General features: G+C 71.4%; 102 protein-coding genes (1 of these 102 running past the window's edge). 67 read left to right on the forward strand and 35 right to left on the reverse strand.

Features of this window, described 5'->3' with window-relative positions; genetic code table 11:
• Window positions 1-96: 96 nt before the first annotated feature.
• Window positions 97-1,647, reverse strand: coding sequence for a leucyl aminopeptidase (locus AB0I32_RS15285; RefSeq protein ID WP_357507369.1), 1,551 nt, complete (start codon window positions 1,645-1,647; stop codon window positions 97-99).
• 167 nt (window positions 1,648-1,814) lie between these two features.
• Here AB0I32_RS15285 and AB0I32_RS15290 point away from each other — a divergent pair, with 167 nt between their 5' ends.
• The 5 genes from AB0I32_RS15290 (at window position 1,815) to AB0I32_RS15310 (ending at window position 4,751) form a co-directional block, all read left to right on the forward strand.
• Window positions 1,815-2,174: a hypothetical protein gene (locus tag AB0I32_RS15290; protein WP_357507371.1), complete on the forward strand. Its 360-nt coding sequence runs from the start codon at window positions 1,815-1,817 to the stop codon at window positions 2,172-2,174.
• Window positions 2,171-2,602 carry a hypothetical protein gene (locus AB0I32_RS15295; protein WP_357507373.1) on the forward strand — a complete coding sequence of 144 codons (432 nt, stop codon included), beginning with the start codon at window positions 2,171-2,173 and terminating at the stop codon, window positions 2,600-2,602. The genes AB0I32_RS15290 and AB0I32_RS15295 overlap by 4 nt, the downstream gene beginning before the upstream one ends.
• Window positions 2,599-3,690: a quinone-dependent dihydroorotate dehydrogenase gene (locus AB0I32_RS15300; protein ID WP_357507375.1), complete on the forward strand. Its 1,092-nt coding sequence runs from the start codon at window positions 2,599-2,601 to the stop codon at window positions 3,688-3,690. Before AB0I32_RS15295 ends, AB0I32_RS15300 begins: the two co-directional genes overlap by 4 nt.
• Complete coding sequence (locus tag AB0I32_RS15305; protein WP_357507377.1) at window positions 3,687-3,896, forward strand: hypothetical protein; 210 nt, start codon at window positions 3,687-3,689, stop codon at window positions 3,894-3,896. The genes AB0I32_RS15300 and AB0I32_RS15305 overlap by 4 nt, the downstream gene beginning before the upstream one ends.
• 69 nt (window positions 3,897-3,965) lie before the next feature.
• The gene (locus AB0I32_RS15310) at window positions 3,966-4,751 is read left to right on the forward strand and encodes a putative hydro-lyase (protein WP_357507379.1); all 786 of its coding nucleotides are present in this window, start codon (window positions 3,966-3,968) and stop codon (window positions 4,749-4,751) included.
• Here the strand turns inward: AB0I32_RS15310 and AB0I32_RS15315 are convergent.
• A complete protein-coding gene (locus AB0I32_RS15315) occupies window positions 4,736-6,241 on the reverse strand; it encodes a PLP-dependent aminotransferase family protein (protein ID WP_357507381.1) in 1,506 nt (501 codons plus the stop codon). The two genes, AB0I32_RS15310 and AB0I32_RS15315, sit on opposite strands and share 16 nt — an antisense overlap.
• 60 nt (window positions 6,242-6,301) lie before the next feature.
• Between AB0I32_RS15315 and AB0I32_RS15320 the strand changes: the two genes are divergently transcribed.
• The 4 genes from AB0I32_RS15320 to AB0I32_RS15335 all read left to right on the forward strand — a co-directional run bounded on the left by AB0I32_RS15320 (window position 6,302) and on the right by AB0I32_RS15335 (window position 10,877).
• On the forward strand, window positions 6,302-6,991 hold the full coding sequence (locus tag AB0I32_RS15320; RefSeq protein ID WP_357507383.1) for a hypothetical protein: 690 nt from the start codon (window positions 6,302-6,304) through the stop codon (window positions 6,989-6,991).
• A 53-nt stretch (window positions 6,992-7,044) separates the two neighbouring features.
• Window positions 7,045-7,881, forward strand: a complete 837-nt coding sequence (locus AB0I32_RS15325; protein ID WP_357507385.1) for a hypothetical protein — start codon at window positions 7,045-7,047, stop codon at window positions 7,879-7,881.
• A 72-nt stretch (window positions 7,882-7,953) separates the two neighbouring features.
• Complete coding sequence (locus AB0I32_RS15330; RefSeq protein WP_357507387.1) at window positions 7,954-9,816, forward strand: SigE family RNA polymerase sigma factor; 1,863 nt, start codon at window positions 7,954-7,956, stop codon at window positions 9,814-9,816.
• 47 nt (window positions 9,817-9,863) lie between these two features.
• Window positions 9,864-10,877, forward strand: coding sequence for an aldo/keto reductase family protein (locus AB0I32_RS15335; RefSeq protein ID WP_357507389.1), 1,014 nt, complete (start codon window positions 9,864-9,866; stop codon window positions 10,875-10,877).
• A gap of 98 nt (window positions 10,878-10,975) precedes the next feature.
• Here AB0I32_RS15335 and AB0I32_RS15340 read toward each other — a convergent pair whose 3' ends face one another.
• Entirely contained in the window at window positions 10,976-11,596 is a 621-nt protein-coding gene (locus AB0I32_RS15340; protein WP_357507391.1) for a DUF3043 domain-containing protein, read from the reverse strand.
• A 56-nt stretch (window positions 11,597-11,652) separates the two neighbouring features.
• Here AB0I32_RS15340 and AB0I32_RS15345 point away from each other — a divergent pair, with 56 nt between their 5' ends.
• A complete protein-coding gene (locus AB0I32_RS15345) occupies window positions 11,653-13,032 on the forward strand; it encodes a dipeptidase (RefSeq protein WP_357507392.1) in 1,380 nt (459 codons plus the stop codon).
• Here the strand turns inward: AB0I32_RS15345 and AB0I32_RS15350 are convergent.
• The 3 genes from AB0I32_RS15350 to nadA form a co-directional block, all read right to left on the reverse strand.
• Window positions 13,029-13,577, reverse strand: a complete 549-nt coding sequence (locus tag AB0I32_RS15350) for an acyl-CoA thioesterase (RefSeq protein ID WP_357507587.1) — start codon at window positions 13,575-13,577, stop codon at window positions 13,029-13,031. The two genes, AB0I32_RS15345 and AB0I32_RS15350, sit on opposite strands and share 4 nt — an antisense overlap.
• A gap of 93 nt (window positions 13,578-13,670) precedes the next feature.
• Window positions 13,671-14,264: a DJ-1/PfpI family protein gene (locus AB0I32_RS15355; RefSeq protein ID WP_357507394.1), complete on the reverse strand. Its 594-nt coding sequence runs from the start codon at window positions 14,262-14,264 to the stop codon at window positions 13,671-13,673.
• A gap of 14 nt (window positions 14,265-14,278) precedes the next feature.
• A complete protein-coding gene (gene nadA, locus AB0I32_RS15360) occupies window positions 14,279-15,493 on the reverse strand; it encodes a quinolinate synthase NadA (RefSeq protein ID WP_357507589.1) in 1,215 nt (404 codons plus the stop codon).
• 49 nt (window positions 15,494-15,542) lie between these two features.
• Between nadA and AB0I32_RS15365 the strand changes: the two genes are divergently transcribed.
• Both AB0I32_RS15365 and erpA read left to right on the forward strand, forming a co-directional pair.
• Window positions 15,543-16,133, forward strand: a complete 591-nt coding sequence (locus AB0I32_RS15365) for a hypothetical protein (protein ID WP_357507396.1) — start codon at window positions 15,543-15,545, stop codon at window positions 16,131-16,133.
• A 142-nt stretch (window positions 16,134-16,275) separates the two neighbouring features.
• The gene (gene erpA, locus AB0I32_RS15370) at window positions 16,276-16,629 is read left to right on the forward strand and encodes an iron-sulfur cluster insertion protein ErpA (RefSeq protein ID WP_108495706.1); all 354 of its coding nucleotides are present in this window, start codon (window positions 16,276-16,278) and stop codon (window positions 16,627-16,629) included.
• A gap of 111 nt (window positions 16,630-16,740) precedes the next feature.
• On the opposite strand, the gene AB0I32_RS15375 is transcribed toward erpA, so the two are convergent.
• Together AB0I32_RS15375 and AB0I32_RS15380 are read right to left on the reverse strand one after the other, a co-directional pair.
• Window positions 16,741-16,989 carry a sulfurtransferase TusA family protein gene (locus AB0I32_RS15375; protein WP_116676043.1) on the reverse strand — a complete coding sequence of 83 codons (249 nt, stop codon included), beginning with the start codon at window positions 16,987-16,989 and terminating at the stop codon, window positions 16,741-16,743.
• The gene (locus AB0I32_RS15380; protein WP_357507398.1) at window positions 16,989-18,173 is read right to left on the reverse strand and encodes an aminotransferase class V-fold PLP-dependent enzyme; all 1,185 of its coding nucleotides are present in this window, start codon (window positions 18,171-18,173) and stop codon (window positions 16,989-16,991) included. Before AB0I32_RS15380 ends, AB0I32_RS15375 begins: the two co-directional genes overlap by 1 nt.
• 270 nt (window positions 18,174-18,443) lie before the next feature.
• On the opposite strand from AB0I32_RS15380, the gene coxB reads away from it, so the two are divergent.
• The 3 genes from coxB to AB0I32_RS15395 are packed head-to-tail and all read left to right on the forward strand — an operon-like array spanning window position 18,444 to window position 21,570.
• On the forward strand, window positions 18,444-19,355 hold the full coding sequence (gene coxB, locus AB0I32_RS15385) for a cytochrome c oxidase subunit II (RefSeq protein WP_357507400.1): 912 nt from the start codon (window positions 18,444-18,446) through the stop codon (window positions 19,353-19,355).
• Window positions 19,355-21,172 (forward strand): cytochrome c oxidase subunit I, encoded by a 1,818-nt coding sequence (gene ctaD / locus AB0I32_RS15390; RefSeq protein ID WP_357507402.1) that lies wholly within the window; start codon window positions 19,355-19,357, stop codon window positions 21,170-21,172. Before coxB ends, ctaD begins: the two co-directional genes overlap by 1 nt.
• Window positions 21,169-21,570 (forward strand): cytochrome c oxidase subunit 4, encoded by a 402-nt coding sequence (locus AB0I32_RS15395; protein WP_357507404.1) that lies wholly within the window; start codon window positions 21,169-21,171, stop codon window positions 21,568-21,570. The genes ctaD and AB0I32_RS15395 overlap by 4 nt, the downstream gene beginning before the upstream one ends.
• A 123-nt stretch (window positions 21,571-21,693) precedes the next feature.
• Here AB0I32_RS15395 and trpD read toward each other — a convergent pair whose 3' ends face one another.
• Complete coding sequence (gene trpD / locus AB0I32_RS15400; protein ID WP_357507406.1) at window positions 21,694-22,749, reverse strand: anthranilate phosphoribosyltransferase; 1,056 nt, start codon at window positions 22,747-22,749, stop codon at window positions 21,694-21,696.
• Complete coding sequence (locus AB0I32_RS15405) at window positions 22,746-23,195, reverse strand: hypothetical protein (RefSeq protein ID WP_357507408.1); 450 nt, start codon at window positions 23,193-23,195, stop codon at window positions 22,746-22,748. The genes trpD and AB0I32_RS15405 overlap by 4 nt, the downstream gene beginning before the upstream one ends.
• A 178-nt stretch (window positions 23,196-23,373) precedes the next feature.
• On the opposite strand from AB0I32_RS15405, the gene AB0I32_RS15410 reads away from it, so the two are divergent.
• From AB0I32_RS15410 to AB0I32_RS15435, 6 genes are all read left to right on the forward strand, one after another.
• Entirely contained in the window at window positions 23,374-24,027 is a 654-nt protein-coding gene (locus tag AB0I32_RS15410; RefSeq protein ID WP_357507410.1) for a heme-copper oxidase subunit III, read from the forward strand.
• Between the two features lie 106 nt (window positions 24,028-24,133).
• Complete coding sequence (locus AB0I32_RS15415) at window positions 24,134-24,913, forward strand: c-type cytochrome (protein ID WP_357507412.1); 780 nt, start codon at window positions 24,134-24,136, stop codon at window positions 24,911-24,913.
• Window positions 24,910-25,980, forward strand: coding sequence for a Rieske 2Fe-2S domain-containing protein (locus tag AB0I32_RS15420; RefSeq protein ID WP_357507414.1), 1,071 nt, complete (start codon window positions 24,910-24,912; stop codon window positions 25,978-25,980). The genes AB0I32_RS15415 and AB0I32_RS15420 overlap by 4 nt, the downstream gene beginning before the upstream one ends.
• Entirely contained in the window at window positions 25,977-27,689 is a 1,713-nt protein-coding gene (locus tag AB0I32_RS15425) for a cytochrome bc complex cytochrome b subunit (protein WP_357507416.1), read from the forward strand. Before AB0I32_RS15420 ends, AB0I32_RS15425 begins: the two co-directional genes overlap by 4 nt.
• 165 nt (window positions 27,690-27,854) lie before the next feature.
• The gene (locus AB0I32_RS15430) at window positions 27,855-28,484 is read left to right on the forward strand and encodes a superoxide dismutase (protein ID WP_357507418.1); all 630 of its coding nucleotides are present in this window, start codon (window positions 27,855-27,857) and stop codon (window positions 28,482-28,484) included.
• A gap of 190 nt (window positions 28,485-28,674) precedes the next feature.
• Window positions 28,675-30,375: a cytochrome bc complex cytochrome b subunit gene (locus tag AB0I32_RS15435; protein WP_357507420.1), complete on the forward strand. Its 1,701-nt coding sequence runs from the start codon at window positions 28,675-28,677 to the stop codon at window positions 30,373-30,375.
• A 207-nt stretch (window positions 30,376-30,582) separates the two neighbouring features.
• Here the strand turns inward: AB0I32_RS15435 and AB0I32_RS15440 are convergent, their stop codons facing one another.
• The 9 genes from AB0I32_RS15440 to AB0I32_RS15480 all read right to left on the reverse strand — a co-directional run bounded on the left by AB0I32_RS15440 (window position 30,583) and on the right by AB0I32_RS15480 (window position 41,182).
• Window positions 30,583-30,864: an Lrp/AsnC ligand binding domain-containing protein gene (locus tag AB0I32_RS15440; protein ID WP_116676031.1), complete on the reverse strand. Its 282-nt coding sequence runs from the start codon at window positions 30,862-30,864 to the stop codon at window positions 30,583-30,585.
• Window positions 30,858-32,705, reverse strand: a complete 1,848-nt coding sequence (locus tag AB0I32_RS15445) for a DEDD exonuclease domain-containing protein (protein ID WP_357507422.1) — start codon at window positions 32,703-32,705, stop codon at window positions 30,858-30,860. Before AB0I32_RS15445 ends, AB0I32_RS15440 begins: the two co-directional genes overlap by 7 nt.
• An 82-nt stretch (window positions 32,706-32,787) precedes the next feature.
• Window positions 32,788-33,618: a phosphoribosylaminoimidazolesuccinocarboxamide synthase gene (locus AB0I32_RS15450; protein WP_357507424.1), complete on the reverse strand. Its 831-nt coding sequence runs from the start codon at window positions 33,616-33,618 to the stop codon at window positions 32,788-32,790.
• A gap of 10 nt (window positions 33,619-33,628) precedes the next feature.
• Window positions 33,629-35,263 (reverse strand): alpha-amylase family glycosyl hydrolase, encoded by a 1,635-nt coding sequence (locus tag AB0I32_RS15455; RefSeq protein ID WP_357507426.1) that lies wholly within the window; start codon window positions 35,261-35,263, stop codon window positions 33,629-33,631.
• Window positions 35,260-36,837: a glucoamylase family protein gene (locus AB0I32_RS15460; RefSeq protein ID WP_357507428.1), complete on the reverse strand. Its 1,578-nt coding sequence runs from the start codon at window positions 36,835-36,837 to the stop codon at window positions 35,260-35,262. Before AB0I32_RS15460 ends, AB0I32_RS15455 begins: the two co-directional genes overlap by 4 nt.
• Before the next feature lie 41 nt (window positions 36,838-36,878).
• Window positions 36,879-38,066 carry a family 1 glycosylhydrolase gene (locus tag AB0I32_RS15465; protein WP_357507430.1) on the reverse strand — a complete coding sequence of 396 codons (1,188 nt, stop codon included), beginning with the start codon at window positions 38,064-38,066 and terminating at the stop codon, window positions 36,879-36,881.
• Between the two features lie 22 nt (window positions 38,067-38,088).
• The gene (locus tag AB0I32_RS15470) at window positions 38,089-38,952 is read right to left on the reverse strand and encodes a carbohydrate ABC transporter permease (protein ID WP_357507432.1); all 864 of its coding nucleotides are present in this window, start codon (window positions 38,950-38,952) and stop codon (window positions 38,089-38,091) included.
• On the reverse strand, window positions 38,952-39,902 hold the full coding sequence (locus AB0I32_RS15475) for a sugar ABC transporter permease (RefSeq protein ID WP_357507434.1): 951 nt from the start codon (window positions 39,900-39,902) through the stop codon (window positions 38,952-38,954). Before AB0I32_RS15475 ends, AB0I32_RS15470 begins: the two co-directional genes overlap by 1 nt.
• Window positions 39,903-39,904: 2 nt before the next feature.
• The gene (locus AB0I32_RS15480; protein WP_357507436.1) at window positions 39,905-41,182 is read right to left on the reverse strand and encodes an extracellular solute-binding protein; all 1,278 of its coding nucleotides are present in this window, start codon (window positions 41,180-41,182) and stop codon (window positions 39,905-39,907) included.
• Window positions 41,183-41,432: 250 nt separating this feature from the next.
• On the opposite strand from AB0I32_RS15480, the gene AB0I32_RS15485 reads away from it, so the two are divergent.
• Window positions 41,433-42,440 carry a LacI family DNA-binding transcriptional regulator gene (locus AB0I32_RS15485; protein ID WP_357507438.1) on the forward strand — a complete coding sequence of 336 codons (1,008 nt, stop codon included), beginning with the start codon at window positions 41,433-41,435 and terminating at the stop codon, window positions 42,438-42,440.
• A 22-nt stretch (window positions 42,441-42,462) separates the two neighbouring features.
• On the opposite strand, the gene AB0I32_RS15490 is transcribed toward AB0I32_RS15485, so the two are convergent.
• Window positions 42,463-43,227, reverse strand: a complete 765-nt coding sequence (locus tag AB0I32_RS15490) for a lysophospholipid acyltransferase family protein (protein WP_357507440.1) — start codon at window positions 43,225-43,227, stop codon at window positions 42,463-42,465.
• Window positions 43,228-43,283: 56 nt separating this feature from the next.
• Between AB0I32_RS15490 and AB0I32_RS15495 the strand changes: the two genes are divergently transcribed.
• Complete coding sequence (locus AB0I32_RS15495; protein ID WP_357507442.1) at window positions 43,284-43,892, forward strand: hypothetical protein; 609 nt, start codon at window positions 43,284-43,286, stop codon at window positions 43,890-43,892.
• 108 nt (window positions 43,893-44,000) lie between these two features.
• Here the strand turns inward: AB0I32_RS15495 and AB0I32_RS15500 are convergent, their stop codons facing one another.
• The gene (locus tag AB0I32_RS15500) at window positions 44,001-44,945 is read right to left on the reverse strand and encodes an ROK family glucokinase (protein ID WP_116676022.1); all 945 of its coding nucleotides are present in this window, start codon (window positions 44,943-44,945) and stop codon (window positions 44,001-44,003) included.
• A gap of 165 nt (window positions 44,946-45,110) precedes the next feature.
• Between AB0I32_RS15500 and AB0I32_RS15505 the strand changes: the two genes are divergently transcribed.
• Complete coding sequence (locus AB0I32_RS15505) at window positions 45,111-46,943, forward strand: AMP-dependent synthetase/ligase (protein WP_357507444.1); 1,833 nt, start codon at window positions 45,111-45,113, stop codon at window positions 46,941-46,943.
• 116 nt (window positions 46,944-47,059) lie between these two features.
• Here the strand turns inward: AB0I32_RS15505 and AB0I32_RS15510 are convergent, their stop codons facing one another.
• Window positions 47,060-47,596 carry a GNAT family N-acetyltransferase gene (locus tag AB0I32_RS15510; protein ID WP_357507446.1) on the reverse strand — a complete coding sequence of 179 codons (537 nt, stop codon included), beginning with the start codon at window positions 47,594-47,596 and terminating at the stop codon, window positions 47,060-47,062.
• 546 nt (window positions 47,597-48,142) lie between these two features.
• Between AB0I32_RS15510 and AB0I32_RS15515 the strand changes: the two genes are divergently transcribed.
• Together AB0I32_RS15515 and AB0I32_RS15520 are read left to right on the forward strand one after the other, a co-directional pair.
• Window positions 48,143-49,369 carry a pyrophosphate--fructose-6-phosphate 1-phosphotransferase gene (locus AB0I32_RS15515; RefSeq protein ID WP_357443522.1) on the forward strand — a complete coding sequence of 409 codons (1,227 nt, stop codon included), beginning with the start codon at window positions 48,143-48,145 and terminating at the stop codon, window positions 49,367-49,369.
• Between the two features lie 55 nt (window positions 49,370-49,424).
• Entirely contained in the window at window positions 49,425-50,801 is a 1,377-nt protein-coding gene (locus AB0I32_RS15520) for a class II 3-deoxy-7-phosphoheptulonate synthase (RefSeq protein ID WP_357507448.1), read from the forward strand.
• On the opposite strand, the gene AB0I32_RS15525 is transcribed toward AB0I32_RS15520, so the two are convergent.
• A complete protein-coding gene (locus tag AB0I32_RS15525; RefSeq protein WP_357507450.1) occupies window positions 50,798-51,415 on the reverse strand; it encodes a 4'-phosphopantetheinyl transferase superfamily protein in 618 nt (205 codons plus the stop codon). The two genes, AB0I32_RS15520 and AB0I32_RS15525, sit on opposite strands and share 4 nt — an antisense overlap.
• A gap of 43 nt (window positions 51,416-51,458) precedes the next feature.
• Window positions 51,459-51,824, reverse strand: a complete 366-nt coding sequence (locus AB0I32_RS15530) for an Rv2175c family DNA-binding protein (protein ID WP_357507452.1) — start codon at window positions 51,822-51,824, stop codon at window positions 51,459-51,461.
• Window positions 51,825-51,949: 125 nt separating this feature from the next.
• On the opposite strand from AB0I32_RS15530, the gene pknB reads away from it, so the two are divergent.
• Window positions 51,950-53,824, forward strand: a complete 1,875-nt coding sequence (gene pknB / locus AB0I32_RS15535) for a Stk1 family PASTA domain-containing Ser/Thr kinase (RefSeq protein WP_357507454.1) — start codon at window positions 51,950-51,952, stop codon at window positions 53,822-53,824.
• A gap of 15 nt (window positions 53,825-53,839) precedes the next feature.
• On the opposite strand, the gene AB0I32_RS15540 is transcribed toward pknB, so the two are convergent.
• Together AB0I32_RS15540 and AB0I32_RS15545 are read right to left on the reverse strand one after the other, a co-directional pair.
• Window positions 53,840-54,988 carry a polyprenyl synthetase family protein gene (locus AB0I32_RS15540; protein WP_357507456.1) on the reverse strand — a complete coding sequence of 383 codons (1,149 nt, stop codon included), beginning with the start codon at window positions 54,986-54,988 and terminating at the stop codon, window positions 53,840-53,842.
• A gap of 9 nt (window positions 54,989-54,997) precedes the next feature.
• Window positions 54,998-55,585, reverse strand: coding sequence for a hypothetical protein (locus AB0I32_RS15545; protein ID WP_357507458.1), 588 nt, complete (start codon window positions 55,583-55,585; stop codon window positions 54,998-55,000).
• Window positions 55,586-55,714: 129 nt separating this feature from the next.
• On the opposite strand from AB0I32_RS15545, the gene AB0I32_RS15550 reads away from it, so the two are divergent.
• From AB0I32_RS15550 to AB0I32_RS15565, 4 genes are all read left to right on the forward strand, one after another.
• Window positions 55,715-57,094, forward strand: a complete 1,380-nt coding sequence (locus AB0I32_RS15550) for a DUF4192 domain-containing protein (protein ID WP_357507460.1) — start codon at window positions 55,715-55,717, stop codon at window positions 57,092-57,094.
• Between the two features lie 95 nt (window positions 57,095-57,189).
• On the forward strand, window positions 57,190-57,555 hold the full coding sequence (locus AB0I32_RS15555) for a universal stress protein (protein ID WP_357443479.1): 366 nt from the start codon (window positions 57,190-57,192) through the stop codon (window positions 57,553-57,555).
• 326 nt (window positions 57,556-57,881) lie between these two features.
• Entirely contained in the window at window positions 57,882-59,564 is a 1,683-nt protein-coding gene (locus AB0I32_RS15560) for an RNA polymerase sigma factor (protein ID WP_357507462.1), read from the forward strand.
• Between the two features lie 88 nt (window positions 59,565-59,652).
• Complete coding sequence (locus tag AB0I32_RS15565; protein ID WP_357507464.1) at window positions 59,653-61,287, forward strand: SpoIID/LytB domain-containing protein; 1,635 nt, start codon at window positions 59,653-59,655, stop codon at window positions 61,285-61,287.
• Window positions 61,288-61,401: 114 nt separating this feature from the next.
• On the opposite strand, the gene AB0I32_RS15570 is transcribed toward AB0I32_RS15565, so the two are convergent.
• The gene (locus AB0I32_RS15570; protein WP_051109391.1) at window positions 61,402-61,641 is read right to left on the reverse strand and encodes a hypothetical protein; all 240 of its coding nucleotides are present in this window, start codon (window positions 61,639-61,641) and stop codon (window positions 61,402-61,404) included.
• Window positions 61,642-61,830: 189 nt separating this feature from the next.
• Here AB0I32_RS15570 and AB0I32_RS15575 point away from each other — a divergent pair, with 189 nt between their 5' ends.
• The 25 genes from AB0I32_RS15575 (at window position 61,831) to AB0I32_RS15695 (ending at window position 91,822) form a co-directional block, all read left to right on the forward strand.
• Window positions 61,831-63,954 carry a DNA topoisomerase IV subunit B gene (locus AB0I32_RS15575; protein ID WP_357507466.1) on the forward strand — a complete coding sequence of 708 codons (2,124 nt, stop codon included), beginning with the start codon at window positions 61,831-61,833 and terminating at the stop codon, window positions 63,952-63,954.
• Window positions 63,955-64,064: 110 nt separating this feature from the next.
• Window positions 64,065-64,514, forward strand: coding sequence for a DUF4430 domain-containing protein (locus tag AB0I32_RS15580; RefSeq protein WP_357507468.1), 450 nt, complete (start codon window positions 64,065-64,067; stop codon window positions 64,512-64,514).
• Complete coding sequence (locus AB0I32_RS15585) at window positions 64,493-65,119, forward strand: DUF6580 family putative transport protein (RefSeq protein WP_357507470.1); 627 nt, start codon at window positions 64,493-64,495, stop codon at window positions 65,117-65,119. Before AB0I32_RS15580 ends, AB0I32_RS15585 begins: the two co-directional genes overlap by 22 nt.
• A 226-nt stretch (window positions 65,120-65,345) precedes the next feature.
• Window positions 65,346-66,308 (forward strand): hypothetical protein, encoded by a 963-nt coding sequence (locus AB0I32_RS15590; protein ID WP_357507472.1) that lies wholly within the window; start codon window positions 65,346-65,348, stop codon window positions 66,306-66,308.
• A gap of 249 nt (window positions 66,309-66,557) precedes the next feature.
• Window positions 66,558-67,823, forward strand: coding sequence for a lipase family protein (locus AB0I32_RS15595; protein WP_357507474.1), 1,266 nt, complete (start codon window positions 66,558-66,560; stop codon window positions 67,821-67,823).
• A gap of 207 nt (window positions 67,824-68,030) precedes the next feature.
• Window positions 68,031-68,327 carry a WXG100 family type VII secretion target gene (locus tag AB0I32_RS15600; protein ID WP_357507476.1) on the forward strand — a complete coding sequence of 99 codons (297 nt, stop codon included), beginning with the start codon at window positions 68,031-68,033 and terminating at the stop codon, window positions 68,325-68,327.
• A 4-nt stretch (window positions 68,328-68,331) separates the two neighbouring features.
• Complete coding sequence (locus tag AB0I32_RS15605) at window positions 68,332-68,613, forward strand: hypothetical protein (protein ID WP_357507478.1); 282 nt, start codon at window positions 68,332-68,334, stop codon at window positions 68,611-68,613.
• Window positions 68,614-68,623: 10 nt separating this feature from the next.
• Complete coding sequence (locus tag AB0I32_RS15610; RefSeq protein WP_357507480.1) at window positions 68,624-70,057, forward strand: hypothetical protein; 1,434 nt, start codon at window positions 68,624-68,626, stop codon at window positions 70,055-70,057.
• Window positions 70,054-70,725, forward strand: coding sequence for a hypothetical protein (locus tag AB0I32_RS15615; protein ID WP_357507482.1), 672 nt, complete (start codon window positions 70,054-70,056; stop codon window positions 70,723-70,725). The genes AB0I32_RS15610 and AB0I32_RS15615 overlap by 4 nt, the downstream gene beginning before the upstream one ends.
• On the forward strand, window positions 70,725-71,309 hold the full coding sequence (locus AB0I32_RS15620) for a hypothetical protein (RefSeq protein ID WP_357507484.1): 585 nt from the start codon (window positions 70,725-70,727) through the stop codon (window positions 71,307-71,309). Before AB0I32_RS15615 ends, AB0I32_RS15620 begins: the two co-directional genes overlap by 1 nt.
• A gap of 112 nt (window positions 71,310-71,421) precedes the next feature.
• Window positions 71,422-71,718, forward strand: a complete 297-nt coding sequence (locus AB0I32_RS15625; protein WP_116676002.1) for a WXG100 family type VII secretion target — start codon at window positions 71,422-71,424, stop codon at window positions 71,716-71,718.
• Between the two features lie 4 nt (window positions 71,719-71,722).
• Window positions 71,723-72,004, forward strand: a complete 282-nt coding sequence (locus tag AB0I32_RS15630) for a hypothetical protein (protein WP_116676001.1) — start codon at window positions 71,723-71,725, stop codon at window positions 72,002-72,004.
• A 27-nt stretch (window positions 72,005-72,031) separates the two neighbouring features.
• A complete protein-coding gene (locus AB0I32_RS15635; protein ID WP_357507486.1) occupies window positions 72,032-73,306 on the forward strand; it encodes a hypothetical protein in 1,275 nt (424 codons plus the stop codon).
• 16 nt (window positions 73,307-73,322) lie between these two features.
• Entirely contained in the window at window positions 73,323-73,979 is a 657-nt protein-coding gene (locus tag AB0I32_RS15640; protein WP_357507488.1) for a hypothetical protein, read from the forward strand.
• Window positions 73,976-74,698: a hypothetical protein gene (locus tag AB0I32_RS15645; RefSeq protein ID WP_357507490.1), complete on the forward strand. Its 723-nt coding sequence runs from the start codon at window positions 73,976-73,978 to the stop codon at window positions 74,696-74,698. Before AB0I32_RS15640 ends, AB0I32_RS15645 begins: the two co-directional genes overlap by 4 nt.
• Window positions 74,699-74,790: 92 nt before the next feature.
• Window positions 74,791-76,416, forward strand: a complete 1,626-nt coding sequence (locus AB0I32_RS15650) for a hypothetical protein (RefSeq protein WP_357507492.1) — start codon at window positions 74,791-74,793, stop codon at window positions 76,414-76,416.
• Between the two features lie 10 nt (window positions 76,417-76,426).
• A complete protein-coding gene (locus AB0I32_RS15655) occupies window positions 76,427-78,253 on the forward strand; it encodes a discoidin domain-containing protein (protein ID WP_357507494.1) in 1,827 nt (608 codons plus the stop codon).
• 1 nt (window position 78,254) lies between these two features.
• Window positions 78,255-82,691, forward strand: coding sequence for an FtsK/SpoIIIE domain-containing protein (locus AB0I32_RS15660; protein WP_357507496.1), 4,437 nt, complete (start codon window positions 78,255-78,257; stop codon window positions 82,689-82,691).
• Window positions 82,692-82,752: 61 nt separating this feature from the next.
• Window positions 82,753-83,721 (forward strand): hypothetical protein, encoded by a 969-nt coding sequence (locus AB0I32_RS15665; RefSeq protein WP_357507498.1) that lies wholly within the window; start codon window positions 82,753-82,755, stop codon window positions 83,719-83,721.
• A gap of 127 nt (window positions 83,722-83,848) precedes the next feature.
• On the forward strand, window positions 83,849-85,081 hold the full coding sequence (locus tag AB0I32_RS15670) for a HupE/UreJ family protein (RefSeq protein WP_357507500.1): 1,233 nt from the start codon (window positions 83,849-83,851) through the stop codon (window positions 85,079-85,081).
• Window positions 85,082-85,205: 124 nt separating this feature from the next.
• Window positions 85,206-87,638 (forward strand): metallophosphoesterase family protein, encoded by a 2,433-nt coding sequence (locus AB0I32_RS15675; RefSeq protein WP_357507502.1) that lies wholly within the window; start codon window positions 85,206-85,208, stop codon window positions 87,636-87,638.
• 165 nt (window positions 87,639-87,803) lie between these two features.
• Entirely contained in the window at window positions 87,804-88,931 is a 1,128-nt protein-coding gene (locus AB0I32_RS15680; RefSeq protein ID WP_357507504.1) for a DUF916 domain-containing protein, read from the forward strand.
• The gene (locus AB0I32_RS15685) at window positions 88,928-89,593 is read left to right on the forward strand and encodes a BMP family ABC transporter substrate-binding protein (protein ID WP_357507506.1); all 666 of its coding nucleotides are present in this window, start codon (window positions 88,928-88,930) and stop codon (window positions 89,591-89,593) included. The genes AB0I32_RS15680 and AB0I32_RS15685 overlap by 4 nt, the downstream gene beginning before the upstream one ends.
• A 111-nt stretch (window positions 89,594-89,704) precedes the next feature.
• Window positions 89,705-89,800 carry a DUF2200 family protein gene (locus AB0I32_RS15690; protein WP_357507591.1) on the forward strand — a complete coding sequence of 32 codons (96 nt, stop codon included), beginning with the start codon at window positions 89,705-89,707 and terminating at the stop codon, window positions 89,798-89,800.
• Between the two features lie 144 nt (window positions 89,801-89,944).
• Window positions 89,945-91,822 (forward strand): DUF222 domain-containing protein, encoded by a 1,878-nt coding sequence (locus AB0I32_RS15695; RefSeq protein ID WP_357507508.1) that lies wholly within the window; start codon window positions 89,945-89,947, stop codon window positions 91,820-91,822.
• A 235-nt stretch (window positions 91,823-92,057) separates the two neighbouring features.
• Here the strand turns inward: AB0I32_RS15695 and AB0I32_RS15700 are convergent, their stop codons facing one another.
• Window positions 92,058-92,801, reverse strand: a complete 744-nt coding sequence (locus tag AB0I32_RS15700; RefSeq protein WP_357507510.1) for an SDR family NAD(P)-dependent oxidoreductase — start codon at window positions 92,799-92,801, stop codon at window positions 92,058-92,060.
• A 96-nt stretch (window positions 92,802-92,897) separates the two neighbouring features.
• On the opposite strand from AB0I32_RS15700, the gene AB0I32_RS15705 reads away from it, so the two are divergent.
• The 3 genes from AB0I32_RS15705 (at window position 92,898) to AB0I32_RS15715 (ending at window position 97,737) form a co-directional block, all read left to right on the forward strand.
• Complete coding sequence (locus AB0I32_RS15705; protein WP_357507512.1) at window positions 92,898-93,284, forward strand: helix-turn-helix domain-containing protein; 387 nt, start codon at window positions 92,898-92,900, stop codon at window positions 93,282-93,284.
• Window positions 93,285-93,357: 73 nt separating this feature from the next.
• Window positions 93,358-96,141: an AAA family ATPase gene (locus tag AB0I32_RS15710; RefSeq protein ID WP_357507513.1), complete on the forward strand. Its 2,784-nt coding sequence runs from the start codon at window positions 93,358-93,360 to the stop codon at window positions 96,139-96,141.
• A 45-nt stretch (window positions 96,142-96,186) separates the two neighbouring features.
• Window positions 96,187-97,737 carry a multicopper oxidase domain-containing protein gene (locus AB0I32_RS15715; protein ID WP_357507516.1) on the forward strand — a complete coding sequence of 517 codons (1,551 nt, stop codon included), beginning with the start codon at window positions 96,187-96,189 and terminating at the stop codon, window positions 97,735-97,737.
• Between the two features lie 12 nt (window positions 97,738-97,749).
• On the opposite strand, the gene AB0I32_RS15720 is transcribed toward AB0I32_RS15715, so the two are convergent.
• Window positions 97,750-99,231 carry a lipase maturation factor family protein gene (locus AB0I32_RS15720; RefSeq protein ID WP_357507518.1) on the reverse strand — a complete coding sequence of 494 codons (1,482 nt, stop codon included), beginning with the start codon at window positions 99,229-99,231 and terminating at the stop codon, window positions 97,750-97,752.
• A 228-nt stretch (window positions 99,232-99,459) separates the two neighbouring features.
• Between AB0I32_RS15720 and AB0I32_RS15725 the strand changes: the two genes are divergently transcribed.
• The gene (locus tag AB0I32_RS15725; protein ID WP_357507520.1) at window positions 99,460-100,950 is read left to right on the forward strand and encodes a hypothetical protein; all 1,491 of its coding nucleotides are present in this window, start codon (window positions 99,460-99,462) and stop codon (window positions 100,948-100,950) included.
• A 36-nt stretch (window positions 100,951-100,986) separates the two neighbouring features.
• Here the strand turns inward: AB0I32_RS15725 and AB0I32_RS15730 are convergent, their stop codons facing one another.
• Both AB0I32_RS15730 and AB0I32_RS15735 read right to left on the reverse strand, forming a co-directional pair.
• Entirely contained in the window at window positions 100,987-101,943 is a 957-nt protein-coding gene (locus AB0I32_RS15730; RefSeq protein WP_357507522.1) for a TIGR03885 family FMN-dependent LLM class oxidoreductase, read from the reverse strand.
• Window positions 101,940-103,655: an alpha-amylase family protein gene (locus tag AB0I32_RS15735; protein WP_357507523.1), complete on the reverse strand. Its 1,716-nt coding sequence runs from the start codon at window positions 103,653-103,655 to the stop codon at window positions 101,940-101,942. Before AB0I32_RS15735 ends, AB0I32_RS15730 begins: the two co-directional genes overlap by 4 nt.
• A 150-nt stretch (window positions 103,656-103,805) precedes the next feature.
• On the opposite strand from AB0I32_RS15735, the gene AB0I32_RS15740 reads away from it, so the two are divergent.
• From AB0I32_RS15740 to AB0I32_RS15750, 3 genes are all read left to right on the forward strand, one after another.
• Window positions 103,806-104,456: a cytochrome b/b6 domain-containing protein gene (locus AB0I32_RS15740; RefSeq protein ID WP_357507525.1), complete on the forward strand. Its 651-nt coding sequence runs from the start codon at window positions 103,806-103,808 to the stop codon at window positions 104,454-104,456.
• A 36-nt stretch (window positions 104,457-104,492) separates the two neighbouring features.
• The gene (locus tag AB0I32_RS15745; RefSeq protein ID WP_357507527.1) at window positions 104,493-106,016 is read left to right on the forward strand and encodes a peptide MFS transporter; all 1,524 of its coding nucleotides are present in this window, start codon (window positions 104,493-104,495) and stop codon (window positions 106,014-106,016) included.
• A gap of 61 nt (window positions 106,017-106,077) precedes the next feature.
• Entirely contained in the window at window positions 106,078-107,121 is a 1,044-nt protein-coding gene (locus AB0I32_RS15750) for a LacI family DNA-binding transcriptional regulator (protein ID WP_357507529.1), read from the forward strand.
• A 126-nt stretch (window positions 107,122-107,247) separates the two neighbouring features.
• On the opposite strand, the gene AB0I32_RS15755 is transcribed toward AB0I32_RS15750, so the two are convergent.
• Both AB0I32_RS15755 and AB0I32_RS15760 read right to left on the reverse strand, forming a co-directional pair.
• Window positions 107,248-108,063: a glycoside hydrolase family 16 protein gene (locus tag AB0I32_RS15755; protein ID WP_357507531.1), complete on the reverse strand. Its 816-nt coding sequence runs from the start codon at window positions 108,061-108,063 to the stop codon at window positions 107,248-107,250.
• Between the two features lie 53 nt (window positions 108,064-108,116).
• Window positions 108,117-109,412, reverse strand: coding sequence for a glycoside hydrolase family 6 protein (locus AB0I32_RS15760; protein ID WP_357507533.1), 1,296 nt, complete (start codon window positions 109,410-109,412; stop codon window positions 108,117-108,119).
• 382 nt (window positions 109,413-109,794) lie between these two features.
• On the opposite strand from AB0I32_RS15760, the gene AB0I32_RS15765 reads away from it, so the two are divergent.
• Complete coding sequence (locus tag AB0I32_RS15765; RefSeq protein ID WP_357507535.1) at window positions 109,795-110,706, forward strand: aminoglycoside phosphotransferase family protein; 912 nt, start codon at window positions 109,795-109,797, stop codon at window positions 110,704-110,706.
• Here the strand turns inward: AB0I32_RS15765 and AB0I32_RS15770 are convergent.
• The gene (locus AB0I32_RS15770) at window positions 110,703-111,338 is read right to left on the reverse strand and encodes a TetR/AcrR family transcriptional regulator (protein ID WP_357507537.1); all 636 of its coding nucleotides are present in this window, start codon (window positions 111,336-111,338) and stop codon (window positions 110,703-110,705) included. The two genes, AB0I32_RS15765 and AB0I32_RS15770, sit on opposite strands and share 4 nt — an antisense overlap.
• 84 nt (window positions 111,339-111,422) lie before the next feature.
• On the opposite strand from AB0I32_RS15770, the gene AB0I32_RS15775 reads away from it, so the two are divergent.
• Together AB0I32_RS15775 and AB0I32_RS15780 are read left to right on the forward strand one after the other, a co-directional pair.
• Window positions 111,423-112,121 carry a hypothetical protein gene (locus AB0I32_RS15775; protein ID WP_357507539.1) on the forward strand — a complete coding sequence of 233 codons (699 nt, stop codon included), beginning with the start codon at window positions 111,423-111,425 and terminating at the stop codon, window positions 112,119-112,121.
• A 32-nt stretch (window positions 112,122-112,153) separates the two neighbouring features.
• Entirely contained in the window at window positions 112,154-112,906 is a 753-nt protein-coding gene (locus AB0I32_RS15780) for a glutamine amidotransferase (RefSeq protein ID WP_357507541.1), read from the forward strand.
• A gap of 10 nt (window positions 112,907-112,916) precedes the next feature.
• Here the strand turns inward: AB0I32_RS15780 and putP are convergent, their stop codons facing one another.
• Window positions 112,917-114,419, reverse strand: a complete 1,503-nt coding sequence (putP, locus tag AB0I32_RS15785) for a sodium/proline symporter PutP (RefSeq protein ID WP_357507543.1) — start codon at window positions 114,417-114,419, stop codon at window positions 112,917-112,919.
• Window positions 114,420-114,691: 272 nt separating this feature from the next.
• Here putP and AB0I32_RS15790 point away from each other — a divergent pair, with 272 nt between their 5' ends.
• Window positions 114,692-115,343 carry the 5' end (the start) of a hypothetical protein gene (locus tag AB0I32_RS15790; protein WP_357507545.1) on the forward strand. Its footprint extends 746 nt past the window's final position, so only the first 652 of its 1,398 coding nucleotides appear in the window; it begins with the start codon at window positions 114,692-114,694; its stop codon lies beyond the right edge, outside the window.

Consider the following 115,343-nt stretch of genomic DNA (forward strand, 5'->3'; position numbering starts at 1 on the left):
GAGTACTGGTCGTACGAGTTCACGAAGTGGCTCACCGACCCCGAGTCTCCCGGGGTGGAGCCGGAGACTCGGACAGGCGCTCTACTTCGCGAACCGCTACTTCGCCGGGGTCGCGGCGGCGCGGCCCTCGAGGAAGCTCAGGAGCGTGCGAACGCCCACGCCGGTGCCGCCGCCGGGCGTGTAGCCGTGCCCGCTGCCCTCGTTGAACGCCGGGCCCGCGATGTCCAGGTGGGCCCACGGGTGGTCGCCCACGAACGTCTGCAGGAACAGGCCGGCGTTGAGCATGCCGCCCCAGCGCGGGCCGGAGTTGGCGACGTCGGCCACCTTGGACTTGATGTTCGACCTGAGCTCCTCCGGCAGCGGCATCGGCCAGAACAGCTCGCCCGAGGTGTCGGCGGCGGCCTTGACCTCGTCGCGGACCTCGTCGGTGCCCATGACGGCGGAGGTGCGGGTGCCGAGCGCGACCATCTGGGCGCCCGTGAGGGTGGCGATGTCGAGCACGACGTCGTGGCCGTCCTCGATCGCGGACACGAGGCCGTCGGCCATGACGACGCGGCCCTCGGCGTCGGTGTTCAGCACCTCGACGGTCTTGCCGCCGTAGATGGTGATGACGTCGGCGGGGCGCTGCGCGTTGCCGCCCGGCATGTTCTCGGCGAGGCAGAGGTAGCCGGTGACCGCGACCGGCAGGTTCAGCCTCGCGGCGGCGACCACCGTGGACAGGACCGCGGCGGCGCCGGCCATGTCCGACTTCATGGCCTCCATGCCCGCGGCCGGCTTGATCGAGATGCCGCCGGAGTCGAACGTGATGCCCTTGCCGACCAGCGCCACCTTCCCGTTCGGCTTGGCCGGCGTGTAGGCGACCTTGACGAGGCGCGGGCCGCGCGAGGAACCCTGGCCGACGGCGGTGAGCCCGCCGTAGCCGCCGGACGCGAGCTGCTTGTCGTCCAGGACGGTGACCTTGACGTGGCGGACGTCCTTGGCGGCGGCCTTCGCCGCGTCGGCGAACGTGGCCGGGTACAGCTCGTTGGGCGCCGCGTTGACCAGGTCGCGGGCGGCGTGGACCGCCGCGGCGACGATCTCGGCGCGCTCGGCGGCGACCTTGGCCTTCGCGTTCTTGTGCAGCGGCGTCAGGATCTCGATGCTCGCGACCGGGCTCTTGCCGTTCTTGGCCGCCTTCGCGCCGTCCTTGCCGGTGCTGTCCTTGCCGGCGTCCTTGCCGGAGGTGCGGTAGCGGTTGAAGGCGTAGGCGCCCAGCAGCGCGCCCTCGGTCACGGCGGTGATCTCGTCGTCGTCGGACGCGGGCAGCGCGATGGCCGCCGACGTGAGGCCGGCCAGCTCGCGGGTCGCAGCGCCCGCGGCGCGGCGCAGGGTCTCGGTGGAGAAGGTGCCGTCCTCGGCGCGCTCGCCCAGGCCCGTCAGGACCAGGACGTCGACCGCGAGCTTCGGGCCGGCCGGGATCTTGCGGACCTCGTCGCGCGCACCGGTCACGCCGAGCTGCGGCGCGAGCGACTCGAGCTCGGTCAGCAGATCCGTGGGGAGCTGGTCGGACACGACGGCTACGCCGTCCGACGTCTGGGCGGTCGCCACCACTAGCGCTTCGGCCTTCACGGCGGTGGGATTCTTGCTGGAGAGGGTCACGTCGGTCACGAGCCCGATCGTATCCCGCGCCTCTGACTCCCCGTCCGACTCCCTGCCCGCTGGGGCTTTCCGGGGTGTTCGTCCGGTTCGCGGCCGAGCCCCGCGCATGGATGGAGGCGCAGGTCACGCACGATCCGATTGCCGCCCCGTAGGTGCCGCCCGGTAGTCTGCGGGACGTGATCCTTGCCCTCCTGCTCCTCGTGGTCGCGCTGTGCGTGGTCCTGGCCGGGTGGGCCGGCTGGTTCGTGGCACGCGACCGCGCGGTCATCCTGAACCAGCTCTGGGGCGGTGCCGTGATCGAGGGCGTCGTCCTGATCCAGGGCGTCGTCGCGATCGTGCAGGGCGCCACCGGCGCCGGTGCGGACGACCCGCTGCTGTTCTGGGGCTACTACGCCACCACCCTGGTGATCCTCCCGGTCGCCGCGGCCTGGGCCTTTGCCGAGCGCACCAAGTGGAGCTCTGTGGTCCTGCTGGTGGCGTCCCTGACCGTCGCCTTCCTGGAGTGGCGCATGTGGCAGATCTGGATGGGGGCATGATGGCGCGAGCGGTGGCCGGACGGCGGACCGGGCAGGGCTTCGGCCGGGTCCTGGTGACCGTCTACGGGATCCTGGCGTTCGCGGCGCTCGGCCGCTCGTCCTACGAGCTGGTCGTGAAGTTCGGTGAGGCACCGGTGGCGTACTCGCTGTCGACCCTCGCCGCCGTCGTCTACGTCGTGGCGACGTTCGCCCTCGCGATCGGGACGCCTGCCTGGCGGACGGTCGCGTGGATCACAGTGGGTATCGAGGCCGTCGGCATCCTGACCGTCGGCGCGCTGTCGCTCGCCGACGAGCACGTGTTCGGCGAGTCGACCGTCTGGTCCGGGTTTGGCCAGGGCTACGGTTACGTGCCCCTTGTCCTGCCTTTCGTGGGGTTGTGGTGGCTGTGGCGGACGTCGCCCAGCGCATCCGAGGAGAGGACTGCATGAGCTGGCCGTACTCGTTGTTGTTCAACGCCGCCTTCCGTCGCATGGACCCGGAACAGGCGCACGAGCTCGCGTTCTCGCTGATCGAGCGCGTGGGCAGCACGCCGCTGCTGCGTGATCTCGTGCAGGGCGCCGTCGCCCCCTTCCTCGGCCAGCGCGCCGGCGGACCGGGCAGCGTGCGGATCTTCGGCCGTGTGGTGCCGGCACCCTTCGGCCTGGCCGGAGGTTTCGACAAGAACGCGAGAGCGGTCCGGGGCCTGACGATGCTCGGTTTCGGGTTCATCGAGATCGGCACGGTCACCGCACAGCCGCAGCCGGGCAACGAGAAGCCGCGCATGTGGCGCGAGCTCGACGTGCGCGGCGTGCGCAACCGGATGGGCTTCAACAACGAGGGCGCGGCGGCCGCGGCGGAGCGGCTGCGGGTGCTGCGGAGTACCGCGGCGGGCCGCGCGATCGTGGTCGGCGCCAACATCGGCAAGACCAAGGTGACGCCGCCGGAGGACGCAGCGGCGGACTATGCGACCTCCGCCCGGCTGCTGGCTCCCTGGGCGGACTACCTGGTCGTCAACGTCTCGTCGCCGAACACCCCCGGCCTGCGCGACCTGCAGGCGACGGAGTCGCTGCGGCCCATCCTGCAGGCGGTACGCGCCGCGGCCGACGAGGCCAACGCCACCGGCTCCGCCGGGGCCGGCAGGCGCATCCCGCTGCTGGTGAAGATCGCCCCGGACCTCGCGGACGACGACATCGACGCCGTCGCGGACCTCGTGCTCGAGCTGGGGCTCGACGGCGTGGTCGCCGTCAACACGACGATCGGCCACGACCGCGGCCCCGGCGGCCTGTCCGGCCCGCCGCTGCTGGGCCGGGGTATCGAGGTGGTCGCCCGGCTGCGCAAGCGGCTCGGCACGGGACCGGTCATCATCGGCGTCGGCGGCATCACCAGGGCTGACGACGTCCGCGCCTACCTGCGCGCCGGAGCCGACCTGACGCAGGGCTACACGTCATTCGTCTACGAGGGGCCGTTGTGGGCGTCGCGGATCAACCGCGCGCTGACCCGCTCGGCAGGCTCGACAGCAAGTGGGAGGCTGGAGTGATCCGTCCGCAGTGGGAGTGGGCCCTGGACGACGCCGAGGGGCGTCGCCTGGACGAACCCGTCACACCCGTGTTCACCGCGCAGTACGACGCCGAGCAGTGGCTCGGCGAGCACTGGCGTGCGCTGGCCGAGGCCGGCGCGGTGCAGGCGCGCCTGCTGCACGACGGCACCCAGGCAGCACCGGGCGTGGAGCTGCGGGTGCCGTGAGCCGTGCCCGTACAGGCCCGGATTCCTTCCAGGGGTCCTGAACGAGGGCAAGAACGGCATGATGGGCCGATGGAGCAGACCCCCGCGCAGCTCAACCCGGACCAGGCCAGGGCCCTTTTCCGCGCAGGCCTCCGCGTGCCCACGTCGGGCTGGGCCGCCGGGTGGACCCAGGCCAACCTGATCGCCCTGCCCCGGGCCGAGGCGTACGACTTCCTGCTGTTCGCCCAGCGCAACCCGAAGCCGTGCCCGGTGCTGGACGTGACCGAGCCGGGCGAGACGTCGGCGTCGATCTTTGCGGGTGACCTGCGCACCGACCTGCCTGCGTACCGGGTGTACCGCGACGGCGAGCTCGCCGAGGAGCTGGCCGACGTCACGCACCTGTGGCGGGACGACCTGGTCGCCTTCCTCGTGGGCTGCAGCTTCACCTTCGAGAGCGCACTGCTGGACGGCGGTGTGCCCGTGCGCCACATCGAGGCCGGGTCCAACGTGCCGATGTACCGCACCAACCGGGAGTGCCGCCCGGCGGGCGCCCTGTCGGGCCCGCTCGTGGTGTCGATGCGGCCGGTCCCGGCGAGCCAGGTGGCGGACGCGGTCCGGATCACCTCCCGGTACCCCGCAGTGCACGGCGCCCCCGTGCACGTGGGCGACCCGGCGGCGCTGGGCATCTCCGACCTGGCGGCCCCGGACTTCGGGGACGCGGTGGAGGTCCGTGACGGCGAGGTCCCCGTGTTCTGGGCGTGCGGGGTGACGCCGCAGGCCGCCGTGATGCGGTCGCGCCCGTCGTTCGCCATCGGTCACGCGCCCGGGCACATGGCGATCACCGACGTGCGGAACTCGAGCTACGTCGTGCCGTGAGTGGTGCCGTGAGTGTTGCGCTGACGGCCGGCCACGCGCTCCCAGGCCCGGACCAGGCGGGGCACGGCCTCGACCAGCTCGGCGGGTGACCGGGTGAAGGTGAGCCGTACGTGCGAGGCGGCGCCCGCGTTGTCCGGCGTGAACAGCGGACCGGCGGCGACGAGCGCGCCCTCGGCCGCCGCCGCTGCCGCGAAGGCCTGGGCGACGGGCAGGCCGAGGTCCACCCAGCAGAACAGCCCGCCGGGCGGCGTGGGGACGTCCCACGGGAACGACTCCCGGAGGCGGCCGACGAGCAGGTCACGACGCTCGCGCAGCATGCGACGCCTGCCGACCATCACCTCGGCACGGCGCCCGAGCAGCTCCGTCACGGCCAGCTGCTCCAGCACTGCCGTCGCGATGTCCGCGGACTGCCGCGCGCGGGCGAGCTGGGCGATCACCTGCGGGTGCGCCCGGACCCAGCCGACGCGTAGCCCGCCCCAGAACGCCTTCGAGGCGGACCCCACCGACACCACGTGCGGCGACGTGCCGTCCCCGGCGAACGGAGGTGGTGTATCGGAGTCCGACAGCCCGAGCTCGACGAGCGTCTCGTCGCCCACGACCGTGACGCCGTGCCGGTCGGCGATCTCCCGGACGGCCGCACGCTCGTCGGCGGAGAGCACGGAACCGGTGGGGTTCTGGTAGTCCGGCACGAGGTACACGAGCCGTGGCCGTGCACGACGCACCGTCGAGGCGAGCAGGTCGACGTCCAGCGGTCCGGCGGGCACACCTACCACCCGGCCTCCGGCGTCGCGCATGGCCTCCATGGCGTGGAAGTAGGTGGGGGACTCCACCACAGCACGGTCGCCGGGGCGCAGGTGGGTGTGCGCGAGCAGGGCGATCGCCTGCTGCGCGCCGGTGGTGATCAGGATCTCGTCGGCGGTGGTCGGCACACCGCGTTCCCGGTAGCGCGCGGCGACGGCCTCGCGCAGCGGCGCGAGGCCGTACGGCTCGTAGCCGCCCGAGTCCAGATAGGCGGGCAGCCCTTCCAGCGCTCGGGTGAAGGCCTCGTGCAGCTCGGGCGGGGCGGGCGGTGTCGCCTGCCACAGGTCCATGTGCCCGACGCCGGACACGCCGATCGCTCGCGTGGCACCCCGTAGGGTCTCGCCGGCCACCGGGGCGTCGCCGCCGGCCGGTCGGCCCGGAACCGGCCCGGTGGCGCGCTGCGGCAGTGTGGTGACCGTGCCCGACCCGACGCGGCTCGTCGCGAACCCGAGCTCGCGCAGCCGCGCGTATGCACCGGAGGTCGTGGTGCGCGAGACGCCGAGGACCGCCGCGAGCTCGCGCTCGCTCGGCAGGCGGGTGTGCGGGGCCAGCGTTCCGGACAGCACCGCCGCCCGCAGCGCGTCGGCGAGGGCCAGGTACGCGGCCCCGCCCGCATGCCACGTGCCGAGCAGCCGGGCGGTGGTGGCGGGGGAGAGCTGGCGCAGCACGGTGGGACTCGCGACGGACATGGGGCCACTCTTCTCCGATTGGCCATGGAACACAAGGCCAATGACGAGCACCATGGGTGCATGACCACGACCACCGGCCGCCCGGCCGACCACGGAGTCCTCCCCGCGACCGCACCCGAGGAACAGGGCCCGGCAGTCGTCCTGATGCACCCCGTGCGCCGGGTCGCCCAGCTGGTGCTGGGCCTCGTCGGCTTCGGCGTCGCCACGGCGATGATGCTGCACTCGGGCCAGGGAGCGATGCCGTGGGCGGTGCTGGACCAGGGCATCGTGGACCGCACGGGCCTCGCCTACGGGTGGGTGGTGCTCGGGATCGGGCTGCTCGTGATGCTCGCCTGGATCCCGCTGCGCCAGCGACCGGGCGTCGGGACGGTCGCCAACATCATCGTGATCAGCCTGGTGATCGACCCGGCCCTGTGGGTGCTGGAGCGGCTGGTGCCCGTCCCGGGGCTCCCGGCCGGGATCGGTCTGGCCCTGGGTGGGATCGTGCTGCTCGGGGTGAGCACCGCCGCCTACGTCGGGGCCCGCTTCGGCCCGGGCCCACGCGACGGGCTGATGACCGGGCTGGTGCAGCAGACCGGCTGGCCCGTCTGGCTGGTCAAGACCGGCATCGAGGTCAGCGTCGTGCTGTTCGGGGTGCTGCTGGGCGGGACGTTCGGCTGGGCGACGGTCGTCTTCGCCTTCGGCGTCGGCCCCGTGGTGCAGGTCTCCGCGCGGTGGCTCGCGCCGTCGGGTCTGACCGGGCGCCACTGACGAAGACCTCTGCTTTGGTGGCGCCCGGGCGGGCGGGCCCCCACCATTGCGGCATGACCAGCGACATGACCAGCAGCGACGTCGAAGCCCCGCGCGCGGGTATCCGTGCACTCCTGCCCGGGCTCGTGTCCCGGATCGCGTTCGGCCTCCTGCTCGTCGCGGTCGTGATCCGTGTGACGGACGACGTGACCGTGTGGGACGAAGCCGGGCTCACGGCGCCCCTCGTGGCGCACCTCCTGCTGCTACCGCTGCTGGCGCTGACGCTGTGGGCGGCAGCGCCGTCGTCCGGTGGGCTGCTGCGGCCGCGCCCCGTCGTCCTCACGCTCGTCGCGCTGGCGCTCGGCTACCTGGGCGACGTGTTCGTCACGACCGCGCTCCTCCCCGGGGCGTGGGAGGCGCTGATGAGCGGCATGGAGCTCGAGGGGCTGGTCTACGTGGCGATGGTGAGCGGCGCGGTCCTCGCGCTGGCTCTGGTCGTGCAGGTCGTCGCGTTCCGTGGATGGCTGGGTGCGGGACCTTTGCGCTCGGCCACCGACATCACCTGCTTGGTCGCAGGCGTGGCCGGGGTCGTGGTCCTGGTCGCCGGGGTCGCGCACGTGGACCTCGGCGACTACGTCGTCGGCGCGGTCGTGGCGGGCTCGGCCTGGGTGGCCGCGGTGTCCCTGCTGACGGTGGTGGCCTGGCGGGCCGACCGCCTCGCGGGCGTCGGCGGAATGCTCCACGTCGCGGCGGCGGCGCTGTTGCTGATCGGGACCATGACGGGTGGGGTCGGCGCCACCCTCAGCTTTCGGGCGGCGGCCGTGACCTACGTCGTCGGGCAGGCCCTGCTGGCCGTGGGCGTGCTGCGCGGGCTCAGGCGCGCGACGGCGGATGCCGACCTCCCGCTCTGACGGTACGGAGGCCGACCTCCGTCGCGGTCGGCCGATAAACCTGCGAGCCTCGCCGTACGTGGTGGGGGGGGTATGAGCATCGACACCGAAGATCAGACCGAGCGCGCCACCGTGCGCGTGGCTCGATCGCGTGACGACGACTTCGTCGCGTTCGTCGAGACAGCCGGGCCCTACCTCTACCGCACCGCGTACCTCCTGGCCGGCGACAGCCACCGCGCGGAGGACCTGGTGCAGACCGCGTTCGAGCGCACCTACCGCGTCTGGGACCGGGTGCGGGACCGCGAGCCCCGTGCGTACGCACGCCGCATCCTGGTGAACCAGCGCATCGACACGTGGCGGCACGTCCGGCGCGAGGTGATACCGGGCGACGACCACATCCCGGTCGGGGCCGCCCAGGACGGGTCCGGAGAGGTGGCGTTGCGGGACGCGCTCGTGCGGGCCCTCGCACGGCTCGCACCCCAGCAGCGTCGCGTCGTCGTGCTCCGGCACCTGCTGGATCTCTCGGAGGCGGACGTCGCCGCGGAGCTCGGCCGGAGCGTCGGCACGGTCAAGGCGACCAACGCCCGCGCGCTGGAACGTCTGCGCGGCATGGTCGCGGGGGCCGATCTGGAGATGGTCGACGCGCCGGTCGTGGACGCCGCCGCCGTGCTGCGCGGCAGCCGGGCGGCGCTGCGCCGCCGTCGGATGGCACAGGGCACGACGTCGGGCGTCGCCGCGCTGCTGCTGGTGTGGTTCCTGGCGGGGCCCGTGCGGGTACCAGGCCTGGGGGAGATCGCCCTGCCGGGCAGCGAGTGGTTCCGGGAGGTCACGGGCATCAAGCGGCTGCTCGAGAACCCGCTGCCGGGGCCGGGCCTGACCGCAGCCCCGACCGTTCCCGCCGCGGAGGTGGAGCCGCTGCCTGAGACGTTCGCCGTGCTGGGCGACGACACCGCTACGGCCACGCTCGCCGAGGACGGCTCGTACTTCATGGTGACGTCCTTCCCGGATTCCGGGACGCCCGAAGTGCCTGATGGCGCCGGCTCGTCCGTCGTCGAGTCCGTGGAGATCCAGGAGGACGGGATCCCGCACCGCGGTGACTACGCGGGGTCGGGAACGGTCGACGGCCTGAGCACTCCGATCTTCGACGTGGTGCGCCAGGGTGACCGGCTCGCCTGGGTCGAGACACCGGTGGTCGACGGCGGCGACCCGGAAGTCTGGGCGATCCGCGTGTACGGCGGAGCAGCCGGGTCGGCTCCGGTCACGGTGGCGGAGCACCTTGAGCCGGACCTCGCGGCGGACGGCGAGACCCTCCGCGACCCGTGGGTCGGGCTCACCGCCGGACGAGTCGTCTGGATGACCAACGGCACGGGGCCGGACGGCGAGTACCTGAGCAAGGTCTGGGCGAAGGATGCGGACGGCGAGAGCGCCGAGCAGGTCGTCGCGACGGCGGTGCGGACGTTTGCGGCCCACGACGACGAGGTGCTCACCACGGCTGCGACGCGCGGCCGAGACGGTGTGACGCGGTACGCCATCACTTCTTTCCGGGACGACGGGCGCACTGAGACAATTCGTCCCGCAACGGCCGCCGAACCGCAGGATGTCGACGGCTGGGGTACGGAGCTCGCGGCGTCCGACAGGCTCGTGGCCTGGAACGACGGTGCCGCCGTCCACGTGCTGGATCGTAGGACGGGATGGGAGCGGACCTACGAACCGGGAGCCGGCGGGGACGTCGTGACCACTATCGACGTGGCTGCGGACGACGTGGTGTGGAGCACGGTGGGCGACGACGGGAACACCGTGTACCTGGTCGACGATGCGCTCGGCGAGGGGCGGCCCCACCTACTGGACCACGGGTCCGGTACGGCGTCGGTGGCGATCGCCGGGGACCTCGTCGCCTGGCGGGTGGAGGACGTGGACGGCGGCACGGCGGCCCTGCGCCGCGCCAGGATCGAGTGATGAAAGAGGGGGTCGATTCGATTCGACGGTTGTCATAGGGTGACGACATGGTCAACTACCGGTACCTCGGCAACAGTGGTCTCAAGATCTCGGAGATCACCTACGGCAACTGGCTCACCCACGCCTCGCAGGTGGAGAACGACGTCGCCACGGCGTGCGTCCGCGCCGCCCTCGACGCGGGTATCACCACCTTCGACACCGCCGACGCGTACGCCAACACGGCCGCGGAGCAGGTCCTCGGCGACGCGCTGAAGGGCGAGCGACGCGAGTCGCTGGAGATCTTCACGAAGGTCTACTGGCCCACGGGCCCCAAGGGTCCCAACGACGTGGGCCTGTCGCGCAAGCACATCATGGAGTCGATCAACGGGTCCCTGACCCGCCTCGGCACCGACTACGTCGACCTGTACCAGGCGCACCGGTACGACGTCGAGACCCCGCTCGAGGAGACGATGCAGGCGTTCGCCGACATCGTGCGCCAGGGCAAGGCCCTCTACATCGGTGTCTCGGAGTGGTCCGCCGACCAGATCCGCGCCGGCGCCGCGCTGGCCAAGGAGCTCGGCTTCCAGCTCATCTCCTCGCAGCCGCAGTACTCCATGCTGTGGCGGGTCATCGAGGACGAGGTGGTGCCCGCCTCGAAGGAGGCCGGTGTCTCGCAGATCGTCTGGTCGCCGATGGCGCAGGGCGTGCTCTCGGGCAAGTACCTGCCGGGCCAGCCTGCCCCCGCCGGCTCGCGTGCGACCGACGAGAAGGGCGGCGCGCAGACGATCAGCCGGTTCATGACCGACGAGACGCTGACCGCCGTGCAGAACCTCAAGCCGGTGGCCGCCGAGCTTGACCTGTCGATGGCGCAGCTCGCCGTCGCGTGGGTGCTGCAGAACGACAACGTGGCCGCCGCGCTCGTGGGCGCGTCGCGTCCGGAGCAGGTCGCGGAGAACGTCAAGGCGTCGGGTGTGACGATCCCCGCCGAGCTGATGAAGCAGATCGACGACGCACTGGACGGCGTGATCGAGCGCGACCCGGCGAAGACCCTCGAGGGCATGCCGAAGAAGCGCCCGGCCTGACCCGCTCGGCTGGTCGCAAAAAATGACCATGCACCTGCTGCCAGAAACAGGCTCGTCCTGGCAGCAGGTGCATGGTCATCTCTGACCCCGCGCGGGGGCTACTCCGGGTAGCTGCCGCGCTTCTTGCTCATCGGCTTCGGCAGCCGCGAACGGCGCAGCTGGTACGCGCGCGTGATCGTGTACATCAGCAGACCGCGCTGCACCTCGCCGAACTTCGCGGTCAGGCGCTTCTTCAGCGACCGCCACAGGAGCCACGCGTCGATGATCGTCAGGAACAGGAACCCGTAGAGGCCGAGCATCACGATGATGCTGAGCTGCGGGTACTGCGAGGTGAAGAACGTCGCGAACAGGAAGATGAACGCGACCGGCAGGAAGAACTCGCCGAGGTTCCAGCGCGCGTCCACGAAGTCGCGCACGTACCGGCGCACGGGGCCCTTGTCCTTGGCCGGCATGTACTTCTCGTCGCCGGTCTGCATCGCCTGGTAGGCGCGCTCGCGGTCGATGCGCGACTTCTCGCGCTGCGCCTTGCGTGCCGCCTTGCGGTCGTTCGGGACGAGGGGGCGCTTGTTCGCGGCCTGCGCGACGTTGCGCTTGGGGGTCGGACGCCCCTTCTTGAGGGCGCTGTCCGACGTCGTCGCGGACGCGGGCGTCACGTCGTCGGGGGAGTCGCCCACGGGGGTCACGCCGTCGGGTGTCGGAGTCTTGCTGCGGGAGAACACCTCCCCAGCCTAATCGGTCGCGGCAGTGCCCCGCTGCGAGCCGTTAACGTGGGGCGGTGACCTCTGATACAACCGCGGCCCTCCGCGCCCGCGTCGCCGAGCTGTTCCCCGCCCTGCAGGCCGATCTCGAGGCGCTGGTGCGCATCCCGAGCGTCTCCGCCGCCGCGTTCGACCAGGCGCACGTCGCCGCGAGCGCCGCGGCCACCGAGCAGCTCCTGCGGGACGCCGGTCTGCCCGACGTCCAGATCCTGTCCGCGCCCCGGCCCGACGGCACGCCGGGCGCACCCGCCGTCGTCGCGCGCAGGCCGGCGCCCGAGGGCGCGCCGACCGTGCTCCTGTACGCGCACCACGACGTCCAGCCGCCGGGTGATCCCGCGACCTGGGACACCGCGCCGTTCGAGCCCACCCAGGTGGGCGAGCGGCTCTACGGCCGTGGTGCCGCCGACGACAAGGCGGGCATCATCGCTCATCTGGGCGCGCTGCGTGCGCTGGGCCTGCCCGACGGTGCGGACCTGCCGGTCGGCGTCACGGTCTTCCTCGAGGGTGAGGAGGAGTCGGGGTCGCCGTCGTTCCGTGCGTTCCTGGAGACGCACCGCGAGCTGCTGGCGGCCGACGTCATCGTCGTCGCCGACTCCACGAACTGGAGCGTCGGCGTCCCAGCCCTCACGACGTCGCTGCGCGGTCTCGTCGACGGCGTGATCGAGCTGAAGGTCCTCGAGCACGCCGTGCACTCGGGGCAGTTCGGTGGTGCGGTGCTGGACGCCGTCACCCTGATGTCCCGCCTGGTGGCGACGTTCCACGACGAGGCGGGCGACGTGGCGATCGACGGCCTGGTCGCCGCGTCCGAGCCGGAGGTCGACTACTCCGAGGCCGCGTTCCGCGCGGACTCGTCGCTGCTCGACGGCGTCTCGCTCGCCGGGACCGGCACCGTCTCCGGGCGGCTGTGGGCCAAGCCCGCGCTGTCCGTGATCGGGATGGACGTGACGTCGGTGGCTGAGGCGTCGAACACGATCGCGCCGAGCTGCACCGCGAAGATCTCGCTGCGTCTCGCCCCGGGGCAGGACCCGGTGGCGGCCGACGCGGCGCTCGCCGAGCACGTGGCGAAGCACGCGCCGTTCGACGCGCAGGTCACCTGGCGGTCCGGCGAGCAGGGCAAGCCGTTCCTCGCGGCCGGCGACACGGCGGCGATGCGCGCGGCGCGCGCCGCGTTCGCCGAGGCGTGGGGCACGCCGCCGGTCGACGTCGGCGTGGGCGGGTCGATCCCGTTCATCGCGGACCTGCTCGAGGTCTTCCCGGACGCCGCGATCCTCGTGACCGGTGTCGAGGACCCGGACTCGCGGGCGCACGGCGCGAACGAGTCGGTGCACCTCGGCGAGCTGCAGAAGGTGGTCCTGGCGGAGGCCCTGCTGCTGACGAAGGTCGGCGAGGGGCTCTAGCTCTGGCCCTTGCTCGTGGTCGAGGGCTCGCGCGGTGCGACATCCATCGCGCGGGCCCAGGCCGCGACGTCCTCGGGGAGCTCGGGGGAGGCGAGGTTCTCGCCCATGGCGTCCCGTACGACGTCGAGCGCCGAGATCCGGTTGCCCTTGCGGTCCAGGAACCGGCTGGCCACGATCCCACGGGCGTACAGCTTGTCCTCCCGCGTGAAGACCTGCTCCAGGTAGAACATGCGCTCGTCCCAGCCGATGATCCGCGTGGTGATCTCGAACCGCTCGAACGGCCGCAGGGACCGGCGGTACTTCATGGTCGACGCCGCGACCACCGGCGCCCAGCCCTTCTGGCGGGCGACCGGGAACATGCCGAGGTCGGCGATCTGGTTGTTCCGGGCCACGTCCATCATCTGCAGGTACGTGCCGTTGTTGACGTGGAGGTTCGAGTCGAGGTCGAGCAGCCCGACGCGCATCCGGGTGACCGACGGGTCGAGCAGGGTCTGCCCGGGGCGTGCCTTGCGCGGGAAGAGTCCGGTCCAGGTGAGCTGGAACATGCGAGCCATGCGACGAAGGTTATACCGAGAACCGGCAGTATCAGATACCCCTGGTGCCAGAAGCTTCGGTGCGTCCGCCGTGCGGTTGTCCGGTCAGTCGGCCTGGTACTGGATCTCGCGCCGCACCGCCGCGGCGACGTCCGCCGTCTCCAGCCGTTCCACCAGGTGCAGGGCCATGTCGATCCCCGCGGCGACGCCCGCTGAGGTGACCACGTCGCCGTCGTCCACGAACCGTGCCTCGGTGTCCACGAGGATGCTCCGATCGAGCTCGGCGAGCTCGTCGTAGTAGTCGGGGTGCGTGGTGGCCGGCCGTCCCGCCAGCAGGCCCGCGGCGGCGAACGAGAGGGCGCCCGTGCAGACGCTCGCCATGACCGGCGTCTGCTTGCGGATCTGCCGCAACCACTCGAGGTGCCCCGCCTGGGCGATCAGCGGTCGGGTACCGAGCCCGCCCGGGTAGATCAGGACGTGCAGCGGCCCGACGTCGTCCGCGCCGTGCGCCGGCAGGATCCGCAGGCCCTTCGCGAGCCGTACGCCGGAGCCGTCCCAGGAGAACGTGCTCACCGACGGCCGGAGCTCCTGCGAGTGGGAGCCCCACTCCGCGAACACCTCGAAGGGCCCGACGACGTCGAGCTCCTCCGCCCCGTCGAAGACGAAGATCCCGATGCGCAGCCCGCCGTTACCGGTCATGTGCTCGCTCCGTGTCAGATTCCGGGAAGGGCCAGCATCTGGTCGAGCGCCACGCGGGCCCAGTGGGCGTCGTCGGCGTCCACGACGATCCGGTTCACCATGCGTCCCTCCACGAGCGACTCCATCGCCCACACGAGGTGGGGCAGGTCTATGCGGTTCATGGTGGAGCAGAAGCACACCGTCGAGTCGAGGTAGTGCACGTTCTTGTCCGGATGGGCCTTGGCGACCCGCCGCACCAGGTTCAGCTCGGTGCCGATCGCCCAGGACGAGCCGGGCTCCGCGGCCTCGAGCTGCTTGATGATGTACTCGGTGGAGCCCACGTAGTCGGCGGCCGTGACGACCTCGTTCTTGCACTCCGGGTGCACCATCACGTTGACGCCGGGGACCGCCGCGCGGATGTCGGTGACGTTCTGCACCGAGAAGCGGCCGTGCACCGAGCAGTGGCCGCGCCACAGGATCATCCGGGCGTCCCGCAGCTGCTGGTCGGTCAGCCCGCCGTTCGGCTTGCGCGGGTCGAAGACCACGCACTCGTCCAGCGACATCCCGAGCGCGAGGACCGCGGTGTTGCGGCCCAGGTGCTGGTCGGGGAGGAATAGCACCTTCCCGGTGCCGTCGATCCCGCCCACCTGGTCGAACGCCCAGCGCAGCGCGACCTCGGCGTTGGACGAGGTGCACACGGTGCCGTCGTGGCGGCCGGTGAACGCCTTGATGGCGGCCGACGAGTTCATGTAGGTGACAGGGATCGTCGAGTCGGCGATGCCGACGTCCTGCAGTACCGCCCACGCCTCCTCGACCTGGCCGATCGCAGCCATGTCCGCCATGGAGCAGCCGGCCGCGAGGTCGGGCAGCACGACCTGCTGCTGGTCCGAGGTGAGGATGTCCGCGCTCTCCGCCATGAAGTGCACCCCGCAGAACAGGATGAACTCCGCCTCGGGGCGGGCGGCGGCCTCGCGCGCGAGCTTGAAGGAGTCGCCGGTGACGTCGGCGAAGTCGATCACCTCGTCGCGCTGGTAGTGGTGCCCGAGCACGAATGCCCGGCTGCCCAGGGCGGCGCGCGCCGCACGGGCCCGCTCGACGAGGTTCGGGTCGCTCGGTGCGGGCAGCTCGCCCACGCACTCGACGCCACGCTCGGAGGCCAGGTCACGGCCCTGGCCGAGCAGCAGCAGCGGGGACGGGGCAGGCTCGGAGAAACCGGGGTGTTCAGCCAGCAGGGTGCTCACGGTCACCATCATGACACGCGGTGGTGACAGCCAGACAGGACGGTGTCACGATGCGTCCGTGCACGTGCTGCTGCTTGCCGAGACCCTGCCCGACGCCGAGCGACTCGCCTCCGCGTGGCGCACCGCCGCGCCCCACGCCACCGCCGCGGCCCGCGAGGTGCGGGTGCCGGGCGCTGCCGGCTCGTCCACCGGAGGGCCGGGGCCGAGCGGCCCGCAGGCCGCCGCACCTGGCCACGGCACGGGCGCCGGCGGCGGAGTCCTGCTGGCCGGCGCGGCGATCCCCGTGGGACGGCCGGACGCCGTCGGGCCGCTCGCCGTCGGACCCGACCGGCCAGGCCCCAGCGCACCCGGCCCGGCGCCGTCCGCCCTGCCGCGCGACGAAGGTGCGGTGCTGGCGGAAGCGGCCGCACGGGCCGACGTCGTCGTGGCGTACGTCACGCGGCTCGACGGCGAGGGGCTGCACCGCGGCGTGGTGGTCGAGGCCGCCGCGGCGGCCGCCCCGCACGCCGTTCCCGTCGTCGTGATCACGGACCGCAGCGAGGTGAGCAGGCGCGAATGGTCGACCGCGGGCCTCAGCGGGGTGCACGAGGCGGCCGACGGAGACGTCACCCGCGTCGCCAGGACCTGGACGCCGGGCTGGGCGCGCTGAACGCCGGACGGTGATGGGCGCGGCCGGTCCGTGGGCGTACGATCTTCAGTACAGACCGGCGACGGGAACAGACGGACGGCCCGATGGGTTGGCACCGCTGAGACATCGACTACCGGTATGTCGAACACGATCGGGAGATGACATGACCGACACGACCACGGACATCGGGACCCACGGCGTCAACGTCACCGACGTCGCCGCGGGCAAGGTCCGTAGCCTGCTCGAGCAGGAGGGCCGCGACGACCTGCGCCTCCGTGTGGCGGTGCAGCCTGGCGGCTGTTCCGGGCTGATCTATCAGCTCTACTTCGACGAGCGTGTGCTCGACGGGGACGCGCTGCGTGACTACGACGGCGTCGAGGTCGTCGTGGACAAGATGAGCGTGCCGTACCTCGAGGGCGCCACCATCGACTTCAAGGACACCATCGAGCAGCAGGGCTTCACGATCGACAACCCGAACGCAGGCAGCGCGTGCGCCTGTGGCGGGTCGTTCTCCTGACCTGAGCTCTGCGTCGGCAACACGTCGCACGACGAGAGCGGGCCGGTCACCTTCACGGTGACCGGCCCTTCTCGTTCTCGGCCTTCTCGTTCTGGGGCAGGTCGTTCCTGGTCAGGCCAGGCGGACCGTGACGGACCAGCCGGTCCAGTCGCTCCCGTCGAGATTCGTCACGTGCTCGTGGGTCGCCACGTGCTCGTGCCCGCGCATGCGGCACCAGGCGGGCACGTCCAGCTTCGCCGCGGGATCGGTCGACAGGACGGTCAGCTCGGTGCCCGCAGGCAGTCCCTTCGCCGCGGCTGCCAGCCGGATCACCGGGATCGGGCAGCGCAGCCCCCTCGCGTCCACCAGCGTGCCGGTCATCACAGGCCGCCCACGCCGAGCATCTCGCGCACGCGAGTGACCGCTCCCGGCAGCACCGCGCAGAAGCGGTCCACCTCGTCGGCGGTAGTGGTGCGGTCAAGGGCGATCCGCACGTTCCCGTGCGTGAGCACGCCCATGGCCGCCAGCACGTGCGAGGGCTCCAGCGTGCTCGAGGTGCACGCCGAACCGGAGCCGACGGCGAACCCGTGCCGGTCCAGTTCCGTCACGAGCGCCTCGCCGTCCACGTAGAGGAACGAGAAGGTCGCGACGTGGGGGAGCCGCCCGTCCGGATCGCCCACCACCTCGACGTCGGGGATGCGGGACACCTCCGCCCGCAGCCGCTCGACGAGCTCCCGGCGCCGCGCCTCCTGTGCTGCGCGGTCCGCCTCGACCGCCTGCAGCGCCACCGCGGCGGCGAACGCGAGCGGCACGCTGACACCGCCGGGCGCCCAGGGATCCTCGTCCTCCGGCCCCACGGGCGCGGTGCGGACCCGCTGCCGGACGGCGAGCACCCCGACCCCGGCGGGACCGCCCCAGTCCGCTGGGTCGGCGGCCAGCAGGTCCCAGGTCGCGGGCACCGCCACGTGCCCGACGCTCGCACCCGCGTCGACCAGCAGCGGGACGCCGGCCGCGCGGGCGGCGTCGTGCACCGCCTCGACGGGCTGGACGGTGCCGACCTCACCGTTCGCGTACTGCAGCGCGGCCAGCGCGACACCTGGCGCGCGGACCGCGGAGATCATCGCGTCGGTGTCCACCCGCCCCAGCCGGTCGACCGGGACCGGGGAAGGGGAGGCCGCCTGCGCGGCACCCGTCGGGTGCGCGCCGCCCGCCGCGTGCGCGGCTGCCTGCAGCAGCGCCGACCGTTCGACGGCGCTGGTCACGATCGCGGTACCGGCACGTCGCCGACCGGCGGCCGCTGACGCGACGGCCGTGTGCAGCGAGGACGTGTGGCTGGGCGTGAAGTGGACCTCCTGGGTCCGTGCACCCAGCACTGCTGCGACCGCCTCGCGGGCGCCGTCGAGCAGACGGGCGGCGCGGCGGCCCTCGGCGTGCAGCCGGCGCGGATCGGCCCACCCGTCGCCGAGCGCCTGCTCGAACGCCTGCCGGGCGAGCGGGTGCCACGGGGCACGGCCGCCGTTGTCGAGATGCACCCGGTCGGGCGTACCGGGGGTGGCGTGGCTCACACGTCCTCCTGCTCCTGGGTCGTCCACCTGATCCTCGCACCCGCGCGGACCGGCCCGCCGCCACCATTGTTCTGACACGACCTGCGCGCATGTCCTGAACAGCCCGGATGGGCGCCCCGGGTGCGGAGTGCGTCACGTCCCCCAGGCCCTCCTCCGGGCATCATCAGGCCCCGGAGCGCGCTAGGCTGCATCCCATCGAGGACGAAGGTTCTGCGTGGAGCTCGGGAGGAAACCGGTGCGACGCGCCGGACGAGACGTGAAAGGCCTCCCTTGCACTCGAAGGCACCTACCCGCACCCGTCGGGCCATCCTGCGTACGTCGGCTCTAGCCGTCGCTGTCGCAGTTGTGGCTACCGGCTGCGCAAGCGAATCCGTCCAGCGCGGATACCTGCCCGGCTACAGCGACGGGGAGGTGACTAACCAGACTGCGCGCATCACCGATCTTTGGGTGGGCTCGTGGATCGCTGCCCTGCTCGTGGGCATCGTGACGTGGGGCCTGATCCTGTGGTGCATCGCGGCGTACCGGAAGCGCAAGGAAGACCACCAGCTCCCGATACAGACGCGCTACCACCTGCCGCTCGAGCTCATGTACACGGCCGTGCCGCTGATCATGGTGCTCGTGCTGTTCTGGTACACCGACCGGGACGTGACCGAGATCAACAGGGTCGACGGCACCGCGACCGAGCACATCCAGGTCATCGGCAAGCAGTGGAGCTGGGACTTCAACTACCTCGACGCCGATGTCTACGACTACGGCGAGCACGAGGCGGACCCGGGCAGCGTCACCAAGGAGGACGAGCTCGACGGCGCCATCGGCACCTCGAAGTCGTTCCCGACGCTCTACCTGCCGGTCAACGAGACGGTGGAGTTCACGCTCGACTCGCGCGACGTCATCCACTCGTTCTGGATCCCTGCGTTCCTGTACAAGCAGGACATGATCCCGCAGCGGACCAACACGTTCCAGGTCACGCCGACCCGTGAGGGCACCTACGCCGGCAAGTGCGCCGAGCTCTGCGGCGAGTTCCACTCCGGCATGCTCTTCAACGTGAAGGTCGTCTCGGCGGAGGAGTACGACGCCCACATGGCGGAGCTCGCGGCCAAGGGCCAGACCGGCGCACTGGGCATGGACCTCGCCCGTACGCAGGGTCCCGTCGACACCGAGGAACCGGAGGCTGAGCACTGATGGCCGCAGCAACCACGACCGAGCTGATCCCGGGCCTGGCGCCCGGACGACAGACGCTCGGCCGGACCGTCATCAAGTGGATCACCTCCACTGACCACAAGACGATCGGGTACCTCTACCTGATCTCGTCGTTCCTGTTCTTCTGCATCGGCGGCCTGATGGCCCTGCTGATCCGTGCGGAGCTCTTCGAGCCGGGTATCCAGCTCGTGCAGAGCAAGGAGCAGTACAACCAGCTGTTCACGATGCACGGCACCGTGATGCTGCTGCTGTTCGCCACCCCGCTCTTCGCGGGCTTCGCGAACGTGATCATGCCGCTCCAGATCGGTGCGCCCGACGTCGCGTTCCCCCGCCTGAACATGTTCGCCTACTGGCTGTACCTGTTCGGCGGCCTCATCACGGTGGCCGGGTTCCTGACCCCGCAGGGTGCCGCGTCGTTCGGCTGGTTCGCCTACGCGCCGTTGTCGACCACTACCTACAGTCCGGGGCTAGGTGGTGACCTCTGGGTCTTCGGCCTCGCGCTGGCCGGTTTCGGCACGATCCTCGGTGCGGTCAACTTCATCACCACGATCATCACGATGCGCGCGCCGGGCATGACCATGTTCCGGATGCCGATCTTCACGTGGAACACGCTGATCACCAGCCTCCTCGTGCTGATGGCGTTCCCGCCCCTTGCGGCCGCACTGTTCGCGCTCGGCGCGGACCGTCGCCTCGGCGCGCAGATCTTCAACCCGGAGAACGGCGGCGCCATCCTCTGGCAGCACCTGTTCTGGTTCTTCGGGCACCCCGAGGTGTACATCATCGCGCTGCCGTTCTTCGGCATCGTGTCCGAGATCCTGCCGGTGTTCAGCCGCAAGCCGATCTTCGGCTACAACGGTCTCGTGTACGCGACCATCGCCATCGCCGCGCTGTCGGTGACGGTGTGGGCGCACCACATGTACGTGACCGGCGCCGTCATGCTGCCGTTCTTCGCCTTCATGACGATGCTCATCGCGGTGCCTACCGGTGTGAAGTTCTTCAACTGGATAGGCACGATGTGGCGAGGGAAGCTCACCTTCGAGACGCCGATGCTCTGGTCCATCGGCTTCCTCGTGACGTTCCTCTTCGGTGGCCTGACGGGCATCATCCTGTCGAGCCCCGCCCTGGACTTCCAGCTGTCCGACTCGTACTTCGTGGTGGCGCACTTCCACTACGTGGTGTTCGGCACCGTGGTGTTCGCGATGTTCGCCGGCTTCTACTTCTGGTGGCCGAAGATGACCGGCCGCATGCTGTCGGAGCGCCTGGGCAAGTGGCACTTCTGGCTGCTGTTCGTCGGCTTCCACACCACGTTCCTCATCCAGCACTGGCTGGGTGTCGAGGGCATGCCGCGCCGGTACGCGGACTACATGCCCCAGGAGGGCTTCACCTGGGAGAACCAGGTGTCCACGATCGGCGCGTTCATCCTCGCGGCGTCGACCCTGCCGTTCCTCTGGAACGTGTACGTCACCTCGCGCAAGGCGCCCAAGGTCACGGTCGACGACCCGTGGGGCTACGGCCGCTCCCTGGAGTGGGCCACGTCCTGCCCGCCGCCCCGGCACAACTTCGCCTCGCTCCCGCGCATCCGCTCGGAGTCGCCGGCGTTCGACCTGCACCACCCCGAGGTCGTCGCCATGGAGCACCCGGAGTACAACCGTGGCGTGCTCGACAACGTCTACGGCGAGGCCGACCGGCGCGGCCAGGAAACTCAGGCCCAGCAGCGCGCAGCCGGCGACGGCGGCGAGTCGGGCCAGAGCAGCACCACGATCGTTGACGAGCAGCCGGACGAGGGGACCAGCAAGTGAAGATCGAGAGCAGGCTGTTCCTCTGGGGCACGCCCCTGTTCGTCGGAGCCGGCATCGTCTACGGCTTCATGACGGACTGGACCGAGCCCGTCGGCTACCTCGGTATGCCGCTGGTCGGCGGCCTCGTGGCGATGATCGGTGCGTACCTGGCCCTGACGGCCCGGCGCATCGACGCTCGCCCCGAGGACGACCCGAACGGCAACATCGAGGACGCCGCGGGCGACCAGGGCGTCTACGCCCCCTGGAGCTGGTGGCCGCTGGCGATCGCCGGCTCCGCCGCGATCTGCTTCCTCGGCCTGGCGGTGGGCTGGTGGGTGCTCTACATCGGCTTCTGCCTGGCGATCATCGCGCTCGTGGGCTGGGTCTTCGAGTACTCCCGAGGTATCCACTCGCACTGAGCCGTCTGTCGACGAGGTAGAACCCTGGCGAGATAGAACTGCAGCGAGGTAGAACTTGAGCGCAATGCTCGCGTTCTACCTCGCTGCAGTTCTATCTCGCCAGGGTTCTCTCGGCGGGCCGGGTCAGCGGCTGGCGGCCATCCAGCGCTCCAGCGTGGCCTGCGCCGCTCCGGAGTCCACGGCCTCGGCCGCGAGGCCGATCCCGGCGGTGAGACGCTCGACGAGCGTCCCGGAGCCGGCTCCGGTGCCCGGCAGGGTGCCGTCGGCGACGAGGCCGGACGCCGCGTTGAGCAGCACGGTCTCGCGAACCGGCCCGTCCTCCCCGGCGAAGACCGCACGGGCGACGGCCGCGTTGTAGGCGGCGTCCTGGCCACGCAGGTCCTCGACCTTGATGCGGGTCAGCCCCAGGTCGGAGGCGGGGTCGAGCCGGTGCTTCGTGACCGCGCCGTCGGCCACCTCCCACACGGTGGAGCTGGCGGTGGCCGCGAGCTCGTCCAGGCCCTCGTCGCCGCGGAACACCAGCGCGGACTTGCCGCGCTCCGCGAATACACCGGCCATCAGCGGGGCCATCCGCGCGTCGGCGCAGCCGACGGCGGCCGCGCGCGGCTGGGCCGGGTTGGTGAGCGGGCCAAGGAAGTTGAAGGCCGTCGGCACGCCGAGCTCCCTGCGGGTGACTCCCGCGTGGCGCATCGACGGGTGGAACACCATCGCGAAGCAGAAGGTGATGCCCGCCTCGCGCGCGATCTGTGCCACGCGCTCGGGGGTGTGGTCCAGCCGGATGCCGAGCTCCTCCAGCACGTCCGCGCTGCCCGACGACGACGAGGCCGCCCGGTTGCCGTGCTTCACCACGCGGAGGCCGGTGCCCGCGATGACCACCGACGCCATCGTGGAGATGTTCACGGTGTGCGCGCGGTCGCCGCCCGTGCCGACGATGTCCACCGAAGGGCCGGGCACGTCGATCCGGGTCGCGTGCCGGACCATGGACTCGGTCAGGCCGGCGAGCTCCTCGACGGTCTCACCCTTGGCGCGCAGCGCCACGAGGAAGCCGCCGAGCTGGACGGGGGAGACCTCACCGGTCATCACCTGGTCCATCGCCCACGCGGCTTCCGCCTGGCTCAGGTCCGTGCCGGTGATGAGTCCGGACAACAGGCCCGACCAGGTGGGTGCCTCGAGGTTCACGCGGTACCCGCCCCGGGGGTGGCAAGGAGCTTCGCCACTGCCTCCTGGACCTTGATGGCGTCGAGCGGGCGGGACACCACGCCGTCGGCCAGGGACCACGAAGCCAGCCAGGTGTCCGCGGGCCGGCCCGTGAGGATGAGTACCGGAGGGCACTCGTAGATCTCGTTCTTGAGCTGGCGGCACAGCCCCATGCCGCCGGTCTGGTCGGCCTCACCGTCGAGGACGAGCAGGTCCCACGTCTCGTTGTCGGCCTTGTCCACCACCGCGGCGGGGGTGGCGATCTCGAGCCACTCGATGTCGGGCGCGCCCGCGTGCAGGCGCGGTCCGACGGCGAGTCGGACCTGCTCACGCACGGTGCGGTCGTCGCTGTACAGGAGGACTCGCGGGCTCGACGTCGCCACACCGTCCGCACCTGCGCTGGTCACATCCGTCGTCATGCCGGTCATGCGTCGATCGTGGCACAGTCCCCGCTCTCGCGGCAGATTTGTCCGTGCTCTTTTCATGGCACTCTGCGGAATCGCGTCAGCAAGAGACGCCGCAGGTAGGGCGTTGGAAGGACTTTGTGAGATTCGACGCGAGCGTCGCTGGTGCTTCGGCGTTCGGGACGGTCGAACGTCGGCCATAATGGCTGTCGTGTCGACCGCAACGGCTGCAGCCACCCCCACACACCAGCACGTGACAGTCAATCGTCCGAACCCGGTCTCGGTCGGAACGATCGTCTGGCTCGCTAGTGAGCTCATGTTCTTCGCAGCGCTCTTCGCGATGTACTTCACGGTCCGGCAGACCATGCCGGCCGAGGAGTGGGCGCTGCAGGCGGACAAGCTGAACATCACCTTCTCGACGATCAACACGATCGTCCTGGTGCTGTCCTCCTTCACCTGCCAGTGGGCGGTCTTCAAGGCAGAGGCGTTCAAGCCGTCGCGCTCCGGCAAGCTGTACCAGTTCTGGACGTGGGGCATGCACGAGTGGCTCACGATGACCTACGTGATGGGCGCGTTCTTCATCGGCGGTCAGATCTTCGAGTACACCGAGCTGGTCCACCAGGGCCTGACGATCTCGTCCAGCGCCTACGGCTCGGTCTTCTACATGACCACCGGCTTCCACGGCCTGCACGTCACCGGCGGCCTGATCGCCTTCCTCTTCGTGCTCGGCCGCTCCTTCGCCGCCAAGCGCTTCGGTCACCACGAGGCCACCACCACGATCGTCACGTCTTACTACTGGCACTTCGTCGACGTGGTGTGGATCGCGCTGTTCGCGGTGATCTACCTGCTGCAGTGACCTTGTGGTACCTGCGCCCAGGGCGCGGGTGCGACGCGGCCACGTGCGGTGGCATAGGTTCAAGACAGAGAAGCTCAAACACTCAAAGCGAGACGAGGACATTTTCGTGAAGGCACTCGCCGCCCGCAGGCACCACCGGTTGGCGCCGGTCGTGCTCCTGCTGCTGGCGCTGCTGACCACGGGTGGCATCTATGCCGCCCTGGCTCCGAGCACGGCTAACGCCGAGACCGTCAGCACCGCGGACATCGAGACCGGTAAGAAGCTGTTCCAGGCCAACTGTGCGACGTGCCACGGTGCGAGCGCTGAGGGTAGGGACGGCGTGCCGTCCCTGGTGGGCGTCGGCGCCGCCGCCGTCGACTTCCAGGTGTCGACCGGTCGTATGCCGATGCAGATGAACGGCCCGCAGGCGCTGGAGAAGCCGCGGCAGTTCGACGAGGAGCAGACCGCGGCCCTTGCCGCGTACGTCGCCTCGATGGGTGCCGGTCCTGCCATCCCCACCGACGAGCAGGTCGACGCAGCACAGGGTGACCCCTCCAACGGTATGGCCCTGTTCCGCACCAACTGCGCCATGTGCCACAACGCCGTGGGCGCCGGTGGCGCACTCTCGGAGGGCAAGTTCGCCCCCTCGCTGTGGGAGACGTCGGAGCGGAACATCTATCAGGCCATGCTCACCGGCCCGCAGTCGATGCCGGTGTTCAACGACGCGAACATCACGCCGGACGAGAAGCGCGACATCGTCTCCTTCCTCGTCGAGCAGCGGGAGGGTTCGGCGGGCGGTAACGCGCTCGGCGCCCTCGGGCCGGTGTCCGAAGGCCTCTGGGCCTTCGCGATCGGCCTCGGCCTGCTCATCGGCGCCGCTGTGTGGATCGGAGCCAAGTCCTCGTGAGCGACAACCAGAACCCCCCAGCCGACACGTCCAAGGACGTGACGGTCGCCCCTCAGGCAGGCACCGCAGTCGGGCCCGCCGACCGGTTCCCCGACCCGGGTATCCCTGAGCACAAGCACCGCCTCACCGACACCGACCCGCGCGCCGCGAAGCGTGCGGAGCGGACCGTCACGATCCTGTTCGTGCTGTCGATCCTCGGCACCATCGGCTCGATCGTCGCCTACGTGATGGTCCCGCCGGACGGCACGACGGCGGGCGTCCGGCTGTCGACGCTGCTGATCGGCCTCGGCCTCGCGGTGTCGCTGCTCGGCATCGGCGTCGCGGGCATCCACTGGGCCAAGGCGCTCATGGGTGACCGCGAGATGGTCCAGGAGCGGCACCCGCTCGCGTCGTCCGACGAGACCCGCGCGGACGCGGTCAAGGACCTCAACGACGGCCTCCAGGACTCGGGCGTCGTCGGACGCCGCGGCGTGCTCAAGGGCGCGTTCTTCGGGGCCCTGGCGCTCTTCCCGCTGGCTATCGCCGTGCCGCTGATCGGCTCCGTGGGCGGCGACTGGAACATCTCCAAGTTCAAGCACACGATGTGGAAGCAGGGCACGCGCCTCGCGATCGACCCGTCGGGTCGTCCCATCAAGGCCTCCGACGTCACCGTGGGCTCGGTCTTCCACGTCGTCCCGGAGACGACCGAGGAGTTCCGCGAGACGCACGAGTGGATCACGGAGAAGTCCAAGGCCGTCGTGCTGATGGTGCGCCTCAACCCGGAGGACCTCCGGACCGACCAGTCCCCTGAGGGCGAGACCTGGTCGCACGAGGGCATCGTCGCCTACTCGAAGATCTGCACGCACGTGGGCTGCCCGGTGGCGCTCTACGAGCAGCAGACCCACCACCTCCTGTGCCCGTGCCACCAGTCGACGTTCGACATCGCGGACAGCGCCAAGGTCGTCTTCGGCCCGGCGAACCGTCGGCTGCCGCAGCTGCCGATCACCGTCGACGACGAGGGTTACCTCGTGGCGCAGGACGACTTCGCCGAGCCCATCGGCCCGAGCTTCTGGGAGCGTCTGAAGTGAGCACCGCCACCCACGACACCAAGCGCGAGGCACCGGCCAAGCCGACGACGACAGTCGGCAAGGCGGCCGACTACCTCGACCAGCGCACCACGATCGGCGTGATGGTCAAGGAGTTCGCGCGCAAGGTCTTCCCGGACCACTGGTCCTTCATGCTGGGCGAGATCGCCCTGTTCTCCTTCGTCGTCCTGATCGCGTCGGGCTTCTTCCTGACGATGTTCTTCGAGCCGTCGATGGCGCTCACCACCTACGAGGGCGAGCACCCGGCGAACATGCACGGACAGCTCATGTCCGTCGCGTTCTCCTCGACCCTCGAGATGTCGTTCGAGGTGCGCGGCGGTCTGCTCATGCGGCAGATCCACCACTGGTCCGCCCTGATCTTCATGGCCTCGATCGTGGTGCACATGATGCGCGTGTTCTTCACCGGCGCGTTCCGCAAGCCGCGTGAGATCAACTGGATCGTCGGCATCGTCCTGATGATCCTGGGCCTGGCGGCCGGCTTCACCGGCTACTCGCTGCCCGACGACGTCCTGTCCGGCAACGGCCTGCGCATCACCGACGGCGTGGTCAAGTCGATCCCGCTGATCGGCTCGCCCCTGTCGTACTTCATCTTCGGCGGCGAGTTCCCGGGCCACCACATCGTGCCCCGCCTGTTCACCCTGCACATCTTCGTGATCCCGGGCATCCTGCTGGCCCTGATCGCGCTGCACCTGTTCCTGATGGTGCTGCAGAAGCACACCCAGTACCCGGGTGGCGGCCGCACGGACAAGAACGTGGTGGGCTATCCGGCGGCGCCGGTGTACGTCGCCAAGATGACGGGCAACTTCTTCATCGTCGCCGGTGTGCTGACGTTGATGGGCGCCACGATGTCGATCAACAACGTGTGGAACTACGGCGCGTTCGACCCGTCGCCGGTGTCCGCGGGAGCTCAGCCGGACTGGTACATGCTGTTCCTGGAGGGCTCGCTGCGACTGATGCCAGGCCAGGGCACGGAGTGGGTCATCTTCGGATACACGCTCCCGCTCAACGTCCTGGTCCCCGCGGTGGTCATCCCGGGCATCCTGTTCACATTCCTGATCGTCTACCCGTTCCTCGAGGCCCGGGTCACCGGTGACGACAAGGAGCACCACGTGCTGGACCGGCCGCGCAACCGGCCGGCGCGCACAGGTCTGGGCGTCGCGTTCCTGACGGCGTTCATCCTCCTGGCGCTGGCGGGGTCGAACGACCTCATCGCCACGCACTTCGGGCTGTCGATCAACTCGATCACCTGGGTCTTCCGGATCCTGTTCTTCGTGGCGCCGGTGTTCGCCTACTGGGTGACCAAGCGCATCTGCCTCGGGCTGCAGCGCAAGGACCGCGAGCTCGTGCTGCACGGTCACGAGTCGGGCCGCATCGTCCGCTTCGCGAACGGTGAGTACATCGAGGTCCACACTCCGCTGAACGAGCAGGAGCGCTGGCTGCGGGTCAACTACGAGGCGCCGGCTCCGCTGGATATCGCCCCGAAGACGGACGCACGTGGTGTGAAGCGCAAGGGCTACGGCTCCGACAAGCGCTGGCAGGGTCTGTCCCGGTTCTTCTACGAGGACCGCGTCGCACCTGTCAGCCCGGCGGAGGTCGAGGCCGCGCACTCGCACGGCGAGCACGACCAGCTCAACGGATCCGAGCGCCAGGCCGTCGAGGCCGGCGCAGGAACCACCTCGCGGGAGCACTGAGCGACCTGCGACACCAAGCGATGGCCTGTGTCTCCCGGTCCGCGAATGCGGCCGGGGACACAGGCCATTGCCGTCCCGGCGGGCACCACACAGGCGCACGACCAGGACGGCGTCTTCCCCTGCGCACCGTCCGGTGTGCGGACCGATCCTGGAGGTACCTCAGCAATGGCTGTTTACACGCTCCCTGACCTCACCTACGACTACGCCGCGCTCGAGCCGCACATCTCGGGCAAGATCATGGAGCTGCACCACTCCAAGCACCACGCGACGTACGTCAAGGGCGCCAACACTGCCCTGGAGCAGCTCGAGGAGGCCCGCGAGACGGGCAACCTGGCAAACGTCAACAAGATCGAGAAGGACCTCGCGTTCAACCTCGGTGGTCACATCAACCACTCGATCTTCTGGACGAACATGGCGCCCGAGGCCGGCGGCGAGCCGACCGGCGACATCGCGAGCGCGATCGACGAGCACTTCGGTTCGTTCGAGAAGTTCAAGGCGCACTTCACCGCTGTCGCCGCCGGCGTGCAGGGCTCCGGCTGGGCAGTGCTGGCCTGGGACTCCGTCGGCCAGAAGCTGGTCGTCGTCCAGCTGTTCGACCAGCAGGGCAACATCCCCTTCGCGCTCACCCCGGTCCTCATGCTGGACTGCTGGGAGCACGCCTACTACATCGACTACCTGAACGTGCGCCCGGACTACATCAAGGCCTGGTGGAACCTGGTGTCCTGGAGCAACGTCTCCGAGCGCCTGGCCCGCGCCAAGACGCAGACCGCTGGTCTCATCGTCGCGTCGGCCTGACGGTCTGACCGTCTGATCGCCTGACCAGGTCCGGCGCGCCTCGCGGGGAGACCCGTGGGTGCGCCGGATCTGTCGTGTCACGGATCGCCCGGCTATTTCGTCGTCAGAGGTGGAAAGCTGCGCCCGGGTCGGTGTCTACTGGATAGGCACGGATCGATAGGCGCGTATCTCCTACCTCAGGGGTGATGACGTGGCAAAGCCGCAACGTCCGACCACCGCGATCGGCAAGACCGCCGACTATCTGGACCAGCGCACGAGCATCGGCGTGCTCGTCAAAGAGCTCGCACGCAAGGTGTTCCCGGACCACTGGACCTTCATGCTGGGCGAGATCGCCATGTTCTCGTTCGTCGTACTGATCGCGTCGGGATTCTTCCTCACGATGTTCTTCGAGCCGTCGATGGCCCTGGTGCGTTACGAGAGCGAACACCCGGCAAGCATGCACGGGCAGCTCATGTCGGCGGCCTTCCGCTCCACCGTGGAGATGTCGTTCGAGGTGCGCGGCGGTCTGCTCATGCGGCAGATCCACCACTGGGCGGCCCTGATCTTCGTGGGCTCGATCGTGCTGCACATGTTCCGGATCTTCTTCACCGGCGCATTCCGCAAGCCGCGCGAGATCAACTGGCTCGTCGGGCTGACCATGCTGATCCTGGCGCTGGCGGCCGGCTTCTCCGGCTACTCGCTGCCCGATGACGTCCTGTCCGGCAACGGCCTGCGCATCATCGACGGCGTCGTGAAGTCGATCCCCGTGATCGGCTCCTTCATGTCGTTCCTGGTCTTCGGCGACGAGTTCCCGGGCGGGCACATCATCCCGCGGCTGTTCACGCTCCATATCTTCGTGATCCCGGGCCTGCTGATCGCACTGATCGGCCTGCACCTGTTCCTCATGGTGCTGCAGAAGCACACCCAGTACCCCGGCGCCGGACGTACGGACAAGAACGTGGTGGGCTACCCCGCGGCGCCGGTGTATGTCGCCAAGATGACCGGCAACTTCTTCATCATCGCCGGTGTGCTGACCCTCATGGGCGCCACGATGGCGATCAACAACGTGTGGAACTACGGCCCCTACGACCCGTCGCCCGTCTCGGCGGGTACGCAGCCGGACTGGTACATCCTGTTCGTCGACGGTGCCCTGCGGCTCATGCCGGGCCCGGGCTGGGAGTGGGTGATCGGCGGCTACACACTGAGCATGAACCTGCTGATCCCGGCCCTGATCGTGCCGGGAATCCTCTTCACGCTGCTGGGCGCATGGCCGTTCATCGAGGCCCGCGTCACCGGGGACCACCGTGAGCACCACGTGCTGGACCGGCCGCGCAACCGGCCGGTGCGCACGGGTGTGGGCGTCGCGCTGTTGGTGGCGTTCGTGGTCTGTGCCCTGGCCGCCACGAACGACCTCATCGCCACGCACTTCTCGCTCGACATCTTCGCGATCACCTGGGCGCTGCGCGTACTCCTGATCGTGGGGCCCGTGTTCGCGTTCTGGGTGACGAAACGCGTGTGCCTGGGGCTGCAGCGCAAGGACCGCGAGCTGGTGCTGCACGGGCACGAGTCGGGCCGCATCGTGCGGTTCGCCAACGGCGAGTACGTCGAGGTGCACACCCCGCTCGACGAGGAGGAGCGCTGGCTGCGCGTCAACTACCAGTCGCCCGCACCCCTGGAGATCGCGCCGCTCACGGACTCGCGCGGCGTGCGGCGCAAGGGCTACCGGTCCGAACGCCGTTGGCAGAGGCTGTCCCAGTTCTTCTACGAGGACCGCGTCTCACCTGTCACACCCGCGGAGCTGGCGGCCGCGCACTCGCACGGCAAGCACGACGAGATCGAGGCGCGTGACGAGATCGAGGCGAAGGCGCCGACCGGGGCCGGCACGGCTCCCGGGCGGCAGGACCGCGGCTAGGCGCGCCTTCGGGGCAAGGCCTGCGGTTGTGGCGCGTGCTGGCTGGGCTGAAGTTCGTTCGGCCCAGGCTGGTAGATGTGGCCTGAGCTGAATTGTTGCCTTGCCGAACTAAGCGGCTCCAGGCTGAACGAAATTCAGCACCTCTGGCACCCGCTGCCGGAGGTGAGCTCGCCTCGGCGAGCTTCGCCCGGCGCCCGCCGCGACCTGTCAGTCGTCGAGCCCCAGGGCGAACGCCTGCTCGAGGTCTGCCTTCGAGAAGGCGCGGAAGGCGATGAGGGTCTCGGTGTTCTGCACGCCGGGCACCTTGTTCACCGCGTCGGACACGACACCGGCGAGCTGCTCGTGCTCGGGTACGCGCACGATGGCCACCAGGTCTGTCTTGCCGGTCACCGAGAAGACTTCGCTCACTCCGTCGATGTTCGCGACCTCCTGCGCGACCTCGGGGATGCGGGACGTCTCGGCGTCGATGAGGACGATCGCGGTCAGCATGCCGTCATCGTATCCACGTGCAGCGGGTTCCCGGGTTCCGGAACACCGTCGTCCGTGCTGATCTCCCTGCCGATCGCCGTGGCGGGCGTGCTGCCGAGCTCCGCGCTGATCTCGGTGCGCACCCGGTCCGACGCCCAGGTCAGCTCGGCGTGCGCACCGGCCGCGCGCACCGGACAGGCCCAGGTGTCGCTGAGATGCACGAGACGCACGCCGGGGGAGTCGAGCCAGGCGATCAGGAGGTCGGTCTCCTCCGGGTGTGCCGCCGGCGCCGGGGGAATCGGGGGTTCGACGTGCTCTGCGGTGGTGCGCAGCGCCGAGACCAGCGGAAGGGGGTTGACCCCTGGTTCCGAGACGTCGGTGGCCGCGAGCCGGCCGTGCTTGATCACCACGATCTCCCAGCCGCCGGGGCGGCCCGGTGCGTCGCCGATACCGGAGGGGCGGGCAGCGACCAGCTCGGCGCACGCCGCGAGGGGCGCCAGCTTCTGCGCCCGGTGCGCGCCGGAGACGAACGCGCGCAGCCGCCGGGTGACCTCGCCCGCCTCCTCGTACCGCTCCTGGTGGGCGAGCGTGGCGATCCGGTCCGAGAGCGCGCGCACCACCGGTGACGGATCACCGGTGAGGGCGCGGCGGGCGGCGTCGGCCACCTGCTCGTAGGACGTGTCGGGGCCCTCCGTCGCGATGCACGGCGCGGAGCAGCGGCCCATGCCCGCCAGGGCGCACGGGCTGCCGGCCGTGCGGGAGACCAACGGGATGCGCGCGGTGCACTGGCGCAGGTTCAGGGCGTCGTGCAGGGCGTGGACGGCCTCCTGCGCGGTGCGCCGGGACGCGAACGGGCCGATGTGCACGGCGCCGGCCACCACGCCGCCCACCACCGAGAGCCGCGGGTAGGCCTCGTCGGTGAGCCGTACCCAGGAGTGCCGCTCCGGGAACTTCGACCGCCGGTTGTAGCGAGGCGCATGCTCGGTGATCAGCCGCAGCTCGCGCACCTGCGCCTCCAGCGGCGTCGCGCACGCCACCGGGGTGACCCGCTCGGCGATGCGCACCATCTCGGTGATCCGCTTCCGCTTCTCGGCGGCGGTGAAGTACGACCGCACCCGCTTGCGGATGTTGACGGACGTGCCGACGTACAGGACCTCGTCGCCCGGTCCCCGGAACAGGTACACGCCGGGCGCGGCGGGCAGGTCGTCGGCGAGGTGCCGTTTGCGGCGTACCTCGGGCGGCACCGGGTCGGCGGCCGTGGCCAGGTCTTCCAGGTGCGTGATGCCCATGGGCGCGAGGCGGTCGAAGAGCGCGTGCAGGACGTCGACGGTCGCGCGCGCGTCGGCCAGCGCGCGGTGGTCGGGGGAGACGCTGGCGTGGAAGAGGTTGGCGAGCGTGGACAGCTTGTGGTTGGGCGCCTCGTCCCGCGTGACCAGGCGCCGGGCGAGCGGCACCGTGTCGACGACGGTGAACCCGGGCCACTCGTAGTCGAGCCGCGCGCACATGGCCTTGAGGAAGCCGACGTCGAACGGCGCGTTGTGCGCCACGAGCACCGTGTCGCGCGCCCACTCCAGGAAGCTCGGCAGCACCAGCGCGATGTCCGGCGCCGTGGCGACCATGGCGTTCGTGATCCCCGTCAGCCGCGCGACGAACGCGGGGACCGGCTGGCCGGGGTTCACCAGCGACTGGAACTCGCCCAGCACCTCGCCGCCGCGTACCTTCACGGCGCCGATCTCGGTGATGCCGCCCTCTGTGGCGTTCGTTCCGGTGGTCTCGAGGTCCACCACCACGAAGGTGACGTCCCGCAGCGGCGTGCCGAGCTCCTCGAAGGTTGCCTGGTATGCCGACGCGCTGATGCTCACGGGGCAGAGGCTAGCCGGAGACACTGACACGCTTGTTCGAGCCTCGCCGTCAGGTGGGAAGGCCGCACGGTCCGGCGGCGGTTCAGACCCAGGTCTCGCCGGTCAGCTGCTCGTAGATCTCGATGTAGCGGGCGCGGGTCTCCGCGACGACGTCGGAGGGGATCTCCGGGCCGGGGTAGGTGCGGTCCCAGTCCGTGAGCGTCGAGGACCAGTCGCGCACGAACTGCTTGTCGTAGGACCACTGCCCGCGGCCGGGCTCGTACTCGCTCGCCTTCCAGAAGCGCGAGGAGTCCGGCGTGAGCACCTCGTCGGCGAGCGTCAGGACGCCGCCGGCGTCGGTGCCGAACTCGAACTTGGTGTCCGCGATCAGCACGCCGCGCTCGCGCGCGATCTCGGCGCCGCGCTCGTAGATCGTCAGCGACAGGTCCCGCAGGCGGTTCGTCGTCTCCTCGCCCAGGTCCTTGGCGATCTCCTCGATGGAGATGTACTCGTCGTGACCCTCGTCGGCCTTGGTCGACGGCGTGAAGACGGGCTGCGGCAGCCGGTCGGCCTCCACCAGGCCCGGCGGGAACGCGACGCCGGACACGCTGCCCGACTCGCGGTAGCTCTCCAGGCCGCCGCCCGCGAGGTAGCCGCGCACGATGCACTCGACGGGGACGATCTCCAGGCGCTTGCAGCGGACCGCGCGGCCCTTCCACTCCTCCGGGACGTCCTCGCTGATCACGTGGTTGGGCACGAGGTCGGCGAACTGCCGGAACCACCACAGCGAGATCTGCGTGAGGATCGCGCCCTTGTCGGGTACGGGCGTCGGCAGCACGACGTCGTACACCGACACACGGTCGGAAGCCACCAGGATTACGTCGTCGCCGTCCGCGTAGACCTCGCGAACCTTGCCCTTACGGATCAGTTCCACGCGGCCAAGGTTAACCCGCGAGCCGGGACTGCTCAGGCGTGTCCAGGTCGAGCACGGCGTACCCGTGCCCGTCCAGGTGCACGACGCCGCGTCCGTCGTCGCGCGCCTCGAGACGGAGCCCCCGGGCGACCAGCGCCCGCGCGCCCGCGGCGCCGTCGAGCGGCAGGCTCACCGCGGCGCGGCCCGGGTTGAGCACCACGGCGAGCGTGCCGCCGCGGAGGTAAGCCAGGGGGTAGGCGGTGGTGAGCACCTCGACGGCCGAGCCGGCGTCGAGGCGGCCGTCGTCGTGCCGCAGGGCGACCAGGTCGCGGACCAGGCGCAGCAGGGAGTCGGGGTCGTCGACCTGGTCGGCGACCGTGGGGCGGGCCGGGTCCGGGTCCTGCGGAAGGTACGTCGAGGTGGCGGGGCTGCCCGGGCCGAACGTGTCCGCCGGCAGGTCACCCCACTGCATGGGGGTGCGCGACCCCGCGCGGTCGTACGTGGGGCTCAGCCGCGAGCCCTCCAGGGTCGGTGTGCCCGGCACGTACCGCATGCCGATCTCGTCCCCGTAGTAGACGGACGGCAGGGCGGGCCACGTCATCGTCAGCACGTGGGCCACCCGGGCCTGCTCGGCATCGCGCGCGCCCGCCACCAGCCGCGTGAAGTCGTGGTTCGACGTCGGCAGGCCGGCCACCCCGCCGCGGCCCGTCGCCGCGATGGCGTCGGCGGCGGCCTGCCAGGCCTCGACGAACGTGCGGGCGTCGCCGGTGCCGTCCGCGCCGGCCCAGGCAGGCACCTCGCCCCAGGACGGGTTCACCGTGCCTGCGCCGTTGTTCCACAGCGAGCGGAACGGCAGCCCGTCGTCGTCGCCCCCGAACTGGAGGAAGAAGTCCACGTGGAAGCCCGCCGGGACCGCGACCCGTGGGTTGCCCCACTCGCTGATCAGCACGCGACCGGGGTAGGTGCCGTCGAGCCAGGCGCGCGTCTCCTGCCACAGGCGGCCCGTCTCCACGTGGCCGGGATCGTCCTTGACCAGCGACGAGGCCATGTCGACACGGAACCCGGCGACCCCGAGATCGAACCAGTGCGCCATGATCTGCCGCAGCGCGGCGCGGTTGGCGAGCGGACCCGGGGCATCGACGGGCTGGCGCCACGGCTCCGCCGGATCCTGACGCGCGTACCCGTAGTTCAGCGCGGGCTGGATGGGAAAGAAGTTCGGCCGGTAGTACCCGCCGCGTGCACCCAGCCCCGGCTGGAAGCCCTCCACCGGCACGTCGCTCCAGACGAAGCGGTGGTCGTCCGGGTCGTCGGCGGACGCGCGGAACCACGGGTGCTGGTCGGAGGTGTGGCCCGCCACGAGGTCGAGCAGCACGGAGATGCCGCGGCGGCCCGCCTCCTCGGTCAGCCGCGCCATGTCCTCGTTCGTGCCGTAGCGCGGGGCCACCTGGAAGAAGTCCGCGACGTCGTACCCGGCGTCGGCGAAGGGGGAGACGAAGCACGGGCTGAGCCAGATCGCGTCCACCCCGAGCCACGCGAGGTAGTCCAGGCGCTCGGTGATGCCGGCGAGGTCGCCGATCCCGTCGCGGTTCGCGTCCGCGAAGGACTGCGGGTAGATCTGGTACAGCACGGTGCGCCCCAGGCGTGAGGCGAGGTCGAGGGAGGTCATGGGCGGCCCACGTTGAACGTCTCCATCCGCATCAGCGGGCGGACCTTCTGCTCCAGCTCGCCGGGCGCGACGTAGCGGCGCATCGCGTCGTCGGCCAGCTCGTTGCCGAGCGCGGCCAGGATCATGCCCTGGTCCAGCGCCAGGTAACGCTGGGAGACCTGGCCGCTGCGGACCGCGACGGCGTCGTAGAAGCCGCCCGGCCCGTAGGCGTCGAAGTCCCGCGCGATGCCCCGCAGGTTGGCCATCGCCTCCCGGGGCGCGTACCGCAGCGCGAGGAACGACGCGTGCGGCGTGACGACGCCGTCGCCGTACTCCGTGGGCGCAGGGGAACCCTCGCGGCAGCCTTCGTACGGCTGGTCGACGGTCGTGCGCTCCTGGTCCGAGGTGTAGCCCGGTCCGTCGAGCCCCAGCTGGTCGACGCCGTACTCCCGGTACCCGCCCGCCGGGTCGTTCGACGGCGAGAAGCCCCAGTACCCGTATTCGGCCTCCCGCAGGCCGTGCTCGATCTGCCCGCGTACGTAGAGCAGGTGGTTGCGGCCCCACGAGCGCGGCCCCCACGTCTCCTCGGGCACGAACAGCGGCACCATCAGCGCCTCGAACATGCTGCCGCCCCAGGTCGGGACCACCCGCATGCCGCGGTACGGCAGGACGCCCTCGAAGACGGGAACTCCCAGGTACTCTGCCCACTCGCCGACCGGCCGCGTCTCGGTCCAGGCCCAGTCGCAGCTGTCGGGGAACGTGCGGTAGGTGCCGAAGTAGTGCTTCGCCGGGATCTGCCCCTCGGCGATGCCGAGGTACGACGCGATGCGCGGCTCGGTGTTGAACGCGCCGTAGTGGTGGCCCGTGTACCAGACGTCGGCGCCCATGCCGCAGTAGTCGCCCGGGACGGGCGCGGTCTCCTGCGGGTCGGCGTCCCAGAACCCGCCGCGGATCTGGTTCTGCGCCGGGTCGTAGTAGCAGCCGAAGTCCATGCGCTCGCGGACGGCGTCCGCAGCGGAGGCCAGCGACGGCTCCGCACGGCTCGCCAGGAGCAGGCCCGTGGCCAGCCAGCCGTTGTCGACGCTGGACAGGAACGGCTTGACCGGGTCGCCGCTCGTGGGGAACGTCGTGAGCTTGGCACCCGTTGCCGGGTCGTACCAGTTGTAGAACATGCCGCTGGGCTCGTGCTTCTCCAGCCCTGCGACGGTCTCCACGGTGGTCGCCATCCGCTCGCGCGCCTCGCCGCGGCTGATGAGTCCGAGGTCCCTGGCCACCACGGTGCTCCACAGGTACGCGCCGATGTTGGTGGGCGACGTGTACCCGCCGCGGCTGCCGGGATCGAGGTCGCCGTCGATGTTGTCGTCGGGCAAGCCCGTCTCCTCGACCACCAGCGCGTCGAAGGAGCGCCAGGTGTCGGCGGCCCAGGTGCGGAGCTGACGGCGGTCCTTGCCGGAGGCCGGCGCCGCCTCGCCGTCGGCGGCGCTCGCGGCTGTGCGGTCGCTCGTGGTCCCGCTCGCCGGGACCGCGGTGAACGTCAGCGCGGCGACGGCGGCCGCCGCGACCACCATCTCGTGTCTTCCGAGTGGCCTTCTCATGGTGCGTCTCCTCTACGTCGTCGTAGTCGTGACAGGTCGTCTCAGGCGGGCAGCTTGCCCGTGCGTGCGACCTCGCCGAGCCACGCGAGGCTCGGCTTGGGCGTGCGCTCGAACGTCGTGCGGTCCACGGCGATCAGGCCGAACGTCGGGGTGAACCCGCTCATCCACTCGTAGTTGTCGAGCAGGGACCAGTGCAGGTAGCCCTCGACGCGGCAGCCGCCTGCCATAGCGCGGGCCATGGCCTCCAGGGCGCCGCGCGTGTAGTCGATGCGGCGGGCGTCGTCGGCGGTGGCCATGCCGTTCTCCGTGACGATCATCGGCACGCCGCCGGTGATCTTGTGGGTGTACTCCAGCGCCTCGCCGAGGGCCTCCGGGTGGTACTCCCAGCCGGTCAGCGTCTTCTCGACGTCGTCGCCGAACGGCACCGGCTCGCCGTCGGCCCCGATGACGGTGCGCAGGTAGCTCTGCACGCCCACGAAGTCGTCGCCGCGCGCGACCTCCAGGAAGAAGTCCTCGCGCGGGTAGGCGTAGGCGTCCCGCGCCGCCTCGGCGCCGGGCGCCGCCTGGAACACCTGGTTGGCGATGGTCCAGCCGGCCCGCACGTGCCCCAGGCCGTGCAGGATCTCGACGGCCCGCCGGTGCGCGGTGGCCTGGATCTCCGAGGCGGCTTGGTCGGGGGCGGCCAGGCCCGCCGCGTCGAGGTTGGTGCGTCGGCTCGCGCCGAGCATCATCGAGGTGATGTTGGGCTCGTTGATCGTGACCACGTGCCCGACGTCGGCCAGGATCGAGGTGGCCGTCTCGACGTAGCGGCTGAACGCGTCGACGGCGTCGGGCGCGAACCATCCGCCGCGCTCGGCGAACCAGCGCGGCAGCGTGAAGTGCAGCAGTGTCACCACCGGGGTCACGCCGGCCTCGAGGCAGGTGTCGATCATGCGCCGGTAGTGCGCGAGCTGCGCCCGCGAGGTCTCGCCCTCCGCGGGCTCGATGCGCGCCCACTCGATCGAGAACCGGTAGGCGTTCAGGCGTGCGTCCGCGAGCAGCCGGATGTCCTCGGGGTAGCGGTGGTAGCTGTCGACGGCGTCGCCGGAGCTCTCCGCGCACAGGGTCCCGTCGACGTGCTCCTTCGCCCACCAGTCGCTGTTGACGTTGCCGCCCTCGATCTGGTGCGCGGCGGTCGACGCGCCCCACAGGAAGCCGGGTGCGGTGGGCAGCGTGATCTCTTCGGTCACGGAGAACTCCTTGCTGGTACGACTACTTGAGGCCGGTGGTGGAGATGCCCTGCACGATGTGCCGCTGCAGGACGAGGAAGACGATGAGGATGGGCAGCACGATGACCGTTGCTCCCGCGACCAGCAGGCCGTACTGCACGGTGTTCTGGCCGGTCGAGTACAGGGCCAGCGCGACGGGCAGCGTGTACCGGTCGGCCGACTGGACGGCGACCAGGGGCCACAGGAAGTTGTTCCACGACCCGAGGAACGTGAGGATGCCGAGCGTCGCCAGCGCGGGGCGGGCCTGGGGCAGCACGATCCGGAAGAACGTGCGGAACTCGCCCGCGCCGTCGACGCGTGCGGCGTCGAGCAGCTCGTCCGGGACGTCGAGCATGAACTGCCGCATCAGGAACACCCCGAACGGCGCCGCGAGGAACGGCAGGATCAGCGCCGCGTACGTGTTGATCAGGTCCAGGTTGGCCACGAGCACGAACAGCGGCACGAACGTGACCATGCCCGGCACCATCAAGGTGCCCATGACCAGCGCGAACAGTGTCCGCTTGCCGGGGAAGTCGAGCTTGGCCAGGGCGTAGCCCACCATCGCGCTGAACAGGACCGACCCGACCGTCACGAGCAGCGCGACGACCACCGAGTTGAGGAAGTACCGCGGGAAGTTCAGCGAGGAGAACAGCTCGGTATAGTTGGACCACGTGACCTGGTCGGGGATCAGCGTGGGCGGGAACTGCCGGATCTCGCCCTCCGGCTTGAGCGACGACACGACCATCCAGACCAGCGGACCGATCGAGGCGGCCAGCCCGATCAGGAGCGCGACGTTGAGGACCACCGCGCGCGGGGTGGGACGGCGGCGCCGGGTCGCCGTGTCGCGTGCCAGCACTTCTCCGGTCATCACTTCTCCGTCCTGAGCAGGCGGAACTGGAGGTACGACAGGATCACGATGGCCACGAACAGCACGTAGCTCATCGCGGCCGACAGGCCGTAGTTGCCGAACCCGAACTGGTTGAAGACCTCGTAGGCCACCGAGTTGGTTGCGCCCAGCGGCCCGCCCTGCGTCATCACGAACGGCTCCTCGAAGAACTGCAGGTAGCCGATACCGGTGATGACCGCGCAGAACAGCAGCGTGGGCCGCAGCAGCGGGACCGTGATGGACCGGAACTGGCGCACCGCGCCGGCGCCGTCGATGGCGGACGCCTCGTACACGTCGCGCGGGATGCCCTGCAGCCCCGCGAGCAGGATCACCATGGAGTACCCGACGTTGCGCCAGGTGGCCATCACGATCAGCGACGGCATGGCCCAGGTCTCGTCCGTGAGCCAGCGCGGGCCGTCGATGCCGACGACACCCAGCGCAGAGTTCACGAGCCCGAAGTCGGGCTGCAGCAGGAACCGCCACACGACCGCCACCGCGACGATCGAGGTCACCACGGGGGCATAGAAGCCGACGCGGAAAACCGACCGGAACCACACCAGGCCCGAGTTGAGCAGGACCGCCAGCAGCAGCGCGATCCCGAGGGTCAGCGGCATGGCCACGCCCACGAAGTAGAGCGTGTTGCGGGCGGCCTGCTGGAACTTCGGGTCCGTGAGGGCCTCGACGAAGTTGTCGAACCCCACGAAGTTCACGGCCCACGGTGTCCGGAGGTCGGCGCCCTGCATGTCGGTGAACGCCATGTACAGGGACGACGCGACCGGCACCAGCATGAACACGGCGAACAGCACCGTGAAGGGCAGCGCGAACCCCCAGGCGGCGAGGCCCGTGCGGCGACGGCGTGCGGAGACGCGCCGCACTGTGCCGGTGCCCGACGGGACGGCCGCGGGAGGGACGGTTCCTGTGGAGACAGCCACGGTCAGTCCAGACCCGTCCCGATGGAGGTCGCGGCGTCCTGCATCTGCGTGGCCGCGTCCTCCGGGCTGATGTCGCCGGCGATGACCTGCTCGATGATCAGGTCGAGCTCGTGCTCGATCTCGGCCCAGGTCGGGATCGCGGGGGTCGAGCGAGCCGTCTCCAGCACGTCCTGGTAGACGGCGACCGCCTCGTCGTCGGCCAGCGCCTGGTCGTCCCACGACTCCTGCACGGCGGGCAGGTCGTTCGAGATCTCGAACCAGTCGACCTGGGTGGTGGGGTCGGTGGCGAACTGCACGAACTTCCAGGCCGCGTCGGGGTTGGCGGCGTCGGCCAGGACACCGAGGTTGGAGCCGCCGATGAACGAACCGGTCGCCTCGTCCGCGGGCAGAGGCACCACGCCGAACGAGTCGGCGAAGTCGTCGCCCGCCGTCGTCAGCAGGTTGGCGCGCTCCCAGGGGCCGGAGACGAACGAGCCGAGGTCGCCGTCGATGAAGTTCGCCACCTTCTCCTCCTCGACGAGCACCGGCGGGGCGAGCCCGTCGCGCATGAAGGAGGAGTAGTACTCCAGGGCCTTGACCTGGGCGTCGTTGTCGAGCGTGAACTCGCCGGCGTCGTCCAGGATCTCACCGCCCGCCTGCCAGTAGAACGGGAGGTACATCAGGGCGGTGGAGTTGCCGCGCGTCTGCAGGGCGATGCCGTGCTCGGCCCCGGCGTCCTGCAGCCCGGCGGCGAAGTCGGTGAGGTCCGCCCAGGTCTTCGGCGCCTCCAGGCCCTCCTGCTCCGCGAGGTCCTTGCGGTAGTACAGGACGCGCGACTCGACGTACCAGGGCACGCCGTAGGACGTGCCGTCGACGACGGTGGTGTCCCATGCGCCCGGGAAGAAGGCCTCCGAGTCGATGTCCTCTGGCGTGGGCGCGAGCCCGCCGAGCTCCACGAAGCCGCTGACGAGCGTGGTGCCGACCTGCATGACGTCGGGCACCTCGCCGGTGGCGATGGCCGTGTTGATCTTCTCGGTGGACGACTCCCACGGCACGGGCGTGACGTTCACCGTGACGTCGGGGTTGTCGGCCTCGAACTGCTCGGCGAGCTCGGGCAGCAGCTCGCCCTCCGTGCCCATCGCCCAGACCTCGACGGTGCCGGTGGCGGGACCGTCCGCGATGCCGCTGGGGCCTTCTGCCGTGGTGCCGGCCTCGTCGCTGCGGCCGCACCCGGTGAGGGCGAGGGCCAGCGTGAGGGTCGACGCCGTCGCCGCTGCGACGAGGCGAGGTGTCCTGTTCACGATCACTCCTTTGTTGATCCGCTGTTCCGAAATTTCGATGCTCGATCTCGGAAAGACCACGGGAGGTTAGACGCGGTGCGTAGCGCTGTCAATGGCGGCGCGTGCCGAGATATCGCCGGTCGTGGCCGGAACGGCACCAGGATTTCGCCGGAACGCGACCCAGGTACGACCGCCGTTGCGATGCACGTCCCGGCGTCGGCTACGATCCTGATTTCGGAAACTCGATCTCGCCCAGGCCGACGGAGGACCCATGGCACAGGACCAGTCCCGCATCCCGCTCGCGGTCGTCGCGGCCGAGGCGGGCGTCTCGGTCCCGACGGTCTCGAAGGTCCTCAACACGCGGCCCGACGTCGCGGGCGCCACCCGTGCGCGGGTCACGGAGGTGCTGGAGCGGCACGGGTACGTCGTCCGCCCGCCGTCGGCGAAGCCAACGGGCATGATCGACGTGCGGATCGTCGACTTCGAGGGCACGTGGTCCGAGGCTGTGGTCCGCGGTGCCGTCGCGGGCGCCCGGCGGTTCGGCCTCGACGTCGTCCTGGCGGTCGAGCCCGATCCCGACGACTGCAGCGCCTGGGTGCGGCACGCGCTGGAGCGCGGCACCGACGGCCTGGTCAGCATCGTCGCGGTGCCCGACGCCGACGCGCGGCGCGCGCTGGAGGACACGGGCACGCCGCTCGTCGTTGTCGACCCGCGGCAGCGGCCGCCCGAGGGCATGCTCAGTGTCGGCGCGACCAACTTCCAGGGCGGGCTCGAGGCGACGGCGCACCTGCTGGGGCTCGGCCACCGCCGCATCGCCACGATCACCGGCGCGCTCGAGCAGGACAACGCCATCGCGCGGCTCGCGGGCTACCGCGCCGCGATGATCCGGGCCGGCGCCCCCACGGACGACGAGCTCGTGTACGTCGGCGCCTACGGCGTGACGTCAGGGTACGAGGGTGCCCAGCGGCTCATGGCCCTGGACGAGCCGCCCACAGCGATCTTCGCCAGCAGCGACGACACGGCCCTCGGCGCGCTGCGCGCCCTGCGTGAGGCCGGGCTCTCGGTGCCGCGCGACGTCTCGCTCGTCGGCTTCGACGACCTGCCGATCGCGCCGTGGATCGACCCGGCGCTCACCACGGTGCGCCAGCCGCTCGCGGAGATGGGCGCGACCGCCGTCGACCTGGTGCACCGGGCCCGCACGGCCAGCGGCCACACGCTCCGCACCGAGCTGGCCACCACCCTGGTGGAACGCTCGTCGACGGCCCCGCCACGCCGCTGAACCGCTTACGACCGAGTGAGGGTCAGCGGGTGGGGCGCTGCGGCTTCTCCACCTCCGGGAGCGGCAGGCCACCGGGGCCTTCCTCGGACGCGGGGGGCAGGGGTTCGCCGCGGGCCATGCGCTCCTTGGCGCTGGCCGCGTACGCGTCGACGTACTCCTGGCCGGACAGCGCAAGGATCGCGTACTCGATCTCGTCGGCGACCGCGCGCAGCACGAACTTGTCGGTCTCCATGCCCTTGTACCGGCTGAAGTCGAGCGGTTCGCCGATCACGGCCCCGAGCGGCATGAAGGTGGGCAGGCCCCGCCCGGGCGGCTGGGCGACGTCGGTGTCGACCATGGCGACGGGGATGACCGGGGCGCCCGACTCCAGTGCCATCCGGGCCACACCGGTCTTCGCCTTGTAGAGGCGGCCGTCGGGGCTGCGGGTGCCCTCGGGGTAGATGCCGAACAGGTTGCCCTCGCGCAGCACGCGCAGGCCCGTGCGCAGCGCGGCCTCGCTCGCGGCGCCGCCGGAGCGGTCCACGGGGATCATGCCGATGCCCGTCATGAACCAGGCAACGATCTTGCCCTTGACGCCCTTGCCCGTGAAGTAGTCGGACTTGGCGAGGAAGGTCACCCGGCGCGGGATCAGGAGCGGCAGGATGAACGAGTCGATCACCGCGAGGTGGTTGCTCGCCATGATCGCCGGGCCTGTTCGCGGCACGTTCTTGGCGCCGACGACCCACGGCTTGTACGCGAGGCGTAGCCACGGGCCGACCAGCAGGTTCCGCATCACCCAGTAGAACAAGATTTCCTCCTCCGGACCCGGCCCCGCGGGCCCCCCGACGACAATAGAGTGTGCGCATGGCCGCATCGAACACCGACGACCGAGACGACGACGTGCCCGGCGACACCCCACGCGAGCTGGGTGACGACGACGTGGCCTCGCGCTGGGCCGACATCGTCGCAACCCTCGGCGACCTGGGTGCCTCGCGGGCCGACGGCGCGGCCGACGACCCCGAGAAGCCCGCCGAATCCTCTCAGACTTCGCGGCCGGATGACGAGAGCACCGCCGACGACGGCGCCGGCGACCGTGTCGACGGTCGTGCCGGTGAGCGCTCCGACGAGCCGGCGACCGGTGCGCGCGTGATCCTGCCCGCCGGCCCGCGCGACTGGCCGCTGACGCCGGAGATCGAGGCGCTCGAGGAGGCCGACTCCCACTTCACGCCGCCGGAGCCGCCGCCGCTGATGTCGCGCGACCCGCTGCTCACGATGGCCTGGAGCTTCGTCGTGGGTGTCCCCGTGCTGGCCCTGGTCGGGATGATCGTGTCGGCGGCGATGTCGTCGGTGTCGATCCCGCCGCTGGCCGGCCAGGTCGGCCTCGGCCTGTTCGTGGCCGGGCTCGGCGTGCTGATCTGGCGCATGCCCCACCAGCGGGACCCCGACGACGACGGACCGGGCGCCGTCGTCTGACGACGCGCCGCACTGGACGTCGTCTGACGCCGCAACACGCCGTAGAACATGTCAGAAGCTCAGTTCACCCGGGTGAACTGAGCTTCTGACGTTTTCGGCTGGGGGCTCTCAGCGGCGGGCGAGGTCGGCCGCGCCGACGATGCCTGCCTCGTTGCCGTGCTCAGCCAGCTCGATCTTCGCCACGGGCCGGTGGCCCATCGCCGACAGCTGGGCCTCGAAGCCCCGCCGGACCGGACCGAGCAGCAGCTCGCCGGCCGCGCCGACGCCACCGCCGATGACGATGAGCTCCGGGTCGAGCAGGGCCGCCACCGACGCCGAGCCCTCTCCGATCCAGCGCCCGAGGGTGGCGAGCAGCTCGATCGCGAGCTCGTCGCCCTCCTGGGCGGCCTGCGTCACCATCTTGCCGCGGATCCCGGCAGGGTCGCCGCCCGCGAGCTCCAGCAGCCGCTTCGCCTGCCCGTCGCGCGCCACCGCGGCGTGCTGGGCGTCGCGCTCCAGCGCGCTGCCCGACGCGTACTGCTCCCAGCAGCCCTCGTGGCCGCAGCCGCAGTAGTGCCCCTCCGGCACCACGCGCATGTGCCCGACCTCCGCGGCCATGCCCCATTTTCCGCGCACGAGCTCCCGCTCGGAGATCACGGCGCCGCCGAGCCCGGTGCCCACCGTGAGCATGAGCATGTCGGTGGCGTCGCGGCCAGCGCCGAACCGGAACTCCGCCCAGCCCGCTGCGTTCGCGTCGTTCTCCACGACGATGGGCAGGTCGGCGTCGACCAGCTCGGCCACCTTCGCGGCCAGCGGGTACTCCCGCCAGGCGATGTTGGGGGCGAAGTTCACGGACGTCCGGTCCGGGCTGACGAAGCCCGCCGCGGCGAGCCCGATCGCGCCGACCTCGTGCTCGCGGACGAGCTCGTTGCAGGCGTCGGCGATCGCCTTGTCGATGTGCGCGACGTCGTCGGCGTCGGTCTCCCGGCGTACCTGGGCGAGGATCTTGCCCTCCTCGTCGACGACTCCCACAGCGATCTTCGTGCCGCCGATGTCGACCCCGATGGCGTGCATTCGTCCTCACGTTCTCTCGTTTGCACGACGGCCGCCCGGGCCGTCGAGAAGGGGACTGCACCGAAAGGTGCACAGAACCAGGGTAGCGACCGCCCGGAGTGCAACACGCGGCGTCCGTTTCCCGGTATCTTTGCAGGCACGGTCAGTACTGCCACTGGAGTCAGAATGGACGAGATCTTCAGCCCGATCCTCATCGAGCTGCCCCCCACCTCCAATCTCAACGATGTTCTCGCGGATCGTGTCGGCGCTGGTGCCGACAAGCCGATGATGGAGGTCCCGGCCGGCAAGGGTGAGCCCTGGCGGGTCGTCACGGCCGGCCAGTTCGACGCCCAGGTGGTCGCCGTGGCGAAGGGCCTCGTGGCCCGCGGTATCGAGCCCGGCGACAAGGTCGGGATCATGTCCCGCACCCGGTACGAGTGGGCCGTGCTCGACTTCGCGGCCTGGGCCGCCGGCGCGGTGCCCGTGCCGGTCTACGAGACCTCCTCGGCCGAGCAGGTCGAGTGGATCCTGTCCGACGCCGACGTGAAGCTCGTCTTCACGGAGACCGCGGCCAACGCCGCCACCGTCGAAGAGGTGCGTGCCGCCTGCCCGATCGTTACCGACGTGCTCGTCATCGACGACGGCGCGCTGGACGCGGTGGCGGCCGACGGCGTGGACGTGCCCGACGCCGAGATCACCCGCCGTCGGGGCCTCGCGGGTCTCGACGACCTCGCGACGATCATCTACACCTCCGGCACCACGGGCCGCCCCAAGGGTGCCGAGCTCACGCACCGGAACTTCGCGTCGCTCGCCGTGAACGCCGTCGAGGCCGTGCCGGAGGTGTTCGCCAAGGACGGCGGACGCACCCTCCTGTTCATCCCGATGGCGCACGTGTTCGCGCGCTACGTGCACGTGCTCGCCGTCGCGGGCGGCGTGGTCACCGGGCACTGGGGCGACACGACGACGCTGGTCGACGGGCTCGGCGAGTTCAGGCCGACGTTCATCCTCGCGGTGCCGCGCGTGTTCGAGAAGGTCTACAACACCGCCGAGCAGACAGCTGCGGCCGGCGGCAAGGCGAAGATCTTCCACTGGGCCACCGCGACGGGTATCGCGTGGTCGCGGGCGCTCGACACGCCGTCGGGCCCGAGCCTGGGTCTGAAGCTCCAGCACTCGGTCGCCAGCGCGCTGGTGTACTCGAAGCTGCGGGCGAAGCTGGGCGGCCAGGCGGAGTTCGCGGTCTCGGGCGGCGGGCCGCTCGGCGAGCGCCTCGGCCACTTCTACCGCGGCCTGGGACTGAAGGTGCTCGAGGGCTACGGCCTCACCGAGTCCACCGCACCGACCAGCGTGAACCGTCCGACGGCGACGAAGATCGGCTCGGTCGGACCGCAGCTCCCTGGCTGCGCCGCCAAGATCGCGGCGGACGGCGAGATCCTGCTCAAGGGCCACCACATCTTCCGCGGCTACCACAAGAACGAGGCCGCGACCGCGGAGTCGTTCACCGAGGACGGCTGGTTCCGGACGGGTGACCTCGGGGTGCTGGACGACGACGGGTTCCTCACGATCACCGGTCGCAAGAAGGAGATCATCGTGACCGCGGGCGGCAAGAACGTGGCGCCCTCGAACCTCGAGGACCGGATCCGGTCGCACGCCCTGGTCAGCCAGTGCGTGGTGGTCGGAGACAACAAGCCGTACATCGGCGCGCTCGTGACGCTCGACGCCGAGGGTCTGCCGGGCTGGCTGAAGATGCACGGCAAGCCCGCGCTGTCCGTGGAGGAGGCCCGCAAGGACCCCGACGTCCTGGCCGCGCTGGACGAGGCGGTGCAGCGTGCCAACAAGGCGGTCTCGAAGGCCGAGTCGATCCGCAAGTACACGGTGCTGGCGGAGGACCTGACCATCGAGAACGGGTACCTCACGCCGAAGCAGAGCGTGAAGCGGTCGGTGTTCCTGAAGGACTTCGACGCGGACGTCGAGCGCCTGTACGCGGACAAGAACAAGGAGAGCCTGCACCTCATCGGCTGAGGCTCCTCGGCCGGCTGCGCCGAAGCAGAGCGGGTGTCCGGGTCCACGCGGGATGACCACGTGGGATGACCACGCGCGGACTCGGATACCCGCTCTACTTCGGCGCAGCCTCTCCGTCAGCCGGTCGTCAGCGAGATCCAGGTGTCCGGCGGCAGCTCCGGCCGGTCGGGCACCGCCCGGTGCTCCTCGGTCCACGCCTGCCCGACGGCGTCGGTGGCCACCGCCCGCCAGAACCGCACCGCCGGCGGGTTGGCGTCCTGGAACGCGATCTCCCACCGTCCCGGGAAGCTCGCCAGCACCTGCCCCGCGAGCTGTCGCCCGATGCCGGCCCGGCGCGCGCCACGCACCACGAAGAACGAGCTGAGCACGCGGGTCGGCCCGTCGACACCGCGCACCAGCGCGAACCCGACGGGCGACGCCGGGCCGCCGTCGGCGGGGTCGAGGTGTGCGACGAGGCCCCGCCAGCCCGGGTCGGTGAACGCTGCGTCGAGCCGTTCGCGCCGGAACTGGCCGCTCGCGTCGGGGAGCGCCCTCGAGACCTCCGACATGTCGTGCCGGAACAGGAGCCAGAGCCGTTCCAGCACGGGGCGGTCGGCGGGCGTCGTCGGGCGGATGGTGAGGTGTGCGGGCGCCGGGCCCGGAGAGTTCGTCATAACGGAAAGCCTCCCGGGCCGTTAGGCACCGGGAGGCTCGCTGGCATTATCTCACGTGCCGGGGTCCCGAGTCGAGGTGCATGGGGGTTCGGGGGCCGGGGCCGAACCGCAAGTTGGTCGCAGTGCCGGGTATCCGTGATCGCCGAACCGCAAGGTGGTCACCCATCCCGGCGTCGAACCGCAAGGCGCACGTCGATCAGCGCCCCTCACGACCATCAACCTGCGGTTCGCGCGCGGGAAGGACGTGGAGCTTGCGGTTCGGCGTGGCCGGGCTGCCCGAAGGACGTGGAGCTTGCGGTTCGGCGTGGCCGGGCTGCCCGGGGAACGTGCAGCTTGCGGTTCGGCGCCAGAGCTCGGGTTCCGGACGAGCCGGGGGACGACGTACCGGGCCTGCCGATCAGCCCCACGGCCCCGGCCAGGTGCTCATTCACCGGACGTGCCGGGCGCCGCCGTCCGCCGTCAGTAGGATGACGACGAAGGGTGCCGCGCGGGCGATCGCCGGCAGCGGCGCCCGTGAACGTTTCCCGATGAGAGGTGCTCCTGAAGATGGCTGTTCGTCGTGTGGCTCTGCTGACCGCCGGCGGCTTCGCGCCCTGCCTGTCGTCCTCGGTCGGTGGCCTGATCGAGCGTTACACCGAGCTCGACCCCGAGATCGAGATCATCGCCTACCTGCACGGCTACCACGGCCTGCTGACCGGCAACAAGATCGAGATCGGCGAGGAGGCCCGCGCGCAGGCCCATGTCCTGCACCGGTTCGGCGGCTCGCCGATCGGCAACTCGCGCGTCAAGCTCACCAACGTCAAGGACGCGGTCAAGCGCGGCCTCGTCAAGGAGGGTCAGGACCCGCTGCACGTCGCCGCGGAGCAGCTCAAGGCCGACGGCGTGGACGTGCTGCACACCATCGGTGGCGACGACACCAACACGACGGCCGCCGACCTGGCCGCCTACCTGCACGACAACGGCTACGAGCTCACCGTCGTCGGCCTGCCGAAGACGATCGACAACGACGTCGTGCCGATCAAGCAGTCGCTGGGCGCGTGGACCGCCGCCGAGGAGGGCGCGAAGTTCGCGGCCAACATCATCGGCGAGAACCGCGTGGGCCCGCGCATGCTGATCGTGCACGAGGTCATGGGCCGCCACTGCGGCTGGCTGACGGCCGCGACGGCCGGCAAGTACCGCGAGTGGCTCGACGAGCAGGAGTGGGCACCCGCCCTCGGCCTCAGCAAGGAGCGCTGGGACGTGCACGCGGTGTTCCTGCCCGAGCTGGAGATCGACCTCGAGGGTGAGGCCAAGCGCCTGCGCGGCGTCATGGACGAGATCGGCAACGTCAACATCTTCCTCTCGGAGGGTGCGGGCATGCACGAGATCGTGGCCCAGCTCGAGGCGGCCGGCGAGACCGTGGAGCGCGACCCCTTCGGCCACGTCAAGCTCGACACGATCAACCCCGGCCAGTGGTTCGCGAAGCAGTTCGCGGAGAAGCTGGGCGCCGAGAAGACCATGGTGCAGAAGTCGGGCTACTACTCGCGCGCGGCGGCCGCGAACAGCGACGACCTGCGCCTGATCAAGTCGATGACCGACTACGCGGTGGAGTGCGCTCTGCGCGGCGAGTCCGGCGTCATCGGCCACGACGAGGAGGACGGCGACCGCCTCAAGGCGATCGCGTTCCCGCGCATCGCCGGCGGCAAGGCGTTCGACGTCTCGCAGGAGTGGTTCGGCGAGCTCCTCGCGGACATCGGCCAGCCGCTCGTGCCTGCCGCCCCGGCGGAGCACTGAGCACCGTGCGGGCACCACTGGTAGCGGACGTGGTAGCGGACGGACCGGCGCGCCGATGAGCACTGTGACGGATCCGGCGGCGACAGATCCGGCCGAACGGTCGGCCGACCCGGCAGGTCTGGACCACTACCGCACGCTCACGGCGCTCCAGCAGCCCACGTGGCCGGACCCGGCGGCGCTCGCTGCCGCCACCGGCCGCCTGGCGCAGGCCGCGCCCATCGTGGTGCCCGCACAGGCCGACGTCCTGACCGAGCGGCTTGCCGCCGCCGGTCGGGGTGAGGCGTTCCTGCTCCAGGGCGGGGACTGCGCGGAGACGTTCGCCGAGGCGAACGCCGACCGCATCCGTAACAAGGTCCGCACCATCCTGCAGATGGCGGTGGTGCTCACCCACGGGGCGAGCACGCCGGTCGTGAAGATGGGCCGGATGGCGGGCCAGTACGCCAAGCCGCGCTCCAGCGACACCGAGACCCGCGACGGCGTGACCCTGCCCGCCTACCGCGGCGACATGATCAACGGGTTCCCATTCACACCTCAGGCCCGCATCCCCGACCCGGAACGGCTCGAGCAGGCCTACCGGATCTCCGCCGCCACGGCCAATGTTGTGCGGGCCTTCACGCAGGGTGGCTTCGCCGACCTGCGCCAGGTGCACGAGTGGAACCGCGGCTTCATGCGCAACCCCGCCTACGCGCGGTACGAGAAGACGGCGGACGAGATCGACCGCGCCATCCGGTTCATGCACGCGTGCGGCGCCGACTTCGACGCCCTGCGCTCCGTCGAGTTCTTCCTGAGCCACGAGGCCCTCGTGCTCGACTACGAACGCGCGCTGACCCGCACCGACCAGCGCACCGGCAAGGCGTACGACACCAGCGCGCACTTCCTCTGGATCGGGGAGCGCACCCGGCAGCTCGACGGCGCCCACGTCGACTTCATGTCCCGCATCGCCAACCCGATAGGCGTGAAGCTCGGTCCCGGGACGACGCCGCACGACGCCCTGGCGCTCACCGAACGCCTGAACCCGGACAACGTGCCGGGACGGCTCACGTTCATCACGCGCATGGGCGCCGGGCGGGTCCGCGACGTGCTGCCGACCATCGTCGAGGCCGTGACCTGGTCCGGCGCGAACGTCACGTGGGTGACGGACCCGATGCACGGCAACACCATCACCTCGGACAGCGGGTACAAGACCCGCCGTCTGACGGACGTGCTCGACGAGGTCGCCGGGTTCTTCGAGGTGCACAAGACACTGGGCACCGTGCCGGGCGGGCTGCACATGGAGCTCACGGGCGACGACGTCACCGAGGTGCTGGGCGGCGCCGAGGAGATCTCCGACGCGGGGCTGGCGCTGCGCTACGAGACCCTCGTGGACCCGCGCCTGAACCACCAGCAGTCGCTGGAGCTCGCGTTCCAGGTGGCGGCGATGCTGCGTGCCTAACGCCCGGGCAGTACCAGGGCGGTGACCACCACGCCGTTCCCCCGGGCCCAGCGGCCGCTGAGCACCCGGGGGAGCGGAGCGGTGTCCGCGCGGCGGATGCGCGCAAGGAACGTGCCGTCGGGGCTCAGCTCGATGCCGACGTCCTCGAAGCCGAGCCATTCGTGCCGCAGCGGGTACCACGCCTTGTAGACCGACTCCTTGGCGCTGAACAGCAGCCGCTCCCACGGCGTCGGCGGGTCCTGCGCCGCCAGCTGCTCGATCGCCTGGGCCTCACCGGCGTCCATGACAGATCCCACCACGTTCGCGGGCAAGGGGGCGTCGGTCTCGACGTCGATCCCGATCGCGAGCGCGTCGGCCGAACGGGCCGCCACCGCCACCGCGAGCCCCGGGCAGTGGCTGATGCTCCCCACCACGCCGTCGGGCCACAGCGGCTCCCTGCGCGGCCCGGGGAGCAGGGACCAGTCGTGGTGCCCGAGCTCTTCGAGCACCACGCGGGCGCACGCGCGGCCCGCCGTGAACTCCCGGCGCCGCGAAGGCACCGCGGCGGCGATGACGCGAGCCTCCGCGGGCGTCAGCGGCGATGGCGGCGTCGCGGTGCCCCAGAGGGTGTGCACCGCGGGTCCGGGACCGACGGCCCGGCGGACGAGGCCCAAGGGGTTAGAGCAGCGTCTGCGCCACCCGGCGCACCGCTGCGCGCTTGCCGCTGATCAGGGCGTCGACGGGCGGCTCACCGAGCTCGTCGTTCGGCGTGAACAGCCACTCGAGGATCTCCTCGTCGGTGAACCCGGCGTCGGCCAGCACGATCACGGTGCCACGCAGCGTCGGGATGACGCCGGGGCGGCCGTCGACCTCCGGCAGCACGAACTTGGCGGGCACCTCGAAGATGGTGCGCTCGCCACGCTTGATACCGACGACGTGCCGGTCACGGACCAGGCCACGCGCCTTGCCGACCTCGATGCCGAGGATCTCGGAGAGGTCGGGCAGGTTCAGCCATTCGCCAACGAGGGCGTCGAGATCTGTCACGGTAGAAGGGTATGCGACAGGGCACGGGCCGGGGCGCCGCAACGATCCGGCAACGGCCTGGTGTCCACAATGAGAGTTTTAGTCGGAGCGTGGGCGGCCACCCGTACACTCCCACCGTGGCTCAGGTGACGGCAGACCCTCTCATCGGCCGCCTGGTCGACGGGCGGTACCAGATAGTCGCGCGCGTGGCGCGTGGCGGCATGGCCACGGTGTACCGCGCGCACGACAGCCGCCTGAACCGTGAGATCGCCCTGAAGGTGATGCACCCCCACCTGGCGGACGGCGAGCAGGCCGCGAGCTTCCGGGAGCGCTTCGAGCGCGAGGCCCGCTCGGCGGCGGGCCTGCAGCACCACGGTGTGGTGGCGGTCTACGACCAGGGCACCGACGGCGACATGCGCTACCTGACCATGGAGTACGTGCCGGGTACCAACCTGCGCCACCTGATCAGCACCGGGGAGCTGACGCTGCGCCGGTCGTTCGCGGTCCTCGACGTGGTGCTCTCGGCGCTGGCCGCCGCGCACGCCAAGGGGATAGTGCACCGGGACATCAAGCCCGAGAACGTGCTGCTGGAGGCGGGCACCGGCCGCCCGAAGGTCGCGGACTTCGGCCTGGCCCGCGCCATCTCCGAGGTGTCCAACACGACGACGGGCACCGTGCTGGGCACCGTCGCCTACCTCGCTCCCGAGACGATCTCGACGGGGCACGTCGACATGCGCGCCGACGTGTACGCCGTGGGCATCCTCGCCTTCGAGATGTTCACGGGCCGCCTGCCGCACGCGGGGGAGGGGCCCATCCAGGTCGCGTACGCGCACGTCAACAGCGACGTGCCGCCCGTGAGCGCGTTCGCGGGCCATCTGGGCCGCCCGCTGGACCTGCTCGTCCGTGCGCTCACCGCCCGCGACCCGGACCGTCGCCCGCGCGACGCCGCCGTCGCGCTGGACGCGCTCCGGAACACATTCCGGCAGATCCCGAACGAGGTGCTGGACATACCCGCCAACGCAGCGCCGCCGCCGTCGTCGTCCGCTGTGAGGGCGGCGCGTACCGCGGTGGTGGAACGGCCGGCGGCCGGGCGCTGGGTCGCCCAGCAGCCGCCCCCGCCCCCTCCTGCGCCCGTGGAGGAGCCCCGGCGGGGCGGCAAGATCCTGCTGGTACTCGCGCTGATAGCGGTCCTCGCCGGTGCCTGGTGGTACACCGAGAGCGGCCCGGGTGCCTACTCGGTGGTGCCCGACGGCGTGGTGGGTGCCAGCGCGCAGGCTGCCGAGGAGGCGCTGACCGGGGTCGGGCTGACGTCGTCGAGCGTCGAGCAGCACGACTCCGACGTACCGGAGGGCGAGGTCATCTCGGTGGTGCCCGACGAGGGGCAGCGCTGGCACCGCGACCAGCCGGTGCGCCTGGTGGTCTCGCTGGGGCAGGAGCTGGCCGAGGTGCCGGAGGGCCTGGTCGGCATGCTGGAGGACGAGGCGCGGTCCGCCCTGGAGGGTGTGGGTTTCACCGATATCAAGGTCTCGCGCGAGTACACGAACGACGGCCCGCGAGACGAGGTCATCTGGGCCTCGGTCCGTGACGGCATGGTGCCGACGGACGAGCCCGTCCGGCTGACCGTCTCGGACGGCCCGCCGCCGGTCGTCGTGCCCGACGTCGCTGGGCTGGAGGTCGACGACGCCACCGACGCGCTGAGCGCCGAGGGGTTCAAGGTGGCGCGCGACGACGCCTTCGACGAGACGGTGCCGGCCGGCACGGTAATCCGGACCGACCCCGGCGAGGGCAAGGGCGCCGAGCAGGGCGGCACCGTCACGCTCGTCGTCAGCATGGGCCCGGAGGGCACCGTCCCCTACGTCGTCGGCATGACCGTCGAGGAAGCGCGGGAACTGCTCGAGAAGGCCGGCTACGACGTGGAGGTACGCGGCTTCGGCGAGCTGTTCGGCGGCGTCCTGGAGTCCGATCCGGCCGCTGGGGAGCAGCTGGAGCAGGGCGGCGTCGTCACGATCTGGACCCTGTGACCTGACCGGCGCGGTTCACGCAGCCCGGTCGACGGCGGCGTGGGCCAGGTCGGTCAGCACGCTCCGGCCCGGCTCGCTCAGTTCCGCGAGGTCCAGCAGGGCGTGCGCCCGGACGGCGAGGTCGTCGATGAGGTGCTCGACGGCGTCCAGCGCACCCGAGCCGACGATCACCTCGCGGACCCTGGTGACGTCCTCCTCGGAGAGGTAGGGGTCCCCGAGCGCCGCGGTCAGCGTCGCGGCGTCGGACCCGTCCGGGTCGGGCAGCAGGGCGAGGGTGCGCGCCACGACCACCGTGCGCTTGCCCTCGCGCAGGTCGTCGCCGGCGGGCTTGCCCGTGACCGCCGGGTCGCCGAAGACACCGAGCACGTCGTCGCGGAGCTGGAAGGCCTCGCCCAGGGGCAGGCCGGCCGCCTCGATCCCGGCCGCCGCCTGCCTTCCCCGGCCGGCCAGCAGCGCGCCCAGCGCGAGCGGCGCGGCCACGGAGTAGCTGGCGGACTTGGCGCGCAGCACCTTCCGCGCCCGCTCCTCGTCCGAGGCGGGGTCGTCGCCCCAGGGCTCCGCCTGGACCAGCACGTCGAGGTACTGGCCGACGACCACCTCGCTCTGCATGGTGTCGAACCGGGCGCGGGCCGCCTCGGCGACCTCGGCCGGAAGCGGCGCGAGCGCCGCGGAGAGCTCACGCTGGGCGGCGAGGAGCACGAGGTCCCCGAGCAGGATCGCCGTCGCGTCGCCGAACCGCACCGGCTCGCCGGACCAGCCGGCGTCAGCATGCTTGGCGGCGAACGCGCGGTGTGTGGTGGGGCGGCCGCGGCGGGTGTCGGAGTTGTCCATCACGTCGTCGTGCAGCAGGGCCGCGGCCTGGAAGAGCTCGAGCGCGGCGCCCACCCGGACCGTGGCCACCCTGGCCACGTCGGTGGGATCGGGGGAGCCGCCATGTGCCCGGAAGGACCAGTAGCAGAACGCGGCCCGCAGCCGCTTGCCGCCCATCAGCAGCCCTGCCGCTTCCTCGACGATCGCCTCGGCGCTGGGGTTGATCGCGCCGACCTCGGCGGCCAGCCGGCCGAGGTGAGCGGTCACCGCGGCATCGACGTCGGCACGGAGATTCTCGGTGTCGAGCAGGGCTGCGGGGTTCAGGGCACCGGTACGGGCGGGTGATACGGACACGGCACCAGCCTATGGGGTACGGACCGTGCCGCTGATCGAGGCGAGGCGCCGCTCCCCGTCGTCCAGCACACCCACGACCAGCGACTCCTGGATCTCGCCCGCCTTCGTCCGGGAGACCCGCAGGAAGGCGGTCTGAGCGGTCAGGCCGCTCGACTCCGGGGCCGCGATCTGCTCGAAACCCTGCTCGACCAGGATCTGCTTGGCCTGGGCGACCACCTTCGAGGTCGGCAGACCCGACGCCAGGTTGAGCGTCACCTGCGTCATCGGGACCGGCTTGCTCTTCGAGCCCTTCGTGTCCTCCGGAGCAGGTGCGGGAGCCGCCGAGGAGGCGAGCAGCGTGGCCCCCTCCGGCATCGGGAACAGGTCCACCGGGAAACCCTCCGCATAGGTGGCGACCGCGGACGAGGGGTCGAAGGTCGGCAGCTCGGCAGGGCCGCCCGACACCGCCGCGCGGGCCTCCGGCGTGCTCTCCGCGGTCGCGCCCGACGTCCGCGGCTCCGTCCCGGCGCTGCCGGTGCCGCACCCCGCTGTCGCGAGCGCCAGCCCGATCGCGGCGGCGAGCGCTGCCGTGCGGCGGGCGGTGGCGAGGTGGGGCACGTTGCACACGGTAGCGGGAGAGACCCTCGCGAGGACAGCGCGCGGCGCCGAGCCCGACCACAGGAGATCCGTTGTCCACACGGCGCTCCTGGGCGCGCCGCGACCCCGGCGAGCGGCTGGGATCGAGGCATGAACCCCAAGGACATCACCTCGAAGAACCTCGGCCGGCGGTCGGCGGCGCCGACCGCCACGGTGGTCCGCGTCGCCGGACCGGAGGACCTGCTCGCCTACATCCCGTACCGGCTCGGCTTCGAGCCCGCTGAGTCGGTGGTCGCGGTGAGCCTGACCGGGCCGCGCCAGCGGGTAGGGCTCGTGGCCAGGGTCGACCTCGCCGACCTCCGCCTGCGGCAGCCGGACGATCCGGACGGGCCCGACGGCGCGGCCACCGCCCGCTGGCTGACCGACCACGTGGTGGCCGACGGCGCGGACCGCGCCGTGGTGGTCCTGTACACCGCCACCGACCCGACCGTGCCGTCGGGGGCCGCGCGCCGCGCCGTCGACCTGTTGCGAGCACGGCTCGAACGCAGGCTCCCCGGCACCGAGGCCTGGCTCGTCGCCCCGACGGGTTTCCGGGCGCTCGACTGCGCGGACCCGACGTGCTGCCCGGCGGAGGGCCGGCCGCTGTCCGTGCTGAAGAGCAGCCGGGTCGCCGCGCACATGGTGCTCGAGGGCCGCACCGTTGCCGGCACCCGCGAGGAGCGGTACGCCCTGCGCGCCGCGCCCGAGCACGCAAGGACCCAGGCCCGGCGCGCGGCGGCCCGCTGGACCGACACCTACCGTCGGCTCCTGAACGGCACCAGGTTCTCGGACGGCGGTGGACCCGTCGACCGCACGACCCCGGCCGGTCGCGCCGAGCAACGGCAGGGGGCCGCCTTCGGGCCGCGGGCGGTCGAGGCGCACGCCCTGCGCGCCGAGCGTGAGCTGGGGGACTGGGGCGCCGAGAGCCTCGACCTGTGGCGCTCCGCGATGCGCGTCGCGGGCGACGTGCGGCCGGGACAACCACTGACGCTGTCTCCGGTCGACCTCGGGAAGATCGGTGCGGCGCTCGCGGACATTCCCGTGCGGGACGCGGTGCTGCTGAGCCTGGCGCCGGGCACCGAGGAGGCGGCGCTGCGGACCGCGCGCCGGCAGACGGACGGCGACACGGACACGGCGACGGGGGCGGTGATGGCGCGGATCGTCGACCCGGAGCAGGGCGTCCCGCCGGACGAGGCGATCACTCGTGCGGCGCGTCACGTGCTGGAGGCCGTTGTCACGCATGTCCCACGGAACCGACGGGCCCCCGCCTACGTGCTGCTGGCGCTCATCGCGTGGTGGCGCGGTGACGGCGGCCTGGCTGCCGAGCGGGTCTCCGACACGCTCGGCGTGGATCCTGGCTACCGGCTCGCGCTGCTGCTCCGTGGGGCGATCGCCGGGGGAGTGCCTCCGGGCTGGGTGCGGCGCGAGCAGGGTTCGCGGCAGGGTCCGCTCGGCGGGGAGCCGGGACCGGAGGAGGTGGCGGCCGTGTGACGCACCGCGGGGGACGCACTGCGGGGAATGCACTGCGGGGGACGCACTGCGGGTGAGGCACTGCGAGGGTCGTGACGTGCGGTAGCGTCGGGAGCATGACGATCGTCGTCGGCCACCTCGCCACGCCAGAGGGCCAAGAGGCTCTCAGCTCCGCTGTCACCGAGGCCAGGGAGCGCAACGTCCCGCTGGTCGTCGTCACCAACGGCAAGCGCCCGGAGGACGAGTGCAGGGCCGAGGCCGACGAGCTCGTCAGCAGCCTCGCCGGCGACGTCGACGTGCGGGTGGAGCACGGCACCGGCGACCTCGCCGAGGACCTGATCCGCATCGCCACGAGCGCCGGCGCCGATCTCATCGTGATCGGCCTGCGCAAGCGCAGCCCCGTCGGAAAGCTCATCCTGGGCGCGGGTGCCCAGCGGATTCTGGTCGAGGCGCCGTGCCCGGTCCTGGCGGTGAAGGTCTGACGCGGTGAGGTCCGACGAGGTGAAGTCTGCCGCGGTCAGGATCTGACCCGATCCGACCGGTTGCCGGTCCCGGCCCTGGTCACGAGCCTGGCCCCGAGCAGTTCGCCGGAAACGGGAATGGTCGGGCCGTGTGGTTCGTTGACTCTTGGCACGCGAGATCAGATACACCCGCGGGGCTGCCCCGCCAGACGTGACTTCGCACTGACTTTGCCCATATCACCGCGTTCGTCGCGGCGTACATGGAGGCCGACGGTACAATATATATGTTCGCCGGCGGAAGAAGAAGGTCCAGTGAAGGCCCCGCCGGCGGTACACCGCCCCCTCGAATGCCGAAAGGTCGGTTTGTGGCGCCCACTCCGCTGAAAGCCCCCCAGGATACCGCTCCTGTCCCTGCACGCGACAACCTGCCCCGAGAGTTCGAGCATCCTGCCCTGCAGGAGCTCCTTGCTCGAGGTGCCGCCGACGGCTCGGTCGACGCCGAGAGCTTCCGGCGCGCATGCGAGAACGCGGAGGTCGGTGACGCCAGGCGGCTCAAGGCGGTGCTGCGCGCACTGGCCAACGCCGGCGTGCAGGTTGGACTGCCTACCGTGACCAAGGTCGCCGCCGCCGCGGCTACCCGCTCCACCGCGGTCGCCAAGGCGCCCGCCGACGGCGACGAGGCGAAGCCCGCCCGGCGCACCCGTGCGACGGCCGCCAAGGCCCCCGCCAAGAAGGCTCCGGCGCGCTCCACCGCGAAGCCGAAGGACGCCGACGAGATCGACGAGGTCGACGACATCGAGCTGATCGACGTCGACGACGTCGACCTCGACGACGAGGCCGCCACGACCGCGCGCAAGAAGCCGGCGGCGAAGACCGCCGCCAAGAAGCCCGCCGCTCGGGGCAAGTCGAAGTACGACAACATCGAGCCCGACGGCGTCGCCGTCGAGGACCCCGAGGAAGAGTCCGACGCCGGTCCCGAGATCGTCACCAAGGCGACCCGCGGTCGCGGTGGCAAGGCGGCGAAGGAGGGTGACGAGAGCGCAGGCTTCGTCGTCTCCGACAAGGACGACGACGACCAGCCCGCGCAGCAGGTCGTCACCGCCGGCGCCACGGCCGACCCGGTCAAGGACTACCTGAAGCAGATCGGTAAGGTCGCGCTGCTGAACGCGGAGCAGGAGGTCGAGCTCGCCAAGCGCATCGAGGCCGGCCTGTTCGCGGAAGAGCGCCTTGCCACCACGGAGTTCAACCGGGACGACAAGGACCAGCGCCGGTTCGAGCGCGACCTCAAGTGGATCGCGCACGACGGCAAGCGCGCCAAGAACCACCTGCTGGAGGCCAACCTCCGACTCGTGGTCTCCCTGGCCAAGCGCTACACGGGCCGCGGCATGCTGTTCCTGGACCTGATCCAGGAGGGCAACCTCGGTCTGATCCGTGCGGTCGAGAAGTTCGACTACACCAAGGGCTACAAGTTCTCGACGTACGCCACCTGGTGGATCCGTCAGGCGATCACCCGAGCCATGGCCGACCAGGCCCGTACCATCCGTATCCCGGTGCACATGGTCGAGGTCATCAACAAGCTGGCCCGTGTGCAGCGCCAGATGCTCCAGGACCTGGGCCGCGAGCCCACGCCGGAGGAGCTGGCCAAGGAACTCGACATGACGCCCGAGAAGGTGGTCGAGGTCCAGAAGTACGGCCGCGAGCCCATCTCGCTGAGCACCCCGCTCGGTGAGGACGGCGACAGCGAGTTCGGCGACCTCATCGAGGACTCCGAGGCGGTCGTGCCAGCGGACGCGGTGTCGTTCACGCTCCTGCAGGAGCAGCTGCACCAGGTGCTCGACACGCTCTCAGAGCGCGAGGCCGGCGTGGTCTCCATGCGGTTCGGCCTGCAGGACGGCCAGCCCAAGACGCTCGACGAGATCGGCAAGGTCTACGGCGTGACGCGTGAGCGCATCCGCCAGATCGAGTCCAAGACGATGTCGAAGCTGCGCCACCCCTCGCGGTCGCAGGTGCTGCGCGACTACCTCGACTAGGTAGAACCTCCACGCCGGGCGGGTGAACCTTCTTCGGAAGGATTCCCGCCCGGCGTCGTCGTGTGGAAATGTGCCCGATGTGTCCCTCATGTCCAGCGCCACCTCCCGAGCAGCTTCCCGAGCACGGCCGGCCGCTGGAACACCGCCGGTCCGGACAGCCTCCGGGCTCGCTCCATTCCTCGCACTGGTCCTCGCTCTGCTGATCGGGACGGGCCTCTTCGCGTCGCCCGCCTCCGCTGCGGCGGGCTACACGCTCACCGCGTCCGGTACATCGACCACCACAGCGGCCGTGGCGAAGACGCTCACGGTGCTCTATCAGCGCGACGGCGCTCCCGTGGCGAACGCCGCCGTGTCGCTGCAGAGGTACAGCAACGGCTCGTGGGTCCGGGACCGGACCGTGACCACGGGTTCGACCGGCACGTCGGCCGGCAAGGCGACGGCGTCGGTCAACCCGGCAGCGACCACGAAGTACCGGTTCAAGACGACCCAGGCGACGAGCGCGACCCTCACCGTGACGGTCGTGCCCGGCTCGTGGAGCCTCGCGGGCTCCGGCGCGGGCCACGGCGTCGGCATGTCGCAGTACGGCGCCTACGAGATGGCGCGCACCGGTAGCACGGCGTCGGACATCCTGCGCTACTACTACCCGGGCGCGACGGTGAGCACCGCGAACAACCCGTGGACGTCCATCGACGTCCACGTGCTCGGCAGGACCAGCGACCCGACCACCACCACCCTCAGTCTGTCCGCGGGCTCGTGGCGGCTGCTCGACGGCGCCGGGGGCCAGCTCGCGACGGGCACGTCGGCCCGCAAGATCTCGGTGGCCCGCACGACGGCGGGCCTCACCGCGAGGATCACCGAGAACGGCACGGTACGCCAGACGATCGGCGCCCGCCCGGCCCTCCAGCTCGAGTGGACGGGCACCGACTACTGGGCGGGGACCGCGGGCACGGTGACGGTGTCCGGCGCCCACGGCAGCTACCGCCACGGCAGGCTGCGTGTCACGGACCTCAATGCCCGGCCCAACGTGGTCAACCAGGTGGTCATCAACGACGAGTACCTCTACGGGATCGAGGAGATGCCGGCGCTGTGGGGGACGAGCGCCTACGGCGGCGCCGCGGCTCTCGAGGCGCAGGCGATAGTCGCCCGCAACTACGCCATCCTGGACAAGGTCGAGGGCCTGAAGGCCGCGTGCGACTGCCATCTCTACGACGACACCAGCAGCCAGAACTACACCGGCTGGACGAGGGAGGGCGGCGAGGCGGGCGAGGCGTGGCGCGCGGCGGTCGACGCCACCCGGCAGGACGGCGCCTCGACGGTCACGGTGGTGCGCAACGCGTCGGCCGGGATCGCGGAGACGCCGTACTTCGCGTCGTCAGGCCACGGGGGCGCCTTCTCCGGTACCGCCGGCAACCAGGACGCGTTCGGCACTGCCCCGCAGTCCCACCTCGCGCACGTGGCGGACCCCTACTCGGTGCAGGCACCGGGCAACCCGAACACGTCGTGGACGGGCACGCTCACGCAGGCGACCGCGAAGAGCATCTTCCAGCTCGGCTGGGTCAGGTCGGTAGCGGTCACCGAGCGCTACTCGAGCGGTCAGGTCAAGACCATGCAGGCGGTCTCACCCCAGGGCACCGTCCGGACGCTGACCGACACGGCCGAGGGCTGGCGGACCGCCCTCGGCCTCCAGGGCTCCTGGGTGGACACGGTGACCGCGACGAGATAGCGGTGGTCCCGGCTTCGCCGGGGGCAACGGGCATGCCGACGGCGGTGAGTCACCTCGCTGGGTGACTCACCGCCGTCTTGGATCTAGCGGTCCGGTGGGTGTCCGGCCTGGATCTCAGGCCTGACCGTGCTCCGCGTGGAGCCGGTCGGTCTCGTCCTGGACATGGGTGGCGACGTCCGCATAGGCGGACGCGTGTGCGCGGGCGTGGTGGCCGCAGAAGAGCAGCTCGCCCACGGGCAGAACGACGCGCACATAAGCCTGCGCGCCGCAGCGGTCGCAGCGGTCGAGGGCGGTGAGCGGTTCGGTCGTCAAGGTCGTCACATCTCCATCCAACCATTCGCTCGCGCGGTTCATGCCAGCCCGGGTGGCCGGTTCGCTGCGAGCATAGCGGCGTGCCTCACAGTCTTGGGCCCCATCCGCCCCCAATTGCGCTGAAAGGGTAATTTCCGTCATGGGGTGAATTTGTTCACGGGCGACCGGCCGTGAGGCGCCTCACCGGCCCTCCTCACCTGCGTTGTCGGTGACCTCGTCTACGCTGTCGCCGTGACCGCAACGTCCGAGTCGTACACCGCTCGCCACCTGTCCGTCCTCGAAGGTCTCGAGGCGGTTCGCAAGCGTCCCGGTATGTACATCGGGACCACCGACTCCCGGGGCCTGATGCACTGCCTCTGGGAGATCATCGACAACTCCGTCGACGAGGCCCTGGGCGGGCACGCCTCGAAGATCGGCATCGTGCTGCACGCCGACACGTCGGTGACGGTGTCCGACGACGGTCGTGGCATCCCGGTCGACATCGAGCCCAAGACCGGCCTGAGCGGCGTCGAGGTGGTCTTCACCAAGCTGCACGCCGGCGGCAAGTTCGGCGGCGGTTCCTACCAGGCGTCCGGTGGTCTGCACGGCGTGGGCGCCTCCGTGGTCAACGCGCTGTCCGCGCGCCTCGACGTCGAGGTGGACCGCGGCGGCAAGACGCACCGCATGACCTTCCAGCGCGGCGAGCCCGGGCGGTTCTCCGACCCGGCCTCCGGGCCCGACCCGGACGCGGCGTTCCAGCCGTTCGTCGACCACTCCGAGCTCGTCGTGTCGGGCAAGGTGCCGCGCGGCCGCACCGGCTGCCGCGTGCGCTACTGGGCCGACCGGCAGATCTTCCCCAAGTCCGCGGTGTTCAGCTATGACGAGCTGGTCACCCGCGTGCGGCAGACCACGTTCCTCGTGCCGGGTCTCGAGATCCGCGTGCGCGACGAGCGCGGGCTGCCCGGCACGCCCGGCGAGGACGGGCCGCACGAGGAGGTCTTCAAGCACGACGGCGGTGCTGCCGACTTCGTCGAGTTCCTGGCCCCCGACTCGCCCGTGACCGCGACCTGGGTGCTCCAGGGCGCAGGCACCTTCAAGGAGACCGTCCCGGTGCTGGACGAGCGTGGCCACATGACGCCGCGCGAGGTGCTGCGGGACTGCGAGGTCGACATCGCGCTGCGCTGGGGCACCGGCTACGACACCGAGGTGCGCTCCTTCGTCAACATCATCTCGACGCCCAAGGGCGGCACGCACCTGACGGGCTTCGAGCAGGGCCTCCTCAAGGTGCTCCGCAAGGGCGTGGAGACCAACGCGCGCAAGCTCAAGGTCTCGGCCAAGGACGGCGCGGAGCGGATCGAGAAGGACGACGTGCTCGCGGGCCTCACCGCCGTGGTCACCGTGCGCCTCTCCGAGCCGCAGTTCGAGGGGCAGACCAAGGAGGTGCTGGGCACCGGCCCGGTACGCCAGATCGTCTCCCGCGTGGTCGAGCAGGAGATCCACGCCCGCCTGAACTCCACCAAGCGTGACGAGAAGACGCAGGCCTCGCTGCTGCTCGACAAGGTCGTCGCCGAGATGCGCGCGCGCATCACCGCCCGCAAGCAGAAGGAGATCTCGCGTCGCAAGAACGCGCTGGAGACCTCCTCGCTGCCCGCCAAGCTGGCGGACTGCCGCTCGAACGACGTGGACCGGTCCGAGCTGTTCATCGTCGAGGGCGACAGCGCGCTCGGCACCGCCAAGCTCGCGCGCTCCAGCGACTTCCAGGCGCTGCTGCCGATCCGCGGCAAGATCCTCAACGTCCAGAAGGCGTCGATCAGCGACATGCTCCGCAACGCGGAGTGCGCGGCGATCATCCAGGTCCTCGGCGCGGGCTCCGGCCGGTCGTTCGACCTCGAGGCGGCCCGCTACGGCAAGATCATCATGATGACCGACGCCGATGTCGACGGCGCCCACATCCGCACGCTCCTGCTGACGCTCTTCTACCGGTACATGAAGCCGATGGTGGAGGCCGGCCGCGTGTTCGCGGCGGTCCCGCCGCTGCACCGCGTCGAGGTGATCGGCAACGGCCGGCGCAAGAACGAGTACGTCTACACGTACTCGGAGGCCGAGCTGGGCGCCACGCTCAAGAAGCTCGACCGGGCCGGACGCCGCTACAAGCCCGACATCCAGCGGTACAAGGGTCTGGGCGAGATGGATGCCGACCAGCTCGCGGAGACCACCATGGACCCGCGCCACCGCACCCTGCGGCGCGTCACGGCGGAGCACGCCGAGGCGGCGGAGCGGGCGTTCGAGCTCCTGATGGGCACCGACGTGGCACCCCGCAAGGAGTTCCTCATCGCCGGTGCCGCCGAGCTGGACCGTTCCCGCATCGACATCTGACCCGGAGACAGCTGACCCGGGGTGCGCGACCTGACCCGGGGCCTGCAGGGCGGGCGCCGAGGGCTGGGACGGCTGCGCCGGGCTGCGCGCGCCGACCTACACTCGGCGGCGTGAACACGACTTCTGTCCGCCCGCTCCGGGCCCTCGGTGCGGCGACCGCCGCACTTCTCCTGACCGGCCTGCTGGCGGCCTGCGGCGGCGCTGCCGACCCGGAGCCGATCGTCCCGGCGACGCTGAGCGCGCAGTCGGACGCCGCTTCGCCGCCGGCCGGCGCCTCTCCGTCCGACGACGCCTCGCCGTCGGCCGGGGCGGAGACCTTCAGCTACGCGGGCCGCACCGGAGCCACCGCGCTCGACCTGCTGCTCGAGGCGGACCCGTCCGCAGAGGTCACCGGTGAGGGCGAGAACGCGTTCGTGACAGCCATCGGCGGCCGCGCCGCGGACGACTCGAAGAAGGAGTTCTGGTCGCTGTCCGTGGACGGCGAGCCCGCGCAGGTCGGGGCGGGCACACTGGAGACAGAGGACGGTCAGGAGATCACGTGGACGATCGAGACGTACTGACACCCCAGGCAGACGGCCGGGGACGCGACCTGACGATCGCGGAGCTGGCGCACCGCTGGTGGCGTCCCGCGACGGTGGTGCTCGTGCTGGCCGCCGCCGTCGCGTGGCGCCTGGTCGCGCCGGGGCTGGGCGCGCCGCCGAACCTGGAGATCGCCACCGCGGCGACGTTCCTCGCAGTGCTGCTGCTGCGCAACCGCTGGGCGGCGGTCGTGCCGTTCGCCGTGGTGGCCGTCAGCGACGCGGTGCTCGGCAACACGCAGATCATGTGGTTCACCTGGTCGGCGTGGGCGGTGATCGGGCTCGGCGCGATCCTCGCGCGGCACCTGCACGGCCCGGGCCGGTACGCCGCCGCGCTCGGCGTGGGCGTGGGCGGTTCGCTGTGGTTCTTCGCGTGGACCAACTTCGGCGTCTGGCTGATGGACGGGATGTACCCGGCGACCCTGGACGGGCTCCTCGCGAGCTACGTCGCAGGCCTGCCGTTCCTGCGCACCATGCTGCTGGGCAACCTCGTCCTGGTTCCGCTCGCCGCCGTGATCGCCTCGATGGTGGAGCGGGCGGAGGCCCGGGCAGAGGCCGCGGGCAGCCTGCGCGCGGTACAGAGCTGAGCCGGAACGTTCCGGGTGATAAACCGGTTCAAAGCAGGTACTTAGTACTCTGTTGACTTCACCCCCTCAGGTGCCGCAATCTCATACAAACCAGGGGGAAAGCGGTTTCTGTGTGCGGTCGCACGGGCAGCTGCCTGGATCGACGACGCTCGAGGGCAGCACCGTGCACGACCGGCCGATGTGGCCGCGCTGTCCCCGGTCGACCTCAACGAGGAGGAAGATCAACATGGCTGGAGCACGACGTACGGCAGTGCTCATCGGCGGTCTCGGAGCGGGAGCCGTGCTCGTCGCGAGCACCGTCCTGGCCCCGGGTCTCGCCAGCGCGGAGCCCGCGCCGGCCGCGGTCACCGCCACGGCGGTCGGCTGGGCCGCGCAGAACGGTGGCACCACGGGCGGCGGTGGCGCCTCGAAGGTCACCGTGCGGACGGTGTCGGAGCTGACCGCCGCCCTCGACGGCAGCACGGCGAAGGTCGTCGAGGTCTCGGGCAACATCTCGTGCAGCGGCATGATCCGGGTGGGCTCGAACAAGACCCTCCGGGGGGCGTCCGGTGCGCGCCTCAGCGGCTGCGGCCTGAACGTCCGCCAGGTCAAGAACGTGATCGTCGAGAACCTGGCGTTCAACGGCTGGGACGACGACGCGATCAACATCGAGACGTCCACCAACGTGCTGATCGACCACAACACGTTCGGCACGGGCTACGACGGTTCGGTCGACACGAAGCGCGGGTCGGACTTCGTCACCATCTCGTGGAACCACTTCGACGGGCAGGACAAGAACTCGCTCGTCGGCCACTCCGACGACAACGGGTCCCAGGACCGCGGACACCTGCGGGTCAGCTACCACCACAACTGGTTCGACGGGACCAACCAGCGCAACCCGCGCGTCCGCTTCGGCAACCCGGTGCACGTGTTCAACAACCTGTACACGAACGTCGGCAGCTACGGCGTGGCCTCGACCCAGGAAGCCGGGGTGCTGGTCGAGGGCAACTACTTCGAGAACACCGAGGACCCGTTCCACCGCGGCGAGGGATCGTCCAGTGCGGGCGGCCTCCTGGCCCGGAACAACCACTTCGTGAACTCGGGCGGAGGGCAGCAGGGCGGCTCGGTCGCGAGCGTCCCCTACTCCTACCGGCTCGACTCGGCCTCCCAGGTGAAGTCGATAGTGAGCGCGGGAGCCGGCCAGTCCTGACCCGCGAGCCCTGGCTGGCCGGTCGTGACCGGCCAGGCGGGTCGCTCCGGTGACAGGTAGACCAAGGCCTCTGCAGTGGCTCGCCGCCCGACGGCGGCGCGTGTGCTCGTCAGCGCGCACCGCCGTCGGGCGGCATCTTTCACCCGGACGCTTTCACCCGGACGCTATTGCGGTTAGAGTCAGTAACGGCCCGCTCGTGGGCCCGGGCGCTCAGTGTCGAGCGTCCGAGGACCTCAACGAGGAGATCCGATGCCGAACATCACCCACCCGCATGCCTTCATCGTCGCGACCCTGGTCGTGCTGGCTCTGCCCGCAGCAGCCCTGCCCGCAGCAGCCCTGCCCGCCGTCGCCGCGCCGCCGACCTCTGCGTCCACCACACCCACCTCCGTCGCGGCCGACGTCCCGGACCTGCCGGACGTCCCCGACGTGCCGCTGCAGGCGCGCGCCGACGACGACTTTTACACCCCGCCGAGCCCGCTGCCGGACGGCGCGAACGGCGAGGTCGTCCGCTGGCGCGAGGAGCCGCGGCAGCTCAGCGCCCGCAGCTACCTGCTCATGTACCACTCGACGAACGCGACCGGGCAGGACATGCCGGTGACCGGGCGGGTCCTCGTGCCGAGCGCGCCGTGGCGGGGCGAGGGACCGCGGCCGATCGTCTCGGTGGCGAGCGGCACGCGCGGCGTCGGCGACACGTGCGCGCCGTCGCGCTGGCTCGACTACGAGCGGCCCCTCATCGAACCGATGCTGCTGGCGGGCTGGGCGGTGGTGGTCACGGACTACGAGGGTCTCGGCACGCCGGGCATGCACACCTACGTCGTCGGGCGGTCGGAGGGGCGGGCCGTCATCGACATGGTGCGCGCCGCCACCAGCCTGCCCGCAACGGGCCTGGAGGCCGGGGGCAAGGTCGCGTTCTCCGGCTACTCGCAGGGCGGCGGGGGAGCGATGTGGGCGGGTGAGCTGCAGCCGGAGTACGCACCCGAGCTCGACCTCGTGGGCGTCGCGGCAGGTGGCGTGCCCGCGGACCTCACCGAGGTGGCAGAGGGGCTCGACGGCAAGGTCGGGTTCGGCTTCCTGCTGCTGGCGGCCTACGGGATGGACGCCGCCTATCCAGAGCTCGACCTCGAGACGTACTTCAACGAGCGCGGCCGGGAGACCTACGAGCGGGAGCAGGACGACTGCGTGGACGGCACGCTCACGCACGCGTTCCAGAACATCGGGATGTTCACGACGACGAACCCGCTGCACTCCCCGGCGTGGCAGGCGCGCCTCGCCGAGAACCGGCTGGGGGCCAACCCGCCGGACGTGCCGATCCACCTCTTCCACGGGACGCTCGACGAGATAGTCGCCCCGGGGCAGGCGCGAGCGCTCCGGAACGAGTACTGCGCGGCCGGCGCGGACGTGCGGTGGGAGTGGCACCTCGGGGAGCACGTGTCCACGTTCGTGACCGGCGCCCCCGGCGTGATCACCTTCCTCGACCGGCGGTTCAGGGACCGCCCCTTCCTCGGCCACTGCTGAGCCGCCGAGCCAGGGTGAAATCCCTGGTGAGAGGCATTTTTTGCGCGATATGACGACGGGTCCGGACGCTGTTCCGGGCCCGTCGTCGTCGTGTCGTGCGCCGTTCGTCATCCGTTCACACACGCGTCGCCGTCCGGTTAGTCCGATTGATGACGATTGAGACGCGCGTACGAGACCGTCCGCAACCCGTGAGCGAGAGGTTCTGTCATGGCCAACATCAACGTGACCTTCCAGCAGATGGAAGACGCCGCGCAGCGCATCAAGCAGGAGTCGGACGACATGCAGGCCAAGCTCGACCAGCTGCGCTCGCTGGTCGACAACCTGGTGCAAGACGGTTACGTCACCGACAAGTCCTCCAAGCGGTTCGACGAGTCCTACAAGGAGCTCGACAAGGGTGGCAAGCAGGTCATGGAGGGGCTCACGGGTATCGGCGAGTACCTGAAGCAGGCCGCCGAGGCGCTCCGCAAGACCGACGAAGAGCTCGCCAACGCCCTGAACAAGTAGTCCCATGGCCGACCTGGTAGTCACCTCGGTCGCCGTCGACGACGCCGCCAAGCAGCTCGCGGCGATCGTCGACGAGTTCAAGAACATGGGAAAGCTGTGGGACGACGGCACCGTCTGGGGCCACGACACCGTCAGGAAGGCGATGGACGACTTCGTCGACGACTGGTGGGTCAAGCGGGAGAAGCTGACCACGAACCTCTCCGACCTGCGGAAAAAGATGGAGCAGGCGGCCGAGCAGTGGAACAACCTCGAGATCGAGCTCGCTGCGTCGTTCGACGAGCAGTAGGAGGACGACGATGGGCGCTACCCGGCCTGGGGAATGGCAACTGCTCGACTACGACTCCGACCCGGTCCCGGCTGACGTGGCCGGCCTGGACCCGGTGATCAAGCACTACGAGGACATCGCCCTGGCGATGTCGACACAGGCCAAGCTGCTCAAGAAGATCGGCGACGGCGACGAGACCCTCCTCAAGGGCAAGGCCGCGGACGCGATGCGCAAGCGGTCCAGGGAGAGCGCCGAGGCGCTGAACAAGGCATCCGGCCGGTACGACGACATCCGGGACGCGCTGCGCACCTACCGCCCGGAGCTGGAGTACGCGCGCTCGGAGACAGGCCTCGCCCTGACGGCGGCGCAGGACGCGGCAGCGGCCCAGAAGGGTGCCGAGGGACTGCCCGACCCGGTGAACGCCGACCGGCCGGACGACGCGCCGCCGCTCACCGACAAGGAGAAGCAGGAGTCCGAGAGCCGCACGGGCAAGATCGACGCGGCGAAGCGTGACCTGGAGGCGGCGAAGGCCAAGGCGCGCGCGGCGATGATCCGGCTCGACGCCGCTGCCACTGCCGCCGCGAACAAGATCCGCGAGAACTGGGGTGACGACGGGCTGCACCACAGTGGCTGGGAGGCGTTCCTGCACAAGCTGAACAAGTTCCTCAAGAAGCTCGTCGAGATCCTGATGTACATCGGGATGGCGCTGGCGGTGCTGAGCATCCTCATCCCGGGCCTGGGGATGATCACCCTTCTCGGCGTGATCGTCACCGCGGTCTCGGTGGCCGCGAGCTTCATCCTGGCCGTCCAGGGTGAGGGCAGCTGGCTGAGCGTGATCATCGGCGTGCTCAGCCTGGGCCTGATCGGGGTGGCGGCGAAGATGGCCGGCGGGCTCAAGGGTGTCCAGGGCGCGCAGCTGGGGCGCGGGGCCGGGGCCTTCAGCAGCCAGAACCGGCAGCTCCAGTTCTTGTTCCGGGACCGGGAATGGCTGCGGAGCATGATGAACATCGGCCGGAACCCCGACCTGGCGCGCCGGATCAACGACCTGACGATCACGATGGCGCCGTTCGCGAGGAACCTGCGCAGCTGGCAGGAGTTCGCCGGCAAGACCAGCGTGTCACCCGGGTGGTGGCAGATCACCCACCCGAAGTACCTCGCCACCGACTTCAGCCGGTTCATGGACCGCATCGGCGGCGGCACGTGGCGCTGGGACCGGCTCATCGGGATCAGCGACATCAAGGACGTGCAGAAGATCACCGCGGCCCTCGGCCAGCTCGGCATCACGGGTGCGGCGATCAAGCCGTGGATGTACATCGGCCCCGTGTCCTACACCTTCGGATGGGCCATGCGGCCGTTCAGCCTGATCAATCCGTCGAACTTCAATCCGGCGGACCCGCGCTGGAGCCTCGACGGCTGGCGGGACGCCGACTACAGCGGCCTGTACGGGGAGAACCCGGTCCTATGACGATCACGAGCAGTGGGGACGCCACGAGGGCCGGCTGGTCGTGGCGGGTGGACCCACCGGCCGGCTGGCTGGTGGTCCCGTCCACCCTCACCGAGGACCACGCCGACGTCGCGGCATGGGAGCGCGGTGCGGCCGGGGCCGTGCGCCGATCGCTGGAACAGCAGCCGGACGCCGACGGCGAGCCGGTGGCCCTTGACGACGCCGGGGGCGCCGCGCTCGACCGGATGGCCGAGGAGTCGATAGTCAACCTCCGGGCGTTCGCCGACGGGATGGCGCCGGAGGGGCACCGGGTCGTGGCGCGTCTCGGGGTGCTCGGGCGCGGACCGGTGCCGGTGCTCGTCGCCGTCGGAGTGAGTGACCCGGCGGAACCCGACGACGGCCTCATGGCAGCCCTCGGCGCGACGGGTGGCTACCCCGCCGCGCCGCCCACCGTCGAATATCCGGCGCTGCCGGACGGTGACGGCGTGCGGGTGGTCCGCCTCGACGTCGGCGAGGAGACCGGCGGCGCCTGGCTGAGCGTGGGGCTCGGGCGGCGCACCGACCACCCCGACGCCGTGGTGGACACGGTGCTGGTGTGGCGCACGCAGGACGTCCTGCTCGGCGCGGCGATGGTGGATTTGCTCGACGAGCTCCTGCCCGCCGTCCGGGTCAGCAGGAGCGAGGCCTGATGCGGCAGACCGTGCGCGACGCCCGCGACCCGGCCGTGGGCGCGCCGACCGACGCGTGGTCCTTCGCGCTCCCCGCCGGCTGGGTCCGCCTACCGACGGAGGCCGGGGTGGTGTACCTGCCGACCGAGCCCGTCGCGGGGATGTCGGTCCCGGCGGCCATGACTGAGATCGAGATCTTCGGCGAGGTCGGACGCGACCCGATCGACGTGGCGACCAGTGCCCTGGGCGACGGGTACGAGGAGACCGCACCGACAGGGCTCGACGGGCGACCGGGCGTCCGCGTCGCGCGCACACTGCGTGGGACGCCGGGGGAGGAGCCGCACGCGGCGGCGGAGGGAACCGGTCGTTCCGCGGTCACCACACGCCAGGTGGCCTACGTCGTCTCGCGGGACGACGCCGACGGTGACTGGCTGGTGCTGTCCTTCAGCACCACCTACGACGCAGGCCGGAGCGACGGTCGCGCCGAGCAGCTCGCCGACGTCCTCGTCGAGTTCTTCGACGCGGTGATGACCACCTTCCGGTGGACCGGTCCGGGCGCCGGCCCGGTCAACCTGCCGGAGCGGACGATCCCGGGCTCGGCATGAGCGAGCGGTGTCGGCCCGGTTCACTGACCAGGTTGTCAGTGTTCACGTTCCAGTATGTCCGGTTCGTGTACGATCGCGCTGTTTTCCCACGAGGCAATCGAGAGGACCGATCATGGCCAACATCAATGTGACCTTCCAGCAGATGGAAGATGCGGCGCAGCGCATCAAGCAGGAGTCGGACGACATGCAGCACAAGCTCGACCAGCTGCGGTCGCTCGTGGACAACCTGGTGCAGGACGGCTATGTGACGGACAAGTCCTCCAAGCGGTTCGACGAGTCCTACAAGGAGCTCGACAAGGGTGGCAAGCAGGTCATGGAGGGGCTCACGGGTATCGGCGAGTACCTGAAGCAGGCCGCCGAGGCGCTCCGCAAGACGGACGAAGAGCTCGCCAACGCGCTGAACAAGTAGTCCCGTGCCTGACCTGGTAGTCACCTCGATCGCGGTCGACGACGCGGCCACCCAGCTCAAGTCCGTCGTCGACGAGCTCGAGAACATGAAGGAGCTGTGGGACGGCGGCGACATCTGGGGCCACCGCACGGTGAAGAACGCCATGGGTGACTTCGTCGACAGCTGGTGGGTCAAGCGGGAGAAGCTCCAGGAAAACCTCAAGGACCTCCAGGGCAAGATGGAGAAAGCCGCCGAGACCTGGAACGACACCGAGATCGAGCTGGCGAAGTCGCTCGAGAGCGAGTAGAGCCTCAGTGAACAGAAGGAAGACTCGATGAGCGCCGCCCGCGTGGGTGAATGGCACCTGCTGGACTACGACGACGACCCTGTGCCGGCCGAGGCGTCCGGTCTGGACGCGGTGATCAAGCACTACAAAGAGATCGCCGAGATGATGACCACGCAGGCGGCGCTCCTCAAGAAGATCGGTGACGGCGACGAGACCCTGCTCAAGGGCGAGTCGGCCGATGCGATGCGCGGGCGGGCCGAGGAGAGCCACGAGCACCTGGCGGCCGCCGCAGGCCGGTACGACGACGTGCGGGCCGCGCTGGAGGCCTACCGGCCGGAGCTGGAGACCGCGCGCTCGGAGACGGGCAAGGCGCTGGCCAAGGCCGAGGACGCGGCCGCCGCCCAGAAGGGCGCGGAGGGTATGCCGGACCCGGTGAACGCGGACCGGCCGGACGACGCGCCGCCGCTGACCGAGGACGAGAAGCAGGCTTCCCAGAACCGGTCGGGCAAGATCGAGGGCGCGAAGGGCGAGCTCGCCGCGGCCAAGGCCATCGCGGTCGCGGCGATGTCGGCCCTCGACTCCGCCGCCGAGCGGGCGGCGGCCAAGATCAAGGAGAACTGGGGCGACGACGGGCTCAAGCACAGCGGCTGGGACGCGTTCGTGCACGGGTTCAACAAGTTCCTCAAGGGACTGGTCGAGATCCTCGGCTACATAGGTATGGCTCTGGCGGTGCTGGCCATCCTCCTGCCAGGGGTGGGAGCGCTCGCGCTGGCCGGCCTGATCGTCGGGGTCGTGAGCCTGGTCGCCTCGATCGTGCTCGCCGCGCAGGGCGAGGCGAGCTGGATGGGCGTCATCCTCGGCGTCATCGGCGTCGCGGCCGCCGGGGTCGGGCTGGTCGTGGCGAAGTCGATCGGGGCGTCCATCAAGGCGGCGCAGGGCGCCGTGCTCGCAGGCAAGGGCGGCGCGGGCTCGTTCATCGGCACCGCCGGCGGCATCATCATCAAGCCCCTGGCGATCCAGAAGATCTCGATCATGATCACGTCCAAGCTTCCGGGCTGGGCGTCGATCGTCGCGCCGATCAAGACCTGGTCGATCAGCGGGGCCTTCGGCCTCGGCGGGCTCAGGGAGCTCAGCCTCCTCGGGCTCTGGGGTGCCAACTTCACCATCAAGCCGTGGATCTACGTCGCCGGCCCTGGCGCCATGCTGTCCGGCCTGATCAGCGGCCTCTGGGGTGGTGTGGCACCGACGAGCTTCCCCGGTGAGGACCGTCGGGGCGACTGGACCGCGCCGACGGACTACGAGTACAACCACCTCACGACCTGAGCCGGGAGCCGATCCATTGCGTGCGACGACGAGACCGAGCTGGACCTGGACCATCGAGCCACCGGACGGCTGGCTGGTGGTGCCCTCCACCGCCACGGAGCCCGCCGACGCGGTGCGGGCGTGGGAGAGCGAGGTCGTCGAGGCCCTGCTGGAGTCGTTCCTTCCCGGCGGTGCGCCGGCTCCGGCCGGGCCCGACCCCGATGCCGACCACGTCGCGACGGTGCGCAGCTCGCTCGCGCAGACCGTCGGAAGCCTCGTGACGTTCGCCGACGAGGCGGCGACCGAGGGCGCACGGGCCATGGCCGGTGTCGGCCTGCTGGACCGCGGTCCCGTGCCCCTGCTCGTCACCGTCGGCATGGGCGACCCGGACGAGTCGGACGACGTGTTCATGACGGTGCTGGGGGCGAAGGGCGGCAACCCGGTGAGCCCGCCCGGCATCGAGTATCCCGACCTGCCCGACGGCGACGGCATCAAGGTCACCCGGGTGGACATCGACGAGGCGACGGGCGGCGCCTGGGTGAGCGTGGCCGCCGGCCGGCGCACCGAGTTCCCGGACGGCGTGGTGGACACGGCCCTGGTCTGGCGCAGTCAGGACCTCGTCCTCGTCCCCACGATCCTCGACGTGATCGTCGACCTGCTTCCCGCCGTCAAGATCATCCGGAGCCCACTGTGAGCGACCACCCGGCGAGCGACCGTCCCGCGAGCGACCACCACCCGGCAGGTCCGGCCGAGCAGGCCGGCAAGCCGACCGACGCCTGGGTCATGCTCCTGCCGCCGGGCTGGGCCCGGTTCCCGACGGGCGAGGGCCGCCAGCGAGAGCTGGACGAGGCGATCGAGCAGGTGGTCGCCCGGGCGCTGCCTGACACCATGCCCCGCGACAAGGTCGAGCCGTTCCGGCACATGCTCCGCGACGAGCTGCACAAGACCCTCGGCCAGGCGCGCGACGCCGGTACGGGCGCGGTCTACCTCCCGACCGAGCCCATGGAGGGCGTGATCGTCCCGGGCTCGATCGCGGAGATCGAGGTGGTCAGCGACGTCGGCACCGATCCGGCGCGGATCGTGACCAGCATCCTCAGCGACGGGTACGAGGAGAGCGAGCTGGTCGAGATCGACGGCCGCCCCGGCATCCGCGTGGTGCACACCGAGCACGGCATGAAGCGCGACGACCTGGAGCTGTCGACCCGGCAGGTGCTGTACGCGGTCTCGCGTGACGAGACCGACGGCGAGTGGCTGGTCCTGTCCTTCACCACGATCTGGAACAGCGAGAACACCGAGCGGCTGGCTGAGGCGATGGTGTTCTTCTTCGACGCCGTGATGTCCACCTTCCGGTGGGCAGGTCCCGGCGCGAACCCCCTGAACCTGCCGGAGCGGAGCGTCCCTGGCTCCGCGTGAGCCCGGTCCGACCGACGCGCGAGCCCTGCCGCACGTGACCCCCGCCGCACGAACCACCTGACTGACGCGACACATCTGAAGACGGAGCAACCGTGCACCACGCCCATCGCGCCGCCGCGGCACTCGCTGCTGCCGGCCTGTTCATGACCGCCGTCGCGGTGCCCGCCGCGACAGCCTTACCGCCCGCCGCCGGCCAGGTCGTCGGGGGCACCGCTCTCGCCGCGGACGAGAGCAAGGGCGAGAAGGTCAAGTACTACGTGATGAAGACCAGCCCGGACGGGGAACCGGAGTTCCTCTTCCAGATCGCCCAGCGGTACCTGGGCGACGGGAACCGGTACACGGAGATCTTCGACCTGAACAAGGGCCGCGTCCAGCCCGACGGCGGCACCCTGACCGACCCGGCCGCCGTGCTGCCGGGCTGGGTGATGCAGCTGCCCGACGACGCAGAGGGCGAGGGCATCGAGGTAGGCGTGCTGCCGGCCGGACCGGCGGGTGGTGCGCCGTCGGCCGGCGCGTCACCGGACGCCTCGGCCGCGCCGTCGGTGCCGTACTACGTGATCGGCAAGACGAAGAAGGGCGAGACCGAGTACCTGTACCTGATCGCCGAGCGGTTCCTGGGCGACGGCGAGCGGGCCAGGGAGATCTTCAAGCTGAACAAGGGGCGCGTCCAGCCGGACGGCGGCGTGCTCACCGACCGGGACCAGGTCGAGGTGGGCTGGGTGCTCCAGCTTCCCGAGGACGCCAAGGGCAAGGCCGTGAAGCACGGTCCGCTCCCGGGACCGACCGCCGAGCCCAGCGCCTCGGCGTCGAGCGCTGCCGGAGGCGCGGACGCGGGGGCACAGGGCTCCGTGAGCCCGTCGTGGGTGGAGCTCGTCCTGATCGGCCTCGGCGTCCTGGCGCTGGTGGGCGCCGTCGGGTTCGGCGTGGTGCTCGTGGCCCGGCGGCTGCGCGGTCGCGAGGAGCCGTTCGACGACAGCCTGCTGCGCACCGACACGTCGGCGTCGTGGATGGTGGACCGGGCGCTGCGCGTGCTGCTCGCCTCGTGCGAGCGGGAGGGCATCGAGGTGCCCGGCGTGACCGGCGTGTTCATCGAGGGCGGTGCCATGCGCCTGCGCTTGGCGAGCCCTGCCTCCCCGGCGCCGGACCCGTGGGTCGCGAACGAGGACGGCCAGAGCTGGTCGGCGCCGCTCGCCAAGCTGCAGTCGGCGCCCGCCAGCGAGGCCTCGACGGCGCAGTTCGCGCGGCTGGTCACCCTCGGCATGGCGGAGACCGGTCGGGTCCTCGTCGACTTCGTCCGGGCCAGGGGCGTGATCAGCCTGGACGGCCCCACGCGGGCACGGCACGAGGTGCTGCGCCGCTGGCTGGGCGAGCTGACGGGCAACCCGTGGTCGAACGATCCCCGCGTGGTGATGGTCGGCAACGGCCTGCCCCAGGCGGAGCAGGCGGAGTACCTGTCGGCGATCGAGCAGGTCATCCCCGAGCTGGGCGTCGGCGACGGCGGCGTGCTGGTGCTGTCGCAGGCGCCGTCCGTGACGCAGCAGGACCTCCTGGCGGCCCGGTTCGCCGACCCGCGCTTCACCTGGGTCGTGATCGTGCTCGGCGAGTCGAGCTCCGCCAAGTGGCGCATCCGGGCCGGCGACGACGGCTGGCTGCGCAGCGGGTTCCTCCCCGACGTCCGCTACACCGAGCAGACCGCTGTGAGGCGGGCCGGTGAGTGACCGTCGAGCAGTGAGAACCGTACGCGCCCTGGCGGCGGTCGTCCTGACGGCGCTCGCGGTGTCGGCCCTGACGGCGCTGCCGGTGCTGCCGGCCCAGGCAGCCGAGGAGGTGGTCCTGCTCTCGCAGGGCAGGCCCGCCGTGGCCTCGTCCCTGGAGAAGCCGGAGTTCCCGGCGCGCAACGCGGTGGACGGCAACTCGCAGACCCGGTGGTCCAGCGCGTTCAGCGATCCGCAGTGGCTGCGTATCGACCTGGGGCGGACCACCGTCGTGCACCGGGTCGAGATCGACTGGGAGGCCTCGTACGCGACCGACCACCGGATCGAGCTGTCGGTGGACGGCGAGACGTGGGAGACGCACTGGTTCGGGACGGGCGACGGCGGCAACGACGTGCACAACATCCGGGGCACCGGCCGGTACGTGCGGATGTACTCGGGGGCGCGCAGCGGTACGGCGGGCAACTCGATCTGGGAGATGCGCGTCTACGGCGAGCGCGAGAAGAAGGCGGCGGCCCCGACACAGTCGGCGAGCCCGAAGCCGGAGCAGAGTGCCGAGGCGAGCGCGGAGCCGAGCGTCACCCCGAAGGCGTCGCCGAGCCCGTCGCCGGAGGCGTCACCCGTACCGAGCCGCAGCGGGCCACCGGGTTCCGTCCTGTACTACGTCATCAGGACGGCGCCCGACGGGAGCGTCGAGAAGCTCAACGACATCTCGGAGAGGTTCCTCGGTGACCGCAACCGCTGGCCGGAGATCGCCGAGCTGACCGAGGGCCACCGGCAGCCCGACGGTGAGTACATGACCGACCCGCGGAAGCCGAAGCCCGGCTGGGTGCTCAAGATGCCGAAGGACGCCACGGGCAAGGGGCTGCGGTTCGGTCCGCTCCCCGGCTACGAGCAGGCGTCGGCGTCACCGGCGCCGTCGGCCACGCCGTCGGCGTCACCGAGCCCCGTCGACGTGTCGGACGCCGAGGCGGCGAGCAGCTCCGTCCCGTGGCCCACGATCGGCTGGGCCGGGGCGGCGGTGCTGGTGCTCGGCCTGCTGGCCGGCCTCGTGGTCTGGCTCGTGCGGCGGCGCAAGCGGCACGAACCGTTCGACGACAGCCTCCTGCGCACCGACACGTCGGCGGCGTGGACCGTCGACCGTGCACTGCGGGTGCTGATGGCGGCGTGCGAGCGCGACGGGCTGGAGGTGCCCGGCACGACCGGCGTGTTCATCGAGGGCAGCTCGCTGCGGCTCCGGCTGACCAACCCGGCGTCGCCCGCCCCACAGCCGTGGACCGTGAGCGAGGACGGGCAGAGCTGGTCCGCGCCGCTGGCGAAGCTGCAGTCGGGCGCGGCGTCGGAGGGCTCGACCGCCCAGTTCGCCCGGCTGGTGAACCTGGGGATGGGGGAGACGGGCCGGGTGCTCGTGAACTTCTCGGTCGCCAGGGGCGTGATCAGCCTGGACGGCCCGACCCGGGTGCGGCACGAGGTGCTGCGCCGGTGGCTCGGCGAGCTGACCGGCAACCCGTGGTCGAACGAACCGCGCGTCGTGATGGTCGGCAACGGCCTGCCGCAGCCCGAGCAGGTGGAGCACCTGGCCGGGATCGAGCAGGTGGTGCCGGAGCTGGAGGTCGGTGAGGGCGGCGTGCTGGTGCTGTCGCAGGCTCCGTCCGCCGCACAGCAGGACATGCTCGCGGCCCGGTTCGCGAGCCCCGAGTTCACCTGGGTGGTGATCGTGCTGGGCCAGTCCCCGTCGGCGAGGTGGCGGTTCACAGCGGGAGACGACGGCTGGCTGCGTAGCGGGTTCCTGCCCGACGTGCGCTTCGACGAGCAGACCGCCGTGCGGCGGGGAGGCGAATGACATGCACGCACTGATCACCACGCGGCACGGGGCGCGTGAGGCGCTCCTGTCCCTCGACCTGGACGAACGCACCAGCACCGCGGACCTGGCCGAGCGCCTGGCCGCCGAGGTCGGTGCGCCGAGGGGCAGCACGATGTACGTCGACGGCCGGCCCGTGTGGGACGGCGGCGTGCAGGACCGTCCGGTGTCAGATCGTTCAGGGCAGGACGGCGGCGGTCCCGCGGCCGGCATGCTCGTCGCGGCGTCGGGGATCCGGGACGGCGCCGTCGTCACGTTCGGCGAGCCGGATCTGCGGGGCGGCGTCCTGGGCGGTCCGGTCGACCTGTGCGTCACGGGCGGCACGGGCGCGGGCTCGGTGGTCCGGCTCGGCGTCGGCGAGTCGGTGCTGCAGGTCGGACCGGACGGTCGTATCCGGGTGGACGAGCCGCGCGAGGGCGGGCGGCCCGCCGTGGTGGTCGTCGTCGCGCTGGACGGCGGGGTGCGGGTGCGACGTCTGCCGGACCCGCGTTCCGCGGGCCACGCGATCCACCTGGACCGGCTGGAGGAGCCGCTGGGCGAGGACGAGGCGCCGTGGGCGGTCGGTACGCAGCTGCGGATCGACCCGAGCGTGCTGACGGTCCAGCCGGCCACGCGGCCCGACGCCGACCTGCGCCCGGCCAAGGAGCCGGGGCACCTGGACTACAACCGGCCGCCGCGGCTGCTGCCGCCCATGCCTGCCACGCACTTCCGCCTGCCCGCCGAGCCGATCCCGCCCGCGCGGAACCCGCTGCCGTGGCTCGGCATGGCCATGCCCGCGGTGCTGGGCATCGTGATGGCGATCGTGTTCCGGTCGCCGTTCTACCTGATGTTCGCGCTGGCCTCGCCGCTGATGGGCTGGGGCAACTGGTGGATGCAGAAGCGCAACGGCGTGACCACGCACAAGGAGCGCCTCAAGCAGCACGCCGAGGAGCGGGCGGCACTGGAGGAGGAGGTGCTGGACGCCGTACGCCGCGAGCAGCACCGGCGCCGGGTCTCCAGCCCCGGGGCTGCCGAGCTGCGGCTCATCGCGACCACGCCGACGCGCCGGCTCTGGGAGCGCCGCAGCACCGACGGGGACCACCTCACGGTGCGGCTCGGGCTGGCGGACGCGACCAGCCGGGTCGAGGTCGAGGACAGCGCCGAGCCCGAGCACCGCCGCAAGACCCGTGCGACCGTGCGGTCCGTGCCGGTCACGGTGCCGCTCAAGGAGGCCGGCGTGGTCGGCCTGGCCGGCCCGGGGGACTGGCCGCGCCGTCGGGCACGCTGGATGGTGGGCCAGCTCGGTGTGCTGCAGAGCCCGCGCGACGTCCAGGTCTACGTGCTGACCAGCTCCGAGCACGTCCAGGCCTGGGCCTGGGCGGCATGGCTGCCGCACGTGCGCCCGTCGTTCGGCCAGGAGGCCGTTGCGCTGATCGGGACCACCACGGACACCTTGTCGGCCCGCGTCGCCGAGGTGAACTCGCTGATCACGCAGCGTCGCGCCGCCATGGAGGGATCGAGCAACAAGCTCATGTCCGGTCCGCAGGTGGTCGTGGTGCTCGACGGCGCCCGCCGGCTGCGCGCGCTGCCCGGCGTCGTCTCCATCCTGCGCGACGGTCCGGGCGTCGGCGTGAGCGTCGTCTGCCTGGACGGCGACGAGCAGCTGCTGCCCGAGGAGTGCACGGTCGTGGCGCTCGCGCGCGTGGACGGCGGCATGACGCTGCGTCGGCAGGACGCCGACGACCTGCGGTCCGTGCTGGTCGACGAGGTGCAGGACGACTGGTACGAGCCCGTCGCCCGCGCCGTCGCCGCGGTGCACGACGTGACCGCCGCCGAGGGCGAGGGGCTCATCCCCGACTCGGCGCGGCTCGTCGAGGTGCTCGGCATCGAGGAGCTCGACGCCGAGCAGATGGTGGCCCGGTGGCGCATGATCGACAGCGGCGGAAAGGGCAGCACCGCCGCCGTCGTGGGAGTGTCGCTGGACGGGCCGTTCACGCTCGACATGGTGCGCGACGGGCCGCACGCCCTCGTGGGCGGCACCACGGGTTCGGGCAAGTCGGAGTTCCTGCAGACCGTCGTCGCGTCGCTCGCGGTGGTGAACACGCCAGAGACCATGAACTTCGTGCTCGTCGACTACAAGGGTGGCGCCGCGTTCAGCCAGTGCGAGCAGCTGCCGCACACCGTCGGCATGGTCACCGACCTCGACTCCCACCTGGTGGAACGGGCGCTCGACTCGCTGCGTGCCGAGCTCACCTTCCGCGAGCACATCCTCGCCGCCGCAGGGGCCAAGGATCTGGAGGACTACCTCGACGCCCAAGGGCGGGGGTACGTGGGACCCACGCTGCCGCGCCTGATGATCGTCATCGACGAGTTCGCCTCGATGGCCCGCGAGCTGCCCGACTTCGTCGCCGGGCTGGTCAACATCGCCCAACGGGGCCGCTCGCTCGGCATCCACCTGATCCTCGCGACGCAGCGTCCGTCCGGCGTCATCTCCCCGGAGATCCGCGCCAACACGAACCTGCGCGTCGCCCTGCGGATGACGGACAAGAGCGAGTCCAAGGACGTCATCGACGCGAACGAGGCGGCGGACATCACCAAGTCGCAGCCCGGCCGGGCCTACGCCCGGCTCGGGAGCACGTCGCTGATCCCGTTCCAGTCCGCCCGCGTGGGCGGACGGCGGCTCTCGCTGACCGACCTCGGCCAGGTCGACCCGCCGTTCGTCGCACGGGTGTCGGTGGCCGACCTCGGTGCCCCGCCGCCGAGCCGGCCCCGCGCGAAGCGGCAGGAGAACGTCGAGACCGACCTCGCCGCACTCGTCGAGACCCTGCGCGAGACCGCAAAGCTGGGCGGGTGGCCCGCACCGCGGCGGCCGTGGCTGCCGGCGCTCCCGGACCTGCTCTCCTTCGACGGACTGGTACAGCCGACCGCCCGGTCGCAGTTCGCCTGGGCGCTGGAGGACTCGCCCGCGGACCAGCGCCAGGGCCCCGCCCTGATCGACCTCGACGACTTCGGGCACCGGTACGTGATCGGCGCCCCGGGCAGCGGCCGCTCGACGACGCTGCGCACCGTGGCGTTCGCCGCGGCGCACAGCATGCCCGTGGCCGACCTGCACCTGTACGCGCTCGACTGCGGCAACGGCGCACTGACGGTGCTGAACGAGCTGCCGCACACGGGCGCCGTCGTGCAGCGCGGGCAGGCCGAGCGGGCCAAACGCCTGCTCACGCGCCTGCAGGCCGAGCTAGGGCGGCGCCAGCAGGTGCTCGCGGCGGGCAACTTCGCGAGCGTCACGGAGCAGCGTGAGCTCGCCGACCCCGGCACCGGGCTGCCGCGCGTGCTCGTGCTGATCGACCGCTGGGAGAGCTTCATGAGCACCTACGGCGAGGTCGACAGCGGCAAGCTCGTCGAGATCGTCCAGGAGCTGCTGCGCGACGGCGCGAGCGCGGGCATCCACCTCCTGGTCGCCGGCGACCGCAGCCTGCTCTCCAGCCGGATGAGCGTGCTGACCGACGACTCCCTCGTGCTGCGGCTGACCGACCGGTTCGACTACGGGATGGTCGGCATCAACCACAAGAAGCTGCCCGAGGAGATCCTGCCCGGTCGGGCGTTCCGGTCGGGCAGCGGGCTCGAGGTGCAGGTGGCGATCCTCGGCGACGACCCGTCGGGCCGCGCCCAGACAGGCGCCGCCCGCCGGATGGCGGCCGAGATCCGGGAGCGCGAGGACGTGGTGCCCGGGACGGGTCCGTTCCGCGTGGACGACCTGCCCTCGACGATCACCGTCGACGCGGCCTACCAGTACGTCGGCCCGGAGGCGGCTCAGCCGATGTGGGCGCTGCTCGGTGTGGGCGGCGACGACCTGACGGCGTTCGGCATGGACCTCGCGGGGGACGCGCCCGCGTTCCTGGTGGGCGGCCCGTCCAAGTCGGGGCGGTCCACGCTGCTGGCGGTCATGACCGAGTCGCTGCTGCGCGGCGGCACCCAGGTGGTGATCCTCGCGCCCCGGCCGAGCGTCCTGCGCGACTTCGAGGGCCGCGACGGCGTGCGCGCCGTGCTCACCGGCGCGGAGATCACGGAGGAGGAGCTGGCGCCGCACCTCGACCCGGACGGTACCCCGGTGGTGCTGGTCGTGGACGACGGCGAGCTCCTGGCCGACGCCCCGGCGAAGACCTGGCTGCGGGCCTACCTGCGCACGGCCCCCGACAACCGCCGCGGGCTGATCCTCGGCGGCGACGCCTCCGAGGTGGCGAGCGGCTTCTCCGGCTGGCAGGTCGACGTCAAGAAGAGCCGGCGAGGCGCGCTGCTCAGCCCGCAGGACCGGTTCGACGGCGACCTGGTGGGCGCGAGCCTGCCGCGTTCCGCCGTGGCGACCCAGGTCACCCCGGGCAAGGCGCTGGTGCACCTCGGGTCGGGGGAGCTGATGACGGTGCTGGTGCCGACGCTGTAGGGGTTCGCTCCGGTCCGCGTGGCGGTGGGCGGTTCGCCCACCGTCGTGCCACCGTAGGACCGTGCCAGCGCACGAGCCGACAGACCTCGACGCGGTCATCGACGCGCTCTACGCCCGGCCGCTCGAGGAGTTCATCGCCGCCCGCGACGCCGCCGTCCGCCAGATCGCGGACGGCGGCGACCGGCTGAGCGCCGAGCGGGTCAAACGCCTGCCCAAACCGTCGGTCGCGGCCTGGGTGATCAACCGCGTGGCGCGGGACCACCCCGAGGAGATCGGGGCGCTCGCGGACCTCGGCGACGAGCTGCGGTCCGCCACCCAGGACCGCGACCGCGGCCGCATCCGGGCCCTGGACCACCTGCGGCGGGAACGCACCGAGGCGCTGGTCCGTACCGTCCGGGAGGCGGGCGAGGTGGGCGGGCGCACCGTGTCGTCCGCGGTGCTGGACCGCCTGACCGAGACCCTGACGGCGGCCGTGATGGACCCGGACGCCGCCGCGGTCGTGCGGGCCGGACGCGTCTCGCGTGCGCTGCAGCACGTCGGGTTCGGGATCGTGGACGAGCAGGGCGAGGAGGCCGAGCTCGTCGCGCTGCACGTCGTGCGGGACGGGGACGGTGCCGGGGGCGGCCCCGGCGCTGAGGACGGGGCGGACGGCGAGGACGGTCCGGACGGCGAAGACGCTGCGGGCCCGGACGCGGCGTCCGCCGAGACGGACCTGACGGCCGCGGAGCGGGCGGTCGACGAGACCTCGGCGCACGTCGACGAGCTGGAGGAGCGCCGCGACGAGGTCCGCGAGCGGATCCGGACCGCCGACGCCGCCGTCGAGCACGGCCAGGACGAGGTGGAGCGCCTCGACCAGGAGCTCGAACGCCTCACCGCGGAGCGGGACGCCGCACGTCAGGCGCTGGGGGAGGCCCGGGAGGCTGCGGACGAGGCCCGCGCCGACCTGGCTGCGGTCGAGGACGAGCTCGACGACGCCGTCGAACGCGCCGCCGAGGCCCGCCGCCGTCGCCGGGCTGCCCGCGGGCGGTGACTTCTGGGGGTGAGGCTGCCGCGGACGATGACCCCTCGGAAACCTCGCCCGCTCCGGACCCCGGCCCGAGGCATCGGTTCGCCGACCGTTCGTGGCGCGTTCATGCCGGTGGGGGAGTGTTCGGCGCATGCGTCGCCTCACCACCCTCGCGGCACTGTCCGCTCTGACAGTCCTCGTCCTCCTGCCCGGCCTGGCCGTGCCCGCGGACGCGCACGGGTTCACGTCCACCGTCTACGCCGACGCCTCGACCCCGCAGCCGGGCGTCGTGCGCACCGAGCTGGGCCTCGAGTACGACCTGCTCGTCGTCTCCGCCGCCGAGAACCAGGACGACCGTGCCTTCTTCGACGAGGGCATGGCCGTCTGGGAGACCGGCGACGAGCCGACGGCGCTGGCCGCCCACGCGGACACCGTGCTCGGGTACGTCACCGGCCGCTTCGAGGTGACCGCCGACGGCGAGGTGTGCGCCCCGGGGCAGTTCGGCGAGTTCCGCGTCGAGGAGCGCGAGGGCGTGCCCTACGCGGTGCTGGTGCTCGACCACGCCTGTGCGGCCGTCCCCGGCACGGAGCCGGACGCGCCGCCCGTCGACTACGAGGTGCGCAGCACGCTCTTCGGCGACGAGGAGGGCTACGTCACCGGCACGACGACGATCCTCGACTACGAGCTCGACGGAGTCGCAGGCAGCGCGGCGCTCACCCAGCACACGCCCTCGTTCTCGACGATCCAGCCCTGGTACGAGCGCATGGGCCACTTCTTCGCGCTGGGGGCCGAGCACCTGCTGTCGGGCGCGGACCACATCCTGTTCCTCGTCGCACTCATCGTGGGCTCCCGGCGCCTGCGCGACGTGGTGCTCGCCGCCACCTCGTTCACCGTGGCGCACTCCGTGACGTTCATGCTGGCGGCGCTCGGCCTGGTCAGCGCGCCGGCCGCCGTCGTCGAGCCCGTCATCGCGCTGTCGATCGCCGTCGTGTCGGCCTGGCACGTGTGGGGCCTGTGGCGTCGCCGGCCGGACGCCCACGACGGCGTGCTCGAGCCGACGCGCGCCGGGCGCCTCGCGCTCGGCCGGGCGGACTGGTTCCGGCTCGCGGTCGTCTTCGCCTTCGGGCTGGTGCACGGGCTCGGGTTCGCCGGGGCGCTCGGCATCGACGAGCCGTTCTCGTGGACCCTGCTCGGCTCCCTCCTGGTGTTCAACGTGGGCATCGAGGTGGTGCAGCTCGGGATCATCGCCGTCGTCTTCCCGCTGCTGACCCTCCTGCGCCGCCGCGCACCCCGGACGGCGCTCTGGGCGGGTGCGGCCATCGCGGCCGGCGTGGCGCTGGTCGGGCTCTTCTGGTTCGGCCAGCGCCTGCTCGGGCTGGAGTGAGCCGGAAGATCACCCGCCGCCGGGGCTTCTGTTCATCCGGCGCTCATCCAGCCGTCGGGCGCGATTCGTATTCCGGGGCAACAGTCGGCCCGGCGCCGCCTGGCGCCCCGTTCCTGGAGGATTCATGCAAGCGAATGCTCATTCCCCGGCTGCGCACCTGCGCGGCTGGGGGCGTTCGGCCGTCGTGGCGCTGGGGCTCGTCTCCGTCGTCGCGGGCGGTCTGACGTACGCCGCGACGTCGGCAGGTGCCGCGGACCTGCCCGAGACCTTCCTGGGCAGCACGACCGCCTGGAAGTACTCGGACACCAACACCGACCCCGCCGCCGGCGGTGCCGACCGGCTCACGTGGACCCGCGCGGGCTTCGACGACACGGCCTGGAAGAGCGGCACCGGCCCGTTCGGTGCCAAGAACGGCTCGCCGACGCCGGACCTCGGCTCCGGGTTCCCCGTGACCTCGGTGCTGGCGCACTACGTGGACCCGGCGGCCGCGACCAAGGTGGCCGTCCCCACCTATCACCTGCGCACCACGTTCGACGTGACGGAGGACCAGCTCGAGCGCATCGCGTCGCTGCGCGGTGACGTGACCTTCGACGACGCCGTGCAGATCTTCGTCAACGGCACCAAGGTGGCCGGCTTCGTCGACGAGCGGGTCGAGGCGGTGCCGGACGCGCAGAAGAACCTGACGTACGCGGGCGCCAGCGCCGGCAACCCGGTCGACCAGCAGTTCGCCGTGCCGGCGGACGTGCTGCGCGCGGGAGTCAACACGCTGGCGATCGCCCTGTACAACGACCGGGCGAACAGCTCCGACGTGTACCTGGCCCTCAAGTCGCTGGTTCCCGTCGAGACGCCGGACGAGGAGCCCACGACCACAGTCTCGGACCTCGTGCTCGGCATCGGGGCGACCGAGGCCGAGCGCAACCTCGCCTGGTACGCGGACACCGACACCGAGCAGGTGGCCCAGATCGCGCCCGCGGGCGAGGTCGTGGGCGGCGTGTTCCCGGACGACGCGATCAGCGTGGCCGCGACCGGTGGTCCCTCGTCGAGCGGCGAGTTCTACCGCCACGCGACGTTCACCGGTCTCGAGGCCGACACGGCGTACACCTACCGCGTGGGCACCGACGGCGCCTGGTCCGCCGAGCACACGTTCCGTACGCGCGGCTTCGACGGCGCCTTCGACTTCCTGTTCTTCGGCGACCCGCAGCTCGGCTCGTCCGGGAACGTGCCGCGCGACACCGAGGGCTGGATCGACACGCTCGACGTCGCCACGCAGGCCTACCCGCAGGCCGAGATGCTCTTCTCGGCGGGCGACCAGGTGGAGGCGGCGGGCAGCGAGGCGCAGTACGAGGCCTTTCTGTCGACCGACCACCTGCGCGAGATCCCGTTCGTGGCGAACAACGGCAACCACGACGTCGGCAACAAGGCGTACAGCCAGCACTTCAACACGCCGAACCTCGACCAGACGGCGGGTCCCGGTACCGGCACGAGCTCCGGCGGCGACTACTGGTTCGTCTACAAGGACGTGCTGTTCCTCAACCTCAACTCCAACAGCCGCGACTACGCGTCGCACGAGCGGTTCGTGCGCGACGTGATCGCGGAGCACGGCGACGAGGCGAAGTGGAAGGTCGTGTCGTTCCACCACTCGATCTACTCGGTGGGCCCGCACGCCACCGACGGTGACGTGATCGACCGCCGCAACCAGTGGCCCACGCTCTTCTCCTCCGTTGGTGTGGACCTGGTGCTCCAGGGCCACGACCACAGCTACGCCCGCTCGTACCTGATCCGCAACGGCGAGAAGGCCGACCCCGCAGAGGAGGCGGGCGCCGACGTGCTCACCCCGGGTCCCGGCGGCGTGCTCTACCTGACGGCGAACTCGGCGTCCGGCTCGAAGTACTACTCGGCCAACGCGGCCGGCTCGTGGTGGCTCTCGGCCTTCAACCAGGAGAACGTGCGCAACTACACGGCCGTGGAGGTCACGGACGACGCGATCTCGGTCAAGACCATCCGGTCCGAGGCCAAGGACGCCGACCGCCCGGTGAACTCCGTCGTCGACCAGGTGACCATCGCCAGGCCGGTCGACCCGAACACCCAGCGCCTGCAGGTCGTGGTACCGAAGGGGGCCCCGGGCGAGTTCGTCTGGAGCATCGACGGCGCCAACACGCTGGTCGACCTCGGCACCGCAGAGGCCGCCGGTGACCACTACGCCGCCGACGGCTCGATCAACCCGATCCGGGTGACCGACACGCGCCGCGGCAGCCCGCAGTGGGCGATGTCCGCCCAGGTGGGCGACTTCACGTCGAACGGGAAGTCGTTCTCCGGCCGGTTCCTCGGCTGGCAGCCGAGCCTCATCGAGGCGGGCGGGGAAGCCCTCGCCGGCGCCCGGATCACGTCCGGGTTCGGCGGCGGGCCGGGCCTGTCGCAGTCGTCGACCCTCGGTCACGCCGAGGTGGGCCACGCGGCCGGTTCGGCGCTGCTCGGTGCCGACCTCGACCTGAAGATTCCCGTCGACGTCACCGACGGGACCTACCGGGCCACGCTCACGCTGACCGCGCTGAGCTGACCCATGGCCGGGCGGGCGGTGCTCGTACCCCGAGCGCCGCTCGCCCGGTCCGCACGGCCGTTGGTCGAGCTCGTCGAGGCCTCTGACCGGTCTCTCGGCGCGCTCGACCAACGGTTCGCCGCTGCTCACCTGCACCACCGCGCACGAACCCCCGAAGGAAGCCCCATGCCCGTCGCCGTCACTCGCTCCCGCGCCGTCGTCGCGCTCCTGCTCACCGCCCTCGCGACGGCGGTTGCGGGACCTGCCGCCGCCGGACCTGGCGCCACCGCACCCGCCGTCACCGCGACCGCGGCCCCCACCGACGACGTCACCTGGGGCGTGCGCACCGCGACCAACGACCACGGCGCCGACCGGGAGAACTTTCGCTACACGGTGGACCCGGGCGTCACGCTGACCGACGAGCTCGTGGTCACCAACCACGGCGAGGGCACGCTCGAGCTCGACATCTACGCTGCCGACGGCTACACGACCACCTCCGGGCAGCTCGACGTCCTGACCCGGGACACAGACTCGGCAGAGGTGGGTTCCTGGCTGGTGCCAGGCGTCGACCGGGTACGGCTGGCGCCGGGCAAGAGCGCCGACGTGCCCTTCACGCTCCGGGTGCCGGACGACGCGACCCCCGGGGACCACGCCGGAGCGATCCTCACCTCGCGCACCGTGACCGCCCAGGAGGCGGGCCTCGACTACGAGACCCGCTCCGGCGTCCGCGTCTACCTGCGGGTCGCGGGCGACCTCGCCCCGGGCCTGACGGTCACCGACCAGCACGTCGAGTACCACCAGAACCTCAACCCGTTCGGGGCCGGGGACGCGACCGTCACCTACACCGTGCGCAACGACGGCAACGTGCGCGTCGCCGCGCACCAGACGGTGGGCGTGGCCGGGCCGTTCGGGTGGTTCCGCGCCACGGCCGAGGCCGACGACGTCCCCGAGCTCCTGCCGGGGGAGTCGTGGCCCGTGTCGGTGGTGGTCTCCGGCGTCGTGCCCCTGTTCCGGGTGAGTGCCGACGCCGTGCTCGTGGCCGAGCTGCCCGAGGTCGCCGGCACGACGCCGGGCGTCGCACCCGTCGAGGTGAGCACCTCCGGGTGGGCGGTGCCGTGGCTGCCGCTGGCGCTCCTGGTGCTGCTCGTGGCCGCGGTCGTGCTGATCGTGCACCGACGCCGGACCCGTGCGCAGCGGGAGGACGCGCGGGTGCGGGCCGCCGTCGAGCAGGCGTTGGCGGAGCGGGAGGCGCTGGCGGAGCGGGAGGCGACCGCAGGTGCCGGCGCCGAGCAGCCCGAGGCGGTCAGCCCGTGAGGCGGACGACGGCGAGCCTCGCCGCGCTCGGTGTAGCGCTCGTGCTGGCGGCGTGCTGGGCGCCCCCGGACGCCGCCGGGGGCGACGCCGCGAGCCCGCCGCCCCTGACCGGGTTCGCGGCACGGTTCGTCGGATCCGCGCACGAACCGGCCCCCGAGGCGACCGTCCGCCCCGTCCCGGGCAGCTGGGACGACGTCGTCGTGCCGGCCGGGTACACGATGGTCCTGATCGCGCGCGGCGGCGAGGCCACGACGGAGACGCTGACCGCCGCCGTCAAGAGTTATGCCGCCACGCACGGCACGAGGCTGACGGTGCTGCCCGCCCGCAGCGACGACGAGGTCGAGCAGCGCATCCATGAGGCCGTCGCCGCCGATCCTGACCTGGTCGTCGGCGTGGGCGACGGAGTCGTGGACGTCTTCTCCCTCATCACCGCCCAGTATCTGGACACGGACTTTCTCGTGGTCGGCGCACAGCTGCCGGAGCCCACGCACAACGTCACGGCGGTCACCTGGCCGGGGGCCGAGTTCCGGGGCACCGGCCTGGGCAACGGCGGCGCCGACCCGGGCGCTGTCACCCCCGAGCGTGCCGGCCAGGCCGTGAGCGCTGGGGCCGCGAGCGTGCTGCACGACCTGATGGGCATCGTCATCGACCTCGGCCAGTGAGGCGAAGGCCGGGACCATCACGATCACCCCAGGTCAGAGGAGGGCCAAGGCTCCTGGTGGGCGGCATCTCCGAGTCGGCGCCGGATCGAGGCGCTGCGGCACCGATGCAAGATCCGCTACCTCGACAAGCTGGTCGACGAGCTCGAACGGGCCAAGAAGATGGAGTCGATTCTGCGGGGCGGGGAGCCTGCCTATCGCCGACATTGAGGTGGGCTTCGAGTCTGTCCGTGCGGTGCCAAGGGTTATCCACAGATTTGAAATCCGCCCAGCAGACCGCACGAGTGTTCGAGATAATAGACGCACCGAGGAAGTGAGAACTAGAGGCGAGCAGCGGGATGGGCGGGGGTGGGCATGGTGGAGCAGACGACGAACAGTGGCACCGCCGCCGGCCTGCCTGCTGCGGCCTCGATCGAGGAGACTCTGGCCCGGATCGAGAACGAGATCGACCACCTCACCGCCCAGACCAACCCCGAGACGCTGACCGGGTGGGACGCCCCAAGCATCGGCCGCCTGGCCGACGCACACACCCGGATCCGTCGGCTGACCGGACGCCTGGACGGTGTCCGTTACACCCTGCTGCCCCGGATCGAGAATGAGGGTTCGTGGCGCTCGGGTGGCACGGCCCGGACGTTCACGACCTGGCTGCGCCTGCGTGAAGGAATCTCCGCGTCCACGGCAGGTAAGGACATGACGATCGCGCGCCGCCTCACCACCGCCCTCCCCGTCACCCGGGAACGTCTGGTCGCCGGGACGTTGGGTGTGGACCACGCCCGCGTGATGATGGAGGTCGCGCCCACCAGCGCGACCCGCACCGACGCGCTGGCGTGGTTGATCGATACCCGCACGGGTCACACCACGACACCGGAACAGTTCGTGCAGACCGTTGCGGTCGACTTCCCCGACCCGTCCGAGGACCCGGACGGGACCCGCACCCGTGACCTGGTCACGCAGGTCCTGGAGGGTGCGGTCGCTACCGGGACTCTGGTCACGGGTGAGGGCCTGGTGCTGCGGGAGGCTGGTGTGTTGAACGCGGACCAGTTCCGCAAGGTGGCGCGCCGGTTCGCGACCATCACCGACCCGGACACCGACGACCTCGATGATGACAAGGCCGCGCAGGGCGAGTTCTTCGACTTGTCCAAGACGTTCGGTGGGTATCACGTGGCCGGGTTCCTCACCGATGAGCACGGCCTGCAGCTCACCACCGCGATCAACGCGATGATGGGTGCCCCGTCAGCGGAAGACACCCGCACGACGACGCAGCGTCGCGCGCAGGGTCTGGCGGATGTGGCGCGGGTGGTGCTGGACACCAACCAGGCCTCGCCGGGGGCGGCGATCGCACCACACCTGAACGTCACGGTGTCCTGGAACGAGTTCGTCGCTCAGGTCACCAGGACCCGTGACGGGCTGTGCCTGTCGTGCGGACAGGCGACACCCGGTCGCGGCAACCGCCCGGGCGCTGGTGCGAAGACCCCAGGCACAGGCACAGGCACAGGCACAGGAACAGGCACAGGAACAGGCACAGGAACAGGCACGGGCGCAGGCACGGGCGCAGGCACGGGCGCAGGCACCGGTGTATGTGCAGGTGCAGGCACCGGCACCGGTGCGGATGTTGGTGCAGGCGCGCTGGACACCAGCCCAGCGGCCGGTAGCCCGACCGGCAGTTCGACCGGTACTCCGAGTCCGGGTGGAGGTCCGGGTGGAGATCAGGGTGGCTGGGATACAGCGGAGCCGACACTGTCCACGCTGTTGTCGCCTGGTGGTCCGGTGTTCACCGAGACCGGCGGCCGCGCCCCACGCACCCTGGTGCGCCGGTTGGCGTGTCACAGTGCGATCACCCGGATCGTGTTCGGACCCGACGGAGCAGTCCTCGACGTGGGTCGTGCCCAACGCACCGTGTCGGGGCAGATGCGACGCGCTGTCATCGCCCGAGACCAACACTGCGTCTACCCCGGATGTGACCAACCACCCTCACGGTGCGAGGTCCACCACGCCATCACCCACTGGGCTGCCGGCGGGGACACCTCGGTGACCAACAGTGCGTTGCTGTGCTGGTACCACCACCAGCTCGTCGACACCCGCGGCATCACCATGCACTGGACCGGGAAGGCCCCGGCCGACACCACTGCCGGTGCTCTGCTGGAGACCGGATGGGCCTTCACCGACGCCCGTGGGCACCGCATCCAACTACCCGAACCCATCGAAGCGCCACCACCAGCCGACGCCGCCTGACCGACCGACGCCGCCTGATCGACCGATGCCGCCTGATCGATCGACCGACCGACCGACCGCTTGACCGTGTCCGTCCGAGCCCGCCCGCCTGACCGTGCCCAAGCCTCCGGACGGGCGGATCCCGCAAGCTGGATCCGCCCGCCGCATCGCCCTGGCGGTGACCGCACCGACCTGGATTTCGGCGGTCCGGGACCAGCGAACGGACGTACCTCAAGACCCGGGCGCGACTCCGGGACTACACCGTGATGGCGTCCGCCACGATCTCGCGCTCGGCGCCCGCGGCGATGCGCCAGACGGCGTCGGCGAGGTCGTCGGGGTCGAGGGTCGTCGTGGGAAGGTCCAGGCCGGGTGTGCCGTCGGCGTTCGCGGGCAGGGAGGTCAGCATGCGGTGGATGTCGCCGCGTTCGATGAGTCCGCCGACCACCAGGGATCCGACGTGGACACCGTCGGGCGCCGCAGCCTCGGCGAGGGTCAGGGCATAGGTGCGCAGGGCGGCGGAAGCCGGCGCGAACGGTCCGAGGAACGGCAGCGGGACCAGCGCGCTGAGCCCCGCGACGTAGACGATCGCGCCGCTGCCGCGCTCGCGCATCCCGGGCAGGACCAGCCCCGCCAGCTCGACGGCGGGCTCCACCACCTGCGCGGCGGCGGCACGCACGTCGTCGGGGCCTGTCTCGAGGATGCCGACGGGCGGGGCTGCGGGGTTGTCCGCTCCCGGCCCGTGATAGACGACGTCGATCTGCCCGAGCTCGCTCTGGACCTCGTCGATCGCGCGGCGTAGCTCGCCGGGAGCTCGTACGTCCGCGGCGACGGCGATCGCGCGGACGCCGGCCGAGCGCAGGTCGTCCAGATAACCCTGGTGGCGATCGGCGCTGCGGGAGACGAGACCGACGTCGTATCCCTCCGCGCCGAAGCGACGTGCTACCGACATGCCGAGCCCGGGACCTGCGCCCAGGACCAGCAGGGTGGGGGAGGTGCTCACTCTTGTCTCCTCGTCGTCGTCAACTTGCCGCCCGTTGGATACGGTGACGGGATCGATCCTCACGGTCGCGCCGACGTCTCGGAAGAAGGCACTTTCATGTCAGATGGGAACACCGGTGTGCCCCACATGGTCGCCGCCGCCGTCAGCGCCGGGTTGCCGGGAAAGGTCCCGGTCGCGGACTACGAGGCGTGTCCGGTCACGCACGCGGTCCGGATGCTGGGCGACAAGTGGACGCTGCTCATCCTGATGCTGCTCGCCGAGCGTGCGCACCGGTTCAACGAGCTCCACCGGCGTGTGGACGGGATCAGCCAGCGGATGCTGACGCGCACCCTCCGGACGCTGGAGGACGACGGGCTCGTCGTCCGGACCGTGTTCCCGACGGTCCCGCCGGGCGTCGAGTACGGTCTCACGGCGCGGGGTCGTGAGCTGTTGGTCCCGCTGTCCGCACTGGCCGACTGGGTGGTGCGGGACAGCGCGGCGTAGGACGTCGTGGAATGGCGAGCGCGGCGGCGGCCGCCGCTCTCGCCGTGGTTGCCGCTCTCGCTAACGTACGCGTATGCGAACGTCAGCCGGGCCGCGCGGGCTGCTCATCGGGAGACGGCACGAGGCCCGGCGCATCAGCGAGCTGACCGATGCCGCGCGCGACGGCCGGGGCGGCGCCCTCGTCCTGCGCGGCGAGGCGGGTATCGGCAAGAGCGCGCTGCTGGAGAGCGTCCAGCAGGGGGTCGAGCAGAGTGCCCAGCAGAGCGTTCCCGCATTCCAGGTCATCCGAGCGACCGGATCCCAGTACGAGGCGGAGCTGCCGTTCGCCGCCCTGCACCAGTTCTGCCTACCGGTGCTGAAGCATCTTGACGAGCTGCCCCCGCAGCACCGGGACGCCCTCCTGGTCGCGTTCGGGCTGGCCACGGGCACACCTGACGTCTTTCACGTGGGCCTCGCCGCCCTCGGCCTGCTCGCGGCCGCGGCCCGGGAACGCCCGCTCCTGTGCCTGGTCGACGACGCCCAGTGGCTGGACGCCGCCTCGTCGAAGGCACTGACCTTCCTCGCCCGGCGGATCGCCGCCGAGCCCGTCGCCATGGTGTTCGCCGTCCGGCTGCCTACTCCGGTCGGCGAGCAGGACGGGCAGGACGGGCAGGACGAGCAGGACGGGCAGGACGGGCAGGACGAGCTGGACGGCCTGCCGAACCTGACCGTCGGCGGGCTGAGCGACGCGGAGGCCGGCGCGCTGCTCACCGCGCAGAGCCACGAGGCCCTCGACGAGCAGGTACGCGACCGGATCGTGGCCGAGGCGCGCGGGAACCCGCTGGCCCTGCTCGCCCTGCCCAGGGCGGGCGGGTTCGCCCCGCCGGACGCGTCCCCGGTGCCGACCCGGGTCGAGCAGGGCTTCCGGGCGACGCTCGCCGGTCTGCCCGCGGACGCGCGGCTGCTGCTGACCATCGCGAGCGCCGACCCGACCGGTCACCCCGGGCTGCTGTGGCCCGCGGCGCAGCGGCTCGGTATGGACGTCGGGCGCGCGGGGGCGGCGGCTACCGCTACGGGGCTCGTCGAGCTCGGTACGCGCGTCCGCTTCTTCCATCCGTTGGCCCGCGCTGCCGCCTACCAGGCGGCGGGCACGGAGGAGCGCAGGCGGGCGCACTGGGCGCTCGCCGCGGTGACCGACCCGGTCGCGGACCCGGACCGGCGCGCGTGGCACCGCGCGCAGGCCGGCGCCGGACCGGACGACGAGGTAGCGGCCGAGCTGGAGCGTTCGGCGTCCCGTGCCCGGGCGCGTGGCGGGGTGGTGGCTGCTGCGGCGTTCCTGGAACGTGCAGCGGAGCTGTCGCTGGATGCGCGCAGGCGGGTGGAACGGACGTTGACGGCGGCCCGGGCTCAGCTCGAGGCAGGCGCCGCCGACCGCGCGGCCGAGCTGCTCACCGCCGTCGAGGGCTCGGGCCGAGGCGCTGGCCTGGACGAGCTGCGGCTTGCCGAGGCAGACCTGCTGCGGGGCCAGATCGCCTTCGTGCGGGAGGGGGACGACGGCGGTCCGGCGTTCATGCTGCGCGCGGCAGGCCGCCTCGCGGAGCCCGCCCCGGAACGGTCCCGTGAGATCTACCTCGAGGCGCTCGAGATGAGCCTGCTCGTCGGCCGGGGGACCGGGGTGATGGACCGGGTCCTGGAGGAGGCTCAGACCGCTGCTCAGCCCGCCCCGCGCACCCCGGACATCCTGGACGCGCTGTCCGTCCTGGCCGCTGAGGGGCACCGTGCGGGGGTGCCGCTGATCCGGGCCGCCCTCGACGGCGTCGACGGCGAGATGTGGACGCGGCATCCGGCGCTCGCCATCACGCTCGCGGCCGAGCTGTGGGACCCGCAGACCCACGCGACGATCATCGAGTGGCTCATGAAGCACGGCCGCGAGTCGGGTTCGCCACTCGTCCTCTGCCTCGGCCTCGCCCAGACGGCCACCCACGCCGCGATGACCGGCGACCTCGACCGGGCGATGGCAGCCATCGCCGAGGAGGAGGCGATCACCGACGCGACGGGCGTGCCGTCCGTCATGTACCACCGGCTGCACCTGGCCGCCATGCGCGGACGCCGCGAGGAGGCGTTCGCGCTGTTCGAGACGGCCACGGCTTCCGCGCGCAGCGCCGGCCAGTTCGTCGCGAACGTGCACTGGGCGCGGGCGGTGCTGAACAACGGCCTCGCCGACCATCCCGCGGCGCTCGCCGCCGCCCGTCGGGCCACCGCCGACGGCGACCTCTACATCGCCGCGATCGCCCTGCCCGAGCTGGTCGAGGCCGCCGTCCGCTGTGGTGAGCTCGACGCCGCCCGGGCCGCGCTGGAGTCCCTCACCGAACGGACGGAGGCGAGCGGGACGGCGTCGGGCCTTGGTATCGCCGCCTCCGCGCGTGCGCTGGTGACAGGCAGCGAGAACGACTACCGGGAGGCGCTCGACCACCTCGCCCAGAGCCCGCTGCTGCCGTACCGGGCCCGGGCCCATCTCCTGTACGGGGAGTGGCTGCGCCGCGAGGGCCGACGGCGGGACTGCCGCCCGCACCTGCGCACCGCCCACGACCTGCTGTCCGGGGCCGGGCTGGAGGCGTTCGCCCAGCGGGCCGCCGCCGAGCTGCGCGCCACCGGTGAGACCGCCCGCAGCCGGTCCGGGCACACGCGCGACCAGCTCACCATGCAGGAGCTGCACATCGCGCGCCTGGTGGCCACGGGTGCGACGTCGAACGAGGTGGCCGCCCGGCTGTTCATCAGCCCGCGCACGGTCGACGCGCACCTGCGCAACATCTTCCGCAAGCTGGGCATCACGTCCCGCAGGCAGCTCAGGGACCAGCCAGACCTCAGGTCTACGTAGTTCTCGCCGACGCGACGCAAGCCCCGTCCGGGGGACCGTCGTGCCATGGAACGTCGCACAGTCTTGAAGATCTTCGGTATCGGCATCGGGGGAGCAGCGGTCCTGGGCGCCGGCGGCCTCGGCGCCTACTACGCCACCGCCAGGCGGGACACCGTCGGCGCCGTCGACTTCGCCTCCCCACTGGTGATCCCACCGCTCGCCGAGTCCACGGTCGATGCCTCCGGGGCGCGGGTGTTCACGCTCGGCCTCCAGGCAGGGGAGACGGCGTTCAAGGACGGGCCGGCGACCCGCACCTGGGGCGTCAACGGCAGCTACCTCGGCCCGACGGTCCGCGCCCGCCACGGCGAGCGGGTTCAGCTCGCGGTGCACAACGGCCTCGACCAGGAGACCTCGCTCCACTGGCACGGCATGCACCTGCCCGCTGCGATGGACGGCGGCCCCCATCAGCCCGTCGCGCCCGGCGCGACCTGGGAGCCGACGTGGACCGTCGACCAGCGGGCCGCTACCCTCTGGTACCACCCGCACGTGCACGGCGCGACCGCCGACCACACCTACCGCGGCCTGACCGGCCTGTTCCTCATCGACGACGCCGAGGACGACTCGGCCGGCGACTCAGCCGGCGACTCAGCAGGACAGCCGAACCTGCCGTCCACCTACGGCGTCGACGACGTGCCGATGATCGTCCAGGACCGGGCGTTCGACCGGGACAACCAGTTCGTCAACCGCATCCCGCTGGCGGGCTCGCTCGGAGTGATCGGCGACGAGATCCTCGTCAACGGCACGCTCGGCCCGTACTTCGACGTCACCACGGGGCTCGTGCGGCTGCGCCTGCTCAACGCCTCCAACGCGCGTCTGTACAACTTCGGGTTCTCCGACGACCGGCGGTTCGCGCTGATCGCCACCGACGGGGGTCTGCTCGCCGAACCCTGGGAGACCGATCGGCTGCACCTCTCGCCGGGCGAGCGCGCCGAGGTCGTCGTGGCCTTCGAGCCCGGCGAGACCGTCGACCTGCGCTCCTACCCGTCCCCGGGCCTCGGCGGTGCGTCCGGCCGGCTCGACGGCTTCGAGGATCGCCTCGACGTCTGCCGGTTCCACGCCGCGGACACCCTGTCCGACGACGCCGAGCTTCCCACCGAGATCCCCGCAGTGCTCGCGGACGCCCCGGACCTGGCCGGCGCCGCGGTCGCCGCGGAACGCACCTTCGTGCTCGCGTCGGACCAGATCAACGGCCGTTCGATGGTGATGGACCGCATCGACTTCGGCGTCCGCGAGGGCACCGTCGAGGTGTGGGAGGTGACCAACGACAACGGGTTCCTGCACAACTTCCACGTCCACGACGTCCAGTTCCAGGTGCTCACGGTCGACGATGCGGAGCCGGAACCGCACCTGCGCGGCTGGAAGGACACGGTCCTGCTGGTCCAGGGCAGGCGCTACCGGCTGGCGATGCGCTTCACCGACCACACCGACCCGAACGTGCCGTACATGTACCACTGCCACCTGCTGCAGCACGAGGACGACGGCATGATGGGCCAGTTCGTGGTCCTGGCCGAGGACGAGCAGGTGGGTACGGTCTCGACCGCCCACGCCCATCCCTGATCCGGCCGCTCGTCAGGTGCCGGACAGGCGGACCGGGTCGACCGCGAGCTCGAGCCGTTCCCGGACCCACCAGTCGCCGGTGCGGCGCCGTTCCTCCGGCGTCGTGTACCGGTAGTGGTGCAGGACCGCCCGGACGACGCGCGGCGGCCGGCCGTCGAACGGATCGTGGCGCAGCAGCCGCAGGGTCTCGGGGTCGGCCTCCAGCAGCCGGCGCAGGAACATCGTGAACCACCGCGCGGGGTGGCCGAGCGGCAGGAACCACATGAGCCAGTCCAGGCGCAGGTGATAGGGCGCGACCTGCGGCGGACGCCGGCCGACGGGGCCGGGCTTGCCGCGGAACTCGTACTCGGCCCAGTCGTCGGGCCCGGGTTCTTCCGCGAGGGTGCCCTCCACGGTGATCTCGTCGCGACGCCGGGTGATCGAGCCGAACGCCCCGTAGGCGTTGACCAGCCGGAACGGCTCGAAGCTCGCGTTCATCCGCTGATGGCGGGAGGCGAGGTTCATCGCCGGCCGGACCGACAGCGCCAGGAGCAGCAGGGCCACGGCGCTGACCACGACCACGAAGGCGAGCGGTGCGGCGGGTGCGGCGGGTGCGGTGGCAGCCCCGCCGCCGTCGGGCAGCCCGAGCAGGCCGCCCAGCCAGGCCCACGTGCCGTCGTCGACCACGCCGAGCGCCAGGACGATGGTGGCCCAGTTGAGCCAGGCGAAGTTGCCGGTCAGCACCAGCCAGCCCTGGGTGAGGACGAACGCCAGGGCGGCGACCGACGGGAACGGCTGCGGGAGCAGCAGCAGCCACGGCAGGAGCAGCTGGGTCACGTGGCTGCCTGCGACCTCGAACCGGTGCCACCAGCGCGGCAGGTGGTGGGCGTGCCAGGAGAACGGGCCGGGCAGCGGCTGCGTCTCGTGGTGGTAGGTCAGGGCGGTGAGGTCGCGCCAGGCGGTGTCGCCGCGCCACTTGATCAGGCCCGCGCCGAGCTCCAGCCGGAACAGCAGCCAGCGCACCGCGAGGATCATCAGGAGGGGTGTGCCCACGGCGTCGGACCCGAGGAACGCCGCGAGGAATCCCGCCTCGCACAGCAGGGTCTCCCAGCCGAAGGCGTAGAAGGTCTGTCCGACGTTCACGAGCGACAGGTAGAGCCACCACAGCGCGAGGAACACGAGCGCCGGTACCCACCAGGGCCCGGCCTGCGGCAGCCCGACGACGACGCTCGCCCCCAGCAGCATGCCGCACCACGCGACCACCACGAGCAGCCGGTCGGAGTAGCGCAGGCCGCGCAGCCGGAACAGGGAGGGCCCGTCACGCCAGCGGGTGCGCGCGACGTACCTCGGGACGGGCTGGAGGCCGCGCTCCCCGAGCAGCGGCCGGAACTGACGCAGCGCGCCGAAGAAGGCGAGCGCATACAGCGCGCCGAAACCACGCTGGAGCAGCGTGCGCGCGACGTCGTAGTCCGCGCTCGACCACCAGCCGAGCCAGTCGGGCACGGTGCCTGCCATGTGATCACGGTATCTGGTCACCAGTCACTGGTCACCGCGTCGGGCCATCGCATCGGGCCACCGCGTCGGGCCATCGCGTCGGGCCGTCGCAACGGACCACGGCCGCGCTTCCCACCTGGCTGGATCCGGCGCCCGGGCGTCGGGAGGGGTCCCGGGGACCTACCGGGATGATTGCCACAGGACGGTCACCCGACTTCCCGGGTGGGCGGGGCAGCAGGGGAGCCGGCCATGCGCACGTTCTGGGGCACGTACCGCACGCCGCTGCTCGCGATGGCGCTCAACCTCAGCGGCACGGGGGCGGGTTATCTCTGGGCGAGAGCCATGTGGTTCCTGCCCGTGCACTGGATCGGCTTGTTCGTCTGGTGGCTCCTGGCGACGAGCACCACCGGATGGCTCGTCGCCCTGCTCACGTGGGTCGGGCTGAGCGTCGTGGCGGCCGGGCTGCTCGGTGCCAGAGAGACGGTCCGGGAGCGGGCGGCGCGCGCACCCGGTGGCCGGGTCTCCGCCGTCGTGGGCGCGGTCCTGGCAGTGGTGCTGCTGGCCGGGAGCGCGATCGGCGTGGACGCGTACCGGGCAGGCGCCGCCGCCGCGTACACGCGGGGCGTCGCGGCGCACGCCGACGGCGACTGCGCGGCCGCGAGCGGGACGCTCCACACCGTGGACGACGGCACCTTCCGGCGCGGTTTCGCGGCCTCGCCCGAGGCCGTCGACGCCGAGCTCGAGGCGTGCGCGACCCTCGAGACGGCCCGCTCCACGGCGGCCGCGGGCGGACACAGCAGGGCGATCGAGACCTACGACAGCTACCTGGGCACGGAGCCCGCGCGGTTCACCGGCGCCGCGGCGGAGCAGGCGTCCACCCGCCTCGACCATGGCGACACGCTCGCGGCCCAGGGCGCGCTGGAGACGGCGCTCGAGGAGTTCACGGCGGTGGCCGACTCGGGCCTGCCGGCTGCCGAAGAGGTCCCGGAGCACGTCATCGAGATGTTCAGGAATGCCCTGGCGGGCCGGGACAACGCGTGCGGTGTCGCCGAGGAGCTCCAGTGGTTCGCCGCACAGGGTGACGTCGCGATCGCCGCCGACGTCGCCCGGGAGGCTGATGAGAGGCTGCCCGGGACGCTGCTCCACTGCGCCCGGCTCCGGTTCGCCGATGCCCGCGCGGGGGCACAGGACCATCCCAGGTCGTACGACGCGGGCAGGTTCGGGGAGGCGCGGTCCACCGCCGCGCGGGTGGTCCGGGAGTTCCCGCGGAGCGCGTACGTCGACCCGGCTCGCACCCTGATGGACCGGATCACCGGCGCCGCCCGAACCGCCGCCGAGCGCAAGCAGGTGCTGGACCGGCAGGCGGCGGAGCGTCGTCGGAAGCAGGCGATCATCGACGAGATCGAGGAGACCACAGGGGGCAAGCTCCCGCCCCCGCGCACCACCGGCTCGTCCGGGACCACGTCGGCGCGGGTGGAGGTGGAGAACGGCACGTCGGAGACCCTCGAGGTGCTGTGGACGGGGCCGAGCACGGGGAAGCTGACGGTACCTGCGGGCTCGGGCGACCGGTGCCTCGGCGGCGGTGGGCCCACCCGGTCGATCTCGCTGGTGCCCGGCGACTACACGGTGGTGGTCAGGGCGGTCACCGACGCAGGGGTGACTCCGTACAAGGGCTCGTGGGACATGAGCACGGGCACCCGGTACGGCGAGTGCTACTACATCGAGACCATCTTCGGGTGAGGCCGTCGGCCGGCGTGCTGCCTGCCTGCGGCCCGGTCAGCGCAGTGCAGGCAGCACGTGCTCGCCGAACGACTCGATGAACGCGTCCTGCTGCTTGCCCACGTGGTGCAGGTAGAGGCGGTCGGCTCCGGCGTCGCGCAGGGCGGCCAGGTGGGCGGTCAGCGCGCCGAGGTCGGACGAGACCAGCACGGCGCGCCGCACGTCCGCGATACCGACGTCCGCCGCCAGGGCGTCGAACTCGGCGGTCGTGGCGGTGTCCGCGGCGACCTCGGGCGGGCCGGTGAGCGTGTGCCACTGGTCCAGAGCCGTCGCCTCGGCCTCCGCCTCGGTAGGGGCCCACGAGAGATGCACCTGGACGGCGATCTCGCCGCGGCCCCCGGCCTCCCGGTACGTCTCGATCATCTGCCGCAGCTCCGCGACCGGCTTGTTCACGGTGACCAGGCCGTCCGCCCACGGGGCGTGCCGGCGCGCGGTGGCGACGGTCAGGGCCGGGAGGATCAGGAGCGGCATGATCTCGGGAAGCGTCCAGAGCCGTGCCTGACGCGCGACGACCAGGCCCGTGTGGTCCACCTCCTCGCCGCGCAGCAGCGCCCGGATCACCTGCACGCACTCCGCCAGCCGGGCGTCGCGCTCGGCCTTGGGCGGCCACGGTTCTCCGGTCACGTGCTCGTTGAGGTACTCGCCGGAGCCGAGGGCCACCCAGAGCCGCCCGGGATACATCGCCCCGAGGGTCGCGATCGCCTGCGCGACGATCACCGGGTGGTAGCGCTGGCCGGGCGCGCACACGGTGCCGAAGGACAGCTGTGTGGTCGCGAGCGCGGCGCCGAGCCAGGACCACGAGAGCCCCGACTCGCCCTGCCGCTCGCTCCACGGCGCCACGTGGTCGGAGCACATCCCGGCGTCGAAGCCGGCGTCCTGCGCGAGCCGGGCCACGCGCAGCCCTTCCGTGGGGTGGAGCTGTTCGTGGGAGACGTGGAAGCCGATGACGGTCATCGCTTCTCCTCACCCTTGGACGCGACGCGCTCCGGGTCCCCGCCCGCCGGCTCGACCGCCGGGTCGTCCACCGCGTCGCCGTCGACCGTGCGCCGCAGCCACCGGTAGCCGTACCCGGCGATGGGGATGCGCCCGTCGGTCTCTACGGGCGGGTAGTCCTGGTCCACGTGCACGTCGACGTAGCGTGCGAGGCCCGCCTCGAGCGCCGAGGCCTCGTCGGCGGGCAGCTTCGCGACGACGTCCTCGTCCGCGAGGTTGGCGATCAGGAGCACGCTGGACTCCTCGACCTGGTAGCGCAGCGCCAGTACGGACGGGACGCCGAGGTCCCACGGTTCCGGTCGGACCCGGCCGAGCTCGCTCAGCCCCAGCCGGGCGCGCACCAGCCCGCCCACCCTGTGCAGCAGCGAGCCGTCGCGCACGTTCTGCTCGTCCACGCTCACGTGCTCGGGGCCGTAGGGGCCGGTGACCACGGGCGCCTGGAACTGGTCCGGCGGGGCGTTCGAGAAGCCCGCAGTCGGCGTGTTCGACCACTGCATGGGGGTGCGGACGGCCTCGCGCTCCGGCCGGTCGAGGTCGTCGCCCATCCCGATCTCGTCGCCGTACCGCAGCACCGGCGGGCCGGGCAGGGAGAGCGTGACGGCGTGCGCCATGGCTATGCGGCGCGGGTCGCCGTCGAGCATGGGGGCGAGGCGCCGCCGGATGCCGCGGCCGTAGACCCGCATCGAGTCCTCGGGAGCGAAGGTGTCGAGCACCTCCGTGCGCTCGTCCTCCGCGAGCCGGACCAGGTTCAGCTCGTCGTTGTTGCGCAGCCAGTGCGCGTACGTGGCGCCGTCGGGGGGTGCGGCCTGATGACGCAGCGCCCGCTCCAGCGGCTCGGCCTGGCCCCGGGCCAGGGCGAGGAAGAGGTGGTTGTTCGTCCAGAAGTCGAGCAGCATCGTCATGCCCTGGCCGTCGGACCCGAAGTACTGGGCGGCCTCGGACGGTGCCTCGTCCACCTCGCCGAGCAGGACGGCCCCTGTGCGCTGCCCGGTCACGGCGGCCCGCATGTCGCGCACGAGCCACTGGCCGTCGGTGTCCGGGCGGGCGGCGCGGGCCCGTTCGAGCATCATCGGCATGGCGTCCACCCGGAAGCCCGAGACGCCCATGCGCAGCCAGAACGCGACGATGCGGTACAGCTCGTCCCGGACGCGCGGGTTGTCGAGCGCCAGGTCCGGCTCGTGGGAGTAGAAGGCGTGCCGGTAGAACTGCTGCGCCTCGTCGTCCCAGGTCCACGTCTTGGGCTCGACGTCGGGGAACATGGGCTTGATGTCGTTGTTCGGCTCGTCGGCCCAGATGTAGTAGTCGCGGTACGGCGACCTCCGGTCCTGCCGCGCCTCCTGGAACCAGCGGTGCTGGTCGGAGGTGTGCTGGGCGATCAGCTCGACCAGGACGTGCAGGCCGAGGTCCTCGGCCGCCTCGAGCAGGTGGGCCATGTCGGCCAGGTCACCCAGGCGGGGATCGATCGCGAGGTGGTCGGTGACGTCGTAGCCGCCGTCCCGGAAGGGCGAGGCGTAGAACGGCAGCAGCCACACGCACGTGGCGCCGAGCCCGCGCAGGTAGTGCAGGCGTTCGGTGATGCCGCGCAGGTCGCCCCAGCCGTCGTCGTTGGAGTCGGCGTAGAGGCGGGGATCGAGCTGGTAGATGATCGCGTCGGAGTACCAGGAAGAGCGCATGGTCACCTCGGGCTCGGGAGGTCATGGGTCCTGAAGTCACGGCGGCCGGGGCTGGACCGCTGACTTCTCGCACCGTGTCACATGTCCGGTTTGCTCGCATCGTGGCTGGTCGGCTGGACGGCTGAGCCGATCTGCGATGAGGTAACGCCCATGAGATGGCGCAACGGCGAGCACGGCTACGGGATCGTCACGAAAGTCCTGCACTGGTCGACGGTCGCGCTCCTCCTGGCCCAGTTCGCCGTCGGCTACGTGATGGACGACAAGGCCGACGTGCCCGACGTCGACTGCGACCCGCCGGGCGAGGACCGCAGCGGCGGCGACACGTCGGACGCCGAGGAGCAGCGCCTGGACGAGCGCGAGGACCGGTGCGAGCAGGCGCAGGAGGTCCGCGAGGAGGATGCGGAGGACGCCGTCGGCACCGCCTGGTCCGACCTGTGGTCGGGTGACCTGGGCGGTGGCCTGACCGGGGACCCGGCCGGCGGCCTGACGCTGCCCGGCTGGCACGTCCTGCTCGGCCTGGCGATCATCACGATCGGTATCGTGCGCGTCGTGTGGCGCCGCACGACGTCGCTGCCGCCCTGGGACCCCCGGCTCACCCGGACCGACCGCAAGGTGCTGCACCGGGCCGAGCAGACCCTGCTCGCGATGCTCTTCGTGGTCCCGGCGACCGGAATCGCGCTGGTGGTCGGCAGCAACGACCTCGTGCCGCTCCATATCGCCGCGCACCTGTGCTTCTACGCCGCGCTGGCGGTGCACGTCGGCGTCGTCGTCCGGCGCCGGGTCGTCGGCCGCATGCTCTGACGTGCGCTCCGCCCGGAACCCGATGACGATCGGGGGATGAGCACCGGATCCCCCACCGAACAGCCTCCCGCTGCCGCGCTCGCGGACGACCGCCGGTTCTTCGGGCACCCGCTCGGCCTGATGACGCTGTTCACCACCGAGCTGTGGGAACGGTTCAGCTACTACGGCATGCGCGCCATCCTGGTCTACTACCTGACCGACACCATCGCCAACGGCGGTCTCGGTCTCGACCAGACGCTCGGCGAGGCGGTCGTCTCGATCTACGGCACAGGCGTCTACCTGCTCTCGGTGGTCGGGGGCTGGCTCGCCGACCGCGTGATCGGCGCACGACGCTCCACGCTGTACGGCGGCGTCATCATCGCCGCGGGGCACGTCCTGCTGGCGATCCCCGCGGCCGGATTCTCCTACCTCGGCATCGTGCTGGTCGCGCTCGGCACCGGCCTGCTCAAGCCGAACGTCTCCTCGATGGTCGGCTCCCTCTACCGCCGGGACGACCCCAAGCGCGAGGCCGCGTTCCAGATCTTCTACATGGGCATCAACATCGGCTCGCTCTTCTCGCCGATCGTCGTCGGCGCCGTCCGAGCCGTCTGGGGCTACCACGCGGGATTCTCCGTCGCCGCGTTCGGCATGGCGTTCGCGCTCGTGTTCTTCGTGGTGGGCCGCAAGAACCTGCGCGGAGCCGGCGACGACGTACCCAACCCCGTCCGCCCGGAGGAGCGTCCCGCCGTCGCGCGGATGTTCGTCATCATCCTGGCCGCCGTCGGCCTCATGTACCTCGTGGCGCGGCTCGTGTCGGGGGAGTGGGGCGTGTACGCCCTCATCGACACCCTCAGCTACGTCGCGTTCCTCGCGCCCGTCGCGTTCTTCGTCGTCATGTACCGCTCACCCCGCGTGAGCGACGCCGAACGTTCCCGCCTGCTCGCCTACATCCCGCTGTTCGTCGCAGCGATGCTCTTCTTCATGATCTTCGAGCAGGCGGCGACCACCCTCGCCACCTTCGCCGCGGACCGGACGTCGCGCGAGGTGCTCGGTCTCACCGTCAGCCCCGAGTTCTTCCAGTCCGTGAACCCCGCCTCGATCATCATCCTCGCGCCGGTCTTCGCCTGGCTCTGGGTCCGGACCAAGGACCGCCCGCCGACGCCGTACAAGTTCGCGATCGGCCTGGCGCTCGCTGCGACGTCGTTCCTCGTGCTCGCGGCCGCGTCGGCGATGGCGGGCGACGGCCTGACGCCGGGCTGGGTGCTCGTGTCCGTGTTCGTGATCCAGACGCTCGGTGAGCTGTGCCTGTCGCCCGTGGGCCTGGCCGCGACGACGCTGCTCGCGCCGCGTGCCTACCAGGGGCAGGCGATGGCCCTGTGGTTCCTCGCGCCGGCCGCCGGACAGGCGATCACCGCGCAGCTCGTCCAGGTCACGGACGGGGCGTCCGACACCGTGTACTTCGGCGGGATCGGCGTGGTCGCGCTCGTCTTCGCCGGCCTGCTCGCGCTGCTCGGCCCGTGGGTCACGCGGCACGTGCGCCTGGCCGACCGGATGGAGGGCGTGCGCACGGCGGGGGACTGAGGGCGTGTGTGGAGAGTAGGTGCCGGACGCCGGCACTAGGCTTGCCCGCATGCTAGACCCCATGACCACCGGCCCGGGCCGAGCGCCGAAGGTGCCAACGCTCGAGGAGGTCGCCCGGCGGGCAGGGGTCTCGCGTTCCGTGGCGTCCCGCGCGATGAACAACGCCCGCAACGTGAGCCCGGCGAAGCGCGAGGCGGTCGCCCGCGCCGCCAGCGAGCTCGGCTACGTCCCCAACGCGACGGCGCGCGCCCTGGCGACGAGCACCGGCGGGTCGGTGGTCCTCGCGATCTCCAACGACGACCCCGCGCTGTTCGGGGACCCGTTCTTCTCGCAGGTGCTCGTCGGCGTGGCCGCGGCACTGGACCGGTCGGAGCTCGATCTGACGCTCATGCTGGCGTCCTCGGAGCGTGGCCAGGCCCGGCTCGAGCGGCTGCTGCGGTCCCGTCGCTCCGACGGGGTGATGCTCATGGCCCTGCGCGGCGACGACCCGCTGAACCGCGTCGCTGCGGCGACCGAGCTGCCGGTGGTCATCGGTGGCCGGCCGCTGCACGGCGAGGCCCGCTGGTACGTCGACGTCGACAACCGGGGCGGGGCCCGCTCGGCCACGGAGCACCTGCTGGGCTCCGGATGCCGGCGGATCGTCACGATCGCCGGTCCCACCGACCTGCAGGCGGCGGTCGCGCGGTACCAGGGGTTCGCGGACGCCATGGCGGTGGGAGGGCAGCCCGCCGACCTCGTGGAGCACGCCGACTTCAGCTTCGAGGACGGCGCCAGGGCGATGGCCCGGCTCCTCGACGCGCACCCCGACCTCGACGGCGTCTTCGCTGCGTCGGACAACATGGCAGCGGGTGCCCTGCGCGTCCTCAAGGAGGCCGGGCGCCGTGTCCCCGAGGACGTCGCGGTCGTGGGCTTCGACGACCTGGAGATCGCGCGCCGCACGGAGCCTGCGCTCACCACGGTCAGCCAGCCGATCCGTGGACTCGGCCAGGAGATGGCGACGATGCTGGTGCGCCTGATCGACGGCGAGTCGCCGACCCCGGTCATCCTGCCCACGCGCCTGGTGGTGCGCGGCTCGGCGCCCGGTGGGCACCAGGTTCACGACTGAGTCACGACTGAGGCACGACCGAGGCACCGGCGGGAGGGGTAGGGGCCGTCACCCTCCCGCCGGGCGTTCTCGAGGTCAGTACCCGTTCGAGCTCAGTACCCGTTCAAGCTCAGTACCCGTTCGAGCTCAGTACTGCGTGTACCGGACCCAGTCGTAGCTGGCGGTCTTCTGCCCGGTGTAGTTGAACGGCCCGAGCCAGCCGTCGACCCCGGTCCCCGGCCACAGGTTCATCATGATGCGCTGCGGTCGCGTGGGCAGCGGGCCGCGTGAGCCGTTCTCCTGGTGGACGAGGCGGCCGTCGACGAACCAGTTGATCGTGCCCCCGCGCCACCACTCGATGGCGTAGTTGTGGTACCCGGCCGCGGCGTCGAAGCCTAGGTTGATGATCGACTCGTGGCCACCCACCCCGTTGGTGAAGTAGTTCGTCTGCATCTGCCAGGTGTTCTTGCCGAGGATCTCGACGTCGATCTCGTCCCACGGCTGGCCGTCGCTCGGGCCTGTGTAGGTGAAGAACGAGGAGACGAGCCCGGACCCGGAGGCCGCCTTCATCCGGGTCTCGAAGCGCCCGTAGGAGTACAGCTCGTTGGTGCGGTACTCCCCGGAGGCGTACGGCTTGCCCGAGCAGCCGCCCGGGCACGGGGTGTTGTTCAGGTTCAGGCCCATGACCCCGCCGCTGTGCCAGACGTGGTCGGCGCGCCAGCCGGCGTTGAACATGCCGCCGTTGCTCCATCCGTCCGCCTTGTTCCAGCGCCCGCCGTTGTGCGAGTCGAAGTTGTCGGTGAAGCTGCCACCGACGGCGGCGGCGGGGGGCGTCAGACCCGGCACCGCCGAGAGCCCGAGCAGCAGGCCCAGGGCCAGAGCGGGAGCGAGGCCCAGGAGCCGGCGGCGTGCGCGTGCGGTGGAGCGGTGCTGCGTCGTCTTTGATCGCATGGTTGATCGCATGAGTACCTCCATTGGTACCGGTGGGTGACTGGTGAACTGTTGGTGGCGGGTCCTCAGCTGCCGCCGAGCGGGGGCTGAGCGAGCTCGATCAGCTCGCGTGCCTGCTCGGGGAACCACTGGCCCGCGGCAGGGTCGACCATGCCGCGCTCCGGGTCCTCGGGTCCGCCGAGGCCGCGGAAGCACTGGCCGTCGGACTCGCCGGGGATCTTGATCCACAGCCACGCGTCGACGAGCTCGTTGCCGGTGGCGGTCGTCGGACGCAGGCCCAGGCCGCGGTCCGGCGGGTTGCACCACGTCTCGGCGTCGGGGTAGACGCCGGCCGGTGCGGCCCAGGCGCCGCGGCCGTTGCGGCTGGTGTCGATGACGAAGTGCGTGCTGGGTTCGACGTCGCCCAGCGCGGCCTCGTAGCGCGAGTCGATGCCCGCGGTGTTCATCGCCGGATCGGTCGCCGTCGGGCTCCAGATGCCCTGGTTGGACAGCGTCACGCCGGTCCAGTCGTTCGCGGGACCGCCGCTCCAGTACTGGTTGCCGCAGCTCGCGTAGTCGCCGGGCGCCACCTGCGTGGCGTAGGCGATGCACTGCGAGATCCACGTGCCGTAGGCGGTGCTGTTCTCGGTGAACTCGTAGTTGGACACGTTCAGGAAGAACCCGTCCGCGCGCTGGACGCCTGCCTTGACGAGGCGGTCGGAGGCCTCGCCCACGTTGAGCCAGGACGTGTTCGTCCCGTCGAGGTACACGACGGTGTTCGGCTGCTGCTTCAGGCGGTCGACCGCGTAGTTGAGCATCTCGAAGCGCTCTGCTGCGGCGTCCCGGCCGGTGGTCTCGGGGTCGTACTCCGGCGGCTGGCACCGCTCGAGCTGCCCGTCCAGCGTGGTGTACCAGGGGATGACGCCGAGCCCGTCGGGCTCCAGCATGACGGCGACCTCCTCCCGTCCGATCCCGGCCGCGAAGCCGTCGATCCACGCCTTGTACTCGGCCACGCCGAGGGCACCACCCGCCGAGTAGAGCGCGCAGTCGCGGAACGGGATGTTGTACGCGACCAGCACGGGCACCTTGCTGCCTGTGTGCTTGACCAGCTTGCGGACGTCCTTCTTCACCTCGGCAGGCGTGCCGTCCGTGAACCAGGTGGAGCTGGGGACCCGGCTGAGCTGGAGCGCGTCGAGCTTGGCCTGCCCGCGCAGGGAGCGGGCCGCTTCTCTGGTGGAGCTGTGGGGGTCGTTGTAGATCTGCGTCCCGGGGGACAGCACGTCGTTGCTCGCCTGGGCCGGGCCGGCGCCGAGCAGGGCCGCGCCGATGGCGCAGACGGTCAGGGCGGCCAGGAGCCGGCGCCGAGAGGTCGGTCGTGTCATGTGGGGGATCTCCCAGGGTCTCTGCGAACAGGGTCTCCGCGAACGCTTCGTTGCTGTTCGCTACGGTGAGCTTCCGCTGCGGTGGACAGGTGACTGGAAGATTGTGGAAGCGCTCCCAGTCGCACCATGGTCAGGTCCGTCCGGCGGTTGTGTCAAGGTCTCGTGCCTCGCAGTTCCATCGCCACCGGATCGCCACCGGATCGCCCTCGGATCGCCGGCGGACCCAGCTCCGGCCCGTGTGCCCGGCCATGGCGCGAACCCGCGCGCGGCAGGCGTGGCGAGCATCACCTCGTGCCGGAAGGGCAACGCGGCGGGCTTAGGGTTGCCGGGCGGGCAAAGGGTCCGCTGTGCGTGGGCCCTCGCACGTGGACAAGGAGCATGCGTGACATCGGACTTCCTCACCGTCCCGGAACCGTTCGCTGTCCAGACCGTCGAACGCGAGCAGCGGGCCGGGCGGGAGTGGCTCGACCGGCTTCCGGAGCTGGTCGAGCAGCTCCTGCGCGAATGGAACCTGACGCTGGCCGGTCCGCCGGTCGCGGGGAACGTCGGCCTGGTGTGGGAGGTGCGCCGCACGGACGGGACCGCCGCCATGCTGAAGGTGAGCTGGCGTGACGCGGAGACGAGGAACGAGGCGGAGGCCCTGCGCCGGTGGGACGGGCACGGTGCGGCGAGGCTCATCGAGGCGTCCGTTGCGGCAGGCGCCCTGCTGCTCGAACGCCTCGACGCGGGGACAAGCCTGACGTCCGTCCCGATGGTCGAGGCGATCGAGGTCGCCGCCGAGCTCCTGAGCCTCCTGCACGTCCCGGAATGGTCGGGCTCGAAGTGGTCGGGCTCGGAATGGTCAGGGCTGGACGACGCGCTGGAGCTGGAGTCGTACGCCCCGGAGCCTGGCGAGACCTACCGCGTGCGCATCCGCGAGCTTCGGCCCGACGTCGAACGCGCCTTCCGCAGCGCGCCCCACGTGCTGCTCCACGGCGACTTCCACTACGAGAACGTGCTCCGGTCGGGGACGTCCTGGAAGGCGATCGATCCCAAGCCGTCGCACGGCCCGGGCGAGTGGGACCTGCTGCCGCTCCTCAGGAATCGCTTCGACGAGTTCCCGCCGGGCCCGCAGCTGCTGCCAGGGATCCGGGACCGCCTCGAGTCCCTGATCGCCGCGACCGGCGCGCATCCCGAGCGGGCCTACCTGTTCGCCCACTACCGGGCGCTCCGGGACGCGGACTACGCCCGCCGGATCGACGACGGCGGCTTCGAGGAGGTCGCGACCGCGATAGCGGACGCCACGGCCAGCTAGCTTCCGGCGGCCGCGCGCCCCGGGCTCGGTGCCGCCGGGCGCACGGCTTCCCCGACGACGAGGGCCAGCTGCTGATCGAGCGCTTCGAACGCCTCCGTGGCGGGCAGTGCCGAGCTGAGCACGTGCAGTGCAAGGCCCTCGGCCGTCGCGAGCAGCGCGGTCGCGGCCACGTAGGGGTCGATGTCGGGTGACCGACGGCACGACTCGATCTGCGTGGCGAGATAGGCGCGGAACTGGGCGTTGGTGCTACCGAGGTCGGCGGCGGCTGCCGGTCGGGCAGTGGCGTAGGACTGGAAGGCGAGCGCGACCCGTGCGTCCTCCCGCTCGTCGGCGCCGGCCGGGATCATGCTCGTGAGCGTCACCCGCACCACGTCCGCCGGCGACGGCTCGGTGCCCAGGGCGGCTGCGTTCGCCGCCATCCGGCGTCCGTAGCGCTCGCCGACGGTGGCGAGCGCGAAGTCCATCATGGCTTCCTTGCTGGGGAAGTAGTGCTGGACCATGCCCGTCGTGACACCGGCCTCCGTCGCGACGTGACGCAGGCTGACCGCCTCCAGGCCCTGCCGCGCCGCCACGCGGAGCAGCGCCGCGGCGATCTGCGCACGGCGTTCCTCGGGGTCGACGCGCTTCGGCATGGGTGCACGTTTTCACATTGCAGTCGTATTGACAAGACGTCTACTCTTTTCACATTACAAGTGAAATGCGAAAGGATGCCGACGATGACCGATACCGACACAGGCACCAGCACCAGCGCCAGCGCCAGCGCCAGCGCCAGCGCCAGCACCGAGCTCGACGGCCGCGAGCGCGGCCTGGCACGCCTTCGACGGCTCGCCCGGCGGGCCGTCGCGATGGAGGCGGCCGGCTGGCGGAGCATCGGCCGGGCCGTCCTCCGCCGGCCGACCGTCCCCCGCGGCGCATCGGCCCATCGTTACGACGGCCCCATCCGCTCGGTGCTCGTCGTGTTCCTCGTCCTGTCCGCCGTCGAGATCCCGATGGTCGACCTGGTCACGCACCGCTGGCCTGCCATCAGGTTTCCCCTGCTCGTCCTTGGCATCTGGGGCGCCACCGCCATGCTGGGGATGCTCTGCGGGTACCTCACCCGCCCGCACGCCGTCGGCCCGAAGGGCATCATCGTCCGTAACGGCGGTGAGGTCGAGGTGGTGCTGCCGTGGGCCGACGTCGCGTCGGTCGCGCACCGCAGGCACGCTCTCGCCGGCGCCCGGCCGACGTCGCTCACCGGGCCGGACGACGACCGGACCCTGAACCTCGTCGTGCAGGACGCCACCGACATCGACATCCAGCTCGAGGGGCCGACGGCGATCCGGCTGCCGAACGGACCGGCTACCGTCACCCGGGTGCGAGTCGCCGTCGACGACGGTGCGGCGTTCCTGGACGCCGTGCGCCGGCACATCCCCTGACCGACACGTCCCCAGCCCGAGGAGCCGCACCCATGACCCACCCCATGACGCGCAACGCGCTCGCGATCCGGCACGTGCCCTTCGAGGACCTCGGGCTGCTCGAACCACTGCTGCGTGCCCGCGGATACCGGACGGCGTACCTGGACGCGCCGGTCGAGCTCATCACCCCGGAGGTCGCGCTGGAGCCGGACCTCCTGGTCGTGCTCGGCGGCCCGGTCGGCGTGTACGAGACGGAGGCCTACCCGTTCCTGGCCGCCGAGCGGGAGGCCATCGCGGCGCGGCTCAGCGAGGGCCGGCCGACCCTCGGCGTCTGCCTGGGGGCGCAGCTCGTCGCCGCGGCGCTCGGGGCGGACGTCGTCGCCACCGGGCGCAAGGAGATCGGCTACGCCCCGCTGACCCTGACCGCCGAGGGCCATGACACCGCCGAGGGCCGCAACACCGCCGAGGGCCGAGACTCGGTGCTGGCGCCGCTGGACGGCGTCCGGGTGCTGCACTGGCACGGCGACCAGTTCGCGATCCCGGAGGGCGCCGTCCGCCTCGCGGAGACACCGGGCTTTCCGAACCAGGCGTTCGCGATCGGCTCGCACGTGCTGGGGCTGCAGTTCCACCTCGAGGCCGACCACACGCAGATCGAACGGTGGCTGGTGGGCCACGCGCACGAGCTCGCGAGCGCCGGCATCGACCCGAACGGCATCCGGTCGGACGCCGCCGCGTACGGCCCGGCGCTCGCCGAGGCCGCGCGGCGCACGTTCGACCGGTGGCTCGGCGGGTGGCTCGACCGGTAGCTCTACGGGATCAGGCCTTGACGGTCCGCTTCGCCGACGCGAGCCGTGTCGCCTCGGCGAACTCCGCGCGGACCGCCTCGGACGGCGCGGGGGTGAGCAGGCTGACGACTATCGCGACGAGCCCGCCCAGCACGAAGCCGGGGACCAGCTCGTAGAGCGTGTCCGCGAGCGGCGACCGGCCCCAGGCGAACGCGACGACGGCGCCGACGAGCATGCCGGACAGCGCGCCCCAGCTGGTGAGGCGGCGCCAGTAGAGGCTCAGGAGCACCGTCGGCCCGAACGCTGCGCCGAACCCGGCCCACGCGAACCCGACGAGGTCCAGGATCGTGTCGGTGCGGTCGAACGCGATGATCCCGGCCACCACCGCGACGAGCAGGACACCCGCGCGGCCCAGCATCACCTCGGTGCGCGGGCTCATCGCGCGGCCGGTGATCTTGACCAGGTCCTCGACCAGGGCCGATGACGAGACGATGAGCTGCGACGAGATGGTCGACATGATCGCCGCCAGGACGGCGGCCAGCACGAAGCCCGCGATCAGCGGGTGGAACAGCACCTGCGACAGGAACAGGAACACCGTCTCGGGGTTCTCCAGGGTCTCGCCGTGGATGTTGACGTACGCGACGCCGATCAGGCCGGTGACGATCGCGCCGCCGGCGGTCAGCACCATCCAGGTGATGCCGATGCGGCGTCCGGCGACGGCGTCCTGCGGGGAGCGCATGGCCATGAAGCGCACGATGATGTGCGGCTGGCCGAAGTAGCCGAGGCCCCACGCGGCAGCCGAGATCACGCCGGTGACGGTGGCGCCGGCCAGGAGCGACAGGTGGTTCGCCGCGTCGCTGGTCTCCGCGGCGAGGATGCCGTCGTGGATCGGCCCCCAGCCCCCGAGGTCGATGAACGCCACGACGGGCACCGCGACCAGGGCGAGCAGCATCAGGATGCCCTGCGCGACGTCGGTCCAGGTGGCGCCGAGGAAGCCGCCGAACAGCGTGTAGGCGAGCGTCACGCCGCCCACCACCCAGATGCCCGTCGTGTAGTCGAGCCCGAACGAGCCCTCGAAGAACGTGCCGCCGGCCACCATGCCGGAGGACACGTAGAACGTGAAGAACACCAGGATGATGGCGCCCGACGCGACCCGCAGGAAGCGCGACGTGTCGTGCAGCCGGTTCTCGAAGAAGCTCGGGATGGTGATCGAGTTCTTCGCCGTCTCCGTGTAGGCACGCAGGCGGGGTGCGACGAACTTCCAGTTGAGCCAGGCGCCGATCGTCAGGCCGATGGCGATCCAGGCCTCGACGAGCCCGCTCACGTAGATGGCGCCGGGCAGACCCATCAGGAGCCAGCCGGACATGTCCGACGCGCCGGCGCTGAGCGCGGCCACACCAGGGCTGAGCCGCCGGCCGCCGAGCATGTAGTCGTCGAGGTTGTCGTCGGTGCGGCGGAAGGCCGCGTAGCCGATACCCAGCATCAGTGCCAGGTACGCGACGATCGCTATCGTCTTCCAGGCCTCGGGGGTCATGGAGGTGCTCCAGTACGTGTTGCGAATTCTTGCTGCGAATTCTTGGTGCGGAAACTGCTGACGTGCGGGTGATACCTCAGCCCGGCAGTCTGGCACGAAGAGCCGCCGGGGGCCGAAATTCACCCCTGACCCCGGCCCCCACCCCTTCCCCCGGACCAGTCCCCGCCTCGTGACCGCTGATCACCCGTTCTGGGTGAGGCCCGCTGGGCGTGCTCTCGCGACCATCGAACCCAGGTGCCGCCGATTCACGGCGAGCGCCGGGGGGAGCCAGCATGAGCGAGCCAGAGAGGGCGGAGAGCGGCGTCCGGTCACCTGACGCCGCTGCCCGTCTCGCCGCGCTCGAGCGGGAGAACGCGGATCTCCGAAGGCGGCTCGACGAGGCGGTGACCGTGTCCGGCCGCGCGGCGGAGCGCTCCTCAGGCTCGATCGGCGTGCCAGGGCGTCACCGCTCGCGGAGCGCCGCCGCCGCAGTCCTGATCCTCGTGGGCGCGCTGCTCGCACCCGTGGGCGTCGTCGCCGCCTGGGCAGAACGCACACTGACCGACACGGACCGCTACGTCGCCACGGTCGGCCCTCTGGCGGACGACCCGACGGTGCAGTCCGCGCTCGCGGGCCGGATGACCCAGGCCGTGATGACGCGGATCGATATCGGCGCGCTGCTCGACTCCGTCGCCGGCGGCCTGGACGAACGGGACGTCGCGCCGCGGGCCGCCGCGGCGCTGCCCATGCTCGAGGCGCCCCTGACCAGTGGCGTCGAGTCGTTCGTCCGCAGGGCCGCGGACCGGGTGGTGACGAGCGACGAGTTCGCCGACTCGTGGGAGCGGGCCAACCGCGTGGCCCACGAACAGCTCGTCGCGGTCATGCAGGGTTCCGGGGGCGACGTCGTCCAGCTGGGCCAGGACGGTCAGCTCACCGTCCAGCTCG

The sequence above is a fragment of the Promicromonospora sp. NPDC050249 genome (genome assembly GCF_040656015.1).
Taxonomy (GTDB): Bacteria; Actinomycetota; Actinomycetes; order Actinomycetales; family Cellulomonadaceae; genus Promicromonospora.

Coding starts and splice junctions, on each gene's coding strand:
- AB0I32_RS15455 (WP_357507426.1), bottom strand. CDS start 35,263: ATGACCTCCCTCGACCTCGCCTCACGCCTGGGGCGCACCGTGCTGTAC.
- ctaD (WP_357507402.1), top strand. CDS start 19,355: ATGGCCGCAGCAACCACGACCGAGCTGATCCCGGGCCTGGCGCCCGGA.
- AB0I32_RS15355 (WP_357507394.1), bottom strand. CDS start 14,264: ATGACCGGTAACGGCGGGCTGCGCATCGGGATCTTCGTCTTCGACGGG.
- AB0I32_RS15320 (WP_357507383.1), top strand. CDS start 6,302: ATGACCACGACCACCGGCCGCCCGGCCGACCACGGAGTCCTCCCCGCG.
- AB0I32_RS15695 (WP_357507508.1), top strand. CDS start 89,945: ATGGTGGAGCAGACGACGAACAGTGGCACCGCCGCCGGCCTGCCTGCT.
- AB0I32_RS15735 (WP_357507523.1), bottom strand. CDS start 103,655: ATGCGCTCTTCCTGGTACTCCGACGCGATCATCTACCAGCTCGATCCC.
- putP (WP_357507543.1), bottom strand. CDS start 114,419: ATGACCCCCGAGGCCTGGAAGACGATAGCGATCGTCGCGTACCTGGCA.
- AB0I32_RS15330 (WP_357507387.1), top strand. CDS start 7,954: ATGAGCATCGACACCGAAGATCAGACCGAGCGCGCCACCGTGCGCGTG.
- AB0I32_RS15350 (WP_357507587.1), bottom strand. CDS start 13,577: ATGTTCCAGCTCACCTGGACCGGACTCTTCCCGCGCAAGGCACGCCCC.
- AB0I32_RS15515 (WP_357443522.1), top strand. CDS start 48,143: ATGGCTGTTCGTCGTGTGGCTCTGCTGACCGCCGGCGGCTTCGCGCCC.
- AB0I32_RS15775 (WP_357507539.1), top strand. CDS start 111,423: ATGACCGATACCGACACAGGCACCAGCACCAGCGCCAGCGCCAGCGCC.
- AB0I32_RS15675 (WP_357507502.1), top strand. CDS start 85,206: ATGCAAGCGAATGCTCATTCCCCGGCTGCGCACCTGCGCGGCTGGGGG.
- AB0I32_RS15670 (WP_357507500.1), top strand. CDS start 83,849: ATGCGTCGCCTCACCACCCTCGCGGCACTGTCCGCTCTGACAGTCCTC.
- AB0I32_RS15485 (WP_357507438.1), top strand. CDS start 41,433: ATGGCACAGGACCAGTCCCGCATCCCGCTCGCGGTCGTCGCGGCCGAG.
- AB0I32_RS15520 (WP_357507448.1), top strand. CDS start 49,425: ATGAGCACTGTGACGGATCCGGCGGCGACAGATCCGGCCGAACGGTCG.
- AB0I32_RS15495 (WP_357507442.1), top strand. CDS start 43,284: ATGGCCGCATCGAACACCGACGACCGAGACGACGACGTGCCCGGCGAC.
- AB0I32_RS15595 (WP_357507474.1), top strand. CDS start 66,558: ATGCCGAACATCACCCACCCGCATGCCTTCATCGTCGCGACCCTGGTC.
- AB0I32_RS15510 (WP_357507446.1), bottom strand. CDS start 47,596: ATGACGAACTCTCCGGGCCCGGCGCCCGCACACCTCACCATCCGCCCG.
- AB0I32_RS15325 (WP_357507385.1), top strand. CDS start 7,045: ATGACCAGCGACATGACCAGCAGCGACGTCGAAGCCCCGCGCGCGGGT.
- AB0I32_RS15460 (WP_357507428.1), bottom strand. CDS start 36,837: ATGAGAAGGCCACTCGGAAGACACGAGATGGTGGTCGCGGCGGCCGCC.
- AB0I32_RS15605 (WP_357507478.1), top strand. CDS start 68,332: ATGGCCGACCTGGTAGTCACCTCGGTCGCCGTCGACGACGCCGCCAAG.
- AB0I32_RS15625 (WP_116676002.1), top strand. CDS start 71,422: ATGGCCAACATCAATGTGACCTTCCAGCAGATGGAAGATGCGGCGCAG.
- AB0I32_RS15615 (WP_357507482.1), top strand. CDS start 70,054: ATGACGATCACGAGCAGTGGGGACGCCACGAGGGCCGGCTGGTCGTGG.
- AB0I32_RS15660 (WP_357507496.1), top strand. CDS start 78,255: ATGCACGCACTGATCACCACGCGGCACGGGGCGCGTGAGGCGCTCCTG.
- AB0I32_RS15410 (WP_357507410.1), top strand. CDS start 23,374: ATGGCTGTCGTGTCGACCGCAACGGCTGCAGCCACCCCCACACACCAG.
- AB0I32_RS15610 (WP_357507480.1), top strand. CDS start 68,624: ATGGGCGCTACCCGGCCTGGGGAATGGCAACTGCTCGACTACGACTCC.
- AB0I32_RS15600 (WP_357507476.1), top strand. CDS start 68,031: ATGGCCAACATCAACGTGACCTTCCAGCAGATGGAAGACGCCGCGCAG.
- AB0I32_RS15760 (WP_357507533.1), bottom strand. CDS start 109,412: ATGACACGACCGACCTCTCGGCGCCGGCTCCTGGCCGCCCTGACCGTC.
- AB0I32_RS15780 (WP_357507541.1), top strand. CDS start 112,154: ATGACCCACCCCATGACGCGCAACGCGCTCGCGATCCGGCACGTGCCC.
- AB0I32_RS15310 (WP_357507379.1), top strand. CDS start 3,966: ATGGAGCAGACCCCCGCGCAGCTCAACCCGGACCAGGCCAGGGCCCTT.
- AB0I32_RS15505 (WP_357507444.1), top strand. CDS start 45,111: ATGGACGAGATCTTCAGCCCGATCCTCATCGAGCTGCCCCCCACCTCC.
- AB0I32_RS15470 (WP_357507432.1), bottom strand. CDS start 38,952: ATGACCGGAGAAGTGCTGGCACGCGACACGGCGACCCGGCGCCGCCGT.
- AB0I32_RS15555 (WP_357443479.1), top strand. CDS start 57,190: ATGACGATCGTCGTCGGCCACCTCGCCACGCCAGAGGGCCAAGAGGCT.
- AB0I32_RS15755 (WP_357507531.1), bottom strand. CDS start 108,063: ATGCGATCAACCATGCGATCAAAGACGACGCAGCACCGCTCCACCGCA.
- AB0I32_RS15590 (WP_357507472.1), top strand. CDS start 65,346: ATGGCTGGAGCACGACGTACGGCAGTGCTCATCGGCGGTCTCGGAGCG.
- AB0I32_RS15720 (WP_357507518.1), bottom strand. CDS start 99,231: ATGGCAGGCACCGTGCCCGACTGGCTCGGCTGGTGGTCGAGCGCGGAC.
- erpA (WP_108495706.1), top strand. CDS start 16,276: ATGACCGACACGACCACGGACATCGGGACCCACGGCGTCAACGTCACC.
- AB0I32_RS15440 (WP_116676031.1), bottom strand. CDS start 30,864: ATGCTGACCGCGATCGTCCTCATCGACGCCGAGACGTCCCGCATCCCC.
- AB0I32_RS15750 (WP_357507529.1), top strand. CDS start 106,078: ATGACCACCGGCCCGGGCCGAGCGCCGAAGGTGCCAACGCTCGAGGAG.
- AB0I32_RS15405 (WP_357507408.1), bottom strand. CDS start 23,195: ATGACCGGCATGACGACGGATGTGACCAGCGCAGGTGCGGACGGTGTG.
- nadA (WP_357507589.1), bottom strand. CDS start 15,493: ATGGTGACCGTGAGCACCCTGCTGGCTGAACACCCCGGTTTCTCCGAG.
- AB0I32_RS15725 (WP_357507520.1), top strand. CDS start 99,460: ATGCGCACGTTCTGGGGCACGTACCGCACGCCGCTGCTCGCGATGGCG.
- AB0I32_RS15375 (WP_116676043.1), bottom strand. CDS start 16,989: ATGACCGGCACGCTGGTGGACGCGAGGGGGCTGCGCTGCCCGATCCCG.
- AB0I32_RS15680 (WP_357507504.1), top strand. CDS start 87,804: ATGCCCGTCGCCGTCACTCGCTCCCGCGCCGTCGTCGCGCTCCTGCTC.
- AB0I32_RS15715 (WP_357507516.1), top strand. CDS start 96,187: ATGGAACGTCGCACAGTCTTGAAGATCTTCGGTATCGGCATCGGGGGA.
- AB0I32_RS15335 (WP_357507389.1), top strand. CDS start 9,864: ATGGTCAACTACCGGTACCTCGGCAACAGTGGTCTCAAGATCTCGGAG.
- AB0I32_RS15500 (WP_116676022.1), bottom strand. CDS start 44,945: ATGCACGCCATCGGGGTCGACATCGGCGGCACGAAGATCGCTGTGGGA.
- AB0I32_RS15745 (WP_357507527.1), top strand. CDS start 104,493: ATGAGCACCGGATCCCCCACCGAACAGCCTCCCGCTGCCGCGCTCGCG.
- AB0I32_RS15295 (WP_357507373.1), top strand. CDS start 2,171: ATGATGGCGCGAGCGGTGGCCGGACGGCGGACCGGGCAGGGCTTCGGC.
- AB0I32_RS15730 (WP_357507522.1), bottom strand. CDS start 101,943: ATGACCGTCATCGGCTTCCACGTCTCCCACGAACAGCTCCACCCCACG.
- AB0I32_RS15635 (WP_357507486.1), top strand. CDS start 72,032: ATGAGCGCCGCCCGCGTGGGTGAATGGCACCTGCTGGACTACGACGAC.
- AB0I32_RS15300 (WP_357507375.1), top strand. CDS start 2,599: ATGAGCTGGCCGTACTCGTTGTTGTTCAACGCCGCCTTCCGTCGCATG.
- AB0I32_RS15550 (WP_357507460.1), top strand. CDS start 55,715: ATGAACCCCAAGGACATCACCTCGAAGAACCTCGGCCGGCGGTCGGCG.
- AB0I32_RS15560 (WP_357507462.1), top strand. CDS start 57,882: ATGCCGAAAGGTCGGTTTGTGGCGCCCACTCCGCTGAAAGCCCCCCAG.
- AB0I32_RS15430 (WP_357507418.1), top strand. CDS start 27,855: ATGGCTGTTTACACGCTCCCTGACCTCACCTACGACTACGCCGCGCTC.
- AB0I32_RS15705 (WP_357507512.1), top strand. CDS start 92,898: ATGTCAGATGGGAACACCGGTGTGCCCCACATGGTCGCCGCCGCCGTC.
- AB0I32_RS15570 (WP_051109391.1), bottom strand. CDS start 61,641: ATGAACCGCGCGAGCGAATGGTTGGATGGAGATGTGACGACCTTGACG.
- AB0I32_RS15770 (WP_357507537.1), bottom strand. CDS start 111,338: ATGCCGAAGCGCGTCGACCCCGAGGAACGCCGTGCGCAGATCGCCGCG.
- AB0I32_RS15740 (WP_357507525.1), top strand. CDS start 103,806: ATGAGATGGCGCAACGGCGAGCACGGCTACGGGATCGTCACGAAAGTC.
- AB0I32_RS15710 (WP_357507513.1), top strand. CDS start 93,358: ATGCGAACGTCAGCCGGGCCGCGCGGGCTGCTCATCGGGAGACGGCAC.
- AB0I32_RS15565 (WP_357507464.1), top strand. CDS start 59,653: ATGTCCAGCGCCACCTCCCGAGCAGCTTCCCGAGCACGGCCGGCCGCT.
- AB0I32_RS15620 (WP_357507484.1), top strand. CDS start 70,725: ATGCGGCAGACCGTGCGCGACGCCCGCGACCCGGCCGTGGGCGCGCCG.
- AB0I32_RS15315 (WP_357507381.1), bottom strand. CDS start 6,241: ATGTCCGTCGCGAGTCCCACCGTGCTGCGCCAGCTCTCCCCCGCCACC.